Raw genomic sequence first — 111,302 nt, forward strand, 5'->3', positions numbered from 1 at the left:
AGGACCAGCGAAGGCGGAATGATCTGGGCAAGCGTGCCGGAGGCAGCGATGACGCCCGAGGCGACACGCCGGTCATAGCCGTAGCGCAGCATAATCGGCAGCGAGATCAGGCCCATGGCGATGACTGAAGCTGCAACCACGCCGGTGGTGGCTGCGAGCAGTGCTCCGACGAAGATAACGGCATAGGCGAGACCGCCGCGGATCGGGCCGAACAACTGGCCGATCGTGTCGAGCAGGTCCTCGGCCATGCCGGATCGTTCGAGCACGATCCCCATGAAGGTAAAGAAGGGGATGGCGAGCAATGTGTCGTTCGACATCACCCCCCAGAATCGTTCCGGCAGTGCATTGAGTAGAGGCCAGGAGAGATTGATTGAGCCGGCAGACAAAGGAGCAAGCTCCACGCCGATGAAGAAGAACAGCAGGCCATTGGCGGCGAGCGAAAAGGCAACGGGATAACCCAGCAGGAGGAACACGATCAATGACACGAACATGATCGGTGCGAGGTTTACGGCGATGAACTCAATCATGGGCGCGTCTCCGGAATGATGGCTTCATCCAGCGGTGCGTGGGTCGGTGCGTAGGGCGTTGGATCGTCCATATTGCCGGTGATGATCGCGACCTTCTTGATGATTTCCGACACCCCCTGCAGGGCAAGCAGGATGAAGCCGAACAGCAGGATTCCCTTGGCTGGCCAGACGATCAGGCCACCGGCGCTGGATGAGCCTTCCTGCGAGCGGTAGGACATCAGGAAATAGGGGACGAGGTAGTATGTCATCAGCAATACGAACGGCATCAGGAAGAACACATGTCCGAACAGGTCGATCCAGTGCTGCACACGGCGCGAAAACTTGCCGTAGACGACGTCGATGCGGATGTGCTCGTTTTGGCTCAGCGTGTAGGCGGCCGCGAACATGAAGGCGGCGCCGAAGAGATACCACTGCGCCTCGAGCCAGGCATTCGACGACATGTTGAACATTTTTCGGATAATGGCATTGCCGGCGCTGACCAGAACGGCCACCAGGATCAGCCAGGAGACTGACTTGCCAATGATTTCCGTGACACGGTCGATGAGCCTGCTGATACCGAGCAATGCGGTCATAGAGTTCCTCCCCGCCAAGCTGATTTTCGATTTTGTTGCCAAGCATAGTCACAGTGCCGATTTCAAGCCCCGTTTCAAGTCTGCGGCTGGATTTTCCCGTGTGGTATCGCAACGTCATACCAAAGTTGTACCTAGGCCTTGCTGCAGTGCTCAAAGGTTGGGCAAAAATCGCGGGGAATCGCGTTGTCGCGGACTAAACATCTAGCTGGCGAGGCACAGTCTGTATGGAAGCCGGGCCGGGAGTCAGACGGAGAAGGCGAGTTTCACCGCCGAAGTTCCGCAAGGGACTTGAATTGGCGACCGGTTTGGGGATGGATGATGTCTGAGAAACCATGAGGTACGTTCGTCATGAGCGCGTTGATCCGCAACCCGATCCTACCCGGCTTCAATCCCGACCCCTCCATCTGCCGCGTGGGCGAGGACTACTACATCGCCACGTCCACGTTCGAATGGTATCCCGGCGTGCAGATCCACCACTCGCGCGACCTGGTCAATTGGCGCCTGGTGCGCCGGCCGCTGGAGCGGGCAAGCCAGCTCGACATGCGGGGCAATCCCGACAGCTGCGGTGTCTGGGCGCCGTGCCTGTCCCATGCGGATGGTCTCTTCTGGCTGGTCTATACCGACGTCAAGCGCTTCGACGGCAACTTCAAGGATGCGCACAACTACATCGTCACGTCGCCGTCAATTGAGGGCGATTGGTCGGATCGGGTCTATGTCAATTCCTCCGGCTTCGACCCGTCGCTGTTCCATGACGAGGACGGCCGCAAATGGTTCGTCAACATGCAATGGAACCACCGTACCGAGAGCTTTGGCGGGGCGCCGAAATCACCGGCCTTCGACGGTATCCTGCTGCAGGAATGGGATCCGGTCGCAAAGAAGCTCGTTGGCCCGATCAGGAATATCTTCGCCGGCAGCGCGCAAGGACTTGTCGAAGGCCCGCATCTCTTCAAGCGCAACGGCTGGTACTATCTGACCACGGCCGAGGGCGGCACGGGATACGATCACGCGGTGACCATGGCCCGCTCGCGTAGCATCGAGGGTCCCTATGAGATGCATCCGCAGACGCATCTGATCACTTCCAAGGACGCGCCGGATGCTGTGCTGCAGAGGGCAGGGCACGGGCAATATGTCGAGACGCCGGACGGTCAAGCCTATCACACCCACCTGACGGGCCGGCCATTGCCGCCGCTCCGGCGCTGCACGCTCGGCCGCGAGACGGCGCTGCAGAAATGCGTCTGGCGCGACGACGGATGGCTCTATCTGGCGCAGGGAGGTGTCGTGCCAGCCGTCGAGGTTCCAGCGCCAGGCGAGGCCGTCGCCATCGAGAAGCCCTCACGGGTCGAGACCGATTTCGACGGCCCGGCATTACCCGATGATTTCCAATGGTTGCGCACGCCCATGCCCGAGCGGCTCTTCTCGCTGACCGAAAGGCCCGGGCATCTGCGGCTGTTTGGTCGCGAAAGCATCGGCAGCTGGTTCGAACAGGCGCTGGTGGCGCGCCGCCAGGAGCATCATTCGTTCCGCGCCGAGACGGTGGTCGAATTCGAGCCGGACACCTACCAGCAGGCCGCCGGTCTGACCCATTACTACAACCGCCACAAGTTTCATGCGCTCGCCGTCACGCTGCACGAAAAGCTTGGCCGGGTGGCGACGATCTTCTCCTGCGCTGGCGATTTTCCACATGGCCGCATGATGTTTCCTGTCGATAGCGGCGTCACGGTGCCGTTCGGACGGGTCTATCTGGCAATGGAAATTCGGGGCAACGAGTTGCAGTTCTTCTGGCATCCGGACGGCTATCGGGCGTGGCGCAAGATCGGTCCTGTGCTCGATGCCGGCGTCGTATCCGACGAGGGCGGGCGGGGCGAACACGGCTCGTTCACCGGCGCTTTCGCGGGCGTTTTTGCGTTCGACACATCGGGTCGGGCCAAGGTCGCCGATTTCGATCGCTTTAGCTACGAGCCGTTGTAATTCACCGTTGAGTGAGAAAGCACGGTTGTCGAGAGGCGGCGTCGTGCCGCCTTTCGAGAACAGCGGATAGTGCTCGCGCCGCTAGCTTGCCCTGGCGGACCAATCCACGAACGGATCGGGCAGTGTCCGCCAGCGCTCCGGCGTGAAACTGCCGGCATCCACCAGACAATCGTCAAGCTCGGCTTCCAGTGCCGCCTGGTTCATCGGATCGGCGCCGATGAAGACGATCTCCTGGCGCCGATCGCCCCAGACGGGATCAAGGTAGGGCTTCATCATCGCCAAAAACCCCGGATCGTCCGGCCACTGGGCTTTGGGAACCGATGACCACCAGAGCCCCATCTTCGAGGTTCGCACCATGGGACCCGCCTGGCTCAGTTCGCCCACCTGATGCGGTCGTGTCGCCAGCCAGAAGAAACCTTTTGCGCGCACGATGCCCGGCCACGAACGATTGATGAAGGCGTGAAACCGGGCGGGATCGAACGGCCGTTTCGCGCGGTAGACGAAGGAGCGGATGCCATATTCCTCCGTTTCCGGCACATGGTCCTTGAAGCCGTGTAGTTCCTTGTACCAGAGCGGATGCTGCTCGGCCTTCGCCATATCAAACAGCCCGGTGCCGAGCACATCGCGTAGCGCCACCCGCCCGAAATCCGTCTCGAGCAGCCGTGCATCCGGATTGAGGCCAACGACGATCTTGCGCGCCGCGTCAAGCTTTTCAGGCGTGGCGCTGCCGGTCTTGTTGAGGATGACGACGTCGGCGAATTCGATCTGCTCGACCAAGAGGTCGACAAGCGTGCGGTTGTCGGCGTCTCCGGCCGTGTCGCCGCGGTCGGCGAGGAAATCGTCGCAGGAATAGTCAGCCAAGAGGCTCGCGGCATCGACGACGGTTACCATCGTATCGAGCCGTGCCACATCGGAGAGGCTGGCGCCGCTTTCGTCGCGGAACTCGAAGGTCGTTGCAACGGGAAGCGGCTCGGCGATACCGGTCGATTCGATCAGCAGACAGTCGAACCGGTCCTGTTCGGCGAGTTTGCGCACCTCGTTCAGGAGATCGTCGCGCAGCGTGCAGCAGATGCAGCCGTTGGTCATTTCAACCAGTTGTTCCTCCGTCCGCGACAGGTTCGCGCCGCCATCGCGCACCAGGGCGGCATCGATGTTCACCTCGCTCATGTCGTTGACGATCACCGCAACTCGCAGCCCGTCGCGATTGTTGAGGATATGATTGAGCACCGTCGTTTTTCCAGCGCCGAGAAAGCCGGAGAGAACGGTGACCGGAAGTCTGTCGGACATTGTCCTGTATCCCTTAATGTTATACTATTACACACAATGGTCTAAAAAAGGCGGACCGGTGGCCCGCCTTCTAAGGTCGCTGGGAGGAACCTGTTCAGCTGCCGTTGGAAAGGCAGGTCTTTAGCGAGGTGCCGATGCCTTCCATCAGCTGGAAATAGAGGTCGGGGCCAGCATCGAGGGTGGCGGCTTCCGGGTCGAGCGCGCCGGATTTCGCCGGCGTGCCTTCGAGCACGACATTGACCAGCTTCGGTTCGAACTGCGGTTCGGCAAAGACGCAGGTCGCGCCGAGTTCGACGATCTTGGCGTGGATCTCGGACAGCCGTTCGGCGCCCGGCAGGACTTCGGGGCTCACCGTGATCGAGCCTGCGACCTTCACGTCATAGCGATGCTCGAAATACTGGTAGGCATCGTGAAAGACGATGAAGGGCTTGTCCTTGATCGGCGCGACCGCTTCTACAAGCGTCTTGTCGAGCGTATCGAGCCGCGTGCTCAGGGCATCGAGATTGGCTTTGTAAGCGGCCGCATTGTCCGGATCCGCAGCGGCAAGCGTCTTTTCGATCGCGGCCGCCATCGCCTTGGCATTGGCCGGATCGAGCCAGAGGTGCATGTCGAACTCACCCTCGTCGTGGTGATGGCCTTCTTCATGGGCGTGACCTTCGGCGCCTTCCGCACCTGCCTCGTGCTCGTCGCCGTCGTCATGTGGCTCGAAGGCGCCGCCTTCGCGGAATTTCAGCTTTTCAAGTCCGGGCGCATCGTCCAGTTCGACAATCTTTGCGCTGCTGCCGAGCGATTCCAGAGGCTTTTCCAGAAAGGCTTCCAGCCCATGACCGACCCAGAAGACGATGTTGGCGTTTTCCAGCGCCGAGGCATTGGAGGGCTTCATGCTGTATGTGTGGGGGGAGGCGGCGCCCTCGACGATCAGCGCCGGTTCGCCGAGCCCTTTCATGATCGAGGCGACCAGCGAATGGATCGGCTTGATCGAGACGACGACGTTCGGGACTTCGGCATGGGCGGTGCCAGTTGCCAGAAGCATGGAGGGGGCGAAAAAAAGGGAGGATGTCAAAAGGATGGATTTTTTCAGGCTCATGCGGGGACTCCTGTCTTGTAAATCAATGTAATGTTATTACATCAATTGCGTTATGCTATAACGTGTGGCATAGCGACTGGCAACACCGAAAATCCGGATTTTTTGATGCTGAATTTCCGCACGTCCGATCAGAAGCCTCTCGTCCTCATGAACAATGCCGGCGTGCGCCGCAGCGGCCGCTGGCTGGTGCGCGGTGTCGAGTTCTCCATCAGCCCCGGCGAGATCGTCACGCTGATCGGCCCGAACGGCTCGGGCAAATCGACGACGGCGAAGGCTGCGATCGGCGTTTTGAAGCCGGACGAGGGCTGGGTCGAACGCAAACCGGGCCTCAAGGTCGGCTATGTGCCGCAGAAGCTCGCCATCGACTGGACGCTGCCCCTGACGGTCGGGCGCCTGATGACGCTGACCGGCCCGCTGAAGGACCGCGAGATCGAGGAGGCGCTGCATGCGACCGGCATTGCGCATCTCGCCCGCGCCGAGGTGCAGCACCTGTCAGGGGGCGAATTCCAGCGGGCCCTGCTTGCCCGCGCCATTGCCCGCAAGCCCGATCTGCTCGTTCTCGACGAACCGGTGCAGGGCGTAGATTTTTCCGGCGAGATCGCGCTCTACGACCTGATCAAGTCAATCCGCAACCAGACCGGCTGCGGCATCCTGTTGATCTCCCACGACCTGCATGTGGTGATGGCCGAGACCGACACGGTGATCTGCCTCAACGGCCATGTCTGCTGCCGCGGCACGCCGCAGATGGTCAGCCAGAGCCCGGAATATCTAAAGCTGTTCGGCAGCCGCGCAGCCAAGACGCTTGCCGTCTACAGCCACGATCACGACCACACCCATCTGCCCGACGGCCGCGTTCTGCATGCCGATGGCAGTATCACCGAACATTGCCATCCGGACGACGGCCATCATCATGGCGCCCACGCCGATGCTGAACGTGAGCATGACGCCCATGATCATGTCCACGGCCCGGATTGCGGCTGCGGCCATCAGAGCCGCCTGCAGGGCTTCGACGACAAGGAGACGCGCCGTGTTTGACGATTTCTTCACCCGCGCGCTCATTGCCGGTATCGGCCTTGCCATCACGGTCGGCCCGCTCGGCTGCTTTGTCATCTGGCGCCGCATGGCCTATTTCGGCGACACCATGGCGCATTCGGCCCTGCTCGGCGTGGCGCTGTCGCTGCTGTTTAACCTTAATGTGATGCTGAGCGTCTTCATCGTTGCCGCCGTCGTTTCGCTGCTGTTGCTGCTTCTGCAGAAGCGCGGCGCACTGTCGACCGATGCGCTGCTCGGCATCCTCTCCCATTCGGCGCTGTCGATCGGCCTCGTCATGGTCGCCTTCATGACCTGGGTGCGGATCGACCTCGTCGGCTTCCTGTTCGGTGATATCCTCGCCGTCTCCGAAGCGGATATCGATCTCGTCTGGGGCGGCGGCATTCTCGTCTTGTTTGCCATCGTCTATCTCTGGCGGCCGCTGCTCGCCTCCACCGTCAATCCGGAACTGGCCGAGGCTGAAGGCCTGCAGCCGGAGCGGGCGCGGCTTTACTTCATGCTGCTGATGGCCTTGGTGATCGCGATCGCCATGAAGATCGTCGGCATCCTCTTGATCACCTCGCTGCTGATCATCCCGGCGGCAACCGCCCGCCGCTTTGCCACGTCGCCGGAGATCATGGCCGTGCTCGCCTCGGTTATCGGCGTGCTTGCCGTCACCGGCGGTCTGTTCGGCTCGCTGCATTTCGATACGCCGTCCGGTCCCTCGATCGTGGTTGCGGCGATGGGGCTTTTCGTGCTCAGCCTTCTGCCGTTCGGCCGCAATGGAGAGACCGAGACAGCCATTCACTCGACGCATGGAGGGCATCACTGATGGCGCAGCAACTCACCAAGAACCAGACGCTGGTGCTCGATGCGCTGACCCACGCGGAAGGCCCGCTCAGCGCCTATACGATTCTCGACAAACTGCGTGACCACGGTTTTCGTGCGCCGCTGCAGGTCTATCGCGCGCTGGACAAACTGCTCGAATTCGGCATGATCCACCGGCTCGAAAGCCTGAACTCCTTCGTCGCCTGCGCCCATCCGGATCATCATCACCTTGATCACGGCGTGACTGCCTTTGCGATCTGCGAGGATTGCGGCCAAGTGACCGAAATGCATGATGAAGGTATCGAGGAGCGGCTTTCCCTCCTCGCCGGCAAGGAGCATTTCAAGACCGAAAAGACGACGATCGAGATTCGCGGCCATTGCCAGAACTGCACCTGCGGATAATCCCGCCAAGTCAAAGCGGTATCCCACTGCAAACGGATGTGTGAGCATCCGGACCTGATGGTCCTGCACGCTCGGCCCCGCCACGCCGATCTCGACCTCTGCTCTCGCCCATGCTTTGCTGCCGCGATGTGCCTGTCCTGCGTCTCCATCGTCACCAACGCACTCCGGCTGCGACGGTTGAAGCTCTGACGGCGATTACTCGATGAGCGACAGGCTGGTCGCGAAAAGCTGCCATTTCTTGACATAGCTGTTCGCCGAGTTCTTCAAACCGGCGACGGCCGCTTCATCGAGCAGCCGGATGGCCTTTGCCGGTGCGCCGACGATCAATGAATTGTCGGGAAAGACCTTGCCTTCCGTCACTAGCGCATTGGCGCCGACCAGGCAGTTGTTGCCGATCACAGCGCCGTTCAGTACCGTTGCGCCCATGCCGATCAGCGAATTGTCGCCGACGGTGCAGCCATGCACGATGGCGTGATGGCCGATGGTGCAGCCTTCTCCGATCGTCACCGGAAAACCCGGATCGACATGGATGATGACGCCCTCCTGGATGTTGGTGCGCGAGCCGATCCGGATCGGCTCGTTGTCGCCTCGAAGCACCGCACCGAACCAGACGCCGACATCCTCACCCAGTTCGACCTTACCGATGACATACGCGTCCGGGGCGAGCCAATAGCTGCCTTGCGCCGGGACAGATGGTCGTGTTGGGCCAAGTGCATAAAGCGGCATGATTTTTCCTTCTTGTTCTTTAAATGACCGTGACGGTCAGCGTCGCGACGCCGTCGATACCGCAGGAAATCACATCACCGCGCGACACCGAACCGACGCCCGAGGGCGTCCCCGTCATAATGATGTCTCCGGCAGCAAGGGTGAAAAACGTCGACAGTTCGGCGATGATTTCCGGCACCTTCCAGATCATCTGGTTGAGGTCGCCGTGCTGTTTCCTGTCGCCATTGACCGTCAGCCAGATATTGCCATTGGCGGGATGACCTATGGTTTCGGCTGGAACGATCTCTGAAACCGGCGCCGACTGTTCGAAGGCTTTCGCCGCGGTCCAGGGCTTGCCAGCCGCCTTCGCCGCGGCCTGAAGATCGCGGCGGGTGAAATCGATACCAACGGCATAGCCGTAAACGCAGTCGAGGGCGTCGCCTGTCGCGATATCGTTGCCGCCCTTTTGCAGCGCGACGACAAGTTCGACTTCGTGATGAACGTCCAAGGAGAGCGGCGGGTACGGAAAGTCCGTGCCCTGCAGCAGCAGATTGTCCGGATTTTTCTGAAAGAAGAATGGCGCTTCGCGATCGGGATCATGGCCCATCTCTATTGCGTGGGCCGCATAGTTACGGCCCACGCAATAGACGCGGCGAACGGGAAAGGCCCGCTCGGTATTCGCAACCGGCAACAGAACCGGGGCAGGAAGGGGAACAATTGTGGTCATCGGCATCCAAGCATCGATTGCGGATGCCGGACGATAGCACCCCTTTACGGGGTGGGGAAAGGTGCGTCAGCTGCAGGCATAGGCTTCAAGCTGATCACGCGTCAGAAACCGGCTTCCAGCTCGGGAATTGAGGTCCGGGTGGGTATATTCGAGGCTGGGGACATCCGGAAGCTCCAGCGCCTGGCGCACGGTCATGATGCCGACGTCACGGCGATCAGCACCACGCTTCAAACTGACTTCAACGATGCGATACAGATTTTCCTCTGCCATGTTTTCTCTCCCGTCGCGTTATTTTTTTTGATTCTGGATTGCAGTTGTTACTCCGAAATCGGTTTTTATGGGGCACCACATCCAATAACATGCCATAGGTAAACGAATCACAACAGTCATTTTTCAGCAAAGGCTTTGATTTCGTGTCGTAACGATGCGTGATCTTCTATCGAAAGAGCTGTTCGGGCGTATTTGTCGAGCATACGCCCAAGGTTCGGGCATCCTCTCCGTCCTTTTGATGGAACTATATTACTTTTGACATGTTTCCTTGCTGAAGAAGAGGAGCATGAAGATGGCCAATATCAAAAATTTGCGAACCGGTTTCACAGGCGAACTGGGTGGGGCAAGCGGCGCAGTGGCAAAAGCAAAGCGGGCGGCAAGCCATGTCAAGGACGAAGCGTCGGCGGTCGCAAGGACCGCGCACGATCACCCGTCGGCAACAAGCACGGCGCTGCTCGTTTTCGGCGTCGCGGCTTTTCTTGCCGGCTATCTGATCGGCAGTGCCGCGAACCCGCCACCGCATCGCAGCCGTTATTGGTAAAATTGCTGCGCTGCATAATATTTGCCTTGATTTTGCTGCAATGCGGTAATAAAGTCATATTTATCGCAGCGATTCACTCCTCCCGGAAAGCTGCGATCGATCAGCGGTCACCTCCTCCCGACCGTGGGTCATTTTCAGAAGCCTGCCGCACCTCCTCCCGCGGCAGGCTTTTTTCGTTTTGCCGACTGCCCAGCGGGAACCAAATCGGTTATCCTCCAGTTATGATTTGGCAAGAAAATCGGAGGAGACGCTCATGCCATATGCTAAATGGTCCCGTCCCGTGGAAGTTGGGTTTGGACAAAAAGGCTCTCAGCTCGTCCAGGGACCGTTCGATGCCCTGATCTGCCTGATGGACACCTGGCCGGATTTGCGTGGTCCGCGCTACGTCGCCGCCAGGAGCCTGTGCCGTGCAGCACTCGACGGCCGCAAGTCGCCCGAGGAAGCAAGGGAAGTGTTCATTTCGGCCGCGAAAGAGGCAAAGCTTCAGACGCATTGATGCGTCCGGCATAGAATTGCGAAAACCGGCCGCGCATCAAGCCGCGGCATGCTGCCGTTGTTTTTGCGGCAGAGCCGGTTCGCACGATTGAAATCGATCATCGTTACATGCCGGCGATGGGCCAGGCGGTTTTCTCGCTCCTCTTGCCTTACGTGCCTGTGCACCTTGCCGTCTCGCGCCTTCACCCAAAGTTCCATCTCGCTTTCAAAACCGGCCCGCTGTATAAGGCCGCGATTAATGACGCCGTTTAGCCGGATGATACCTTCCCGCTTGTGCGCCCCAGCCTCATTATGCTGCCTGCGGAGCGTGCGGGGATGAAAGTGCTTTCATGAGTGACGAAACAACATTGGCGGCGGGCGCGAGCGGTTCGGCGTATTTCAGAGCACCGGTTTTCGCCGTTGCGCCGATGATCGACTGGACCGATCGTCACTACCGGTTCCTGGCCCGGCAGCTTTCGAAGCATGCGCTGCTCTATACCGAAATGATCGTCTGCGAGGCGATCCTGCGCGGCGACCGGGAGCGGCTGCTGGGGCTTGATGACACCGAGCAGCCGGTGGCGTTGCAACTCGGCGGCAACGATCCGGCCAAGATGGTGCAAGCGGCGCGGATCGGCGAAGACTTCGGCTATGCCGAGATCAACATGAATGTCGGCTGCCCGTCGGACCGCGTGCAGTCCGGCACGTTCGGGGCCTGCCTGATGCGCGAACCGGCGGTCGTCGCCGACTGCGTCGCAGCGATGAAGGCGGCGGTGTCGATCCCGGTGACGGTCAAATGCCGGATCGGCGTCGACGATCAGGAGCCGGAGGTGGCGTTGCGCGCTCTCGTTTTCGGCGTCACCGAGGCTGGTGCCGATGCCGTCTGGGTGCATGCGCGAAAAGCCTGGCTGCAGGGCCTGTCGCCGAAGGAGAACCGCGAGGTTCCGCCGCTGGACTATGGCCTGGTTCATCGTCTCAAGGCAGAAAATCCTCATCTTTTCATTGGTCTGAACGGCGGTCTTGGCAGTTTGAATCAGGCCCTCGACGAGCTTGAGCATGTGGACGGTGTCATGCTCGGCCGCGCCGCCTATCATGATAGCGCCATGCTGACGGCCGTGGACCAATATTTTTCGCATCCGCTGACGGGGGCGGCGCCGATCGACCTGAGCGGCGAGGCCTTCACCGCCGACGGGCACCGGCAGTCGCTGGCATTCTGGGCCGATGTCCGCGATGCGATGATGGGGCATGCGGCCCGGCACATCGCCTCGGGCGGGCGGCTGATCCACGTCACGCGCCACATGGTCGGCCTGTTCCAGGGCTGGCCGGGGGCGCGCCGCTTCCGGCAGATCCTGTCGGCCGATGCGACGCGGGCAGGGGCCGGGCCGGAGGTGATCGCTGCGGCGTTCGACGCGATTTTTGCCGCGGCCGAGGCGAAGCAGGCGGCGGAGTAGTGAGTAGCCAATAGCCAATATTCCACTGCCTATTCTCTATCGCCTATCACAACAAAAAAACGGCGCCCCGAAGGACGCCGTTCAATTCAGTCATCGCGAGGCGATCAGATCCGGCTTAGGCAGCCTGGATGTTGACGGCCTTCGGGCCCTTGCCCATGCGATCCGGCTCGGTGTCGAAGGTGACCTGCTGGCCGTCCTTCAGGGTCTGGAGACCAGCGGCCTGCAGCGCCGAGATGTGGACGAAAACGTCCTTGGCGCCGCCTTCCGGCGTGATGAAGCCAAAGCCCTTGTCCTGGTTGAAGAATTTTACGGTGCCCTTGGTGGCCATGGGAGAAGTCCTTATTCCCTTGATGATGTGCCTTCACCCCTGCCAGGGTGGAGACCTTTTTTCTTTCCGGTTTTGTCTTTATTCCGGAAAGCCAGTCGGAGAAGTCGATAACGGGGAAAGAACGCCTACAGTGCCTTTTCGGCACGCCCGGATTTCTCCGGGACCATACAGCCAGTCCAGTCTCCGGGATGCAAACGCCCGAACGTTGAAATAATTGGCAGCAATTCGTGAAAATAGCAAGCGATTAATGGCCAATATTTCAACCGCATGCTGTCTCTTTTCCGGGGCAATCTCCGCAGGTTGCGGCCTGGGACGCAATCGAACAGCCGGCCGGGGAAAACCGCCCGTTGCCGCCGTGTCTCCACAATTTCGTCCCGGCCATGGCGGAAGAAGGGGCGGCCCGCCCTCCGGTCCGCCTTGATGCGGGGGGCGCGAAGGGATAGGGCGGGAATGACGGATGCTGGAAGACGAGGTGGCCTGGTGATCGATCCTTATGAAACGCTTGGACTTGAGCGCGATGCCGACGAGCAGGCGATCAAGACGGCTTGGCGCAAGGCGGCGAAAACTGTTCATCCCGACCAGGGCGGCGACCGGGACGATTTCGGCCGGCTGCAGGCCTGCTACGAGCTGTTGAAGGACCCGGTGCGGCGCAAGGTCTATGACAATACCGGCTACGACCCGCAGCTTGCCGATCCGCGCGACCTGAAGGGCATCCTGATGCTGGAAACGCTGGTCAACGAGTTCATCCTCGACGAGCGCGAGCCCGGCAGCTTCGACCCGCTCGCCGCCATGCGCCGCAAGCTGTCGGACGACATCGTCAAGAGCCGCTTCCACATCCTTGAGCTCGAACGCCACCGCGCCCGAGTCCGCCAGCACATCGACCGGCTCGGCCGCCGGCCGGCCGCCGACGTGCTCGGCTCGATGCTGCGCACCCGTTCGCAATCGATCGCCGACGCCATCCGCAATGCCGAGGCGCAGATCGAGGCGATCGAGCAGGCCTATGTGATGCTCGAGGGCTATTCGTATGAACTGGAGCTGCTGCCGGAAGTGAAGGCGGCGGAGTAGGGCGGGCATTTTGGGTTCCGGCGCGTCGTCCTCTTCTCCGCGTCTTTTTGGTCCGCTGGCGCATCTCCATCCTCCGTCATTCCTGTGCCCGTCACAGGAATCCAGTGCGCCGTGTCCACGGCGCGTTAGACTCTGTGATTCATCCGGCGCGGGTCCTCTCACGGCGCGGACGCGCCGTGGCTGGATCCCCGCCACAAGGGCGAGGATGACGGAGGGTGGGGAGGCCGGCGCCATTTTCGCTAATACCAGCGGACGGGTGCTTGCGCCGCCGCCGTGAGTGAGATCGGCGCGTGGCCGCGGCGGCCGGTGGTTTCCTTGTACCAGCGGGGCAGGGCCGCATGCAGCCAGTGGCCACGCGGCTGGACGCGGCGGACGATCTCGCCGACGAGCATCAGGAAGGGATCGTCGATTGCGCGGATATAATGCTGGAGGAAGTGGAGGTGGCTCCGCTCGGCCCAATGGCAATGGTCCAGCAATCGCTTGTAGAATGTCTGCTCGCCGGGGGTGAGGTGATTGAGGCAGGCCGGACCTTGCGGTGCGCTGCCCTGGCAGCGTCCGCGCCGCCGGCAGGCGGGATCGGCGCAGCGGTCGCCCGGCAGGCCGAACATTTCGATGGTGCGTTGCGGCAACGCTGTTCGGCGTCGCTCGGTGAATGACGGGGGCATGGCGTCTCTCCGGCTGGTGACTGAGTGATCGGGTGGGCACGCCATCGCCTTCACGCGACCGGCCGGCCCGCGGTTTGCCGCATTGTCCTGTCCGCCGCCTGCTGGCTTCGGACGGGGCGCTCGCAAGAGCCTCGTTGGGTGGTGGGAAAGTGGCTCTCGCCAGCGCCCCGTTCGGCGGTTTTTGCCCGCGCACTTATTCCACTACGGCCTGTCGGCCCTCTGTGCATCGCACGCCCGCAGCAGCATCAGCCTGCGGAGGGGAATTTTCGCACGAACCCCGAACTTGAGGACTTCCGTCCTTTCCCCAAACCCGGCGCCGGTCCCGCCTCACTGCCACGGCTGGCAGGGTATCCGTTGGCGGGACGGGAGGAGTATGGCATGGGGAATGGGGGGCGGGGACGAGCGGGGATGTGGCGGAGGTGCCTTTATCGGCAAAGTGTGGGACTGGGATTTTGACTAAGGTGTTGATTTTGTGTTCGCTGCCACTCGGGGAGCGGTGGGGAAGGTGTCGCTCTCGCAGCAGATTCTCATCCCCGTTTGCCGAGCGGCGCGGAACTTCTTCCCTGTGGGAGAGGAAGCTGATTGAATAGATCTCACTTCATAGTCGTTGTGCACGCTATCTTTATTTGCGTTCCAATTGGGGGGCGGGGATAAGACCATGAGTTTGATCGAGAGATTTGTGCAAAGAATATCGACGTTGCGGATTGAGGACTGCTTCAATCCTTATGCCGACACGTGTCCAGTTTTCGACAAAAAACTAGCGCCCTCCATCCGGCGCCAGAATCCGTTGCAGATACTAACCTCTCTAAGTTCAGCGCAGATGATTGATGTCTGGGTAGGTCGGGACTTGGGTTATAAGGGGGGACGTAGGACGGGCCTAGCACTAACTGATGAGTATAGCTTGGATCTTTACGCGACGCATCTCAAGTTAAATTCTTTGGAACGCGCGACGAACGGGCCAGCGTCAAAAGAGCGGACCGCAGCAAATATCTTCCGAATACTTACGGAGGTCGATCTGCCTGTCTTAACTTGGAACGTGTTTCCTCTGCATCCACATGAATCGGGAAAGCCCTTTAGCAATCGCCAACATACACGGGCAGAGGCAGAAGTTGGGGTGACCTTTCTCAAAGAACTCTGCACAATCTTTTCCGTAAGGCGTGTCATCGCAATCGGCAACGATGCAGCGGCTTGGACGCGGTCCATTACTCCAGAGCAGTTCCACGTTCGTCACCCGAGCTATGGGGGGCAAACCGAATTTCAGGCGCATGACGGGTCCTTTGGCGGCGAGGTCAGCGAGGACTAACCGATAGGCGGCGGTCTGGCCATGGTGCATTTTTGGGGATGTGGGTGGTGAGTGCGGAGCGTGCGGCGGGCTTACCCCCCACCCTAGCCCTCTCCCCGCACGCGGGGAGAGGGGATGACGGAGGGCGCCGCTGGTTCCTTCTCCCCGGTTCGACGGGGAGAAGGTGCCCGCCATTCTTCTCAGACAAGGAAGGGCGGATGAGGGGCATTCTGGCGGCGAGGGTGTCAGTGGCCCGGCCGTCCCGTTTTTCCCTTGGTCTTCTTCTGGCGCTTCACATCGCCCGGATCCTCATAGGAGCCGACGCCGGGCTTGGCGCGGAGGAGGGGTTTGGGGTCGTCGGACCCCCTCACCAAGTTCGCCGTGCCAATCGGCTTTGCCTCTTGGGGCGAACTATCCTCTCCCCGCTGGGGAGAGGAGGAGCCCGGCAACAGCGGTTTTTCCGGCAGCTTGCCCTTGGTGTTGAGCGGTTTTTCGGTGCGGCCTACGGTCATTTCGTCGAGGGTGTTCTTGCGGAACAGAGACTGCCCCTCATCCGCCCTTTGGGCACCTTCTCCCCGTGAACGGGGAGAAGGGATGGACACGTCGTGGCCCATGTCGTCGAGGTCGGGTTTGGTGAAGAGGCTGCGGCCGGGTTGATCTCCACCCTTGTGGGGGAGATGGCCCGAAGGGTCAGAGGGGGGTATCGCAGCGGATTCCGAGTTTGAGGTGGGGGCACCCCCCTCTGTCCTGTCGGATATCTCCCCCACAAGGGGGGAGATCGACTCGCGGCTGGCTTTGCCGCCCTTCTTGCTGCTTCCGCCTTCCATCGCCCGCGCCCCATTGTTTTGTGTCCCTGTCCGGCCTTCGGCCGTCCGCGCCTCTTGCCGGGCCATCGGGTCGTCCATGACGGCGAGTTCGGCGGCCTTGAGGCGTTTGATTTCGTCGCGCAGGCGGGCGGCGGTTTCGAAGTCGAGGTCGGCGGCGGCGTTGCGCATCTGTTTTTCCAGCGCTTCGAGATGGGCGGCGAGGTTGTTGCCGACCAGCTGGGTGATGCCGCCCTTGACGCCCTTGATGCCGATATCGGCGCGGACATGGTCCTTCTCGTAGACGCTGTCGAGGATGTCGGAGATCTTCGCCTTGACGGATTCCGGGGTGATGCCGTTGGCCTCGTTGTAGGCCATCTGCTTTTCGCGGCGGCGAGAGGTTTCTTCCATGGCGCGGCTCATCGAGCCGGTGACCGTGTCGGCATAGAGGATGACCTTGCCGTCGACATTGCGGGCGGCGCGGCCGATCGTCTGGACCAGCGAGGTTTCGGAGCGCAAAAAGCCTTCCTTGTCGGCATCGAGGATGGCGACGAAGCCGCATTCGGGGATGTCGAGGCCCTCGCGCAACAGGTTGATGCCGACCAGCACGTCGAAAGCACCCAAGCGTAAGTCGCGGATGATCTCGATGCGCTCCAGCGTGTCGATGTCGGAATGCATGTAGCGGACGCGGATGCCCTGCTCGTGCAGGTATTCGGTGAGGTCCTCGGCCATGCGCTTGGTAAGCACGGTCACGAGGGTGCGGTAGCCGGCCTGCGCGGCCTCGCGGATCTCGCCGAGCACGTCGTCGACCTGGGTCTTGGCCGGGCGGACTTCCACCGGCGGATCGATCAGGCCGGTGGGGCGGATGACCTGTTCGGCAAAGACGCCGCCGGCCTGTTCCAGCTCCCACGCCGCCGGCGTTGCCGAGACGGCGATGGTTTCGGGGCGCATGGCGTCCCATTCCTCGAAGCGCAAGGGCCGGTTGTCCATGCAGGACGGCAGGCGGAAACCGTATTCGGCGAGCGTCGCCTTGCGGCGGAAGTCGCCGCGGTACATGCCGCCGATCTGGCTGACCGAGACGTGGCTTTCGTCGATGAACAGCAGGGCATTGTCGGGGATGTATTCGAACAAGGTCGGCGGCGGCTCGCCGGGCTGGCGGCCGGTCAGGTAGCGCGAATAGTTCTCGATGCCGGCGCAGGAGCCGGTCGCCTCGAGCATCTCGATGTCGTAGCGGGTGCGCTGCTCCAGCCGCTGGGCTTCGAGCAGGCGGCCGCCCTTTTCCAATTCGGCGAGGCGCAGCTTCAGCTCCTCCTTGATCGACTTGATCGCCTGGTTGAGCGTCGGGCGCGGCGTGACGTAGTGGGAATTGGCGTAGATCTTGACCGATTTCAGGTCGTCGGTCTTCTGGCCGGTCAGCGGATCGAACTCGGTGATGGCATCGATCTCGTCGCCGAACATCGAGATGCGCCAGGCGGCATCCTCAAGGTGGGCGGGAAAGATTTCGATCGTGTCGCCACGGACCCGGAAGGAGCCGCGCTGAAAATCCATGTCGCGGCGCTTGTATTGCTGGGCGACGAGGTCGGCCAGCAGCTGGCGTTGATCCAGCGTGTCGCCGACGGTCATCTGGAAGGTCATGGCGGTGTAAGTCTCGACCGAGCCGATACCGTAGATGCAGGAGACCGAGGCGACGATAATGACGTCGTCGCGCTCGATCAGCGAGCGGGTGGCCGAGTGGCGCATGCGGTCGATCTGCTCGTTGATCGAGGATTCCTTCTCGATGAAGGTATCGGAGCGCGGCACATAGGCTTCCGGCTGGTAATAGTCGTAGTAGGAGACGAAATATTCCACCGCGTTGTCGGGGAAGAAGTTCTTGAACTCGGAATAGAGCTGGGCGGCCAAGGTCTTGTTCGGCGCCAGGATGACGGCGGGGCGCTGGGTCGCCTCGATCACCTTGGCCATGGTGAAGGTTTTTCCCGAGCCGGTGACGCCGAGCAGGACCTGGGTGCGGTCGTGGTTCTCCAGGCCCTCGACGAGGTCCTTGATGGCGGTCGGCTGGTCGCCGGCGGGCTCGTAGTCGGATTTCATGACGATCCGGATGCCGCCCTCGGACTTCTCCGGCCGGGCCGGCCGGTGCGGCGTCCACAGCTTGCCGTCCTTGAACAGCGGATTGCCGCTCTCGATCAGGGCCGAGAGGGCTTCGACGGTGGCGGTGACGCCATTTTCTGCGCTCACGGGCTGGTCGCCCTCCGCGCCATTTTTCCTTTGCGCGCCTGCGGCGTCGCGGGAGGCCGCCGGACGGCCGGCGGCGGACGCTTGCCCGCTGCGCTTCGCTCCGGAGGTTCCCTGCCGGCCAAGGCCCAGCCGTTCGGCTTCCTCCAGCGAGATGTCGAGGCCGGCGACCGGATTGAGGCCGGCGGCGGCGCGGGTCTTCGGATCGGTGGTGCCGCCCATCGAGGTACCGCGGGCGGAGCGGCTGGCGCCGACGCCATCGCTGTTCTTCGCCTTCTGTGCGGCGATCTCGACCTTCTTGCGGTGCTTGCCGGCCTTCGAGGCGACGTCGTGACGGGTCTCGATTGTCTCGGCCTCGGCCATGCGCTGCAACTCTTCGGCCCAGTCGGCGACGTTCGACGACAACGGTGCGCCTGTCAGCGGGGCCTGAGGGGCTTCCTCGAAGCCGGCGGATTTTTTCGGTGCTTTCGACATGCCGGGAATATGGCGAGAGTCCGCCGGAAAGGGAAGGGGGAGATGAGTACAAAAAGGCAACGGATATACCGCTGCTGCCAGTTTCTGACACGGGGCTGCGACGCATTCCCGGCGGGGGCTTGCCGGTCGCGGCGCAGTCCGGCTAGAAGCGGATTGCTGTCAAACCCTCCCAGGATTCCTCCATGCCCTTTGCGATCAACCCGGCCGCCGTCTGGCCGATCCTGCTGCTGCTGCTGTCGAACGTGTTCATGACCTTCGCGTGGTACGGCCATCTGAAACACGCCTCGTCGCCGCTCTATATGGCGATCGTCGCCAGCTGGGGCATCGCCTTCTTCGAATATTGCCTGGCGGTTCCGGCCAACCGGATCGGCAACGCGGTCTATTCGGCGGCACAGCTGAAGACGATGCAGGAGGTGATCACGCTCGCCGTCTTTACCGCCTTCTCCGTCTTCTGGCTGAAGGAAACCCTGACCTGGAACCACGCGATCGGCTTTTGCCTGATCGCGGGCGGCGCAGCCTTTGTGTTCAAGGCGTAGCGTCGCAGGGCCCGCGCGCGACTTCGCCTGCCATGCCGACTTCGACGCTTCCGGGCCCGGGGTTTACGGCGTGGCCGCAATTTTTCCTCGGGACGCCATGTTTCTCAGGCTTCCGGCGGTACCGGTTTCGGCCGGCCGGTTTCGTCCAGCGCCACCATGACGAACAGCGCATCGGTGACCTTGTCCATGCGGTCCGAGAGATAACGCTGCGCCCAGGCTTCCACCTTCAGCGTCATCGAGGTCCGGCCGACCTTGATGACATCGGTATAGATGCAGAGCGTATCGCCGATCTTGACCGGCATTTCGAAGGCCATTTCCTTGACGGCGGCGGTGACGACGCGGCCGCGCGCCCGCTCGGCGGCGCGGATACCGCAGGAAAGGTCCATCTGCGCCATCACCCAGCCGCCGAAAATATCGCCGGCGGCATTGGCATCCGCCGGCATCGCCAGGGTGCGCAGGGTGAGGTCGCCGTTCGGTTTCGTCATCATCGAGCTTCTCCGTTTTGTTCGATGTAACCCAAGGCGGCGCGATCGGCAAAGACCCCGTGAGGAAATATGGGTTGGGCCAGCATCACGGATGCATGGGATCAGGCGCTAACAAAGCGTAAATTTAACCTGTCAATTTTGGCGTTCGATTGTTAGGGAGTTTGAAAATACGTGCCTGTACCTTGTGGCCTCTAAATCCGAGGGGGGCCTTGCTCTATGAAGAATTTTCGTATTTCCGTGCGGCTGTATGCGCTGGTGGGACTGGCACTTGTGACCATGGCCGCCGTCATGATGCTTGGCCTGTTTCAGGAGCAGGACAAGCTGGTCGCGCAGCGCAAGGCGATGCTCGCGGCGATGAACGAGAATGCCGTCACGGTCTTCGAGGCCTATTACAAGCAGGAACAGGCCGGCACGCTCAGTCAGGCGGACGCGCAGGCGCGCGCCATCGAGGCGGTCAGTGCGATGCGCTATCAGGGCAACGGCTATTTCTGGATCAACGACATGCAGCCGAAAATGGTGATGCATCCGATCAAGCCTGCATTGAACGGTACGGACCTTACCGAAAACAAGGATCCGAACGGCAAGCATCTGTTCATCGAGTTCGTCAACACCGTTAAAGCCGAGGGCAAGGGCTTCGTCGACTACTACTGGCCGAAGCCGGGTGCAGAAGAACCAGTGCTGAAATATTCGCATGTTGCCGGATTCAAGCCCTGGGGCTGGGTCGTCGGTACCGGCGTCTACGCCGACGACCTTGCTGCAATGTTCCGTGAAGGCCTGATCCAGGTTGCGGTGATCTGCGGCGTCGCAGCCCTCATCATCCTGCTTGCCGCCTTTTCGATCGTTCGCAGCGTCGTTCGCCCGGTCGAACGCCTGAAGTCCTCGATGCGGGCGATCGCGGACGAGGATGTTTCGGGCGCGGTGCCGGAAACCGACCGCAAGGACGAGATCGGCCAGATGGCGAGTGTGCTGGTCGTTCTGCGCGACTCGGTCAAAGAGCGCATCGAGCTTCGCGAGCGCGAGGCCGGACAGCAGAGCCAGCTCGATGAAGAACGCCGCAGCAACGAGCACCGCCTGCAGTCCGGCGCGCAGGCGCAGGCCGATGCCATGGCGACGATCGGAGCAGCGCTGGAAAAGCTGGCGAGTGGCGACCTGACGGCCGAAATCGGCCGCATCGCGCCGGAATATTCCAAGCTGCGCGAGGATTTCAACACGGCGGTGACGGCGCTGCGCGGTGTCATCCAGTCGATCGCGCAATCGACCGAAGTGGTCCATGGCAGCGCCGGCGACATTTCGCAAGCCGCCAACAACCTGTCGCGCCGCACCGAGCAGCAGGCCGCAGCCCTTGAAGAGACCGCGGCGGCGCTGGACGAGATCACCTCGACGGTGAAGAGCGCATCCGAGCGGGCGGCCGAAGCGCGCGAGATGGTCAACGAGACGAAGGGCAGCGCCGCCAAATCCGGCGACATCGTCCGCAATGCGGTTGCCGCGATGAGCCGCATCGAGGGCTCCTCCAGCCGTATCAGCCAGATCATCGGCGTCATCGACGAGATCGCCTTCCAGACCAACCTGCTTGCGCTTAACGCCGGCGTCGAAGCGGCGCGGGCAGGCGAAGCCGGCCGCGGCTTTGCGGTCGTCGCCCAGGAAGTGCGCGAACTGGCGCAGCGTTCGGCGGGTGCTGCCAAGGAGATCAAGGAACTGATCCGCAATTCGGCAACGGAAGTCGAAACCGGCGTGACGCTGGTGTGCTCGACCGGAGACGCGCTGATGGAGATCGAGGCGCTGGTCAACCGGGTAAACGACCACGTGGCCTCGATCGCCACGGCTGCGCGTGAGCAGGCAACCGGTCTTGCCGAGGTCAATACGGCCGTCAACAGCATGGACCAGATGACCCAGCAGAATGCGGCGATGGTCGAGGAGACGACGGCGGCGAGCCAGACGCTGGCGCAGGAGAGCCGCGAGCTGAAGAGCCTGCTGCAGACCTTCCGCCTGTCATCCAGCAGCAGCAGCCAGACCGCCTACGGGCGCGCTGCCTGATCCATACAAAAAGACGGAAATGCCGACTGCCCGCGTTCGCAAGGACGCGGGCTCTTTCTTGCTCCCTGGCGATTGCACGATATGGAAAGGCGCAATCTGAGGTTTTTGGGCGATCGTCGCGCCATTCGCGACGCATGCCTTGACCATGCCGGATTTACAGCGAGAATGGCGCCGTGATTCAAGGTGTTACAGCGTCCCGCCGCGTCGGGCTCCGATGTGCGACGTTTAAAAAATGGGAGGACTGCCAGTGACGCCGTTTCGACGTGTTATGTCCCGGATCGGGGCGCTGGTGGCGCTGTCGCTCAGCCTGCTTTCGGCCTGCACCGTCGTCGTCGACGAACCCCGCCCGCGTCCGGAACCGTCCTTCGCGCAGATGTGCACGATGGAATATGACCCGGTTTGCGCCCGCCGCGGCGACAACCGCCGGACCTTCGGCAATGCCTGCCAGGCGCGGGCCGAGGGATACCGCATCATCGGCCGCGGCGAATGCCGGCCGGAGCGGCCCGATTTCGGCGATGATCGCCCGCAGTTCTGCACGCGCGAATACGATCCCGTTTGCGCCCGCCAGGGACGCCGCCAGCAGACGTTTGCCAACGGCTGCATGGCCGAAGCCGAAGGCTTCCGCGTGATCGGCCGCGGCGAATGCCGCCGCCCGGATTTTCAGCCCATCGACGATACCGGCATGCGGCCTAGCCGTGATCCCGATCGCCGGCCACGGGCCTGCACCCGCGAATTCGCGCCGGTCTGCGCCCGCCAGGGGCGTCAGCGGCAGACCTTTCCGAATGCCTGTATGGCTGAGGCAGAGGGGTTCCGGGTGATCGACAACGGTCCGTGCCAATAGGGCGGGCACACTCGTCTGACGATCGAGCCGCCCTATTCAGGGCGGTTCACAGTTGACGACGGAAAAGAGGAAGCGGCGGTATGTCTCTGCGCATCGTTTCATTGAACGCATGGGGTGGCCGGGTTTATGCACCGCTGATGCGTTATCTCGTCGATGTGGACGCGGATGTGATCTGCCTGCAGGAGGTGGTGCGTACGGCGGCTGCGACATCGGACTGGCTGGTCTACCGGGATCATGGCGTGGAACTGCCGCAACGGGCCAATCTGTTCGACGAGATCCGTACCGCACTTCCGTCCCATGATGCCTTCTTTTGTCCCACCGCGCGTGGCACGCTGTTTGATGGCGACGAGGAAGTTCCATCCGAATTCGGACTGGCAACGTTTGTGCGCCGTTCGCTGGCCGTCATCGGCCAGGCAAGCGATTTCGTCCATGGTGAATTTTCACCGGACGGCTGGGGACCGCATCCGCGGCCGCGCAACGCCCATTGTGTCCGGCTGTTCAGCTATAAGGACGGCTTTCCGGTGACGATCATCCAGATGCACGGTCTTCGCGATCTCAACGGCAAGGGCGATACGCCGACCCGCGACAAGCAGACGGAGGCGCTGATCGACATCATCCTGAACCTGTGGCGCGGCGATGAGCGGCTGGTGGTCTGCGGCGATTTCAACGTCCTGCCGGAGAGCCGGATGTTCGGTGCGCTCGCCGATCTGGGGCTGTCCGATCTTGTGACCGCGCGGGGGCATAACGATACGCGGACGTCCTACTACGAAAAGCCGGGACGCTTTGCCGACTATCTGCTGGTGACTCCGAAGGTGGAGGTCGTGGGCTTCGACGTGGTCGAGCAGCCCGAAGTCTCCGACCATCGCGCGCTGCTGCTGGAGATGCGATAGGATCGGTATTTGCATTGTTCCGTGAGCTGGGAAAAATGCGAGGAGGGGCAGATGCAGGTAGACGTTACCACGATCGGGTTCACCCAGAGCAGCGCGGCGGATTTCTTCGGCCGTCTCCGGCAGGCCGGCGTGAAGAGGGTGATGGACATCCGGCTTCACAACACGTCCCAGCTGGCCGGTTTCGCCAAGTCCGGCGATCTGCCGTATTTTCTTAAAGAACTGTGTGGCGCGGACTACGTCCATCAACCGCTGCTCGCGCCGACCGAAGACATTCTCACCGCCTTCAAGAAGGAGAAAGGCGACTGGAACACGATGCGCCATCGGTTCATGAGCCTGATGGCGGAGCGCCGGATCGAGAGCCGGCTTGAGCCTGCGATGTTTGCGGGGAGTTGCCTGCTCTGCTCCGAGCCCTTGCCGCACCAGTGCCACCGCCAGCTTGTCTGCGACTATCTCAACGGAAAATGGGGCGGGGCGCTCTCCGTCAGGCATTTGTGACGGACGTTCCTGCCGGCGTCGAGGCGGGCAGGGACCACATCCGGCAAGGAAAACGAAAGGCTTCGTTTACCCTGTTTGCATAAAATCTGCTTCATCACCGTCTTTGCGAACCGATGCCCGCCTTTCGACACAGGCGGACCTCAGGCTTCAAGCAGGGCCGGGCGGAGTAGGGATGGTGCGTTTTGGCGCAACGTCATCACGAGTGTAACAGCGTTGCGGCGTTCTTTCCGCTTCGACGCGCGGCGCAGAGGGCGGCAATGAGTATGGTTTCCCTTTTCCGGCGGCCCGCGCACGTCCTGGTGCTGTCGCTGTCGCTGACGGCCTGTTCGACGGACGATCTCAGCCCGCCGGCCCGGATTGATTCGTCGACGCGGGTCAGCGCCATCGAACCGGTACGCGAACGCCGGATGCGCGAAAACGCCTATCCCTCGGCGGAGACGCCGGTCAGCACATTCTCCGAAAATTCAGACGGTGCCGTTCCCGCTGATCCGCGGATGCAGACAAGCGGGCGGCTACCGATGATCGATGGCGAGCCACTGGACGGTGGGCAGCGGCCCTCCGCCATGGCGAACGTTCAGCCGATGATCGTGCCGCCCGAAGGCGTCAACATGGATGCGATGCTGGGTGTCGAGCCGGCGCCGGTCGTCGGCCTTGCCGAGGAGCAGAACCGCGATATCGGGGTGGGCAATGAGATCGCCGAGGGTAATGCCAGCCAGCCGGTGGTCGGCGGCATCGGCGGCGATACGGTGCAGCAGCTCGGCGGGCCGCAGGTCGCGATGGCCTCGACAGACGCGGATCCCGGCTATGATCCGGACCTGCCGCCGTTGAGCGCGGAGAAAATCGCAGCCGAGGAGGCACGCAAGGCACAGTTTCTCGAACAGCAGCAGCGGGTGATGCTGCGCCGGCAACAGGCGCAGGAAGAGCAGCAGGTGGCATTCCTGCCGCGCGCCGAAAACCCTTTGAGCGAACCTGATTTCATCGGCCGAATGCCGGCCTCCGAAGTCGCCTGCCGAAAGCGGCTGAAGAAGCTGCGCGTCGAGTTCACCGACATTCCGCGCATCTATGATGGCAAAGCCTGCGGCATCGAATATCCGATCGAACTGACCGGCCTTTCCGGCGGCATCGACGTCAAGCCCGCCGTCAAGCTCAATTGCGAGGTGACCGAAGCCTTTGCCCTGTGGGTGAAGAACGAGCTGGCGCCGTCGGCCCGCTACCGCTACCTCTCCGGCGTCAAGACGATCAAGCCGCTCGGCGGCTATTCCTGCCGGACGATGAATTCGCGGCGCGGCAACCCGATGTCGGAACATGCCCGCGGCAACGCCATCGACGTCGGCAAGTTCGTGCTGAAATCTGGCAAGGAGATCGACGTGCGCAAGCCGGGCTTCTTCGCCTTCCGCGAAAAGGGGCTGTTGAAGGCGGTACGCAACGACAGCTGCAAATATTTCAACACCGTGCTCGGCCCCGGCAGCGACCCGCAGCACAAGGATCACTTCCATTTCGACCTGAGGAACCGCAAGTCGGGCTACCGGCACTGCGATTGAGCACGGGCGGGCTGACGGGTGCGGGGCTCGTCGCTGCCGCAAGCAGGCGAGGGCGGTTTGCCGCCGTGTTCCGCCTTGCAAAATGATATTATATAATATATGTAATCGTTAATTGATAAACGCTCAGGAGCATCGCATGCCGTTGGATGCCATCGCGCCGATTGCTGCGCAAAAACCGGATGTGCGGGGATTCTACCATGCGCGGACCGGAAGCGTGCAATATGTGGTGTCCGATCCGCAGACGGGCGCCTGCGCAATCATCGATCCGGTCCTGGATTACGACGAGAAATCGGGGGCGACGGCCACCGTCGAGGCCGATGCCATTCTCGCCTACGTGGCGGAGCGGAAACTCTCGGCCACCTGGATCCTCGATACGCATCCCCATGCGGATCATTTTTCTGCCGCCGCCTATCTGAAAGAGAAAACCGGCGCGCAAACCGCGATCGGCGAGCGCGTCGTCGACGTGCAGCGGCTTTGGAGCGGGCTCTACAATCTGCCGGGCCTTGCCACGGACGGTTCGCAATGGGATCGGCTGTTTGCCGACGGCGATACGTTCAGGATCGGCTCGATCGAGGGAAGGGTGATGTTCTCGCCGGGGCATACGCTGGCCTCGGTCACCTATGTGATCGGAGATGCGGCCTTCGTGCACGACACGCTTTTCATGCCCGACAGCGGCACCGCGCGTGCCGATTTCCCCGGCGGGAGCGCCCGGCGGCTGTGGGAAACGATCCAGGCGATCCTGTCGCTGCCCGAGGAGACGCGCGTCTTTACCGGGCATGATTACCAGCCAGATGGCCGCCCCCCGCTGTGGGAAAGTACAGTCGGCGCCCAGAAGCGGAACAATCCGCATGTGGCCGGGCGCAGTGCCGAGGATTTCATCCGCCTGCGCAAGGCGCGCGATGCAACCTTGCCGATGCCGAAGCTCATCCTGCATGCGCTGCAGGTCAACATCCGCGGCGGCAGGCTACCCGAGCCGGAGGACAATGGCCGGCGTTATCTGAAAATTCCGCTTGATGCATTGAGCGGCGCCGCCTGGGAGTAAGCACATGAACACAGCATCGCCCACCCAGCCGCATCTGCGTGCCGATATGGCAGCGCGCGCCACGGACGCCGCCGAGTTTCTGCGCATCCTCGCCAATCCGAACCGGCTGATGATCGTCTGCACGCTGGTCGAAGGGGAGCGATCGGTGAGTGAGCTTGAGGGCCTGCTCGGCATTCACCAGCCGACGCTATCGCAGCAACTGGGTGTCCTTCGCGATGGCGGTTTCGTCGAAACGAGGCGGGATGCCAAGCAGATCTTTTACCGCCTGACCGAAGACAGGGCCGCGCGCCTCGTCACCGCCCTCTACGACATCTTCTGCGCCGATGGAGGCCGCATATGAGCGTATACCTGATCTCGCTTACGGGCGGCATGCTGATCGGCCTTTCGGCGGCGATCCTGATGTTGGCGAACGGCCGGGTCGCCGGAATAAGCGGTATTGCCGGGCGGCTTCTGCAGGGCCGGCAAACGGGTGTGGGTACTGCGTTCGTAGCCGGCCTCATGCTCGGCCCGATATGCTACCGGGCCATCGCCGGGGCATGGCCGGCGGTCACGATACAGGCCTCGACGCCGCTTCTGATCGTTGCCGGCCTGCTCGTCGGCTTCGGCACGCGGATGGGCTCCGGCTGCACCAGCGGCCACGGCGTCGTCGGGCTGGCGCGCCTGTCGCCGCGCTCGCTTGTCGCCGTCGCGACATTCCTGACAACGGCGGTGCTGACCGTATTTTTAATGGGAGCCGTTTCATGAGAACGCCTGCCGGCTCCCGCATGATCGCCGCCCTGGTTTCCGGGCTTGTTTTCGGTCTCGGCCTGTCTTTGTCCGGAATGCTCGATCCCGCCCGCGTGCGTGGTTTTCTCGATATCACCGGTGCCTGGGATCCGAGCCTTGCCTTCGTTCTCGGGGGCGCGGTCGCGGTCGCGGCTTTGGGCACGCTTGTGGCCAACCGCATGGCGGCCCCGATGCTTGACGACCGTTTCCACATGCCGCAGGGCCGACTGATCGACCGCCGCCTGGTCGCCGGCTCGGCCATCTTCGGCATCGGCTGGGGCATTGGCGGGCTTTGCCCCGGACCGGCACTGGCATCGCTCTCGCTCGGATTGCCGGCGACTGTCTGGTTCGTCGTGGCCATGCTGGCGGGCATGATCATTCACGACCGTTTCGTGGTGCCAAGGATATGAGCGCCACCCTTGTTGCTACGCTCGGATCGGGTGGCATCGTCGGCTTTACCCTCGGTCTCGTCGGTGGCGGGGGATCGATCCTCGCCGTGCCGCTGCTTCTCTACGTGGTCGGCGTCGCCAATCCACATGTGGCGATCGGGACGAGCGCCGTTGCCGTTTCGGTCAATGCCTTCGCGAATTTCACGGTTCATGCGTGGGCAGGGCATGTCTGGTGGCGCTGCGCCGCCGTTTTCGCGCTGTTCGGCACCATCGCGACGCTCGCTGCCTCGACGCTCGGCAAGGCTGTCGACGGGCGACTTCTTCTCTTTGCCTTCGGGTTGCTGATGATCGTCGTCGGCGGATTGATGCTGAAGCCGACGAAAACCACCGAAGCTGTCGTGCGTCCCGTCGACCTGCGGATGTGCCTGACGACGGCGCTGGTCGCCGCAGCAACGGGCGCCGCCTCCGGCTTTTTCGGGATCGGCGGTGGGTTTCTCATCGTGCCGGGCCTCATTCTCGCAACCGGAATGCCGATGATCCAGGCGGTCGGCTCGTCTCTTCTGGCCATTGGCACATTCGGGCTTGCGACAGCGCTGAACTATGCCGCCTCCGGCCTGATTGACTGGGTGGTGGCCGCTGAATTCGTCGCCGGCGGAATCCTGGGCGGCATTGGTGGAACCATGCTCGGGGCACGCCTAGCGCGGCGCAAGGCGGTCCTCAACCGGATATTCGCGGTGCTGATCCTGGCGGTCGCACTCTATGTCCTCGCCCGCAACGCCTTGGTCTTCTGATCCGCTCGGGCAAAAAAGGCATCTGCCTATTTTTGCGATGCCGGGGTGAACATTGCTGCGGAAAGGTCCATATAGAGCATCTCTTTCTGTACCTACCCCTCCGGAACACAATTCATGGCACCCATCGTTTCCGTTTCCAATCTGGTGAAAACCTATGCGTCCGGCTTCCAGGCGCTCAAAGACGTCAGCCTCGAGATCGAGGAAGGCGAAATCCTCGCGCTGCTTGGCCCGAACGGTGCCGGCAAGACGACGCTGATCTCCATCATCTGCGGCATCGTCAATCCGACGAGCGGCGAGGTCAGGGTCGGCGGTTTCGACGTCATCAGGGATTTTCGCGAGACGCGCTCGATCATCGGCCTGGTACCGCAGGAACTGACGACCGACCAGTTCGAGACCGTCTGGAACACGGTGTCCTTCTCGCGCGGCCTGCACGGCAAGAAGCCGGACCCGGGCCATATCGAGAAGGTGCTGAAGGACCTGTCGCTCTACGACAAGAAGGACAACATGCTGCGCGAGCTTTCGGGCGGCATGAAACGGCGGGTGCTAATCGCCAAGGCGCTTTCCCACGAGCCGCGCATCCTGTTTCTCGACGAGCCGACGGCGGGCGTCGACGTCAATCTGCGCAAGGACATGTGGCAGGTGGTCGAGAAGCTGCGCGCGACCGGCGTAACGATCATCCTGACGACGCACTACATCGAAGAGGCGGAGGAGATCGCCGATCGGGTCGGCGTCATCAATGGCGGCAAAATCCTATTGATCGAGCAAAAGAACGAGCTGATGAAGAAGCTCGGGCGCAAGGAACTGCGTGTCGATCTGCAGGAGCCGATCTCGACCATCCCCGAAACGCTGGCCGGCTACGAACTGACGATCGAGGACGGGGGGCATTCGCTGATCTACGATTACAACACGGCAAGCGAGCGCACCGGCATCACGACGCTTTTGACGGCGCTGGCCGAGGCCGGGGTCAGGCTCAAGGACATCTCGACACGACAGAGTTCGCTCGAGGATATTTTCGTCGAACTGGTGGGAGCACGCGCATGAACCTCGAAGCGGTCAAGTCGATCTATTTCTTCGAAATGGCGCGGACAAGGCGCACGCTGCTGCAGAGCGTCGTCTCGCCGGTCATCTCGACCTCGCTCTACTTCATCGTCTTCGGCGCCGCCGTCGGCTCGCGCATCCAGGAGATTGACGGCGTCTCCTACGGTGCCTTCATCACGCCGGGCCTGATCATGCTGACGCTGCTCACGCAGTGCATCGGCAACGGTTCCTTCGGCATCTACTTTCCGAAATTCACCGGCACGATCTACGAGATCCTGTCGTCGCCGGTATCGATGACCGAAATCGTGCTCGGCTATGTCGGGGCGGCGGCGACCAAGGGGGTGATGATCGGCACGATCATTCTCGGCACCGCGGCGCTGTTCGTGGACCTGCACATCGCCCATCCCCTGGTGATGATCCTGTTCTTCGTGCTGACGGCCATCACCTTCAGCCTGTTCGGCTTCATCATCGGCATCTGGGCCAAGGACTTCGAGCAGTTGAACCTGATCCCGATGCTGGTCATCCCTCCGCTCGTCTTCCTCGGCGGCAGCTTCTATTCGATCGACATGCTGCCGCCCTTCTGGCAGGCGGTCAGCCATTTCAACCCGGTACTTTACCTGATCAGCGGCTTCCGCTGGAGCTTCTTCGAGATCGCCGACGTCAGTCCGGTGGTGAGCTTTTCGATCATCATCGTCTTCCTGGCGGTGTTGATGGGGCTGTTGACGTGGATTTTTCGGACGGGGTATCGGTTGAGGAATTAGGACCGCCACCTGCGACCAGGCCTGCGGGCTCAGCTTCTGGTCGTCGGGTTTTCCTCGGACGGCTTCCTGTAAATTGCCTTGATCGAGCTGGTCGTGCCGTCCTTGGCTTTGACCAACATCAGCAGGTGCAGGTCTTCGCCGCTGAGCGCCAAGCCGATATCGAGGGGCTGATTTCCCTTCCGTTTGCTGCCCGATCCCGTGGCGAAACTGGAATGCCCTGGAAGTTCCGTTTGCAAAATCGCCGACCAGCCCGTGTTTGCTGTGAGCATCAGCACAGTCCCGTGTTGGACGACGGCGATGAGGCAGGACTTGCAGAAACCGGCGCTTGAATACACCTGCTGCCACCGTCCAGCGAACTGGTTTTCATCGGCATGCGCAGCGCTTGCCGACAGAATCGCCGCGGATAGAAACAGGAGAGTGTTCCACGGCATCACATCACCTAATCCCTCAACCGCAACTCATCCGTCTGCATCTGCAGGAAACCCAGCGTCGACAAGAAGCTCATGCCGAGCAGGCTCTGGTCGAGCATGCCTGCCTCGGCGACGCTGGCGCGGATGTTGTTGCGGACGATCGGGCCGATGGCGACTTCGGCGAGTGTCACCGGGGCGGCGTGGGCTGAGCCGTTGGCCGTCAGCACGGTCTGGGTATAAGTCAGGCCGGCGGGGTTGAGGCCGAGCTTTTCGGCATCTTCGAAAGACAGGGCGACCGTGCTAGCACCGGTGTCGACCAGCATCTGGACGCTTTCGCCATTGATCGTCACGGGTGTTTCGAAGTGGCCGTTCAGAACCTTGTGCAGCACGACTTCCTGGCGCCCCTCATTGTCGGTGAAGACCGTGGCGCGGCCGGGGATGAGACCGCCCGCCAGCCGGTTGCCGAAGGACTGGAGGTCGTTGCGGTAGAGATAGACTGCGACGAGAACCAGGATGATCAGCACCCAGATGGCGAACTGGCGCAGGCTCTGGCCGATATGGCGCCGGCTCCGAAGGATGCCGGTGCTGATCAAGGCCGCGATCGCGCCGAGCGAGACAAGACGGCCGAAGTCGTCGTTCATGATGCCGAAGGTGCGGCCGCTGTCATGGTTCAGGATGAGAAAGACAAGCCCGACCGCCAGGATGCCGAGAAGGAAGGTCAGCCTGTTCATTCCTGGTTGACCCTTTCGCGGGCCATGCGGGCCCGGCGTGTTTCGCGGCGTGGCTTGCGCTCCACCGTTTCGAGCCGGGCGGGCAGGAGGTCCATGATGTTGCGGCGCTCTTCGGACGTATAGAGCGTCCAGGCGCCGATCTCGTCGCGCGTGCGGCCACAGCCGAAGCAATAGCCGGTTTTCATGTCGATCGAGCAGACGAGGATGCAGGGCGATTCCATAAAGGCGTAACGTCCATCAAGAGCGGTTCGAAATATATCGGCGTTTCAAATCGCCAGCGCAAGGGCAGCGAGAACCGCGATTTCGCTTAGTTGTTGAGCAGCGCCGATTGTATCGCCCGTATGGCCGCCGATCTTGCCGGCGACGATCCGGGTGAAGGCGGGAACGGTGGCGGCAAAGGCTGCGATCGCCAGCAGGGCGGCGAGAAGCGATGCGCCCGAAACCAGCAGAAGAAGAGCTGCCGAAACGACGCCGAGCACCAGCGCAAATGTAACGGCCGGCGCATCTGGTTCGCCGGCCGACGCGGCGACGCCATCCTTGCGGGCGGGCGGCAGTTTCGACCAGTGCCAGACCATCGCCGTGCGGCTGAGTGCTGCTGTCGCAAGGAAGAGCAGGCCGGCGCTGCTTGGCGAGACAAGCGGGATCACTGCGGCAAGCGCCGAAACGCGCAGGCCGAAGGAGAGGATCAGCGCGACGGCCCCATAGGAGCCGATGCGGCTGTCCTTCATGATGACCAGTGCGCTTTCCTTGGTCCTGCCGCCACCCAGGCCGTCGGCCGTGTCGCTGAGGCCGTCCTCATGCAGGGCGCCGGTGATCAGCGTCTGGATCGTGACAGCGACGACGGCGCTGAAGAGGGGCGCCGCCTGGATGGCGCTGAAGATGGAGACGATGGCTGCCGCCGGCAGCACGATCAGCAACCCCGCCACCGGAAAGGCGCGTACGGCCCGGCTCAATCGTCCGTCGAAATTGACGAAATGGCGCTGCGGCATGTGGATGCGGCTGAGGAACGCGACCGAGCGCGCCACGTCGTCGATGAAATCGCGGAATTCGAACATTGATGCTCCCCCACGTTTTCCGGCGTTCAAGCGAACGTGGTCAACGCTTCCCTATTTGATTTCAGGGCATCTTATCCGCTTGCAAGTGCTCCCACTTGAAGCGGGGATGCTTCCCCCCGCGAATCGGTGTTTTCCGGCTGATCATGCGACGGCGACACCAACAGGCGCAAATGCCGTTGCCGGATTTGTGATCGCACTCTATGAGGAAGCACCTTGGCGGGCGAAACATCCGCCGGCGACGAGACGACAAGAGGATACCGATCATGAGTGCCAGCGGCCTGCCGTTCGACGATTTCCGTGAGTTGCTGCGCAACCTGCCAGGCCCCGACAGCGCGGCGCTGGTGGCGGCGCGCGAGCGCGACGCGCAGCTGACCAAGCCGCCGGGTGCGCTCGGCCGCCTGGAGGAGATCGCCTTCTGGCTTGCCGCCTGGACGGGCAGGGCACCTGCCGTCAACCGGCCGCTGGTCGCGGTTTTTGCCGGCAACCACGGCGTGACGAAGCAGGGCGTGACGCCGTTTCCGCCCTCGGTGACGGCGCAGATGGTCGAGAATTTCGCGGCCGGTGGTGCTGCCATCAACCAGATCTGCGTCAGCCACGATCTCGGGCTGAAGGTGTTCGACCTGGCGTTGGAGTACCCGACCGCCGATATCACCGAAGAGGCGGCGCTTTCGGAGCGCGACTGCGCCGCCACGATGGCTTTCGGCATGGAGGCGGTTGCCGGCGGTACCGACCTTCTGTGCATCGGCGAAATGGGCATCGGCAACACGACGATTGCCGCCGCGATCAATCTGGCGCTCTATGGTGGCACAGCCGAGGATTGGGTTGGCCCCGGCACCGGTTCGGAGGGCGAGGTGCTGGCCCGCAAGATCGCTGCCGTCGAAAAGGCGGTTGCGTTGCATGCCGACCATCTGTCCGATCCGCTGGAAGTGCTGCGGCGCCTTGGCGGGCGCGAGATCGCCGCCATGGCCGGGGCGATCCTGGCCGCGCGCATGCAGAAGATCCCCGTCATCATCGACGGCTACGTGGCAACGACGGCTGGTGCCATCCTGCGTGCCGCCAACCCGGCAGCGCTCGATCATTGCCTGATCGGCCACGTCTCGGCCGAGCCCGGCCATATGAAGGCGATCGAGATGCTCGGCAAGACGCCGCTTCTGGCGCTCGGCATGCGGCTCGGCGAGGGCACGGGTGCTGCCCTTGCAGCGGGCATCGTCAAGGCCGCCGCCGCCTGTCATTCGGGCATGGCGACCTTTGCCCAGGCCGGCGTCAGCAACAAGAGCTGACGGGCGCCCGAGATATTGCCCCCCGGTTGCGGATGCGGCCGGGGCCACACCGGGATTCCTCCCGGTCCGGCATGAAGGCCCGGCAATCCCGTTAATTGCGGCGTCTGCCGCCATCGTCCGGCCATGATGGGGCTTGATACCGCATGCCTTCTCACTTATGCGGAAGCGGCGATCTGATCACAACCCGCAGCCGTTCGACAACATTCAGGCCGGTGTCAGAATTGCATGCTCGATGCATTCGCTCCACGCGGCGCTAGGAGCGAACATGTATCTGGACAAGGACTTTCGTGGCATGGGCAAGCCGGTAAAGAAGCAGACGGGCATCGCGCATTTCTTCGCCGCTGCAAGCTACTCGCTGGGGGGCGCCAAGCGCCTGCTGGGCGAATCCGCGTTTCGCCACGAACTCATCGCGTTTGCGGTTGCCATGGTCGCCTTCATCGTCAGCGGCGCGACGTTATTCCAATATGTGGCGATGCTGGTGCTGTTCCTGCTGATGATCGCCTTTGAAGCGCTGAACACAGCGATCGAGGAGATCGTCGATCGCGTCTCTCCGGAAATCTCCGAGATGGGCAAGAATGCCAAGGATCTCGGATCGCTGGCCTGCCTCTGCCTGATTCTCGCCAATGCCGGTTATGCGGGCTATGTGGTTTTCCTTTCGAAAATTTTCGCCTTCTGACGCGCGAAGGCTTTATACCAAGGATGATGCTTTCGCATCGTGCAAGAGCCTCGACGCCGCCGGAAGCGAAGAGAAGCCGACCGAAGGTGGCTCATGCTGGCCTTTCGGCGTTGTTGCCTCCCTCGACCGATGCGAAAGCATCGCTCTTCGAAACGCGCCTAGCCGAAAGGCCAGCATGAGCCATCCTATGGGTTCCTATCATCGATCCTTGGTATTATTGCCCTGTGAGCGGTCAAAATAATTTGAGCGGCGGTACGGCATGCCGGCGCCGATCAAAGTTGACACAAGAAATCATAATTATATACCGGAGCCGCCGGGCAGATGGTCCGGCCAAAAATTTCGAGAGGCTTCCATGAAAATTTCGATCCCGGGTTCCGCAAGTGCGCTTGCGCTGGCAACTGCGCTGTTTGGCGTGTCGATGCTTGGCGCGACTGCCGCCAAGGCCGACGACGTCGGTATTGTCGTCTACAACGCCCAGCATGAGAGCCTCGGCGTCGCCTGGGCCGAGGCCTTCACCAAGGAGACCGGCATTCCGGTGACGCTGCGCAAGGGTGGAGACATGGAGTTTGCCAACCAGATCGTCCAGGAAGGCGCCGCATCGCCGGCCGATGTGTTCCTGACCGAAAATTCACCGGCCATGTCGCTTGTCGATGGGGCGGGGCTGTTCGAGCCGGTCGCCGCAGACACACTGGCGCAGGTACCGGAGAACTTCCGGCCGTCCAACGGTCACTGGACCGGCGTTGCTGCCCGCTCGACCGTGTTTGCCTATGACAAGACCAAGCTGAGTGAAGACAAGCTGCCGAAATCGATGCTCGATCTGGCCGATCCGAGCTGGAAGGGCCGCTGGGCCGCGTCGCCTTCCGGCGCCGACTTCCAGGCGATCATCAGCGCATTCCTGGCGCTCAAGGGCGAAGAGGTGACGGCTTCGTGGCTGAAGTCGATGAAGGAGAACTTCACGGCCTATAAGGGCAACTCGACGGCGATGAAGGCGGTCAATGCCGGCGAAGTCGAGGGCGCGGTGATCTATCATTATTACTACTTCGGTGACCAGGCGAAGACCGGCGAGAACAGCAAGAACGTCGCGCTGCATTTCTTCAAGAACGAAGATCCGGGCGCTTTCGTCAGCATTTCCGGCGGCGGCGTGCTTGCTGCCAGCCAGCACAAGGAGAATGCCCAGAAGTTCCTCGCCTGGGTAACGGGAAAGGGCGGGCAGGCAATCCTGCGCGACGGCAATTCCTTTGAATACGCTGTCGGCAATGGCGAAGCGTCGAACGCAGCGTTGCCGGCTCTCTCCGATCTGCAGTATCCCAAGGTCGATCCGGCGACGCTCAACAGCGCAAAAGTCACGGACCTGATGACGGCGGCCGGTCTGCTGTGATAGGCAGGGCCTAAACCTGAACGGAACGCTCCGGTTAGGTGTGTGATCGGAACTACCGGTGATGTTCGCAGCGGTTCGGGACGGGCGGCTGCGAATATTCTTTTTGGTTTGAAGGCAGAGATATTGAGTGCCACTGCGTTTCACGTCGAATCCACCTCCGCCCTGCGGCGGCTGGTTGTTGCCGCCAGAGGTCGTGCACGGGTTGCCTATCTCTGGGTCACGATGCTTGCGGCCCTGGTTTCGCTCGTCAGCCTCGTGCCGCTCGGCTTCATCGCCTGGATCACCATCCAGACCGGCTGGGAGACCGCGTCAAAGCTGATCTTTCGCGCTCGCGTCGGCGAGTTGCTGATCAACACGGCGCTGCTTGAACTCTGCACCATTCCGCTGGCGATCGTGCTTTCGGTCGTGCTCGCCTGGCTGACGGAACGAACCGATCTGCCCGGCGCGCGCCTCTGGGCGTGGCTTGGCGTGGCGCCGCTCGCGGTCCCGGCCTTCGTGCACAGCTATGCCTGGATCAGCCTGTTTCCCGGCCTGCACGGCTTGTCGGGCGGCGTGCTGGTCTCCGTGCTTGCCTATTTCCCGTTTCTCTATCTTCCGGTTGCCGCGCAACTCAGGCGTCTTGACCCGGCGATCGAGGATGCGGCGGCTTCGCTCGGGCTCAATCCATGGCAGGTCTTCTTTCGTGCGATCCTGCCGCAGTTGCGACTGGCGATCTGTGGCGGCTCGCTGCTGGTGGGCCTGCATCTTCTGGCTGAATACGGTCTCTACGTGATGATCCGCTTCGACACATTTTCGACCGCCATCGTCGACCAGTTCCAGTCAGCCTTCAACGGCCCGGCGGCGAACATGCTGGCCGGTGTTCTCGTCTTCTGCTGCCTGCTGCTTCTCGGTCTCGAGGTGATCCTGCGTGGCGGCGAGCGTTATGCCCGTGTCGGTTCAGGTGCTGCACGGCCGGCGGACACGCGGCGGCTCGGTTGGCTGGCCGTTCCCGCACTTGCCCTCAACGTTGCGATGGTGGCGCTGGCGATCGGCGTGCCTTTCGTCACCCTGACGCGCTGGCTTTATATCGGCGGCGCCGAGATCTGGCGGATCGACCTCATCGGTGGCGCTTTCGGGCAGACGATGGTGCTGGCCGTCGCCGGTGGCGTCATGGCGACGATCACTGCTGCGCCGATGGCCTGGTTGTCGGTGCGTGCGCCCGGCCGGCTGCAACGGATTTTCGAAGCCTGTCATTATTATGTCGGATCGCTTCCCGGCGTCGTCGTGGCGCTGGCGCTGGTGACGATCACGGTGCGGCTGATCCTGCCGCTCTACCAGACATTCGCGACGCTGTTCCTTGCCTATGTGCTGCTGTTCCTGCCGCGCGCCATGGTCGGCCTGCGCACCAGCATCGCCCAGGCGCCGGTGGAGCTCGAGCGCGCAGCGATGGCGCTTGGACGGACGCCGTTGCAGGCGGTTCGCCAGACGACGATGCGGCTGGCGGCACCCGGCGTTGCGGCGAGTACCGCGCTGGTGGCGCTCGGTATCACCAACGAACTGACCGCGACGCTGATGCTGTCGCCGACCGGCGTCGAGACATTGGCGACCAAATTCTGGTCGCTCACCAGCGAGATCGACTATGTCGCGGCGGCGCCCTATGCGGTGATGATGGTGTTTCTATCGCTGCCGCTGACCTTCCTCCTCTACATCCAATCCAGACGAGCAGCCGGACAATGACGTTTCTGACTATTGACGCCATCAGGAAATCCTACGGCCCGACGGTGGCGCTGGATGCGATCGACATGACGATCGAGGCGGGCGGCCGCACGGCAATCGTCGGACCCTCAGGCTCCGGCAAGACGACGCTTCTGCGCATCATCGCCGGTTTCGAGACGCCCGATAGCGGCGCGCTGGTGCTGGACGGAAGAGCGCTGGCGGGCAATGGCTCGCTCGTACCGGCGCATAAACGCGGCATCGGCATCGTTTCGCAGGACGGGGCGCTCTTTCCGCATCTGACGGTGGCCGACAATATCGGTTTCGGGTTGCCCAAGAAGGCTGCGGATCGCGACCAGCGGATCGCCGAGCTGATGGAGATGGTCGAGCTCGACGGCATCATGGCGGCCCGGCGGCCGCACCAGCTTTCCGGCGGCCAGCAGCAGCGCGTCGCGCTGGCACGGGCGCTGGCGTTGAAACCGCGGCTGATGCTGCTGGACGAGCCCTTCTCGGCACTCGATACGGGCTTGCGCGACACGATGCGGCGGACGGTGGCGCGGGTGCTGCGAGCAGCGGGGGCGACGGCGATCCTGGTGACGCATGACCAGGCGGAAGCGCTTTCCTTTGCCGATCAGGTGGCCGTGCTGCGGCAGGGACGGCTTGTCCAGTTCGGGCCGCCGCGGGCGCTTTACGGAAAGCCGCGCGACCGCGAAACGGCGATCTTCCTCGGCGAGGCCATTCTGCTCGACGCCGATATCGCCGCCGGCCGCGCTGAGTGCGTTCTCGGTTCACTCGCCGTGGGGCCGGGATCGAAAACCGGGCAGGCGACGATCATGCTGCGCCCCGAACAGATCCGGCTTACGACGGCTGTTGCCAGGAGCGAGCCGGATGGCCCTGTCGGGCGCATCGACGATGTGGAGTTCGGCGGCGGCGACTGCATGGTGCTGGTCCGGATTGATCGCACCGACCGCGCCATGCCGGATTTCCTGTCGATCAAATGTGTCGGTTTCGAAATTCCCGAGCCGGGCGATCTGGTGCAGATCAGCGTCCACGGCCCGGCGCATGTGCTGGCCGATTGACGGGTTAAAGGCTTGGCGAACTCAGGCGAAGCTTTTCCGGCGCCGCTCGATCGCCGGCGCGTCCTCGACGGCTGGGATACTCTGCAGCACCCGTTTTGACGGCAGGATGGCGATGGCTTCCGTGCCTTCGCGCAGCTTGGAGCGCAGGATGAACTGGCCATTGTGCTTGGCAAGGATCGCCTGAACGATCGGCAGACCGAGGCCGGTTCCCTGTTCGGCGCTCTTGATGGCGATCGAGCCCTGGCCGAAAGCCGAGAGCACGACGGGGATTTCGTCCTCGGGAATGCCGGGGCCATTGTCCTTGATGGAGAGGTACTGGCCGCCGCCGGCCGTCCAGCCGGCCTTTACCGAAATTTCGCCGCCGGACGGCGTGAACTTGACGGCGTTCGACAAGAGATTGAGCGTCACCTGACGCATCGACTTCTCATCGACCCAGACCGCCGGCATATCGTGTTCGAACTGCTCGGTGATGGTGATGTTCTTGGTGCGGGCGCGAAGCTGCACCATGCCGATGCAATCCTCGGTGATCTCGACCAGATGGACGGCCTCTTCGTTGAGGTCGTATTTGCCGGCCTCGATGCGAGACAGGTCGAGGATCTCGTTGATCAGGTCGAGCAGATGCTGGCCGGAGCGATGGATGTCGCCGGTATATTCCTTGTAGATCGGATTGTTGAGCGGCCCGAGTACCTCCGTCGACATGACCTCGGAAAAGCCGAGGATAGCGTTGAGCGGGGTGCGCAGCTCGTGCGACATCGAGGCGAGGAAGCGGGATTTGGCGAGGTTTGCCTCCTCGGCGCGGCGCCGCGCTTCGTCCGACATCGACTTGGCGACTTCGAGCTCGGCGATCAGGTCATCCTTTTCGGATTGCATCGATAGAATATGGATATTCGAACGGTGCATGCGGTTCGTCATGAAGACGAGGAAGATCAGCGACGTCGAAACGACCGCGGTCAAGGCCAGGTAGCCGGGGCTGCCGGTCTTGAGCGTCAGGCCGGCAAGCACCAGCATGACCGGAATGAAGGTGAAGAGCAGGGCATTGCGCAGCAGGAAGGTGCCCATCGCCGTTGCGGCAAGCGCCATCAACAGCACGGCGCCCTTGTAGAAACCGAAATTGGCCTCGCCGCAGCGATCGCAATCCTGGAGCATGAAAGCTGCCCAGCAGAGGCCGAGGACGATCTGCACGATCAGGCAGCGGCGGCGCCAGTAGGATACTTTTTCTGCGGTGATCTCATGGGTCTTGGCGCGGCGTGCCACCAGAATGCCGATGGCATGGACGCAGAGCGTCATCAGGCCCCAGGCAACGATGTCGAGGGTCTGAGACAGGTAGACGCCGACGCCGGTGACCAGAAACAGGAAGAGCGGCATGGCGATGGCGCCCTGCAGCATCGCATCGATATGGAGCCCGAGCATCTCCCTGGCAAAACCTGACGCATTCGACGGGCCGGCCTGCAGCCGTTCGCGGGTCGCGCGCACGGCTTTCGACACAGCCTTGTTGCGATGGCTGCGCGACTTGTCGACAATGATCTTGTCGGTCGAGGTGCTGACGCCCTTACTCATGATCTCAAACGCGTTAACGGAATCCGTTGAACCATAAGGGGAAATCCTTAAGAAGTTGCTGCGATTTCTTGTTTTTAGAGCTGCCTTCCGTAAGGTGAGTTTATCGTTTGCGGCAGTAGGGATGACCATGAAACGTCTGGTGAGCGTCATCCGCGATCTTTTCCTGACGGTTTTGATTCTGCTCTTTCTCGGGCTTGTCGTGACGCGCCTCGACGCTGGCCGTCAGGAACTGAGCTCGGGCCACGTGAAAGTTGTCGATGGCGACACGCTGGTTCTTGACGGCAAGCGTATCCGGCTCGTCGGTATCGATGCGCCGGAGCTCCGGCAGGTCTGTCAGCGCGACAATCAGCCATGGCCGTGCGGCAAAGGGGCCAGGGACCACCTGGACGCTCTGATCGGCGATGCGAAGACCACATGCGACGCGGGTGGCAGCGACCGCTATGGCCGGCTTCTGGCCGTGTGCTCGTCGGGCGGCCGCGATCTCAATGCGGCGATGGTCGGTGCGGGTTATGCCGTTGCCTTCGGAGACTACGAGGCCGAGCAGGCCGCCGCGAGGGCGAAGCGGCTCGGCATCTGGGCGGGTACGTTCGATGCGCCGCGCACATGGCGCCGGACCCGTGGCGGAATGGAGGAGGGACCCCATATACCGGATGGCTGGCTTGACGCGGTGATGTCGCGGCTTGGCGCATGGTTGAAGACGTAGCTTTCAAGGCTTGAGGGAATGACGGACAAGGCAAGGGATGATCTGGCGGATTTATGCGCGGCGATTGCCGCCTGCCGGATCTGTCGAGACACGCCGGCGCGCGGCCCCGACCATCGGTTGCCGCACGAGCCGCGGCCGGTCGCGGTCATCTCGCCGACGGCGCGCATCCTGATCTGCGGCCAGGCGCCGGGCCTGCGCGTCCACGAGAGCGGGCTGCCGTTCAATGATGCTTCCGGAGACCGGCTACGGCTGTGGCTCAATGTGACGCGCGAAGAGTTCTATGATCCGGGCCTGTTTGCCATTGTGCCGATGGGCTTCTGTTTTCCTGGTTATGACGAAAAGGGCAGCGATCTGCCGCCGCGCGGGGAATGCGCGCCGCGGTGGCGGCAAAAGGTCGTGGATGCCATGCCGCAGATCGAGCTTGTGCTCGCTATCGGCCAATATGCGCAAGGCTGGCACCTTAGCGAGCGGCGCGCTGCAACGATGACTGAGACGGTGCGCAACTGGCGGACATATCTGGGCTCCAACACCGGTCAGGCGGTGCTCGCCTTGCCGCATCCGAGCTGGCGCAACACCGGTTGGCTGAAGAGGAATCCGTGGTTCGAGGCCGAAGTGCTGCCGGTCTTGCGCGAGCGGGTCAAAAAATTGATATCCTGAAACAATTTTCTTCCATTTGGCTGTTTTCACGCTATAGAGAGAAAAATATTCGAAGGAGCTGTTCCATGGATCGTCTTGACCGCAAAATCCTGCGTCTCTTGCAGGAAGATTCCACACTCGCAGTCGCCGATCTCGCCAAGAAGGTCGGTCTGTCCACCACGCCATGCTGGCGCCGGATCCAGAAGATGGAAGAGGACGGCGTGATCCGCGGCCGCGTGGCGCTGCTTGATCCGGTCAAGGTCAACACCAAGGTTACGGTGTTCGTCTCGATCCGCACCAATACCCACTCCATCGAATGGCTGCGGCGCTTTTCCGAAGTGGTCGGCGAATTTCCGGAAGTGGTGGAGTTCTACCGCATGAGTGGCGACGTCGACTACCTGCTGCGCGTCGTCGTGCCCGATATCGCGGCTTATGATGCCTTCTACAAGCGTCTGATCGCCAAGATCGAAATCCGCGACGTTTCGTCCGCCTTCGCGATGGAGCAGATCAAGTACACGACGCAACTGCCGCTCGACTACATGCAGATCGAACAGGCGAAATCGGGCGAGGAGTGAGGCCGGGGGCGGCTACGGGTTCAGACGATCAAGCACTGTGGCGCTCGCCAGTTCGCGGACGGCATCCTTGCCGATCCATCGAGCGCTGCGATCCTGGCGTGCGGCGAGCGTCTCAGCCAGCAACAGGGCAGGGCCATGGCAGCAGGCGCTGCGCTTGCCGATCTGGCGTAGCGCCCAGTTTACGGCTTTTTTAACGAAATTGCGCTCGTCGCCGGCATGGGCTTCGATCAGGGCAAGCCAGGCGAGGATGGTGTCATCCGGCTCGTCCTTCAGATGAACGGCGCTGACGGCGATCATCGCAAAAGCAGACCGCCGGACGAATTCGCGTTCATCGGCGGCAAACTCCGGGATGAGGATACCTTCCAGCCGGGCATCGATAAAGAGATCGGCGACGCCGTCAACGATTTCCCAGGAATTGAAATCCCCGGCCCAAACTCTGGCCGCCTCCAGTGTCAGCGCCTTCGGTTCGGCCGTGAAAGACGCAAGCAGCCGCGCCTCGCGGATGCCGCTGGTCCACAGGTCGAGTGCGCGGCTATGATCACGCTTGATCGCCCGCGCGATCCGCCGCAGCTCGGCATTGGAAATGCCGAGCGCCGTCTTGGTTTCGATGCCGAAACGCGCCATTCCCGCACGGTTTTCCTCCCTCCGCAGCGATTTCAGATGGGCAATGACCGCATCTGCCGGAGAGGAAGGCGACAGGTTCATTTTTCCAGCCGCGCCAGCAGCGAGGAGGTGTCCCAGCGGTTGCCGCCGAGCGCCTGTACGTCGGCGTAGAACTGATCGACGAGGGCGGTGACCGGCAGTTTGGCGCCGTTGCGGCGGGCCTCGGCGAGCAGGATGTCGAGGTCCTTGCGCATCCAGTCGACGGCGAAGCCGAAATCATATTTGCCCGCGTTCATCGTCTTGTGGCGATTCTCCATCTGCCAGGAGCCGGCGGCACCCTTGGAAATGACGTCGATGACTTTCTCGATATCAAGCCCGGCCTCTTTGCCGAAATGGATGCCTTCGGCAAGCCCCTGGACGAGGCCGGCGATGCAGATCTGATTGACCATCTTGGTCAACTGGCCGCTGCCAGCCTGTCCCATCAGGCCGACCATGCGGGCATAGGCGTCGATGACGGGTCTGGCGCGCTCGAAGACATCCGGCTCGCCACCGCACATCACCGTCAGCACGCCGTTTTCAGCGCCAGCCTGGCCGCCAGACACCGGGGCGTCGATGAAGTGGAAGCCGCCAATCGTCGCGGCGGCGTCGAGTTCTCGGGCGACTTCGGCCGATGCCGTCGTGTTGTCGATGAAGACTGCACCCTTCCTCATGGTTTCGAACGCGCCATCCTTTCCGATCGCGACGGAGCGAAGGTCGTCGTCATTGCCGACGCAGGAGAAAACGAAATCCTGTCCGTCCGCCGCTTCGGCAGGTGTCGCGGCCGCACGTCCGCCGAATTCTCCCACCCATTTCTCAGCCTTGGTGGCGGTGCGGTTGTAGACGGTCAAGTCATGCCCGCCACGCGTCTTGAGGTGCCCGGCCATGGGATAGCCCATGACGCCGAGACCGATGAAAGCGACCTTTGCCATTCCAAATGCTCCTCTACCGCGTATCGCGAGAGACTTAGCGGAAATGGTCCGGAGGCGGAAGGGAGAATGCCGCCGTGTTCATGAAAATGCGCGGAATGGCCATCAGGATGCGAACGAACTCAGGGTAAAATAGGCGGCTGCACCAGCAGCGATGGCCGCAAGCGTCGCCAAAGTGAGCGTTGTCGCGTAGGGTCCTTTGCCGCCAGCCGTGAATGCCAGCACGACTTTCGTCACGAGATTGACCACCACCGCGATCAGGATCGCCGCGACGGCGGTGGTAAGATCGACCGACGTGCCTGTCAGACGTGCGGTTGAAAGCGTGATGGCGTCGAGATCCATCAGGCCCGACACGGCCGCGACTGCAAAAAGCATGGTTTGGCCGATCCTGTCGACCAGAATCTTTGACACCACGATGACGGCGCCAAGCAGGGCGCCAAATCGCAGTACCTCTCCAAGCTCGAATGGATTTTCGAGTTGAAGATCCGGTGCGCCATGCTTGCCGTTGCCACGGCGGACGATCAAAAAGCTTGCGGCCAGCATGACGAGTACGGCCGGAACAATCGCTATCGACAGTGGCATCAGAAGAACGGGCGCCATCACGGCGCCGATAGCGAGGACGCGGATGAGCGATAGCGCCCCGGCAATCGTGGCACCCGCGGCCAGTTGCCGGGCGCTCTCCGGCGCATCGGCAACGAAGCGGGCAAAAGAAAGCGTCAGCGCCGTGGAGGAGGCCAGCCCACCGGCGGCACCGGCAAACAGAATGCCGCGAGTGGGTCCGGCAACACGGATGGCGACATAACCGGCGAAGGAAATCGCGGCGATAACGACCGTTAACAGCCACAGAGCGAAGGGGTTCAAGGTGTCCCAAGGATCGATGGTCTCGTTCGGCAGCAGCGGCAGAGCGACCAGCGTCATGGCCAGGAGAATGAGGGCTGCCCTGATCTCCAGCCACGTCAATTTCTTCAGAAACCCGTGGAGGCTGCGCTTGGCGGCGAGCAACGCGGTGGTAACCACCCCGCCGGCCGCCGCAGCCCGCACGTCGCCGACGACCGCTATCACACCAAGCGCGAAGACAACGAAGGCTGCGACAACAGTGGTGGCGCCATAATCCTCGTCTGCCTCGGACTCCCGCAGTTTGAAAACGACGAAAGCAGCACCAAAGAGGAGCAGCAGCACCGCAGGCAGGATGGGTCCGGCGAGCGTCTGGATATAGCCGGCAAGCCCGCCGAGAAAGCCCGAAAGGCCGAATGTGCGGATACCGGCGGTTCTGCCGCCAGAGGGCACGTCGCGGTCCTGCCAGCCTCTCTCGCAGCCCACGAGGAGGCCGATCGCAAGCGCCACGCCGAGGCGCTGGAAGGCTTCAACAATTTCCATTCGAGAATGATAGGGCCTGGAGGCGTCAGGGCAAGAGTGGCATTCCGGCTCGCGTCACCGCGGTCCGACACGGACACGGGAGAAAGATTTTTGCCGTAAGAAAGGCGGTCAGGCCCGCAGTCTTGCAATCACCAGATGGCCGGCGATCGGTTCCCCCTCTTCCATGCGCACGACGATGCCGGTCAGTTCGACGATGTCGAAGCCGATGGCGTCGAGGCGTTCGCGGACGTAGGTTTCGGCATGGGCGAAGCGCTGGTGCGGGCCGACCATGAAGGTGCGGCCGGCGAAGGTTTCGGCGGGCAGGGTTTCGCTTGAGAAGATGAACAGGGCGCCGGGGTTCATGTTTTCGGCGGCACCGAAGAACAGGGCCTCGAGTGCGCCGAGATAGGGCAGGACGTCGGTCGCGGTGATCAGATCGAAGGGCTCGTCGTCATTGTCCTCAAGGAAATCGACGGCCTCGGCGACATAGAGCGTCTCGTAGAGGTCCTTCTCGTGAGCGATCTCGATCATCTTTTCCGACAGGTCGATGCCGGTGATATCGTCTGCTATGTCGCGCAGCGCGCCGCCGGTGAGGCCCGTGCCGCAGCCGAGATCGAGGACCCGGGCAAACCGGCCGAGCTTTAGAGCCTGCAGCCGTTGGCGCACGATCATCGGTACGTGATAGTCGAGCTGCTCGACGAGCACATCCTCGAAGACATCGGCGTGCTGATCGAAGAGAGTGGTCACATAGGCGTCCGGCGCCTTGTCGGGCGCCTCGCCACGGCCGAGCGATGCGATGCGAACGGCCGCGCCGCCATGATCGTCCGGATCGATCGCAAGCACCTCCTCATAGGCTTTCACCGCGGCATCGACCTGGCCGGATTTCTCCAGGGCAAGGGCGCGGTTATAGGCTTCGGCGAGGGCTTCTTCATCGATCTTCTGCATGGCCGCGTCTTTACGGCGGGCGCATGTTTTTGGCAATGCGAAAACCCGCTTTCCGGGGCATTTTGGGGGGCGAAAAACGTTTATCGCGGCAAAAATTGGGTGCATGATGCGTGAAACAACAAAAGGTTGGGAGGACATCATCATGGACGAACTCGGCCCGGTCGAACTGCTGAAGGACGACAGCGAGGCCAAAAGCCCGCCCTTGCCGGCAACGCCACCGGAGACGATCACCGCGCTCGTCCACTATTATCGCGGCGAAATAGGCCGAATGGCCGGCTGGCGCGACCGTATCGACCGGACCTCGAACTGGGCGATCACCGTCGTCGCTGCACTTCTTTCGGTTTCTCTTTCTGCGCCAACGTCCCATCATGGCGTGTTGCTGTTCGCGATGCTTCTCGTCTCGCTGCTCTTGTTCATCGAGGCGCGGCGGTATCGTTTCTTCGATGTCTATCGCGCCCGCGTTCGCCGGATGGAGCGCGGTTATTTTGCCCAGATTCTGTATCCGCAGGCGCCCTTCAAGGTGAATTGGGCGATGCCGATCGCCGACAGCCTGCGGCGGCCTGCCTTCCTGATGACCTATCGCGCGGCGGTCTATCGACGGTTGCGGCGCAATTATTGCTGGATGTACCTGATTCTGCTTTTGGCCTGGGCCTTGAAGATCTCGTCGCCCGTTCTCCAGCCCGACGGCAGCGAGGCACGGCATGTTCGCTCCCTCGCCGACCTCGCCGCCAATGCAGCGCTCGGCCCTGTTTCAGGCTGGCTGGTGCTCGGCCTTGTCGTCCTGCTCTACGCTGCCATGGCCTATGCGGCGCTTTCCAAGGAGCCCGGCGAGGGCGAACTGGCGCATGGCGAGGTCCATGTCTGATCCGATGAAACACGTCTGGTCCGATGAAACACGCGGGCTGATGACACATGCAGGATTTCTTGATTGTGATCCGCTCCCACTGCTGATTTTATCGCGCTTTCAGTGACACGAGGAGACGGCGATGACGGGTCAGAAGGTTGCAATCATCACGGCGGGCGGGTCCGGCATGGGGGCAGTATCGGCACGGCGGCTGGCGGCGGAAGGGTATCGCGTCGCGATCCTCTCTTCCTCCGGCAAGGGTGAAGCACTGGCAAAAGAGCTTGGCGGCGTCGGCGTGACGGGTTCCAACCAGTCGAACGACGATCTGAAGCGGCTGGTGGATGCAGCCTATGACAAATGGGGCCGGGTCGATGCTCTCATCAATTCGGCTGGACACGGGCCGCGCGCGCCTGTGCTGGAACTGACGGACGACGACTGGCACAAGGGGATGGACGTCTATTTCCTCAACGTCGTGCGGCCGACGCGGCTCGTGACACCGATCATGCTCGCGCAGAAATCCGGCAGCATCGTCAATATCTCGACCTATGCGACCTTCGAGCCGGACCCGCTGTTTCCCACATCCGGCGTCTTCCGCTCCGGCCTTGCCGCCTTCACCAAGCTGTTTGCCGACAAATATGCGGCCGACAACATCCGCATGAACAATGTTCTGCCGGGCTTCATCGACAGCCTGCCGGAGACCGAGGAACGACGCCAGCGCATTCCGATGGGGCGCTATGGCACATCAGAGGAAGTGGCCGAACTGGTGGCGCTTCTGGCAACCGACCGCGGCGGGTACATTACCGGCCAGAACATCCGCATCGATGGCGGCATCACCCGGTCGGTGTAAATTCTTCAAGCTCGGGGCGAGACACAATCTAACATTAGTTCGACCTTAGCGCGTCCGAAAGGACGCGCGGCGCCCTAGTTGATGATGAACTCGCCCTTGAGTGCCCGCCAGTCCGAGGCCGAGATCAGTTTCCGGTGCACGTAGCGCACCGAATGCAGGGGCCCCTCGAGCGATTCCTGCCAGAATTTCAGGAAGTTTTTCATTTCCGGAAAATCGGGCGCGATATCGTAGTGCTGCCAGATATAGGTCTGCAGAAAACTTGGATGATCGGGCATGCGATAAAGGATCTGGGCCGTCGTCAGGCCGTAACCCTTGAGCTGCAGTTCCAGTTCATGTGTCATTTTGGACCTCATTCTCATCAATGATGGTCCGTCGAATTGAAGCACCGATTTGGTTAATCGGGAATTAATAAAATGGTCGCACCTAATAAATATTCAGGAATATCAGTACTTTAGCAGCAGTCTAATACGGGTGCTGCTAAAAGGCGGTTTTGAAGCTCAGCGCTTCAGGTGGCGGGTGATGCGGTCTTCCAGCCAGGCCCAGACATTGCGCAGAATCTCGACCATGATCAGGTACAGGATCGCTGCCCAGACATACATCTGATAGTCGAAGGTGCGTGAGAAGGCGCGCCGGGTTTCGCCCATCAGGTCGAAGACGGTGACGATCGCGACGATGGCCGACCCCTTGATCATCAGGATGATCTCGTTGCCGTAGGGACGCAGCGCGACAATCAGCGCCTGCGGCAGAATGACCTTGAAGAAGGCGATGCGTGGGGGCAGCCCGAGCGCTGCGGCACCTTCCGTCTGGCCGCGCGGCACACTCTGGATGGCGCCGCGCAGGATCTCCGCCTGATAGGCGGCCGTATTGAGCGTGAAGGTAAGCAGCGCGCAGTTCCAGGCATCGCGGAAAAACCACCAGAGGCCGACGGCCTCGAGCTGCGGCCGGAAACTGCCGAGGCCGTAATAGACGAGGAAAAGCTGGGCGATCAGTGGCGTGCCGCGGAAGAAATAGACATAGGCATAGGCGGCCCAGCCCAGGATCTTGTTCTTCGACATGCGCGCGAAGGCGATCGGCAGCGACAGGATCGCGCCGAGCGTGATGGAACTGCCGACAAGCGCCAGCGTGACGCCGAGGCCGGAGATGAAACTCGGGCCGTATTTGGTGAATTTTCCCGGGTCCCAGCCGTCGACCATCAGCAGAAAGAGCCCGACGCTTGCCGCGAGCCAGACGCCGAGCGCAATGTTGCCGATCAGGCGTTGTGCGGTAAAGGGCCGGACTGTGCCTGGTGGAGCCGGTTGCGGCGGGATCATGGTTTCGGCGTGGCTCATCGGACCGCCTCCGAACGCTTGGTCCAGCGCTCCAGCGCCGAGAAGACGATGGACGACAGCATGGCCAGAATGAGGAACAGGAGGCAGGCGACGGCGAAAAACTCGAAGGCTTGCTTGCTGACACGGGCCGCGACGCCCGTCTGGCGCAGGATGTCCGGCAGGCCGATCACCGAGACGAGGGCCGTATCCTTGAGCAGTGCCATCCACAGGTTGCCGAGGCCGGGAAGGGCGATGCGCACCAGTTGCGGCAAGATGATGAGCCGCATGGTCCTGCCGCGATGGAGGCCGAGCGCGTCGCCCGCTTCGTACTGGCCGCGCGGAATGGCCTTGAACGCCGACAGGAGCACTTCCGAGCAATAGGCGGAGAACACCACGCCAAGCGCAATCATGCCTGCCACGAAGGCATTGATCTCGACCGCGCCCTCGTAGCCGAGCGAGGCGAGGAACTGCTGCGCCAGAATCTGCAGGCCGTAGTAGACGATGAACAGCGTCAGGAGTTCCGGCAGGCCGCGGAAGATAGTGGTGTAGATGTTGGAGGCAAGCCGCAGCGATTTTTCCTCGGACTGCTTGGCGAGCGCAATGAAGAAGCCGAACACAAGCCCGATCGGCAGTGTCGCGAGCGCCAGAGTGGCGGTGATCATGAAGCCGTAGGAGATTTCGTCGCCCCAGCCGGCATTACCGCAGGCGAGCAGCGTGCCCGAGCCGAACAATCGGAAAATCCCGATGGGACCACATAGTGGGTCGATCACCGAGCCGAACCAGGCCACGGCGGAAGAGAGGGCGGCAAACAATCCGCTCATGCCAGAACATTCCCCTTTGAAGCGTTTTTAGATGAGCTTCTTTTTATATAGTCCTTGTCAGGCAAAAACGGCGGAAGGGCAAGCCTTCCGCCGTCGCATTTTTGTCATGGGCCAATGCTTTTCCCGCATATGGGCTTTTCCCGAATATGGGATGCTCGGCCGCGCTCCGGTTCAGCTGCCGTAAACGTCGAAGGGGAAATACTTATCGTTGATTTCCTTGTATTTGCCGTTCTTGCGGATCGCGTCGATCGCGGCGTTGAATTTTTCGCGCAGCGCATCGTCACCCTTGCGCACCGCAATGCCTGCGCCTTCGCCGTTGATGACCGGGTCAACCGGCAGCACGCCGAGCAGCTTGCAGCAGGCGCCGTCCGCCGTCTTCAGCCATTCCGACAGAACGACGACGTCGTCGATGACGCCGTCGATGCGGCCATTGGCGATGTCGAGCTTGTACTCTTCGGAGGTCGGATAAAGCTTGAGCTCCGACTTCTTCATGTGCGCTTCGGCATAGTTGGAGTGGGTCGTTGCCGACTGGGCGCCGAGCGTCTTGCCGTCAAGCGCGTCTTCCGTCGCTGCGGTGATCGGCGAATCCTTCGGGACGACGATGGCCGGCGGCGTGTTGTAATACTTGTTGGTGAAGTCGACCTTTTCCTTGCGCTCGGCGGTGATCGACATCGAGGCGATGATCGCGTCGAATTTCTTGGAGATCAGCGCCGGGATGATGCCGTCCCAGTCCTGCGTCACGAAGGTGCATTCGGCCTTCATTTCTTCGCAGAGCGCCTTGGCGATGTCGATGTCGAAGCCGGTCAGCGAGCCGTCGGACTCCAGGTTGTTGAACGGCGGATACGCGCCTTCCGTGCCGATCACGATTTTTTCGCCCGCAGCCATGGCGGTGCTGGCCATCAGCGCGAATACGGCGGCCGAAGCGGCCATGGCGAGACGTCTTGAAATACGCATTTTCATCCTCTCTGTTGGTTGGCTGCCGGTTTTTTCTTCTTCGCGGCCGCCGATATGCCGACCGTCGTTGCGGCCGGGCTGGGCGGATATTCCTACGCTTTACGCGAAAAAATCAACAGGAAAGCAGCGAAACCTTCATGAAAAGTATGAACTTCGCCACGCCCGGGGTGGCTTCCCGGTGATGCCGGCCTATGTCTGCCCAACATGAACGGACTATTCATGTTGAGTTAATGCAGGATTGGCTAATCCTCGTGGGCTGATTTGGCCGGTGTGCCTTTTTTTGACCGCCTTTTGACGGCTTGGGTCTGCCCAAGGGGCGAAGAAAGAAAAAGGCCGGTACGTCCTGCTGGTTGAAAACGACGAAACGGGACCTCTGAAGGAGGAATACATGACCATTCGATCCAAACTTTTTGCGACCGTCGCGTTGCCGATGCTGTCGATGTCGATCGCCATCCAGCCGGCGCTGGCCGATAGCCTGATGAAGCCGTTCAAGGTCGCGCAGGAAGAGGGCATCGCGCAGGAAGGCGGCGAGCAGATACCGGAAGAGCTACTGCGCAAGAAGCGCAAGAAGCGGCAGGACGCCGAGCAGCAGCAGGAACAGCCGGCTGAAGAAGCCCAGCCGTCGCAGGAAGAACAGCCGAGCCGCGCCGAACGCCGCAAGAAGCGGCAGGAGTCCGAGCAGCAGCAGGAACAGCCCGCTGAAGAGGCCCAGCCTTCGCAGGAAGAGCAGCCGAGCCGCGCCGAACGCCGCAAGAAACGGCAGGAGGCCGAGCAGCAGCAGGAACAGCCCGCTGAAGAGGCCCAGCCTTCGCAGGAAGAGCAGCCGAGCCGCGCCGAACGCCGCAAGAAACGGCGGGAGGCCGAGCAGCAGCAGGAACAGCCGGCTGAAGAGGCTCAGCCTTCGCAGGAAGAGCAGCCGAGCCGCGCCGAGCGCAAGAAGCGCCAGCAGGCAGAAGAGCTGCAACAGCAGCAGCAGCAGCAGCAGCAGGAAGAGGCCCAACCTTCCGCCGATGACGAGGCTGCCCGTCAGGCAGCCGAAGAAAAACAGCGTATTCGCGCCGAACGCAAGAAACGCCAGCAGGCGGAGCAACAGCAGCAGCAGGAGGAGGTTCAGCCGCCCGCTGAGGATGAGGCTGCAAAGGCCGCCGAGGAGCGTGCAAAGGCACGCGCCGAGCGCAAGAAGCGCCAGGCCGAACAGCCGCAGCAGGAAGAAGTCCAGCCGTCGGCCGAGGATGAGGCGGCAAAGGCCGCCGAGGACGAGGCTGCAAAGGCCGCCGAGGAGCGTGCAAAGGCGCGCGCCGAGCGCAGGAAGCTCCAGCAGACCGAAGGGCAGCAGCAGGAAGAGGGCCAGCCGCCCGTGACCGAGGAGCAACTGCGCCCGGCGGTCGACGGTGAGGCCGAGCCGACCGAAACCCGCCGCAAGCGGCGCGACCGCCGCGAGCCTATCCCGGAGATCGTCGATACGCGCAGCGAGGAGGAAAAGCAGGAGATTGCCCGCGATCCGGCGGCGACTGACGATACGGTCGTGCTGCCCGTCGATAAGGGTGCTGCCGTTCTCGACAGCGACAAGGAGGCAGACAATGCCGGCGACGAGGGTGTGCGCGAGAAGCGTCGCAAGCGTCGTGAACAGGCGCGTGCCCAGGAAGAAAACGTCGAAATTCCGAAGAGCGACGAGGAAGCCCAGTCGCGCCGCACCGACAGCCGTCCAACCCAGGAGGAACTGGGCGCTGCCATTCGCGAGGAGGGCCGCCGGGTCGAGCGCGTTCCGGAATTTGGCGTCAATGATCTGATCGACGCCTTTACCGGCGCCGACCGGCCGCGGATCGATGACACGCGCGACAACCGTACGGTTCTCGATTTCGGCGACCAGATCATCGTGCGCGGCGACGATCGTCCGCGTCTGCGCCGCAACGCCCAGGAGACCTATTATGAGGAGCTGTCGCGCGGCCGGACCCGCGAGACGATCGAGCGGGCCAACGGCGTGCGCATCGTGACGATCTATAATCGCTACGGCGATATCGTGCAGCGCCTGCGCATCGATCGGGACGGACGCGAATATCTGATGATCTATGCGCCGGAGGTCGATGAAGGCCCGCGTCCGCCGATTTACGATGTCGGTGAAGAACTGCCGCCTATGCGGCTGCGCGTACCGGTTCGTGACTATATCATCGATACGTCGAGCGACCCCGACCGCGATTACTACGACTTCCTGGCCGAGCCGCCTGTGGAGCAGGTCGAACGCGTCTATTCGATCGACGAGGTGAGAAACTCGGCGCGTATCCGCGACAAGGTGCGCCGTATCGATCTCGATACGATCACGTTCGCGACCGGCAGCGCCGAAGTGCCGATGTCGCAGGCCAAGACCCTGCGCAAGGTTGCCGACGCCATGCTGCGGGTGATCGAGAAGGATCCAGGCGAAACCTTCTTCATCGAAGGCCACACGGACGCGGTCGGCAGCGACGAATCGAACCTCGTTCTGTCCGACGAACGGGCTGAATCGGTCGCCTCGCTGCTGACGGAAGTCTACGACATACCGGCCGAAAACCTGGTGACCCAGGGCTATGGCGAGCGCTTCCTCAAGGTCCGCACGCTGGAAGCCGAACAGGAGAACCGCCGCGTGACGATCCGTCGCGTGACGCCACTTGTTCGTCCGGTGGCGCGGAACTAGCTATAGCCGGGCATCTCAAAGAGATGCCGCTTGAAACCGGCCCGGTGCCATCGTGCACCGGGCCACTTCTTCTTCTTCTTCTTCTTCTTCTTTTGGCATTGCGCCGTCGCAGCCTTCGAGCCTGTTATGAAAACCTTTCTCGCCACGCTGCTGGTGGTCGTTTCGACCTCCTACGCCTGTCTTGCCTCAACCCGGCTGGTCGAGCCGCGGCTCGTGCTTCAGAAGCAGGAGGCGGGTTCGCGGCCGCGCGTTGCGCTGACCCTCGATGCCTGTGGCGGCACGACGGACGAGCGCATCCTCTCGACACTGATCGACAACAATATTCCGGCAACCATCTTCGTCACCGCCCGCTGGCTGAAACGCAATGGTGCGGTTTTCGCGATCCTCAAGGCCCGGTCTGATTTGTTTGAAATCGAGAATCACGGGGCGATGCATGTTCCCACTGTCGATCGACCGGCATCGATCTATGGAATTGCCGCCGCCGGAAGCACGCAAGCGGTGGAAGCGGAGGTCGCGGGGGGCGCCGCGGCCATTGCGGCCCAAGGCGTGGCGCCGCACTGGTTCCGCGGCGCGACGGCGAAATACAGCCTGTCATCGATCGGGCAGATTCGCAGGATGGGATTTCGGATCGCCGGCTATTCGGTGAACGGCGACGGCGGCTCGCTGCTTGGCGCTTCGGTCGCGGAAAAACGGATCGCCGCAGCGAAGGATGGCGATGTGATCATTGCCCATATCAACCAGCCGGCGCATGCGGCAGGCGACGGCGTCGTCAGGGGCATTCTCGATCTCAAGGTCAAGGGTTTCGCGTTCGTTCGGCTCGATGACGCGATGGAAGACGGCAGCGACGATACGATCAATTGACGCAGCGATCAGTCCGGCTTTCTTGAAAGCCCCGTTGTGGTTTCGATGAAATCGGCGATCGCCGTCGTATCGTCGAGATCGAACAGGCGCAGACCTTGATCCTCGACCGGATGATCGGACGCGATGGCGACGATATGCGGATCGGTGGGGGCGAGCGGTTCGCGGTTTGCCGCCTCCAGCCGCCGTGCCTCGATCTTGGGGATCGGCTCGCGTTTGTAGCCCTCGATCAGGACGATGTCGCACGGGGCAAGGCGGGCGAGAATCTCCGGAAAGCTTGGCTCGGGCGCGCCGCGCAATTCATGCATGATGGCATAGCGGGTGCCGGAAACGATTGTCACCTCATGGGCGCCCGCCTCGCGATGGCGAAAGCTGTCGGCGCCGACCTTGTCGATATCGAAATCATGATGGGCGTGCTTGACGGTTGAGACGCGGTAGCCGCGTCGCGTCAGCTCTGTGACCAGCCGGACGGCGAGGCCGGTCTTGCCGGAGTTCTTCCAGCCGGCGATGCCGAAGATCTTTGGTCCGAAGATTTTGGCAGACGTCATCTTTCCATGTCCTCGATGAACGGCAGCCAGCGTTCGGCCGTTTCCAGGTCCGCCGGCGTGTTGATGTTGAAGAAGGGGTCGATCGGGCCGGCGGCGGTTTCGATCAGGGGGAAATCGACCGCTATCATAGCATGGCTCTCGATGAAGCTGCGCACCCGCCGCTTGTCGTCGGTCTGCAGCCAACGCTCAAGCTCGCCCGCGAGACCGACCGGCCAAAGTGCGAAGACCGGGTGCATCACGCCCGCCGAATAGGCAACGGCGATCTGTGCGGGGCCGGTGATTGCGCCCCGAAGGCGGGGGACGAGGTTACGCGGGACGAACGGGGTGTCGGTTGGCACCGTGGCGACGTGGCTTGCGGCGGGAAAGCACTCGGCTGCGTGGCGCATCGCGGCGAGCACGCCCGCCATGGGGCCGGCATGGCCTGGAACTGTATCGGCGAAGACGGCAATGCCCGGAGCGAAGTCCAAGCGCGCGATGGCGTTGCTGTTGACGCTGAGCCCGGCTGCCTGAGGGGTGAGGCGTTCGATGATGTGGCTGAGAAGCGGCCTGCCGCCCAGCATCACCGCCGCCTTGTCGCTGCCCATGCGCGAAGACCTGCCGCCGGCAAGGATGACGGCGGGCGGGCTATCTGTCGTTGCGCTCATCGAATGTCTCTGTCGTTGCATCCGCTCATTTCGGCGATCCCGGGTCCGATTGCTGCGCCAAGGCCGCCGCGCGGCGCTTGTTTTCGCGGGCGAAGGCATAGAGGCCGGAGGCGATGATAATCACAACGCCGGTGACCATCCAGAGATCCGGTTCTTCGGCAAAGAAAAGGACGCCGATACCGATCGACCACATGAGGCTGGTATAGCGGAAGGGAGCGACGATGGCGATTTCGCCGTTTCGCATCGCGAGCACGATGCACTGGTAGCCGACGAAGAGCAACAGGCTTGCTGCTGCGAGATGTCCGACGGATATCAGCGACATCGGCTGCCAGCCGCCCAGCGGCATCACAAGGGCCGCGCCGACAAGCGTGATGACCACTGCGGTGATGACGGAAATGAAGAGGGACGGCACGGCCGGATCGATCCGCCGGGTGCACAGGTCGCGGACCGCCGCGCAGACGACGGATGCGATCACGCTGAGTGCCGCGCCGGTAAACCCCTCGGGTCCGGGGCGAAGCACCACTAACACGCCGATGAAGCCGGCAAGAATCGCGAGCCAACGCCGCCAGCCGACCGGCTCCGAAAGAAACAGGGCGGCGCCGAGGGTCACGGCAAGCGGCAAGGCCTGCAGAATGGCCGAGGCGTTGGCAAGCGGGATCTGGCCGAGCGCCGTGATATAGGTGATGGATGCGAAGACTTCGGCCACGATGCGTAGCGCGATGACGGGGGTCAGCACCAGGCGGACCGAGCGCATGGCGCCGAAGTGGCGGGCAAGCAACAGCACGAACAAGGAGGTGAAGAAGCCGCGCACCAGCATGATCTGACCGGCGTTCATAACGCCGGTGACCGATTTCACCAGAGCGTCGTTGCAGGTGAAACCCGCCATGGCGAGGCACATGAAGATTGCACCGCGAAAATTGGCGTTGGATTGCATTATTTTTATTGGCCTATTCTCGTCGCAATCCGGCCTTTTGGCATGGAATGCATTCGCTTCGAAAGCACTGGGGATTGGTCTTGCCTATCTCTAAAGCATCGGCATGCCTTTTATGCAACGTCTATCCGATGGCTGACTTATTTCTCGGCAGATTTGAAAGAATAGTCGTTTCTATCAATATTTTAGAATGTACAAAAAGTCTCCGCGCAATTTCGCGCGTACCGGCTAAACCACCGGATTTTTTGGGGAAATATTAAGCTTCGCTGCCTATTGTGCCGATATTCCGCTGCCTTTCGCATGACGCGATTATGGTTGACGTAACGGCAGGTATTTCCGTTCAAGGTCAACCGGATGACGTTCCGGACAGCGCCATGGTCGCGTGCCGGTAGTCCGTTCTCCACCGGGAGAGCAGTCTGGCGGGAATGTCCGATTTGCTCAACATCTGGAGTTCGGAATGTCCCTGATCGATCGTTCGCTGCAGCGTCTTCGCATTGTCACCAAGGTTCTCTTGTTCGTCGTGCCGCTGGTCGCTCTCATCGCTGGCATCGGCCTTGTCGGCTATTTCACCGCGAGCACGCTCAACGGGCACATGACCGTGACGCGCGAAACGATCAATAATCTTTCCGATTTCCAGGCGCTGCGCAGCGGACTGCAGAGCTTCGCCGACAACCCGACCGAAGAAGCGCGTGCAACGTTGATTGGCCGGATCGATGGCCAGGAAGCAGGCATCCGTGCGCTGAACGACCTGCTGACGGCTGAGGCTGACAAGGCCAAGATCGGTTCGGTCGTTGCGCTCGGCGAGGCGATGCGCGGGCAGCAGGAGAAACTCTGGGCGATCAAGACCGAGCGCGATGGCGTGACGGCATCGCTCGACGCCGCCCTTGCCGATATGACCGCACAGGGCAACACTGCCTTCAAGCAGATCGACATCCTGCGCAAGGAGGCCGGTGAGAAGGAATCCTTCGCCAAGGCGCTGCTTTTCGATGCGGCGGCCTATCAGGGGCTTGCCGAGCGCATCAAGAAATTCCGCCTGCCGGTCACTATGGCGATGGCTCCGGACGCCAAGGTGCAGCAGGCCACAAATCTCCTGCCGCATCTGTTGAAGCAGATCGCCGAAGCCGAGAAAATCGCTTCCGACAAGGTGCTGAAGAAGATCGCCGTGGTGAAGGGTGACACGCAGAAAATCCAGGACATCCTGAAGAGCAGCGATACGAATGATATCAAGAAGGGCCTCTTGAGCACGGCGCTGATCAAATTCTCCAAATACGAAGCCGATTTCGCCAAGGAGGCGGTGACCAATTCGGACACCGCCGCGAAGCGCTTCGTCGGCATGGACGGCGAGATTTCGCTTCTGAAGACGCTGATCGGACTGATGAACGAAACCTTCAAGGGGCTCGACGACACGCGGCTGCACATCAGCGAACTGCATCGCAAGCTTGATACTGTAGGCCGCGAGCGCGTGATCGCCGACATCTCTGCCGTGCGTGCGAGCGTGAAAAAGCTTTCGGAAACGGGCGGCAAGAACGCAGCCCTGCGCGATCTGGCGGGCAAGCTGACGCCCTCGCTCGAAGCGATCGATACCGGTACCTCACAACTGATCGATGTCGGCGGACGCTGGCAGACTGCCAAGGCCGAGGCTTCCGCACTGGTGGCCGACGCCAGCCAAACACTGGAAAACTTCGTCAGCAGCGCACAGGAAGCCGGCAAGCAGGACAGCCAGCGTTCCGCCGACGTGTCGATCATTGCCATGGTGGCAGGTACTCTGCTTGCCATCATCGGCGGCCTGATGCTGATCGAAACCCTGCGCGGCCCGTTGAAGCGCGTAACCGAGACGATGACGCGGCTTGCGCAAGGCGACCTCGAAGTCGCGATCGAAGGCCGCAACCGCGGCGACGAGATCGGCGACATGGTGCGCTCGGTTGCCGTGTTCCGCGACAATGCGGTGGAGAACGTCCGGCTCGGGCAGGAAGCCGAAGCCGCCCGCACGCTGTCGGCCGAAGAGGAAGCCCGCCGCCGCGAGGAGCGCGCCCGCATCGAGGCCGAACAGATGGAGGCGCTGAACGCTCTCTCCGACGTGCTGGCCAAGCTTGCCGACGGCAATCTGGAAGAGGGCATGGCGGAAAACCTGTCGGAAGACTACATCGTCATGGCCCGGACCTACAACAATGCCGTCGAGGCGCTGCGCGCGACGCTGATCGACGTGCGCACGGTCACCGACGAAATCACCGGCGGTACCGGCAACCTGGCCTCGTCAGCCGACGACCTTGCCCGCCGCACAGAACAGCAGGCGGCAGCACTTGAACAAAGCTCGCGGGCTCTGCGCCAGCTGACGGAAATCGTCCGCTCGACCGCCGAAAGCGCGCGCAAAACGACGGTGTCGGTTGACGAGACTCACAGCTATGCCAAGCATTCCGGCGAAGTCGTCGGCAAGGCGATCGATGCGATGGCAGCGATCAATCGCTCCTCGGAGAAGATCAGCACGATCATCGGCGTCATCGACGAGATCGCCTTCCAGACCAACCTTCTGGCGCTCAACGCCGGCGTCGAGGCGGCCCGCGCCGGTGAGGCCGGCCGCGGTTTCGCGGTTGTCGCTCAGGAGGTTCGCGAGCTTGCCCAGCGCTGCGCCGGTGCTGCCCGCGAGATCAAGGGGCTGATTTCCGAGAGCTCGGCACAGGTCCGTGGCGGCGTCGAGCTGGTACAGGAAACCGGCAAGGCGCTGACCGTCATCAACGACCACATTTCGACGATCCATCAGCTCGTCAGCAACATCGAAGCAGCCGCCGCCGATCAGTATCGCGGCCTGAACGAGGTCAACCAAGCCGTCCACGAGGTCGAGCTCTTGACGCAGCAGAACGCGGCGATGGTCGAGGAGAATACCGCCGAAATTCACGGACTTCGCCATCAGGTAGATACGTTGAACGAGAAGATCGAACGCTTCAAGACCGGCACGCGCCGGTCAGTCGCGGGTGGTCGAATGCAGGGCTACGGCCGAAGCTATGCCGCCTAATCGGCAGGCATCAACGAAGATCAAACCCGCGCCTGGACCATGGGCGCGGGTTTTTGTCGTTTCAGCCGGGCAGGTGTGAGACCGGACCGCCGGGCGGCAGGCCGAAGAACACCTCGACCGAATGGATCTGACCTTCTGATATCTCGAAAAGCTCGGTGTTTCGGGCCTTGTTTCCGTTCTTCCACGTCGCCTCGTAAAGCACGAAACATCGGTTTTCAGAAGCGGCGAGATGCTGCAGCGCCAGCGATTCGAACGTACCGGCGACCGGCCAGCAGCGCTCGAAATACGTCCTGCGATCGATATGGTCGTCGTAGGGACTGGTGAAGGTGAAATCCTGTGCGAGCAGCGTTTCCAGACGAAGCCTGTCGGCCGTCAGGTAACAATCGAAACTGCTGCGTACTATGTCTTCGATAGAAGCGAACATGGCGGCGTTCCGCAGATTGCGTTGATCGGTTCGAGCCGAACGTGATCCGCGGAGGTTTGTTCCGTTGGCCGCATCCTACAGAGCAAGAAGACTGTCGCGGCGAGGGATGTCTTCAATGCTTTTTCCGCTCGTGGCAGGTTCAACCGCCCGTGACGCTCATGTGGCGGGCGACGGCGGGTTTGTTGCGGGTACGGTCGATAATGAAGTCGTGGCCCTTGGGCTTGCGGGTGATCGCCTCGTCGATGACGCGCGACAGGTAGGCGTCGTCGTCGGAGGCGCGCAGCGGCGTGCGCAGGTCGGCCGCGTCATTCTGGCCGAGGCACATATAGAGCGTGCCGGTGCAGGTGAGGCGCACCCGATTGCAGCTCTCGCAGAAATTATGGGTCATCGGCGTGATCAGGCCAAGCCGGCCGCCGGTTTCAGCGACACTCAGATAGCGCGCCGGGCCGCCGGTCTTGTAGGCGATGTCCGACAGGGTGAACGCGCCCGCGAGGCGATCGCGCATTTCGGAGAGCGGCAGGTAGTGATCGGTACGATCCTCGTCGATCTCGCCCATCGGCATGGTCTCGATCAGTGTCAGGTCCATGCCGCGGCCGTGCGCCCAGCGCAGCATCTCGGGAATCTCGGCGTCGTTGAGGCCCTTCAGGGCAACGGCGTTGATCTTGACATGCATGCCTGCAGTTTGTGCCGCGTCGATGCCTTCCATGACTTTCGACAATTCGCCCCAGCGGGTGATCTGTTTGAACTTATCAGCGTCGAGCGTGTCGAGCGAGACGTTGATGCGCCGGACGCCGCAATCGGCGAGTTCGGCGGCAAAGCGCGACAACTGCGAGCCGTTGGTGGTCAGGGTCAGCTCGTCGAGGGCGCCGGAATGGACGTGCCTGCCGAGCTCGCGCACCAGGAACATGACGTTCTTACGCACCAGCGGCTCGCCGCCGGTGAGCCGCAGCTTACGCACGCCCTTGGCGATGAAGGCGGAACAGAGCCGGTTCAGCTCCTCCAGCGACAGCAGGTCCTTTTTCGGCAGGAAGGTCATGTTCTCCGCCATGCAATAGGTGCAGCGGAAGTCGCAGCGGTCCGTTACCGAAACCCTGAGATAGGTGACGGCGCGCCCGAACGGGTCGATCATCGGCGTTTTGGCGTCGACCAGCTTGTGGGCGCCGGTCCTGTCGATGGTGACGGTGTTCAACGAAATTCTCCTGTTGCATCAATGTCGTGAGCAAAGCAGGCGGCGTCAAGGCGAAAGCACTTAAAACCGTCAGAAAACCGGCGAAACATTGTCTTTCATCGGAAGGAAGCGAGGGCCAGGAATTCCCTCCGGCGGGAATCTGCGCTAGAGCATGATGCCGAAAAGTGTAAGCGCGGACGACATCATGCTCTACTTTTATGATTCTAGAGCGGATTCAGATTTTAGGTCGATTCGACTTAAAAATCATCCGGCTCTAGTGCTCGAGTGAAGCAAGGAGACTGACATCATGAGCGACATCTGGCCGACCGAACTGCGCGTCTCGAAGGACCGCCACCGGCTGACGGTGACCTTCAACGATGGCGCTTCCTTTGATCTTTCGGCGGAGATGCTGCGGGTGCTGTCACCATCGGCCGAGGTTCAGGGCCATGGGCCCGGACAGGGGCTGACGGTGCCTGGCAAACGCAACGTTTCTATCATCTCGATGACGCCGACCGGCAATTACGCGGTACGCATCGGGTTTGACGATCTCCATGATACCGGGATTTTCACCTGGACCTATCTGCGCGAACTCGGGGAAAACGGCGAAACGCTGTTTGCCGCCTATGAGCATGATCTCGCCGAAAAGGGCATGAGCCGCGACAAGGCGGAACGGCCGCGCTGACCGGCGTCGCGCCCTGTTTCAGTCGAGATCGTTCTCTTCCTTCAAAAGGCGGGTGATCAATCGCTCCATCGACTGGGCGACAATCAGGCACTCTTCGATCGGTTCGTTGTCCAGCGATTTCTCGATCAGCGCCGTCTGGATTTCCAACGCCTGCTCGGTCAGTTCCCGGCCGCTCTTTGTCAGCGACAGCCGCAGTACGCGCTTGTCCTTCTCGTCGCCGCGCCGCTCGATCAGTCCGCGTTTTTCGAGCTGGGGCAAAAGCATGCTCATGTTGGAGCGTCCGACCAGAAGTTTTCGCGCGAGTTCCTGCTGCGAGATGCCGTCGAAGCGATAGAGATTGATCAGGATGTCGAGATGCGGCGGCTTGATGTCGAGGTCGGCGAGCGCGCGCGTCAGCGTCTGCTGCATCAGCTGGCAGGCACGTGCGACGGCGATCCAGCTGCGGAAACGCGGATGGTCCCAGGGAAAATGACGGTGTTCGATCGTTGCTTGCTTTTTGTTCATCGTTGTACAATAATGTTCATCATTGAACATTTAAAGGGAATCCCACTATGGCATCCTTTGCGATCGAGGTCACCCGTCTTGCGCTCAGATGCGTCTCGGCCTTTTCTCCGGAAAGGGCGGGGCGGCTGGCGTTTCGGCTGTTCAGCGTCACGCCCTCGCGCAAGCCGTCAAATGGCAAGGAAAAGGCAGCGCTTGCCGCGGCGGAGCCCGTCATGGCACGAGCCCATCCAGTCACGCTTTCCTATGCCGGCGGCTGGGTGACGGCCAGACACTTTCGCGCACAGGGCGATGGCGCGCCGAAACGCATCTTGCTGGTCCATGGCTGGGGATCGCGCAGCAACTATCTGGCGGCGATGATCGAGGGCCTCCTGGCCGGAGGCACCGAAGTGATCACGCTCGACTGGCCGGGACACGGCGCCTCACCCGGGCGAACGCTGACGATGCCGGCCGCGGTGCGGGCAATCGACGCCGCCTGGCGGCATTTTGGCGGGTTCGACGTCGCGGTGGGCCACTCCTTTGGCGGTGCTAGTCTCGCTTGCGCTGCGGGCGGTCTGGTCTGCGACGTGCCGTCCCGTATCGCCAGAAGCATGGTGCTGATCGGTGCGCCGAGCGAGATGACATGGCTTTTCAAAGGGTTCGGGAGGCTTCTTCGTCTTTCTCACAAGGCTCAGGCGGCGCTCGAAGGCATGGTCGTGCAGCTGTCGGGCCGGCCCATCGAGGACTTCGATGCAGCCCGGATTCTCGGTGGGCTCACCGTGCCGACCTTGGTCATTCACGCCGAGGATGACAAGGAGGTTTCGGCCGATCATGCGCGCCGCTATGCGGCGGCGGGCCCGAATATCGAACTGCACTGGGCCAACGGTTTTGGCCACCGCCGTATCGTTTCGGCGACGCCGGTGATCGAGCGGATCAATGCCTTCATTCATGCGGAGGAAAAAAGGGCTGCGGCTTAAAGCAATTTTTACGGGTGCTGTCATGAAGCCGTGATGCTACGGTCGAAAAGTTCGCTCGGAACCATGGGTGAATAGCATGACGATCATTCGCTCGGTCGAGGCACTGAACGCGCTCTATGGGGAAGCCGGTGAGGCGTCGCTGGTCAAGGTGACAACCAGGCTGACGCCCGACTACGCCCGCATGATCGAGGCTTCCCCATTTGCCGCGCTCGCCACTGTTGGCCCCGAGGGGGTCGACTGCTCGCCGCGCGGCGACGACGTCTGCGTGGTCAGGATTGCCAACGAACAAACCGTGCTGATGCCGGACTGGCGCGGCAACAACCGGGTCGATTCGCTCGCCAACATCGTGCGGGATCCGCGCGTGGCCCTGATGTTTCTCGTTCCCGGCTCGAACACGACGATGCGGATCAACGGCACGGCCGTTGTCAGCGTCGATCCGGCGCTGACCAATTCCTTCGAGGCCGATGGCAAGCATCCGCGCAGCGTCATCGTCGTCACCATCGGCGAGGTCTATTTCCAATGCGCCCGTGCGCTGATCCGCTCGCAACTCTGGAACGAGGAGCGCTTCGTCGATCCGCAGTCGCTGCCGACGCCGGGCGCGCTGTTGAAGGCGGCGAAGGCTGATTTCGATCGGGAGACGTATGATCGCGAATGGCCGGAGCGTGCCGCAAAGACGATGTGGTAGGCGCTTGCGAACCCTGAATAAAACAGGTCAGTCGCGCGTCATTTAGAGGACGGCGCGCGTGCCCTGATGGATTGGGCTGGCTTTGGGCGCCGCGGATTGGGGAACATATGAAAAACAGGGGCGTCTTCTTGCTGACGGTCGCGGTGACCGTCGGACTTTCCACCGGAGTGGCGAGGGCCGATCGGCTCGTTGAGGAATACAATGCCTATATCGGCGAGGAAGATCTCTATAATTCCTATGGAGAGCGGCTGTCCGAGCCGTGGCAGATCATCCGCCAGGACCGGGCGAACTATCATCGCTTCGGCACTTCCCAGCCGGGTGATGAAGGCGACAGCTTCTTCGGTGCCGCTGCGAACCGCCAAAAGGCCGAGCGCATGATCGAGCATGGCACCATCGAAACGCGTGCCGCGCGGGCGCTGGTACGAGGCAACGTGCTGATCAACGTGCAGGTTTTTCGCGGAGCCGACGGCGACTATATCAATGTCACCGTCGACTGACCGGGCGTCGCTTGTTTTCGCTGCAATGTTGCTTGTGGCTGTCGCGGCTCAAGCGGACGATCTCGGTCTCGCACGTAAAACAGAGCTGCTGATCGAAGCTTATCCGGAGACCCTTCTCAGGAGCGAAGACGGATCAATCCGCTTTCGCGACGGCGGACCGCCATTGCCGATCGATGACGGCAAGGCGAAGGACCATGCCCAAAAGCTGGCGGCGGGCGATATCGAGGACAGCCTGTCGCAGATCTATCCGCCGGGACCCTGCGAAACCCGGCCGGAGGTTAATTCCGATCCGGGCCGCATTCGCAGCGAGGCCCTGATGAAACGCCTTTACGGCGGATCGGCCCGGGACGTGGAGGCGTCTCTCGTGGAGGTAAACTGGTTCGGCAGCAAGCTGCCAGTGACAAAAAGACAGGGCGTGGCGCGGGCGCTGGAGCAAGTTCGTGACGAGCTGAAATCAATGCCTGAGCTGAAGGCATTTCTCACGCCTTCTGCGGGCACCTTCAACTGGCGCAAAATCGCCGGCGCTTCGAACCTCTCCGTGCACAGTTTTGGCGCGGCGATCGACCTCAATACCCGTTTTGCGGACTACTGGATCTGGGCGGGCGGCAAGCCGGGCAGGGTGCCGCACTACAACAACAAATATCCGTTGACGATCGTCGATGCGTTCGAGCGGCACGGCTTCATCTGGGGCGGGCGCTGGTATCACTACGACACCATGCATTTCGAATATCGGCCCGAACTCCTGGCCATCGCCAAAACGGCCGGCGTTTCGGCCTGCCGCTAAAGAGTGTTCGCTGTAAAATCAGGTCAGTCGCGGACGATGACCTTGGTGCCGATCGTCACATTGGCGTAGAGATGCTCGACATCCTCATTCGCCATGCGGATGCAGCCGGAGGACATCGCCTTGCCGATCGAGGACGGCTGGTTGGTGCCGTGGATGCGGTAGATGGTCGAGCCGAGATACATGGCGCGAGCGCCGAGCGGGTTATCGATGCCGCCCTTCATGGTGACGGGCAGGATGTGGCCCTTCCTGGCTTCACGGACGCGCATCTCCGCCGGTGGGTTCCAGGTCGGCCATTCGGCCATGCGGCTGACCGTATTGGTGCCGGTCCAGATGAAGCCATCGCGGCCGACGCTGACGCCGTATTGCATGGCGACACCGTTGCCGAGCACGTGGTAGAGGCGGCGGTCGGAATTGTCGACGATGACGGTGCCAGGCGCGACGTTTTCGCTGAAGGCAATCAGTTCGCGCTGGATCGGCGACTGGTTGACGTTCTTCTTCGCGGTCTTGGTCTTTGCAGGCTTGCCCTCCGATAGGACCTGCAGCCAGCCGGTCTTCGCCGTCGAGGCCTGGAGCGAGGCGACTTCGAAGGATCCGTTCTGGCCCGCGGCCTGTGCCGTGGGGGCGAGAAGGGCGGTTGCGATCAGGGCTGCAATGATGGTCTTCATGTCCGTATCTCCCGGTTTGTGCGGGAGAATTTTCCGGTTCATTCCGGTTCGCCCCCTTGCATGGAGCCTTTCTAGACAATCACCGGGAGAGCGGCTGTTTCCTGGGGAACGCGAAAAAAACGGCAAGAGGCGCCGCTTGGGCGGCTTCGGCCGAGATGTATCTTTTTTGCTATTTCCGGTAGATGAGCCAGCTTTTGCCGGTGTCTTTCCTCATGCCTTCCTCAAACAGCATGGATCTGTTTCGGCCGGCATTCTTGGCGCAATAGAGCGCGATGTCGGCCTTATTGTAGAGGTCGGTCGGGTCGTCGGCCTGCGTTGCCTGGCAGAGGCCGACGGAAAGCGTGATCGGGCCGTAATTGACGCCGGTCTTGGAATTCTTGAAGGGCGTCGTTGCCAGCGCGGTGCGGATGCGCTCGGCTACCTGAAGACTTTCCTCGAGCGTGTTGTCGCCAAGGATAATGGCGAATTCCTCGCCGCCGGTACGCGCAACGAAGGCGTCGCGGCGCAAATTGGCACGGATGACCGTACCGACGGTTGCCAGGATCTTGTCGCCGACCGGATGGCCGTAGCTGTCGTTGATCTTCTTGAAATGATCGATATCGGCGACCAGAAGGCCTGTTTGGGCGCGAAGATGCTCGGAATTGTAGATGGCGGCAAGTTTCTCGTCGAAGGCCCGGCGGTTGGCGAGGCGCGTCAGGGAATCGGTATTGGCGATCCGCTTGTACTCGTCGAGTTCCTGCCGGATGACCTCCATTTCGAAGGACTTCAGCGAGACGTTTTCGGCCCGTTCCTTGCCCTGGTTCATGGTGTCCGCAGTCGCTTCAGTCAGGATGCTGACTGCATGCCGCAGGATTTCGACGCTGGCATTGCTCTTGCACGTGATGTTCCGATAGGTCTCGCCGAGCAGCCGGTTATAGTTCTCGAGCGCAGACTGCTCTTCCTTCAGAAGCTGAAGAAGATCGCCGAGTTCACTTGCCAGATGTGTATGTGCCCGGTCGATGCCGGCCGCGTGGTGCACGTGGGCGAAGTAGCGCGCGCCGATCTCGTCCAGTTCCTCCTGGGTGGCGCGGCTGCCGAGTGCTGCAAGTTCCTTGGTCAGCTTCGGGTTGGAGCCGATATAGGCTTCGTAATAGAGCTCGTAGTTTCGCGGAAGGGGCGCAATCCCCATGACACGCATCGCATAGGTCACTTGCGCTGCGATATCCGGTATCTGCACCTTGCTCAAAGCCGCCTGCATCGCGGACTCCCTGTCCAATTGTCTCCGCCGGCAAGTTTTAGGGATAAAAGATTTTGGAAGGCTTAACGTTTTGCGAAATCGATCGGTAAGATTTGAACGTAATTCGATGTTGGCCGGGCTAATTACGTCATCCAGAACAACGATGCCAAGGCGACGAGGGGTTCGGTAAGCTTTTTCGGCGCCGTGTCGTGCTTGTGATGTTCCTAGGCGTCGTCCGGGTCGCCTATGAATTGGTCATGATCTGGTATCGAGACCACAAACTGCGTCAACACGTCGCGACCCATCTTGTCGTGGTAAGTGCCCCGCCCACTTCATGTATTCGTATAGCTTTCCGGTAACCGGCATGTCGAGTGCGTCGTTTTTAATGTCCACGCCGTGCTGACCGAGCAAGCCTGGCGTTCTGCGATCTGCGCACCGCAATGGTCCGATTGGACGGGTGCGTGCTCCCCACCTGTTCGACTGGACCTGCCGCAAACACAGCACCGAACTCGGCTGGTAATGTCCCCGGGCAGCATGCCGCCAACTTCATCTCCGCTCAAAAACCAGGGCAATTCGGCGGGTTGTTTTTTTTAAATATTCTATGCAGAGTTGCTTCGCTGCGGGAGATCCCTGCGGCAAAGATCCACCTCACCTACGGAGTTGCAGATGCAGACCCCGAATAAACAACAGAATTGGAAGAAGAACATCGCGCGCCCAGAAAGCGGCGTCGAGGCAACATCGAAGCCAAAGTTCTTTGAAGTGAAAGAGGAATACATCTTCGATACTGCAGCAGCGACGCTCCAGTTTAGTCCGAGCGCTTCGTGGTCCTGACACGGGACCGGCCGGTTTCGCTGGCCGGTCCTCGGCACCCAACAATTGACTTCCAACGGTGAGAAATTCCATGAACAATTCGCGCCCGTTCATCTCGTCGCTGCCTTCGAAGAAGAACGCAATTCTCGCGCGAGCGCAATTCTTTTCGACGACAATTGGAAGCTTGGCTTACCTCAAAGGCGTATACGAAGAAAAATTTGGATCGCTAGATTTCACGCTGGAGCCGCTTCTCTATGCGCGCCGAAATGCATCGATGCTCGATCCGAACCTCTTTTTCTTGCACGACGGAATCCTGATGTCGATGCGAAATCAGGAAATCAACAGAACGCGCTACCTATTCGGTCTGCTGGCCAACCAGGTGAAGGAATTCCACGATGCCGGCGAAGCGAGGGTATTGCCGACGGTCGAGTCCATCGGTGGCAGCGAATGGGAAAGATTCGTAGTCAACGAGACGGTGCGCACCGTGCAGGATGACCTCGGAAGACAGGCAGAACTGCGTCCTGTCTCTGACGGGGCCGCTAAAGCAGAATACGCGAACATTCGCCTGGCACTGGACGCGATCAAACAGCATTTCCCTGAAATGAGCGAGGAGATTGCTGTTTTTCTCAACTGCATTCGCGTTTTTGAAGGGCGGATCACGATGGGCATAACCGATGTTCGGATGTTCGGCTGTATGTTCGCTCGTACGCCGCGCGAGGACGTCAACCCGGCGCTCTATTACGGCGAGCACATTTGCCACGAGGTTTCACACATGTATCTGAATGCTGCGATGAGCATCGATCCAATCGTGCTCAACAGCCGTGACGAACGGCACAAATCACCGATCCGGCCAGACCCGCGGCCGATGATCGGGGTCTTCCATGCCACGTTCGTCACCTCACGGATCGTTCAGTTCTTCGACAGGCTGTCTGCTGCGCACGTAACGGAGGAGCGGCTTGTTCACCTCGAGCAACAGCTCACCGAACTCGCCGACGGTATCGACGAGATAGAGAAGCACGGGCGATTGACCGCTGCGGGAGAAATCCTCTTGAAAGAATTCCGCCAAGTCCACAGCAACGCTTTAGGCAAGCCTTACTGGTCTGACTATGTATTCGACCAGCCGCGCGAACATCGCTTCGGAGGTGGAGTCGTCTTCCGGGCTTCGGCGCAGGCGGACGCGCGAGCATGATACGCGCTTCGCCAGCCATTCTCCCGTGCGAAGTCTATCCCGTGCAGATTCGCGGGCGTGTGAATCGTGCGGTGCCCGAATATTGGGTCAGCGTTGGGGGCATTGCAGTCGGCACTTACGGGAGAACGCGCAATGTCCTGGGGTTTGGCTGCGACCGCAATCGTGATCGGGCAGAGGCTGCTTCGTTCTATGAGTGCCTCGAGCATGCCTTCGCTGTCTATGAAGCTTACGATGTAGACGAACTCGAAGAAGAGCTACCCATCTTTCACGTGAATGGCAGCAGGAGCGGGGATACCGTCCTGCGAAAGGACTTGCTCGTCGGTGCTCAAGCCGACGGAGGTAGGAGGAATGCGACCGGACTGGCGATCGGACCAGACGTTTGGAGCGCGGTCGCTCACGCCCGCAACGAACTCATCGAGCGTCATTTGGCATGGTGCTTCTGGTTCGGTGGAGATCTAACAACTGCAATTATCGAGGAAAGCAGGATTGGCAAATCGGTGCGAAAGCTGAAGTTTCTGCACCGGCGGCCAGAAGGCGTGTTCGTTTGCACGGTCCTGCAAGGAGACGATCCGCCCTTAATACTTGCTGGCAGTTGTTATTCCCTTATCATCAGAGACGCGGCAGAGCACGCGGATGCGGAGGCTTATATGTTGCTGGACACCGCCTTGGGACTGCCCTCGACCTCGATGAATCCGACCGCTGCTGGCACACTCGCGCGATACGAAGCTCTGGGGATGCCCGACACTGCTGGCGGCCTAGCGCGGCGCCTTGATAAATTGGCGGCAGCTGCGATCAAGCAGCCGGGTGAATGGCAAAAACCGGAAAATCTACCACCGATCCGCTACGCGATCATTCACCAAGACAGCCGGATCGCCTGCGTCCGCTGTTTTGGTGGCGCTTATCGGGATGCGTCACAGAAAGGGCCGAATGGTGAAGTGGCTCCGTTCCTCTAACTTTGCCGGGATGTTCTTCATCGTCTCAGTATTCCTTCCGCAAATCGCAATGCTTTCAGTGGGCTTGCAGCTAACCCTCAACTATTCCCAAACGGACCGTTTTGCCTATGCGTTCTTGGTATTCAACGCACCGGCAATCATCCAGATTATAATGCAACCTCTGTTGGCCGCACATCTGAGCACGGTTGGGGTAACGGTTCGACCGGTAATCATCGCAGGTTTGCGCGTTCTGATGGGTTGCCTCGTTACTGCCGCGCTGATTGTCAATGCGCAATCGCCCGAAGTGTCGCTGGGCCTGTTTTTACTTGCGGGCATGGTTGCCGCGGCGGACCAGACGTTAACCGGATCCTATCCTCTGGTTGCCCATGAACGCTTCGGCTTTGCCTATGCCCGGTCCGCATCGCTCGCCAATCTTATTGGACGCGGCTCAGCCGCCCTTGCGCCGCTAATCGCGGGTCTCGGCAGTTCCATGCCCCAAGGGCAATTGATGCTGACCGCGGCGTTCTTCGTGATCGGGCTCGCATGTTCTACAGCCCCATACACGGCGCAATCGCGTCCACGGGCAAGGAGTCGGCCCGACGGGTCGCGGTTCCTGTCGTACTTACGGCAGCTTTCGCCATGGGCGTACTGGTACATGCTGTTTACGGCCGTAGCGAATCTCGCGTTTGCCTGCGTGGCGTTCGTTATTCTATCGGATCAGCGCCTCGGCAATCCGCTCGTGCCCTACGGGGTGCTTTATGCAGTTTTTGTGGGCGTCAATTTCACGATCACCCTCGGTCTCTTTGATCTCCAGCGGTACCAGTCGCGCAGACATGTGCAGGCAATAACGTTTTTACTTGCCGGTCTGGTGGCAACCTATGGATTCGCAAGCGGCACGACCGCCTTCGTCTTGTCTGCCGGAGCAACGGGCGCAGCTTACGCGATTCTAATGATTTCGGCCACCTCGCTCGCAACCGCCAAGCTCGCCGGTCCCCGCTACGTGGAATATACCACACTGGCTCGCAGTGTGGGACGGATTGCATCCCTAGTCTCTTCGGCGGCTGCCGGACTGGCGTTGTCAGCTGGAGTACCCGTGGCGACCATCTTACTGGTAGTCGCCGCGTTCGGCGCATCCATGGCAATCCTCATTGGCCCCAAGCTCACACGTAAAAAGTTTGGTTCGAGCGACTTGTCCGCTGGAGCATCCGCGGAAAATCGGACTCCGGGGTAGAAATGGAGGTGGTACTAAAATGATCTTTGGTACTTGTTATGAATGCAATGTCCTGGGTACTCTTGCTGCCCGCACGCGCGCACATGGCATCGCAACACTCGGCCGCGAAACGGCATCAGACATCGGCACGGTTACCGAAGCGCTCGGCCATCGCCTCTTCGACACGGAAATCCGTCTAAAGAACGATGCAAAAGGCATCGTCAATCTGCCTCAGGAAATTCCCTTCCATTGCGACTACCCAAAAGCTGAATTTGTCGTCTGGCAATGCCTCAATCCGGGCAGCAAGCCTGCGCCACTTCTTCTTAAGGACGGACTGGCGGTTCTGGCGCATATGACAAATGACGAGATAGACGCGCTTTCCAGCATCAAGATGATTTACAAATGCCGTATTGAAGAAGCGCTACTAATGTCACCCATTGTCTATTCAGATGGAAACAGGCGCTTCAACCTGACCTACAATCCTTGGAGCCTGCAGCGTAACCTTACACCTTCCCAACAATTTGCCTTAGACCGTTTCGTCGGGTTGTTGCGCGATCAGGCCTTTTTGGAAGCACATTTTGCAGAGGGTGATTTCCTCATCATCGACAACCGCCGCATACTTCATGCGCGCTCCGCGTTACATCCCCGTTCGGACCGATTCCTGATGCGTCGAATGATCTCAGGCGCTGCTGGCTACCCGCCAGCGGAAGTCGTTCGGGCCGTATCTTGAGGATGGCTACCCGCTGTATCGCAAAGAAGTCGGCAGATGAGGAGACCCCAATGAAAAATAGTGATGTATATCCCTACCCATGAACCACATTTCGTGCCTGACGCCCTCATTGCGAAGGGAGATGGAGACATCATCAAGGTGATCGAGCATATAGGAACTCCGTCGCCGAGCAATTTCCTCACTAAAAAAGCAATCAGGCAGCGATGTCTCGCTGCCTGACGGGATTTTCTGAACTGGTTCCGGTGACGCCTCAGGAAGGGCTGATCATCGTTTCCGGACGGACAATGGCGTCGAATTCAGCGTCGGTGACATAGCCGCCGCCGACGGCTTCCTCGCGCAGCGTCGTGCCGTTCTTGTGGGCCGTCTTGGCGATCTTGGCGGCATTGTCGTAGCCGATCTTCGGGGCAAGTGCTGTAACCAGCATCAGCGAGCGGTCGAGCGCCGCCTTGATATTGTCCTCTCGGGCCTCGATGCCAGTGACGCAATTGTCGGTGAAGGAGACGCTGGCATCGGCCAGCAGCTGCACCGACTGCAGGAAATTGTAAGCCATCAGCGGATTGTAGACGTTGAGCTCGAAGTGGCCCTGGCTGCCGGCAAAGGTCAGCGCCGCATTGTTGCCGAACACCTGGACGCAGACCTGCGTCAGCGCTTCGCACTGCGTCGGGTTGACCTTGCCCGGCATGATCGACGAGCCGGGTTCGTTTTCCGGCAGTGACAGTTCGCCGAGACCGGAGCGGGGGCCGGAGCCGAGCAGGCGGATGTCGTTGGCGATCTTGAACAATGCAGCTGCGGCAGCATTGATCGCGCCGTGGCTGAAGACCATCGAATCGTGGGCCGCCAGCGCTTCGAACTTGTTCGGCGCCGTGACGAAGGCGATGCCGGTGATCTTGGCGATCTCTGCGGCGACCTTTTCGGCAAAGCCGATCGGCGCGTTGAGGCCGGTGCCGACGGCGGTGCCGCCCTGTGCCAGTTCGCAAAGGCCGGGCAGGGTCATTTCGATACGCTTGATCGAGGAGGCGACCTGTGCGGCGTAACCGGAGAACTCCTGGCCGAGGGTGAGCGGCGTGGCGTCCTGCGTATGCGTGCGGCCGATCTTGATGATGTGATCGAAGGCCTTCACCTTGGCTTCGAGCGCCGCGTGCAGATGCTTGAGGGCCGGCAACAGGTCGTGGACGACGCGCTCGGCGCAGGCGATGTGCATGGCCGTCGGATAGGTGTCGTTCGACGACTGGCTCATGTTGACGTGGTCGTTCGGATGCACCGGCTTCTTCGAGCCCATGACGCCGCCGAGCATTTCGATCGCACGGTTGGAGATCACTTCATTGGCATTCATGTTCGACTGGGTGCCGGAACCGGTTTGCCAGACGACGAGCGGGAAGTGATCGTCGAGCTTACCGTCGATGACCTCCTGGGCCGCGTTGATGATGGCGTTGCCGATCGTCGGGTCGAGGCCCTGCAATTCCATGTTGGCGCGGGCGGCGGCCTGCTTGACGATGCCGAGCGCGCGGACGATGGCGAGCGGCTGCTTTTCCCAGCCGATCTTGAAATTGCCGAGGGAGCGTTGCGCCTGAGCGCCCCAGTAGCGGTCGCTCGCGACCTCGATCGGGCCGAACGTATCTGTTTCCGTGCGCGTTGATGTCATCGTAATCCCTGCTTTCGTCATGCGGTATCAAGACCGAAGGTGGATATGGCCGCCGGATCGCGGTGGTCTAAAGCTATGATGCGGTTCTCTCTGGCCCAGGTGCCTGGTGCTTGTAAAGAGGTCGCGAGGGGGCCTGCCATGCTACAATCGTTTAAAATACGGGTGCTTCGTGGAGCCTTCCGTTTCAATCGGAAAGTCCCTTTCCGCGAGTCGCCGTCGCTGGCGTGCTGTGCCTTTTCAGACACAACCGATCGCATAGTTTCCAAGGTCGCGGCGGCGATTTTCCCAATCTTGAGCAATTTTACGGGTGTTTAGAAAAATAGCTCAAGGAATTCAAATTTTTGGACGTGCTCAGCCGTCTTGCTAACCGGGCGCCGTAACGAATTTTCAACGGCCGCTGGAGGCTGGGAATGGGTGGCGTTTCCTTTTCATTCACCATCCTTTCTTATAAGTACCAAAGCTCGGTGACATGAAGGGCATCGGGCGCGAACCGCTGACGGCGGCAATGCGATACGGGGACGTGTGAGCCAATGAAATTGATGAAATCTGCAGCGATCGTGACACTCCTTGCCGGGTGCGCGTTCACCTCTTTCGGCGTCCAGGGCGCAGAGGCATATACCTTGATGGATCTCTTTCGCAAGAAGAGGCCGCCCGTGGAAGAGGTGCAGGTGTGGCCCCGCTTTGGCGGCATGCAGGAAGCGAACCCGGCGCAAGATTCGGTGCCCCGTGCCCTGCCGCGCGTGACCTCGCCGCGCTACTACACCTACAAGGCCGAGCCGCTGCGGCGCATCGACACGGCAAAGCTTCTCGATCCTGTCGTCACCGGTTCCGTGCGCAACGATGCGCTGCCGCTGGCGCAGGGTACGTCGCTTGCCGATGCCCGCCGTTTCCTGCCGGATGTGGCGGCCTATGCGCCGGCCGTTGTGGCCAAGGCCGTCGAGGCCTTTTACGCCGGCCGCGAGGGATTTGTCTGGATTGAGGAGAATGGTCCGAATGTGGCGGCAAAGGCCGCTCTGTCTGTTCTCGGTGACGCTGCAAGCGTCGGGCTTGATCCGCAGGATTATGCCGTTTCCGTGCCGTCCGACACGTTCGAAGGCAACGACATGATGGCGCGTGAGAAGGCGCTGGTCGATTTCGAAATCCGCATGTCCGCCGCGACGCTGACCTATGTCCAGGACACCGTTCGCGGCCGCATCGATCCGAACAGAGTTTCCGGCTATCACGACTTCAAGCGCAAGAGCGTCAACCTGACGGCCAAGCTCGAGAACATCGCCAGAAGCCATGATGTTGCAGCCTATCTCAAGGCCCAGACGCCGACCGGTCCGGAATTCCTGGCGCTCAAACGGGAGCTGGAAGCACTTGAGGCAAAGAGTGGCGATGCGCCGCGGATCACCATTGCGCCGGGCACGCTGCTGAAACCGGGCATTGCCAATCCGGAGCTTGCCAATGTAGTCGCGGGCATCCGGCAAAAGGGTTCTGACGCGCTGAAGGTCGAGCACGCGCTTACCCTTTCTGCCTATCAAGGAACGCCGGACTATACACCGGAACTGGTAGCGTTGGTCGAGGGGTTCCAGAAGGAAAATGGCTTGAAGCCGGACGGTGTCGTCGGCAAGGCCTCGATCCGTATCCTGACCGGGGGCGACACCACGCAGAGCAAGATCGACAAGGTGCGCGTCGCCATGGAGCAGGCGCGCTGGCTGCCGGCCGATCTCGGCAGCCGTTACGTCTTCATCAACCAGCCGGCCTTCATGGCCTATTATCACGACCAGGGTGCTGAGCAGTTTTCGATGCGTGTGGTTGTCGGCTCGAAGGCGAACCAGACCTATTTCTTCGAGGACGAGATCCAGACGGTGGAATTCAACCCCTATTGGGGCGTGCCGCAGTCGATCATCATCAACGAGATGCTGCCGAAGCTCAGGAACGATCCGGGCTATCTCGACCGCCTCGGCTACCAGGTGGAAGTGGCCGGCCGTGCCGTTTCGTCCTATGACGTGAACTGGAACGGCTCGACCACTGGCGTTGCCGTGCGCCAGCCTCCAAGCAGCGACAATGCGCTCGGCGAATTGAAGATCCTCTTCCCGAACAGTCACGCGATTTACATGCACGACACGCCGTCGAAGAGCTTCTTCAAGAAGGACCAGCGGGCGCTCAGCCATGGCTGCGTGCGTCTGGCCGATCCGCGCCGGATGGCTGCTGCCGTGCTCGGTACCACTGTCGACGATGTGGCCGAACAGGTCGCCGACGGCCGCAACAAGGGCGTTCAGGTGCCGCAAAAGATTCCGGTCTATGTCGCCTATTTCACCGCTTGGCCGAACAAGGACGGGGCGATCGAGTATTTTGACGATGTCTACGAGCGCGACATGTATATGAGCCGCGCGTTCGAGGCGACACGGATCGCCCGCCGCGCCGAAGGCTGAGTGCGGTAAAATCGATCATTCCATAAAGGCGGCTTGAAGGCCGCCTTTTTCATGCCTGCGTGATCAGTCGCTCGATCAGGTCCGGCGTCAGTTCATCGAAATGGTGGATGACGAGATCGGGCGCCAGGCTTTCGACCGGCACGTCGGAATAGCCGAAGGGTACGCCGATCGAGCGGACGGACGCGTTGCGGGCAACGAGGATGTCGTTGAGGCTGTCGCCGATCATCACGGATTTTTCCGGCGCGCCGCCAGCAAGGCGGATCGTGGACAAGAGGTGTTCGGCGTCCGGCTTTCTCACATGAAATGTGTCGCCGCCGGTGATTGCAGCGAAGCGCGGGGTGAGCGCGAGCCCCTCCAGCAGGCTTTTCGCCAGCATTTCCAGCTTGTTGGTGCAAACGGCGAGTATGTAGCCGGCTTCGGAGAGCCGGTCCATGGCCGCTATGACGCCGGGATAGGGGATGGACAAGCCCGGCATCGAGCCGTGATAGAAATCGACGAATTCCTTCATCTGCCAGTCGAGATCGCCGGCGCTCAGCGGTTTGCCGCGCAGCGTGAACGTGCGCTCGATCATCGCCTTGGCACCGTGTCCGACGAGATGGGTGAGGTCGTGATAGGTAACCGGCGCAAGGCCGGCCTGGGTAACGGCGTGGTTGAGGCTTGCGACAAGATCCGGTGCGGTATCGACCAGGGTTCCATCAAGATCAAAGACGATAACGGGGGCGGACACGAAAACCTCTCGGGGGGACTGCGAAACGTTCTGTTCGGGTAGGGGAACCTGTGGAAAAAAGCAATCGCCACTTTCCGCTTAAGCTGTGGCAGCCATTTGTATCTCGCCTGCTATTTGGGCTTTTGTTTGCCGTGGCAGCCGTGTAAACGTCTCAGCGGAACAGAAGACCCGAGCCTTTTTGCCGTGTCCGTGGAATAAGATGTTGAGGAGTGCGTGGCGCATGGACGCCCGTGAAATGAAGATCAAGGCTGCCGCGGCAGCACTCGACTATGTCGAGGACGGCATGCGGCTCGGCATCGGCACAGGTTCGACGGCGGAGGAGTTCGTTCGTCTGCTCGCCGAAAAGGTGGCGTCCGGCTTTCGCATCGAAGGCGTGCCGACGTCAGAACGCACGGCGCGGCTATGCCTGGAACTCGGCGTGCCGCTGAAATCGCTGGACGAGCTTCCCGAACTGGATCTGACGGTCGATGGCGCCGACGAGGTGGATGGCAAGCTGCGCCTCATCAAGGGTGCCGGCGGCGCGCTTCTGCGTGAGAAGATCGTTGCCTGCGCATCATCGCGGATGATCGTGATTGCCGACGAAACCAAGATCGTCGACACGCTCGGAGCCTTCAAACTACCGATCGAAGTCAACTCCTTCGGGCTTGTCGCCACTCGTATCGCCATCGAAAAACTGGCCGCGCGGCATGGTCTTTCCGGCGAAATCGTCGTGCGCGCCTCCGGCGACGGACCCTTCATGACCGACGGCGGACATTTGATTCTGGATGCATCTTTTGGCCGTATTCCTGATGCAGATGCGCTGGCACATGAACTCAATGCTATTCCCGGCGTGGTCGAACACGGGCTATTCATCGGCATCGCATCCCTTGCCATCATTGCCGGTCCGGCGGGGGCGCGGGTGATGACCGCCTAGAGGCGAGATTTCCAGCCGTGGCCGAAGGCGGGCGCGGCGGAGTGTTACAACAGCGTTGCCGCCTAAGGGGATCGAGCCCCGATGGTGGCGGCGGCTTTGAAATTGGATTATGCGGGGTTCGCAGGAGCAAGACGCGCACGGAACCCGGCGTCAACTGACAGGAGCGTTTCAGATATGATCAATCTCGCAGGTCTTGGCCGTACAGTGGCTGCAACCGCCATCATCCTTTCGGCCGTCATGGTTCCTGCCTTGCGGGCGCAGGATGTGACGGACGAGCAGGTCAAGGCTGCCCGCGCCGCGATCGAGGCAATCAACGCCACCAACGGTTTCGACAATATTCTGCCCAATCTGGCTGAACGCCTGAAGACGACCTTGATCCAGTCCTCGCCGAACTATCAGGAACTGATCACCAAGACGGTCGATGAAAAGGCGCTTGAGCTGGCAGCGCGCCGCGCTGATCTGGAGCGTGAGGCAGCGACGATCTACGCAAAGACCTTCAGCGTCGAACAGCTGAATGCCATCACGGCGTTCTACACGTCGGACGCGGGCAAGAAGCTTCTGAAGGATGGCCCGATCGCCTCGCGCGAAATGATCAAGGCTGCCGACATCTGGGCGGCAGGTATTTCCCGCGATCTCAACACGGCTGCGACCAAGGAACTCGGCGCGACCCTGACCGCCGGGCAGCAGCCGGTACCAGGCGCCACGGCCGAAAAGCCCGTCCAATAAGCGGCTTGCCGGTTTCAACCGGTGCACGCCGGACGACGAATTGCAAAGCCCGGATCATTCCGGGCTTTTCATTTTGTATCGCTCCACCCTATATCAGCAACACATGGCGGGAATCGCCGGGGTCCAGCATGGCCGACCCGGCTTCCAGACGATCCGCCTCCCTCGCAGTGACCCGTCCGGGAGTTTTTCAGCATGACGTCTTTCGACTATGACCTTTTCGTTATTGGCGGCGGCTCCGGCGGGGTGCGCAGCGGCCGCCTCGCAGCAGCCATGGGCAAGAAGGTCGCCATCGCCGAGGAATTCCGCTACGGCGGCACCTGCGTCATTCGCGGCTGCGTGCCGAAGAAACTCTACGTCTATGCGTCGCAGTTCACCGAACATTTCGAGGATGCGGAGGGTTTCGGCTGGAGCGTCGGCGAGCACAAATTCGACTGGCAAAAACTGGTCGCCGCCAAGGAAAAGGAAATCACCCGGCTGGAGGGCCTTTATCAGAAGGGGCTGGCCAATGCCGGGGCGGAAATTCTGAATACCCGAGCGGAACTGACCGGGCCGAACAGCATCCGGCTCGTCGCCACGGCAAAGACCGTGACGGCGGAGCGCATCGTCATCGCCGTCGGCGGCCACCCGACGCCGCATGAGGCGCTGCCCGGTCACGAACTCTGCATCAGCTCGAACGAAGCCTTCGATCTTGCGGAACTGCCGAAATCTATCGTCATTGCCGGCGGCGGCTATATCGCCGTCGAATTCGCCAATATCTTCCATGGCCTTGGCGTCGAGACGACACTGATCTATCGCGGCAAGGAAATCCTGTCGCGCTTCGACCAGGATATGCGGCGCGGTCTCCACGCGGCGATGGAAGAGAAGGGCATCCGCATCCTGTGCGAGGACCTGCTGCAGTCGATCAAGAAGAATGCTGACGGCAAGCTGGCTGCCGAAACCCTGAAGCACGGTACGCTGACGGTAGACAAGGTCATGCTGGCGCTTGGCCGCGTGCCGAACACGAAGGGGCTTGGGCTGGAAGCGGCGGGCGTGAAGGTCAACGAGCGCGGCGCGATCGTCGTCGATGCGTTTTCCCGCACCAGCGCGCCGGGCATTTATGCGCTTGGCGACGTGACGGATCGCGTTCAGCTGACGCCGGTCGCCATCCACGAGGCCATGTGCTTCATCGAAACGGAATACAAGCATAATCCGGTCTCACCGGATCACGACTTGATTGCCACCGCCGTCTTCTCTCAGCCCGAAATCGGTACCGTCGGCCTCTCGGAAGAGGATGCTTCAAAGAAATACGACGAACTCGAAATCTACCGCGCCGAATTCCGGGCGATGAAGGCGACGCTGTCGGGACGCAGCGAAAAGACGATCATGAAGCTGATCGTCAATGCCGCCGATCGCAAGGTCGTTGGCGCTCATATTCTTGGCCACGAGGCCGGAGAAATGGCGCAACTGCTTGGAATTACGTTGAAAGCCGGCTGCACCAAGGACGATTTCGATCGCACCATGGCGGTGCATCCGACGGCGTCGGAAGAACTGGTGACGATGTACAACCCAAGCTACCGCCTCAAGAACGGCGAGAGGGTCGGCTAGGCTCCGGCCTGCAACGAGCGAGTTTACCGGCAAACTGCGTGCCAAAATCTCGCAGTGCGTACTTTGGTGGAACAATCGCTTTTCAATCCCCATGTTAACGTTTATAAGCCCGCATCCGCAAAATCGCCGTTTTCCCGGCTGGGGAAGCTGCGGTCAGGAATTGGGCCGAATGGAAACGCGATTCAGATCCCGTTTCCAGCCAGCGTTGACCGGACCTCTCCGGAACGCGGCAGCGACGGCGGACCTCGCGCAAGAGAATAGGTGATTGAAATGGCACAGAATTGGACCCCGAACAGCTGGCGGCAGAAGCCCATTCAGCAGGTGCCGGATTTTCCGGATTTGGCAGCGCTCAGCGCAACCGAAGCGCAGCTCACGACCTTTCCGCCGCTGGTGTTTGCGGGTGAGGCACGCCGTCTGAAGAACCAGCTTGCCAATGTGTCGGAAGGCAAGGGCTTTCTGCTGCAGGGCGGCGATTGCGCCGAGAGCTTCGCTGAACACGGCGCTGATACGATCCGCGATTTCTTCCGCGCGTTCCTGCAGATGGCCGTCGTCCTGACCTTCGGTGCCCAGCAGCCGGTCGTCAAGGTCGGCCGCATTGCCGGCCAGTTCGCCAAACCGCGTTCGTCGAACATCGAACGTCAGGGCGATGTCGAGCTGCCGAGCTATCGCGGCGACATCATCAACGGTATCGAGTTCAACGAAAAGGCCCGTATTCCGGATCCGGAACGTCAGATCATGGCGTACCGCCAGTCGGCTGCGACGCTCAACCTGCTGCGCGCCTTTGCGATGGGCGGTTACGCCAATCTCGAAAACGTGCACCAGTGGATGCTCGGCTTCGTCAAGGATTCACCGCAGGCCGAGCGTTACCGCAAGCTCGCTGACCGAATCTCCGAAACCATGGACTTCATGAAGGCGATCGGCATCACGTCCGAGAACCATCCGAGCCTGCGCGAGACCGATTTCTTCACCAGTCACGAGGCGCTGCTGCTTGGCTACGAGCAGGCGCTGACCCGCGTCGATTCGACCTCCGGTGACTGGTACGCGACCTCCGGCCACATGATCTGGATCGGCGATCGCACGCGCCAGCCCGACCATGCACATATCGAATACTGCCGCGGCATCAAGAACCCACTCGGTCTCAAGTGCGGCCCGTCGCTGACGGGTGACGGGCTGATCGAGCTTATCGATCTGCTCAACCCGCAGAACGAGCCTGGCCGCCTGACGCTGATCTGCCGCTTCGGCCACGACAAGGTTGCCGAGCACTTGCCGCGCCTGATCCGCGCCGTCGAGAAGGAAGGCCGCAAGGTCGTCTGGTCCTGCGACCCGATGCACGGCAACACGATCACGCTCAACAGCTACAAGACCCGGCCGTTCGAGCGGATTCTGTCGGAGGTCGAAAGCTTCTTCCAGATCCACCGCGCTGAGGGCACGCATCCGGGCGGCATCCATATCGAGATGACCGGCAATGACGTCACCGAATGCACCGGCGGCGCCCGGGCGCTCTCCGGCGCCGATCTGGCCGATCGCTACCACACCCATTGCGACCCGCGTCTCAATGCCGACCAGGCACTCGAACTTGCCTTCCTTCTGGCCGAGCGCATGAAGGGCGGCCGTGACGAGAAGCGCATGGTCGTAAACGGCTGATCTTGGGGCTGATCAGCCCTGCTGATCCTCGGCTGAGAGATTTGAATTTGACGGAACCGGGCTGGCTGGAGATGCTGGCCCGGTTTTTTCATGCCCGCGCGATGGGCCAATAGACAGCTTGAGGGGATGACCATGGCCGAAGAGCATACCGGGTCCTGCAATTGCGGTGCGGTCCGTTTTCATACGCGGGGAAGGTTGCGGGAGGTGATCGCCTGCCACTGCTCGCAGTGCCGCAAGCAGACCGGGCTCTATTATGCGGCGACCAATGTTCTCGACGTGGACCTGGATATTCGGGGCGACGACAACATCACCTGGTACCGCTCGAGCCCGGAAGCCCGGCGCGGCTTCTGCAAGGCCTGCGGTTCGGCGCTGTTCTGGAAGATGGATGGCCTCAACTACACCTCGATCATGGCCGGTGCCTTCGATCCGCCAACCGGGCTGGCTTTCGGCTATCACATCTTCTGCGCCGACAAAGGGGATTTCTATGAGATTAACGACAGCCTGCCGCAATTTGCGCAGTCAAACGTCTGACGGGCTCGTATCGGCACGGTTCGTTTCGAGGTCATGCTCCTCGGTCCCAATCGAGCGGACCGCCTTGCTAAAGGCCCAGTCCAGTGCGCAAAACTTGATCGATTGCCAGCGCTTGTAATCATCTACGAAAGAGGCCGCGACCCATACCTTGTTCCGGTTGTTGCTGCGGTCCCGCCAGCCAAGCGATCCGAACGCTTCGGCGCGGGCAAAGAGGCGCCGGATATGCGTGCGCGACAGGGAGTAGTGGTTGGACAATTCTGCGAAACGAAGGTCTTCGACCCAGTGATAGCCTTCCTCGGGGACCACATTGACAATGCGTGAGATGAAATCGTCGAGGATCAGTCCGCCATATTCGCTCCAGACGAAACAGGAGATGCTGAGCGGTGGTTCCCGCCACGCCCTGTCGGCGATCAGCCGCTTGGCGGCGATCGGTTGGGCTCGGCGAAAAATGTCCGGATTGGCCTCCAGCCGTGTGACGCGCTCGCCGCCGTCGAGAAGGTCAAGGCTGCGCATCTGGCCACGAAACCACAGCATCATCGCCTCGTGGCTGATCTCGGTCGGCTCCAGGGGACGGCTGCGTTTGCTGGGCGATCCCGGTACGTCGCGGATCAGCTTGTAGGCGAGCAGTTCGGCCAGAAAGGCTGTCGCCGTGTTGCGGCTGGCTGCGCCGAATTCAACGATGATATCGAGAAGCCGCGAGGCTGTGATGCCGGAGAGGGGATCGGTTGGGTTGCGCTGCAGGTGCAGCGCATAGGCAGCCTGGGTAAGGAGCCATTTCTGCTGGGCGGCGACCAGGCGACCGATCCTCGGCAAACGGTCATAGAGCTCGATCATGTGTCGGGCGCCCTGTTGCAGGACCGCAAACAGCGCCGGGTTCGACGCAAACGCGTCAATCTCGGCGGACGAGCCGGTTTCCGGGCTTTCGATCTCTGGCAACGGCGTACCTGTCATGGCTTTAACGAAGTCTAATAGATAGGTTCATCGATTTCGGAATAACGGTGTGTTGAAAGAATGTTGCTCGTAAAGCGTGTAATGTCCATCTTTTGTTTCAGGAACAGGCCGGTTATCACGTTGGCTTTCAAGGAGACACCGTCGATCCGGCACCGCAGCAACGCTTTGCTATCCATGGACCAAGGACATTTCAATAGACTCCATTGCGCGGTAAAATGACAGGAGCATCTCCCACCCGTTGGCAGATAAGGGCGAGATCGCGCCACGATGCGCAAAATCCCTGAGCGGATGGGAGAGCAAACGGTGCATATGAGCACTTGTGTGCAGCAAAGGCAGCAGTCCCATGGCCATGAACGAGACACGCGAACCTACCCGCCGTGATTTTCTCTATATTGCGACAGGCATGGCCAGTGCTGTGGGTGTCGCTGCATCGACCTGGCCATTCATCGATCAGATGCGCCCCGACGCATCGACGCTTGCACTGGCCTCTATCGAGGTGGATGTATCCTCGCTTGCCGAAGGTATGGCACTTACGGTCAACTGGCGCGGTCGTCCGGTTTTCATTCGCAACCGGACCTCCAAGGAGATCGAAGCGGCAAATGCGGTTGCAATTGAGGAGCTCAAAGACCCCGTGGCGCGGAACGCCAATCTTGCCGACGATCAACCGGCGACCGATCTTGCCCGCTCTGCCGGCGAGGGGCGGGAGAATTGGATCGTGATGATCGGCGTCTGCACCCATCTGGGCTGCGTGCCGCTCGGGCAGGCTGGCGATTTCGGAGGCTGGTTCTGCCCGTGCCATGGATCGCACTACGATACCGCAGGTCGCGTCCGCAAGGGGCCGGCACCGGAGAACCTCGCCATTCCGCGCTTTGAATTCATCTCCGAAGCTGTCGTGCGGATCGGCTAAGCTTCCGCCTGTAACGACCGTTGTTCGCTCTGCCAGTGTATTGTCATCGGGCTTGCCGATGCCTCCTGGCCGAAAGGGCTCGCCGCCGCTCGCCAGGATGTTCGCTATCTTTTGTCACCGGCCCGAAGCGCCCCACCCAGCTGCTCGAAGATGAGCTCAAGCTGAATGGCCATCCAATCCATCATCACATTGGAGGAAGGACCCCTCCACCTCTTACCGACTTTGGAAGTGTCGTGCAGACCGATTGCTAAGGTTTGCGATCCGGCAAAAGCTGGCAGGATGCGTGTAGAACCTTGATCTGATCAACCTATATTGGGCGGCAGCCACATGGCGGGAAAATCCATGCGGTCGCAAGGCCAGGTCAAATGCCCCAACACGATCCAAATTGCCCCGGGAAACACCATGACCTACTCTCGCGAGATCGCTTTCATCGACCCCGCCGTAGCGGATTTCCAGACACTGCTTGCCGCTCTCCGGCCCGACGTCGAATCCGTCGTGCTTTCGCGGGACGAGCCGGCCATTTCGCAGATGGCGCGGATCCTGCAGGGTCGGACGAACCTGGATGCGATCCATGTGATCGCGCACGGGCGGCCCGGCGAAGTGAGCTTCGCGGCGGGCGCGTTCACGTATGAGACGATCAGGCACGAAACTGCCGAACTTTCCGGCTTCGGCGTTGCGCTTGGAAAGGAAAGGGCGCTGCAGATTTGGGCCTGCGAGGCCGGCGCCGGGGAACGGGGGACAGCTTTCGTCGATTTACTTGCAGCAAGGACGGGCGTTTGTGTCGCGGCTGCGAGTGGCATCGTCGGTGCGGAATTCCGCGGCGGAACCTGGTCGCTGGATCGCGGTGCCGGTCCCGGACGTCCTCCGCTTACACCGGAAGGCATGATGACCTATGCCGGGATCATGGCGACGTTCACCGGCACCAGCGGCAACGACAGGGCGAACGCGACGACGGGGACGCTCACAGGATTCTCCGGCGGTACGGTCGCTCAGCTTCAGGACGCCAGCGGCGACACCTTCAATCCCGGCAGCGGCGCAGATGAAATCGTCGCCGGCAGCGGCGACGACACGATCAACCTGGGTAGTGGGCAGTTTGTGGCCGGCGAGTCGATCGAGGGCGGCGGCAACAGCGCCAGCGGCACACGCGACCAGATCGTGCTGACTGCCGGCGGTACGTTCAACTTTTCGCTTGGCACGGTTTCTGGCATCGAGACGCTTACCGGAAGTACCGGCAGCGATACCGTAACGATGACCGCGTCGCAATGGGCCGGGTTCATCACAATGGATCTGGGCAGCGGCTTGTTGACCACCGATGTGCTGAATGTCCTGGCGAGCGGAAGCATCTCGGCGCTCGCCACACCGACGATCAGCAATGTCGAAACCGGCAATCTCACCGGCACGTCCGGCACTGACACGGTGACACTGAGCGGCGCCCAACTCGACGCGATCCTGATCGGCACGGGCACGATCAATCTCGGCAGCGGAACCGGCGACACGATCAATCTGACATCGACCTCGTCCGACCTTAATTCACTCGGGGCGACGAATGCATCCATTCAGGGTGTCGAGGAGATCTCCGCTTCGGGCGCAGCTGCCGGCGTGACGGTCACGCTAAGCGGCCAGACCGAAGCTTTCACCGTCACCGGCAGCGCCCAGGCCGACAATATCACCGCCGGTTCCGGTGGCGACACGATTGTCGGCGGTGCTGGCGCCGACACGATAAACGGCGGGGCAGGCAACGACACGATCACCTATGACGGCACGGATGTTTCGATCGCCGGCGGAACGAACACCGACACTTTGGTGGTAACGGGAGCGGCGACGATCAACCTGTCGTCTGCCGACCAGAGTTCCGGCGACACGGCGAATATCACCGGTTTTGAGAACGTCAACGCGAGCGGATCGAGCGTGGCCCTCAGCCTGACCGGCAGCAGCGCCGCGAACGTGCTCAACGGCGGGTCCGGTGCCGATACGATCGTCGGCGGTGCCGGCACGGACACGATCGCCGGCGGAGCCGGCAATGACACGATCACCTATGACGGGTCGGATACGTCGATCGCCGGCGGGGCGGATATCGACACGCTGCTGGTCAACGGTGCGGCGACGATCAACCTGTCGTCGGCCGACCAGAGCTCCGGCGACACGGCGAACACGACCGGCTTCGAGAACGTCAATGCGACCGGATCGAGCTCGGCGGTCAGCCTGACCGGCAATAGTGGCGCCAACGCGCTCACCGGCGGCTCGGCAAACGACACGCTTAACGGCGGCGGCGGCAATGATACGATCGACGGCGGCGGCGGAACAGGCGACACGGTGGTCTTCAGCGGTGCATTCGCGAATTATACGATCTCCCTGGCAGGGGCCACCTACACGATTGCCGACAACCGCAGCGGCGCGCCGGATGGTGCCGATACGGTCACCGGTGTCGAAAATTTCCAGTTCTCCGATGGAACGCGCACCGCAAGCCAGCTCAACCCGAAGAACAAGATTGTCCTGGAGAACCAGAAGCAGTGCAATCCGGTCAGCGAATGGGGCATCACCGGCGACGGCGACGTCAACATCCAGGGCTTTGCAACCGAGATCAGCACCAATATCGGTGGGACGGTCAGTTTCAAGATCGCCACCGATTCTACCGACTACCGGATCGAGATCTACCGGCTCGGCTACTATGGCGGCGCCGGCGCCCGCAAGGTGGGGACCGTCGATGTGAACCTCGCATCCGCGCAGGTGCAGCCGCATCCGATCGTCGACATGTCGCGCGGCCTGATCGATTGCGGCAACTGGTCGGTCTCGGCAACCTGGGCCATCCCTTCAGACATGGTCTCCGGCGTCTACATCGCCAAGCTCGTCCGCGAGGACGGCACGGCAGGCGCCAGCCACATCCCCTTCATTGTCCGCGACGACAGTTCCACCAGCGATATCGTCTTCCAGACTTCCGACACCACCTGGCAGGCTTACAATGCCTGGGGCGGCGCCAGCTTGTATTATGGAGAAGTGCCCGTCGATCCAGCCGATATGATCGGCTACAGGCCGCCCAACTGCGGTTGCGGCCTGACCGCGATCGGTCGAGCCTCGGCAGTCAGCTACAATCGCCCGTTCATCACCAACACCAGCCCGATCGGCGGCACTCACGATTTCATATTCGGGGTCGCTGGCTCGAGCAGAACGGCTATGACGTCTCCTACGTCTCCGGCGTCGACGCAACGCGAAGCGGCAGCCTGTTGCTCAATCACGAGGCTTTTCTTTCGGTCGGCCATGATGAGTACTGGTCGGCTGAACAGCGCACCAACGTCGAGGCGGCGCGCGACGCAGGCGTCGACCTTGCCTTCTGGAGCGGCAACGAAGTCTACTGGAAGGTTCGCTGGGAAACCAGCATCGACGGCAACGGCACGCCCTACCGCACGATGGTCTGCTACAAGGAAACCTGGGGTGGGACCCCAGATCCGAGCTCCACGGGCACCGGTACCTGGCGAGACCCGCGGTTTGCCCATCCAGGGCAGGAGCCGGAGAACTCGCTGACCGGCACCATGTTCACGGTGGACAGCTACCGGCAGGACACGATCACCATCCCTTACGACTATTCCAACCTGCGGTTCTGGCGCAATACAGACGTCGCCGAGCTGCAGCCGGGCCAGACCTACTCCCTTGTCCAGAACCTGCTCGGCTACGAGTGGGACTCCGACGTCGAAAACGGCTACCGGCCCGCCGGGCTGATCAACATGTCGCTGTCGACGGTTTCGGTTAACACCTATCTGCGCGACTATGGCACGACGGTCGGTCCCGCCGATGTGACACATAGCCTGACCATGTATCGGGCTGAAAGCGGCGCCCTCGTCTTCGGTGCGGGTACCGTCTTCTGGTCCTGGGGGCTTGATTCGAACCATGAGGGGGCGAATACACCAACCGATCCGAATGTCCAGCAGGCGATGGTCAACATGTTCGCCGACATGGGCATCCAGCCCGGAACGCTCGACGCAAGCATGATCCTGGCGACGCAATCAACCGACACGGTCAAGCCGACCTCGACCATCACCTCTCCGACCTTGGGCGCGAGTTTCGTCGAAGGACAGAAGGTCACTGTCACCGGCACTGCACAGGATTCCGGCGGCGGCATCGTCGCGGGCGTCGAGGTGTCCCTTGATGGCGGCCAGAGCTGGTGGAAGGCCACGGGCCGCGAGGCCTGGACCTACAGCTGGGTCGTGCAGGCGTCCGGGACCTACAACATCATGTCTCGCGCGGTGGACGACAGCCTCAACCTGGGCAACCCTTCCGCGAGCACCCAGGTCACGGTCAACCTGCCTTCGACATCGAGTGTCTGGACCCTTGCCAGCAAACCGCAAGTCGAAACCAATCTCGACCGGGACGGAGTTGAACTTGGCGCCCGCTTCCAGGCATCGACGGATGGCGTTATCAATGGCATTCGGTTCTACAAGGGTTTCTACAATGTCGGCCAACACGTCGTCAGCCTGTGGACTTCCACCGGCACGCGGATAGCCACCGGCACGTCGTCCGGCGAATCCATAACGGGCTGGCAGACGGTGACGTTCTCGAATCCGGTGCGGATTGCTTCTGGAACGACCTATATCGCGTCCTATTACACCGGTGGATATTGGTCGTCGAACGACAACTATTTCACGTCGAGCTATACGAACGACCTGCTCACGGTTCAGGGCGGTGTCTACGCGTATACCAGCAGCAACGGCGTGTTCCCGGGCAACAGTTCCAACACAAACTACTGGGTCGACGTCGTATTCACGCCGGACCCCAACCAGGCGCCGACAGCGACGGCCGATTCGGGGTTCTCGGTCGGCAAGAACGGGATGCTGCCGATCTCCTTCACCGCACTGGTGGCCAATGACAGCGATCCTAACAACGATCGGCTGACGGTCAGCGCGGTCAGCAATGTCACCAATGGAACCGCGACGCTGGATACGCAGACAGGCAATGTCATCTACACGCCCAACACCGACTATAGCGGGCCGGCAAGCTTCACCTACACGGTTTCGGATGGGCGCGGCGGCACGGCGACCGCCAATGTATCCCTGACAGTTGAACAAGACGCCGCCGGCGTGTCGCTGTTCCAGTGGACAGAAGGGCCAGCGGGACCGGCGGTCAGCGACGGCCAGCCACTGGAGCTTGGAATGAAGTTCACCGCATCCGTGGCCGGCACGATCACGGGCATCCGCTTCTACAAGCCAGCCACTGCCACCGGGTCGCACAGCGGTTCGCTGTGGTCGTCAACGGGCACGCTGCTGGCAACCGTCACCTTCACCAACGAATCCACCAGCGGCTGGCAGACCGCCGCCTTCTCCAATCCGGTCGCGATCACCGCGGGAACGACCTATGTCGCCTCCTACCACACGACCGGAGTCTATGCGACTACCGCGAACTATTTCAACAGTGCGAAGGTGAACGGATCGCTGACGGCCCCCTCATCAGCGACAAGCGGTGGAAACGGCCTCTATGTCTATTCGTCTGGCACCGCGTTTCCAACGACTGCCAGTTTCCAGGCCTCCAACTATTGGGTCGACGTCGTCTACAACCGTTCGACGGTCAACACCGTGCCGGTTGCCAGCAACGACAACGGCTTTACGGTCTCCAACAGCAACTCGATTTCGATTGCCGCATCGACGCTGCTTGCGAACGACAGCGATCCCGACGGCGATCCTCTGACGATCACCAGCGTGGGCGGCGCCACAAACGGCACAGTGGCGTTCAACAGCCAGACCAACGCCGTCACGTTCACGCCGACGTCAGGTTATATCGGGCCGGCAAGCTTCTCCTACACCATATCGGACGGGCGCGGCGGAACGGCGTCTGCCGTCGTAGGCTTGACGGTGGGCCAATCGGAGACGACGGTGAACCTGTTTTCTCCGTCCAACGCGCCGAGCACCGCTTCCGCCAACGACCCCGGGTCCGTGGAACTGGGCGTGAAATTCGTTGCCTCCTCCGCCGGCATCATCACCGGGCTGCGCTATTACAAGAGCGCCCAGGACACCGGCACCCATACCGGTTCGCTGTGGAACGGCGGCGGCAATCTGCTCACGTCTGCAACCTTCACCAACGAGAGCGCCAGTGGCTGGCAGACCGTGACCTTTACCCAGCCGGTCTCGATTTCCGCGGGGGCTACCTATGTCGCAAGCTATCACTCCAATGGTTTCTATGGCGTGACGCCGAACTTCTTCGCCACCAGCTATACGAACGGCCCGTTGACGGCGCCCTCCAGCGCGTCGAGCGGCGGCAACGGTGTCTATGCCTATGGCACGAGCAGTCTCTTCCCGACCGCCACCTACAGTGCGTCGAACTACTGGGTGGATGTGCTCTACGAGCAGGCGACGGGAAATCTTAGCCCTGTAGCAGTCGACGATTCCGGGTTTGAGACGCCATTCAATACCGCGTTCTCCGTTCAGGCGAGTACACTGCTTTCGAATGACAGTGACCCCAATGGCGATCCGGTGGTCATTACCGGCGTCGGAAGCGCCGTGAACGGCACCGTCGCCTTCGACAGCCAGCCGAATGCCGTCACCTTCACGCCGACGAGCGGCTACTCCGGCCCGGCGAGCTTTACCTATTCCATATCGGACGGGCAGGGCGGAACCGACACGGCGCAGGTGTCGCTCAACGTCGTTCCCCAAGGCGAACAGAACGTGTTTTCGTCGGCCAGCACGCCGGCGACCGTGACGGTGAACGACCCCGGCGATGTCAATCTCGGCATGAAGTTCCAGGCGGACGTGGCCGGCTCGATTACCGGGATCCGCTTCTACAAGGGCCAGAGCAACACCGGCCCGCACACCGGATATCTCTGGACGTCGACGGGAACGCTGCTCGCAAGCGCCACCTTCACGAACGAGGGCGCCGGTGGCTGGCAATCAGTCAATCTTGCCCAACAGGTGGCGATCCAGGCAAACACAACCTACGTCGTCTCCTACAGCACCAATGGGTTCTATTCGGCGACGAGCAATTTCTTCAGTTCCGGCGTAGACAACGGCAATCTGCATGCCCTGTCGTCGGCGCTCAGCGGCGGCAACGGCGTCTATGCCTATGGCGCAACCGGGCTGTTCCCGACGAACAGCTACAACAGCACCAACTACTATGTGGATGTGGCGTTCAGGCCGCAATTGGCGGCGTAGAGGCGGGCTCGACGGGAAACAGGCGGCCGCGCGATAGATGGAGTATACGATGAGTACCGAACTCTACGCCGACGGCATCGGTGAAATCACGGTCAGCACCTCGATCGTCAGAATCGATCTGATGAGCCTCTCCGCCACCGAAAAGGACGGGAAGAACAATCCGAAACCGGTTTTCCGCCAGAGGATCATCATGCCCGTCGATGCCTTCGCCAACGCCGTCGACCTGATGCAGCAAGCGCTGGGCGGGCTGGTCAAGGCCGGCGCGGTTCATCGATCGTCCGATGTCCTGAAGATGCCGAAGGCCGTCCCCGCCGAGGCGCGCTAGGTTCGTCGGCACCGCGATTTACAAACCGTGTTCGGGTTGACACCCGTCTTCGGATTGGTGGCGACGGATTCCGACCATTCTGGTTGTTTCATGATTTGTGCCCTCAAGCAGTATCCCGAAGGCAAATCGCCCGGACAGTGCTTCCGGCCGTTGGTCGCTGCCCGTTAGACCTCTCTAAGGAGCCATTCCAATTGCGATCGCAAACAGATCCGCGTGCGAATGGAAGAACCGGTCGGTCCCGAAACGCTTGCCGAACATCATATCGTGCTGCAGGAAGCGATAGTCGCGAATAAGAGACGGAACCGCCTTCTTGCGGCCCCAGGCGAGCGTATCCTTGCCGGCGGTATCGACGAGCATGTAGCGGTCGATGACGTGATACTGGTCGAAGACATTGCCGAGGAAACCCGTGTAGTAGGGATGCTCGAAGCCGCCCTGCTTGAGGATCTGATAGGACAGGAAGGCCGGGCTGATCGTGCCGATATCCTTGACGGGGCCGGTCTTGTTCGACCAGACCACCAGCGGCGTCTCGTGCTGCGCCTTCATCTGCTCGAGCGAGCCCTTGCGCGAGGCCGTGACGTCGTTCATGTAGCCGGTATTCGGGTAGACCGTGTTGAGCGGCGGCAGGTGATCACCGAAGAGCACGATGATCGTTTCGCGGTCGCGTTCCTTTGCCCAATCCATCAGCATCTTCAGGCTGTCGTCGGCTTCCTTGATCCCTTGCGCATAGGTCGCCAGCACCTGCCGGTCGCCTTCCGGAAGGTTTCCTTCCACCTTGATGGTATTTTTCGCGTAGCGGTTCGCTTCATAGGGGCCGTGGCCCTGCAGCGTTACGGTGAAGAAGAAGAACGGATCGCGCAGCTGATCGGCTTCGCGGATGATTTCCTTGGTCAGCGCCTCATCCGAGGCGAACATGCCGCGCTTCTGCATGGCCGGCAGGTTCTCTTCCGACCGGAACTGTTCGAAGCCGAAGGCCTTGTAGACGGCACTGCGGTTCCAGAACCATTTCTGGAATGGGTGAACGGCGCGCGCGACATAACCTTCGCCGCGGAAGAAGGTGGCCAGCGACGGGATCGGGTTGCGGATATACTGCTGGTAGGGAATGCTGCCATAGGGCAGAAAGGCGTTCGAAAAGCCCGTCAGTGCTTCGAACTCGACATTGGCGGTCATGCCGCCGAACTCCGGCGAAAACACGTTGCCGGACTGCATCTTGCGAATGGTCGGCATCGGATCGGGCGACAGCTTGACGTTCGGCAGGCGCGTTGGATCCCAGAAGGATTCGCTCATCAGCACGATGACATCCGGCTTGCCGCGATGCGTCGTGCCGGCCGGCACCGGCTTTGTCGGGATCTTGTCGATGGCATCGGACATGTAGCCTGCCGGTGCCGTGACGTTTGCCATCGGCAGGTTGAGGGCGAACGCCATGATGAAGCCGTTATGGCGATAGTTTTCCGTCTGGTCCCACATGATCGGGATGACCTGCAGACGATCGCGCACCCAGGAGAAATTGTTGTAGTCCATGATGTGGTAGAAGGAGGCAAGCATCGGCAGGGCGACCGCCAGCCGCGCCAGCCGCTGGCGGCGTGCCAACAGTGGAAAGCGGCGCCAGGCGAAACGGGCAAGCCAGGCAAGGGCGATGATCGAGGCGATGAGGCCGACGACAATGCCGGCGGCGGTCCAAGGGCGGTCGCGCACGAGGACAGGCATCAGTTCCATGATCTGGCGCCCGAAGAGAAAATCGGTCGGATAGAGCGGGTCGGAAAGAAAAATCTGCTTCTGGCGGCTGACGAGCGCCGGGATCAGCGCGAGCGGGGCGATCAGGACAACGCTGTAGTTTTCGCGCCCGAATGCAGCGTCGAATGCCAGGAACAACAGAAAAAAGACGCCGACCGTCGTCCATGCCGGGCGCACCGGATCGAGGAAATACGATACGGTCTCGGAGGCCGAACTACGCGCGATCCACTCAACGGCGAAGATGAGAGTAATCGACAGCAGCACTGACAGAGAAAGGCGTCCTGCGATCGACAACACTTTGCCGTAGCGGGCGCCGAACGCGATAGAGGGGCCATAGACCTCGGTGGCGGTGGCAGCATGGACTGCCGATTCAAAATTGGCCAAGGCCTTCTCCAATTTTCACAAAACTGTCGTCTCAATGTCATACAGATGTCATCTTGAATGGAGGATGAATAAGCCGGTTAAGGCTTTCTCTGTGCCTTTTCCGTCCGGATTCGATGCGCGAAACGCGCACGCTGGCGCGGTCCTGCGGTTGTGCCGTGGGGCCCAGATCCCGAGCCGGCGCTTTTTTTCTATTTTGACGGCAGGCACGGGTTTTTTTGGCGCGGAATGCGTTAGATATCTCCCCGGGTGCCGCCGCATCCGCGACAGCAAGAAAAAGTACGGGCCTGTTTCATGACCGAGCAAAAGACCATTTCGAACACGTTCCGCATCGCCGTTGCCCAGCTCAACCCTGCTGTTGGCGATATCGCCGGCAATCTTGCCAAGGCGCGCGAAGCCCGCGCCGACGCGGCCCGCCACGGGGCCGACCTGCTTCTTTTGACGGAACTCTTCATTTCAGGCTATCCGCCGGAAGACTTGGTGGTGAAACCCGCATTCCTGAAGGCCTGCCGCAAGGCAGTCGATGCGCTGGCGGCGGACACCGCCGATGGCGGACCGGGGATCGTGATCGGGTTTCCGCGGCAGGACAAGACGGGGCGTTACAATGCAGTCGCGGTCCTTGACGGCGGGCAGGTGATCGCGATTCGCGACAAGGTGGATTTGCCGAACTATGGCGAATTCGATGAAAAGCGGGTGTTCGATCAGGGACCAATGCCCGGACCCGTCAATTTCCGCGGCGTGAGGCTCGGCATCCCGATCTGCGAGGATATATGGGGCGAGCTCGGTGTGTGTGAAACGCTCGCCGAAAGCGGCGCCGAGCTCCTGCTGGTGCCGAACGGATCCCCCTACTACCGCGCCAAGATGGACGTCCGCCACCAGGTCGTGATCCACCAGGTGATTGAGACCGGCTTGCCGATGCTCTATGCCAACCAGCTCGGCGGCCAGGATGAGCTGGTTTTCGATGGCGCAAGCTTTGCCGTCAATACGGACCGGCAGATCGCCTTCCAGATGAGCCAGTTCGAAGAATCCGTATCGATTTCGGAATGGAAAAAGCAGGAGAGCGGCTGGGTTTGCACGCCTGGAATGATGTCGCGCCTGCCGGAGTTGGAAGAGGCGGATTATCGCGCCTGCATGCTGGGCTTTCGCGACTACGTCAACAAGAACGGCTTCAAGAACGTCGTGATCGGCCTCTCCGGCGGCATCGATTCGGCCATCTGCGCGGCGCTCGCCGTCGATGCGCTCGGCGAAGAGCGCGTGCGCACCGTGATGCTGCCCTATCGCTATACGTCGTCGGATTCCTTCAGGGATGCCGAGGATTGTGCCAGGGCGCTCGGCTGCCGCTACGATATTGTCCCGATCGAGGAGCCGGTCCAGGGCTTCATGAGCGCGCTTTCGGAGATGTTCGAGGGCACGGAACCGGGCATCACCGAAGAAAACCTGCAGAGCCGTACCCGCGGCACGATCCTGATGGCGCTTTCGAACAAGTTCGGCTCGATGGTGGTGACCACCGGCAACAAGTCGGAAATGTCGGTCGGCTATGCGACGCTCTACGGCGACATGAACGGCGGCTTTAACCCGATCAAGGATCTCTACAAGATGCAGGTCTACAGCCTGTCGCGCTGGCGCAACACGACCGTGCCGTCCGGTGCGCACGGTCCTTCCGGCGAGGTGATCCCGAAGAACATCATCGACAAGGCGCCCTCTGCGGAGCTTCGCCCGAACCAGACCGACCAGGATTCCCTGCCGCCCTATCCGGTGCTGGACGATATCCTTGAATGCCTGGTCGAAAAGGAGATGGGCACCGAAGAGATCGTCGCGCGTGGTCATGACGAGGCGACGGTGCACCGCATCGAGCATCTGCTCTATATCGCCGAATACAAGCGCCGCCAGTCGGCGCCGGGCGTCAAGATCACCAGGAAGAATTTCGGCCGCGACCGCCGCTATCCGATCACCAACCGGTTCCGCGATAGGTAGTTTTCGGAACGAGGGGAAACGATATGCGCAGTTCGGTTGAAATCTGCACGCTTGAAACCGGCGAAAGCCGCGTCGTCTGGCAGACTGAGCAACTGGTCGAAGCGCCGAATTGGTCGCCGGATGGACAATCGCTGGTCATCAATGGCGACGGACTGCTCTATCGGCTGCCTCTTTCCGGTGGCGAGCCGGCGTTGATCGATACCGGCTTTGCCCGCACCTGCAACAATGACCACGGCATCTCGCCCGACGGTAAGACGATCGTCATCAGCGACAAGACCGAGTTCGGCGCATCCACGATCTATACTCTTGCGGCGACGGGTGGTCTCCCGAGGCAGGTGACGCAGAACAGGCCGTCCTATTGGCACGGCTGGTCGCCGGATGGAACGACGCTTGCCTATTGCGGTATCCGCGACCAGGTCTTCGATATCTATACGATCCCAATTGAAGGCGGCGACGAGACGCGGCTGACCTTTGGCGAGGGCCGAAACGACGGCCCCGACTATAGTCACGATGGAAAATGGATCTACTTCAACTCCAGCCGGACCGGCCGGATGCAGATCTGGCGTGTACGCCCGGACGGCTCGGAGGTCAGGCGCATCACCGACAGCGAGTTCGGCGACTGGTTTCCGCATCCATCGCCCGATGGAAAACACCTGCTTGTGCTCTCCTATGACGGCGACGTCTTCGATCATCCGCGCGACCTCGATGTGCGGCTGCGGCTGATGGATCCGGACGGCGGCAATGCGCGCGTCCTGTTCGAGCTGTTCGGTGGGCAGGGGACAATCAACGTGCCCAACTGGTCGCCCGATGGCAGGGCGTTCGCCTTCGTGCGGTACGAGCCGGTGCCTTGAGGGGGTAATTTGAGTACGCCTTTCGGTGGTTGTGTCTGAGCCTTGTGCGCAATTATTCCTTTTCCTATTGTTTTCTAAAACAGGGGAACGGGAAATGCCCATTCATCACCGAGTGGCCGTACTGATCGATGCGGAAAATGTTTCGGGAGATTTCGCCAGCCACGTCCTGCGGGAAGCCGGCGCATATGGAGCGACGGTGACGCGCCGCGCCTACGGCGATTTTGCCCAAGGCAGAGGGTCGGGCTGGCTCGCGGTGGCACCGGCCCATGCGGTTGACACCATCCAGGTTTCAAGCCCGTGTAACAGCAAGAATTTCAGCGACATGCGCATGACGATCGATGCGGTGGAACTGATGTTTGCCAACAAGGCCGATGTTTTCTGTCTTGTGTCCTCGGACGGTGATTTCACGCCGCTTGCGATCCACCTGCGTGGAGCCGGGAAGGTCGTGGTCGGCATCGGCGCGAAGCAGGCATCCACAACGTTTCGCCAAAGCTGCGACTTCTTTCATATCGTCGGTCGACCCGCTGCTGTTCCGGTGCCGGTTGCCGCGACGCCGAAACCTCAAGCGAAACTCGAGCAGAAGCCGGCAAAACCGCAGGCATTGTTGCCGCTCTTAAGCAAAGTCTTCAAAACGCTTGTTGCCAACGCGGATTATGGATGGGTCTCACTTCCGAGTCTGGCAGCGGCTTTGCGAGAGGTTGATCCAGACTTCACAGTAAAGTCCTATGGTTCGGCCACCTTGAAAAAGGCGCTTCTGCGAGAACCCTCACTCGAATTGCAGGAGCGTGAAAAAGGGATGTTCGTTCGCGTGAAGCGTGGGATCGCAGTCATTTCCGCGTGACGCGTCATCGCCGCTAGCCTACGTCTCGATCAGAGCGGGCAGACAAGGCGGTCTGTGGCCGCAATCGCATCCAGACGGCCGATGATCTCCTTGATGCGCTGCTTCCGAAGCCGGACATGCCGCCTGGCTAACGCACCCATGCCGCTATGTTGTAGGGCGTGATGACTTCGACGGCCGAGAGGTGTGTTCCTTTCGAATTGGCCAAGGCCCCGCGGCGGCCGATGATCGCACGGAAGGCCGTGCGGACATCGGCTTTCAGATCATGATGCAGAATGAAGTGGATTTGTCCGCTTCGCAGCAGATCGAGATTGTCGGCATCGAGATCATGCGCGACGAAAATGGTGCAGAGCCTGGCGGCCGCAGCAATAGCGGCAAGCACCGCCCGGTTTCCGCCGCCGATCGAATAGACGGCGCTGATGCCGGGATTGGCGGACAGCGCCTCTGCCGCGAGTGCACCGGTTGCTTCGTCTCGGCCAAGCCCTTCGCTGATTTCCACGATGCCGATCGACGGGTAGCGGTCGCGCAAAGTTCGGCGGAAACCGATCTCCCGTTCCTCTTCGCCCCGGAACCGGCTGCTCGACAGCGTCACCAGAACGGTCGCCGGACTTCCAGCGAACCGCTCGCCGATCAGATAGGCGGCGGTCTCTCCGGCGGCCCTGTTGTCCGCCCCGGCATAGGCGGTGCGCGGTGCGTTCGGCAGGTCTGTAACCAGCGTCACGACGGGAATGCCTGACTGTTCGAGCCGGACGACGGCGGCGCTGATATCGGGAACGTCGGGCGCCTTCAGCACGATGCCGTCGGTGCCGCGCAGGCGAATGCGGTCAAGCACCTGGACGATCTCGTGCGGCCGCATCGTCTCGGCAAAATGGAAACGGGACCGGAAGATCGTCGGCAGGAAGGTGAGGCTCTCGCTTTCGAAGGCGTCACGGACCGCGTTGGTGAATCGCTCCGGGGCCTCCATGACGATATCGATGCCGAATTTGCGGCCTTGAACCTCCATGCCGGCCTGCTGCGTTTCCAGTTCGCGGATCGCGGCGCGCACGCGCATTTCGGTCTGCTTGCGAACGCCGTGCCGACCGTTGAGCACCCGATCGACGGTCGCCGTGCTCAAGCCTGCCTGGAAGGCGATATCCTTGACCAGAAACTCATGCGCCATCGTGATTCCGTTCTGATGGTTTTTTGATGGATTTCTGCTCTATATCACAATTCTCCGCCGCGTATAGTCGGCCATCGAACGGCATCCAGCGGGAGGAAAAAGGATGAAGACCGACAATGTCCTGAGGCAGCGCGCCGATCGAGTGTGGCTAACGGAAGCGGCCTGCGACCTGGAGGATTTCCGTGCCGAAGTGGAGAAAACCACCCAACGCGACGACTATCCGCATGCTGCAAGCGTCGAGAAAAACGTGCTGATTTATGACGGTGCCAGCGTTCTGAAGGCGGCGTCGAGCGAGGAGAGACGTCGCGCGGTGCTCGCAGAGATCTGCGAGGCCTTCGCGACCGGGCCGGGCGTCGTCGTTCTGAAGCGGGCTTTCGAGGATACGGCGGTCATCGATGCGGCAAGCGGCATCTTCGACGAGATCATCAACGAGCAGCATCGCACCAATACCGGCGGCGGCGATCATTTTGCCAAGCCTGGCGCCAATGACCGCATCTGGAATTCGTTGGAAAAGCACTGCCTGACGGATCCGGAGAATTTCGCGGCCTATTATGGCAATGCGCTGATTGCGCTTGTCAGCGAAGCCTGGCTTGGACCGAGCTATCAGATGACGGCGCAGGTCAACCGGGTCAATCCGGGCGGCGCGGCGCAATTGGCGCATCGCGACTATCATCTCGGCTTCCAGACATCCGCTGCGATCGAGCAATTTCCGGCTCATGTGCATCGGCTGTCGCCGGTGCTCACCTTGCAGGGTGCGGTTGCCCATTGCGACATGCCGCTCGAAAGCGGGCCGACGCTGTTCCTGCCCTACAGCCAAACCTATGTGCCCGGCTATCTGGCAACGAAACGGCAGGAATTTCGCGACTATTTCGATAGGAACCACGTGCAGCTGCCGCTGTCGAAGGGGGATCTGGTGTTCTTCAACCCGGCGCTCTTCCACGCTGCCGGCACCAATCGTTCGGCCGGCATCAAGCGGGTCGCCAATCTGCTGCAGGTTTCCTCCGCCTTCGGCCGGGCGATGGAGACGGTTAACCGCGAGCGGATGAGTGCAGTGCTCTATCCGGCCCTGAAAGCCATGCTGGCCGATGGCCGTCTATCGGCTGCGCAGGCGGCCAATGCGATCGCGTCCTGCGCGGAAGGCTATTCCTTCCCGACCAATCTGGACCGCGACCCGCCGCTCGGCGGTCTGGCACCGAAGACGCAGGCGCAGTTGATGCATGAGGCGCTGTCCGGCGGGTGGGAGGCGGAGACCTTCGCTGCCGCGCTTGCAGCACAGGCGCAGAAGAAGCTGAGCTGATGCCAAACTCGCCAAATATTTCAAACTTTCGTCCGGTTCCGGGCGGACGTTTTTCCGGTCATGGATATCAAAAAATGGAGGAACGGAATGAGCAAGGATTATGGGCAGCTCGACGGCAAGATTGCCATCGTGACCGGTGGCACGCAGGGGCTCGGGGCGACGATTGCGGCGCTGTTTGCCGAGCGGGGAGCTGCAGGCATCGTCATCTGTGGGCGCAATGCCGCGAAAGGCGAGGCCAAGGCGGCCGAGATCGGTAAGGCGACGGGTACCAAACTGGTGTACGTACAGGCCGATCTCGGAAAGGTGGAGGATGCTCGCAAGGTGGTCGCCGCCTGTGACGCGCAGTTCGGCCGTGTCGACGCACTGGTGAATGCGGCTGCGATTACCGACCGCGGCACCATCCTCGATACAAGCCCGGAACTGTTCGACCGCATGTTCGCCGTCAACGTGCGTGCGCCGTTCTTCCTGATGCAGGAGACGATCAAGATCATGCGGCGGGAAAAGATCGAGGGAACGATCGTCAATATCGGTTCGATGTCGGCCAAGGCCGGCCAGCCCTTCATTTCCGCCTATTGCGCTTCCAAGGGGGCGCTGGAAACGCTGACCAAGAACACCGCCTATGCGGTGCTGCGTAACCGCATCCGCGTCAATGGCCTCAACATCGGCTGGATGGCGTCGGAAGGCGAGGATCGCATCCAGCGCGAGTTTCACGGGGCTGCCAGCGACTGGCTTGAAAAGGCGGCCGCAAGCCAGCCTTTCGGCCGTCTGGTCGATCCTGCCGAAGTGGCGCGGGCCTGTGCCTATCTGTCGTCGGCCGAATCCGGCCTGATGACCGGATCGGTCATCTGCTTCGACCAGTCGATCTGGGGCGCCTATGATGGTTCGCCGCATCCGATTGCCGCCTTGTAAAGAGAACAGGCGGGGCCGCTTGCATTCGGCGGCCCACTATGCCTTTATCGGTTTGGTTCAGGTGCCTGCGAAAGCGGGAGAATCGGGAATCCGGTGAAAGTCCGGGACGTGCCCAACGCTGTGACGGGGACGGCTCTGCTATAATGAATTTCTGATTATTTTCAGAATTCTGCCACTGAATCCTCATGTGATTTGGGAAGGCGGCAAGGCCGGTCGATCCGCAGTCAGAAGACCGGCCTGACGAGATAGACCAGCCCCGCGCGGACGGCGGGAGGTTTCGCATTGTTGGGGATCAAACGATGCAAACGGAACCGCAAGACCGCCTTGTCAGGGCGGAGGCATTTTCATCGGACGAGCGCGCCGCCGTCTACCGCGCCATCGAGACCCGCCGCGACGTGCGGGATCAGTTCCTGCCGACGCCGTTGCCGGATGACGTGATCGCTCGGCTGCTTGCCGCGGCCCACAGCGCGCCATCAGTCGGCTTCATGCAGCCATGGAACTTCATTGTCGTGCGCGATGAAGACAGGCGCCGGAAGGTGTTTGAAGCCTTTCGGCGGGCCAATGAGGAGGCGGCGCTGATGTTCGAGGGGGCCGCGCGCGATACCTATCGTTCACTCAAGCTCGAGGGTATCCGTAAGGCGCCGGTGAGTGTCTGCATCACCTGCGACCCGACCCGTGCCGGAAAGGTCGTTCTCGGCCGGACACATAATCCGCGCATGGATGCGTTTTCGACGGTCTGCGCGGTGCAGAACCTTTGGCTTGCCGCGCGGGCCGAAGGCGTCGGTGTCGGCTGGGTCAGCATTTTCCATGAGCGCGACATCAAGGCAGTTCTCGGCATACCAGATCACATCGAGATCATTGCCTGGCTTTGCCTCGGCTATGTCGATCAGCTCTACGCGGAACCCGAACTGGCGATCAAGGGCTGGCGGCAGCGTCTGCCGCTCGACGAGCTGGTCTTTGCCGACGCCTGGGGGATCAAACCGGGCGAGTGATCAGTTGGGCTGCTGCGGCTGGTATCCCGGGCCGGCCGGATGCATCAGGTCGATCGACGATTCCTGAGAGGGCAGGAAGCGCGGTCCGACAACGCGTACCTTGCTGTTCTGCGGGTCATAGGGGCGGTCCTCAACCAAAGCTCTTGCCTGCGTCGTGCCAGCCTTGCGGGTTCGGATTTCAAGAACGCCGCTGCTGTCTGCCGGCATGCTCTGGTTCGTCGCGGTCTGACGGGCGGGCGTACAACCGCACCGACCGGGCTGAGCGAGGTCACGCGTCTTATAGGCGAAGGCCGTCGGCAGTTCGATATAGGGCTCGCCGGTGGACGCCGAGACCATCTGATCAGTCTCTTCAGTCGCAAACGCATGGTAATACAGCGCCGTTTCCGCACCTGGGCATCGGCGCTGGCAAGCCTCGGCATCGCGCTGGAAATCCGCGGGTGTGGCGCTCGACGAGATCGGGAAGAAAGCGCCGTCGCAGGTGCGAACGCATAGCGTCCGCAGGCTGCCGCCATTGTCAGCGTTCAGCCGGGTGAAATCGGAGACATCGGCACCGCCGCGCAAGGCCGGGTCGTTTTCGCCGATCGGCGGCAGGTCTCTGAGAATGTTACGGTGGATTTCGGGCTCTTCCGCCGCTGCCCTCAGGATTTCATCCTGTTCCTCGGCGCAGCGATTGACATCGAGGGCTGCCATGATCCGGCGGCGACTGATGTCGACGTCGCCACCTGCAGCAAGGTGGCGGCGAGCCTTCAGCGTTTCGAGATCGCTCTCCAGCCGAGCGATCATCTTGCCCAGACTTGCGCAGTCGTCGGCATTCGGGTTGCCGACGATGACTACGCTGCCAGAATTGCATCCGAGACGCCGCCTGTCGCCGCGCGCCTTGCGCAGGTCGAGATTCTGCCGTGAAATGGCGCCGATATAATCGCGCACATTCGCGTTGGAGGCGACGATCTTCGGGAGGTTCGACAGGCGCGCATTCAGCCGGTCACAGACAGCCGAGGCGTCGGCTGTGGCCGTCATGACCATAAGAAGCGGAGCAATAAGCACCGCGAAGCGGACTGAACGGAAAATCACTGCATTTCTCGTTTGAGCGAACCGGCAATCTAGCGGGTGCGGCGGCCCGCACCTCAAAGCCATGCGCCATCATACCGCCATTCGAACGAGGTGCAACGCAGTCTGATTGCCAGCGTTAACGCAATGCCCGGAATTCCGCTATCTGGCCGGAGAGCCGCGATCGCGGCCCTCCAGGAGTGTGTTGTCTATGTCATGCCGCCCGCGCTGTCTCAAGCGACATCGGCGTTTCCAGAACCGGCCCGCCGATTTCGGCAACGGCTTTCATCCTCTCCAGCAGGTCGGTCGTCACCTCCCAGGCGACGGCGACCGCATAGACGGAGCCGATGCGCTGCGGTTCACCGATCCGCTCGCCGGGGCAACCCATGCGGCGGAACATCCGCTCGAGGAAGACATCCGTCACGGTGACGATGTGGCTGAGGCCGGAGGACAGTCCGAGTTCGCCGACGCCGCACATCAGTTCCGCGGCGGCGATCGTCACCTGATTGGAACCGCGATCCTGCGAAATCTCCGGGTCGATGCAGAAACGGCTGGATTCCCATATGGAGGCGCTGCGGACCTCAGGATTGTCGCCGAGCAGGATCGGGAAAGTGTCGTCGAGCATGTTTGGCCCAAGTGTCGGAAGCAGCCGCAGCGCACCGCGCAGGCGGCCGGTCTGGTCCGAGTAAGACAGGACGTAGAGCGGGTTGGCGTCATCATAGTGGTCGATCTCCCAATCGCCGTGCACCGACACGTCCCATTTCAGCAGATCATGGAAAACGCGCTTGCGCAGCCTGAACATGGCGTCAATATCCTGGGGGTATTGTTTGCGGCTGTTGCGGTTAAAAATCCTGATCATTTTTTTGCTCCTGTGATCGCCAATGCGAGGAGCAAATGCTGTCAGTGATCGGCGGCCGGCAAAACTGTCGGTAGTGACAGGTTTCGAATGCACGCTGATATGTGGTGAAATGCAGTGCGTCCTTTCGGACGCACTGAGTTGGCGATTGCGGGACCAGAAATGGGTTGCAGGCGGCGTGGGATGAGGCCGCTTCGCGCAGTCAGAAAGTCGGGATAAGGTCGCGCCGGACGGCCTGGGCGACAGCCTGCGTGTTGGAGACGACGTTCAGCTTGCGGCGGGCATTGGTCATGAAGAAGCGGACTGTCCGCTCGGAGATGCCGAGGATGGTGCCGATTTCCCAGTAGCTCTTGCCGGCCGCTGCCCAGCCGAGCACTTCGGTCTCCCGATGGGTCAGTGTTTCGTTACCATGCTCCGAAAGGTGGATCCTGTCGTCGTTTTCCAGGAGAGAAGCATGAAAAAGATTGGCGAGCAGCTGGAAATCACGCAGATGGCAGCGCCGGTAGGCTGGCCAATCTTCAGCGGGGACATCGGCATGAATCGCTAAAAAGGCGAGGCGGCGTGTCGGTGTCGCGAGCGGCAGGGTCACTCCATCGACACCAAGCCCGAGTTGCGCCGCTGCGGCAAAGAGCGGCTCGCTTTCGGGGTGAAGCGCGCGGGCGGTTGCCCAGTCCACCGGCCTGACGCCACCCATGATCGAGCGAAGGACCGGGTCGATCCGCGGAAATCCTTCATCAATATAGGTTCTGGCTATACTGGCGTTGAAGGTATGGTGGAGCCTGTGTACGACGAAGCCCGATGTTAATATATCAACATCGGCGTAAAGTAGATTTGCAATACTGAAAGTGCTGCGCATCAGGGCGAAAAACCGTTTTGCTTCAACGAGTTTCTCGTTTTCCATAATGTCCAGCAGGTCAAAGAACGCCTGTTGGTCAGTCATGTTGCAAATACCCTGTTATTTAAAGGTATTTTACCATGATAACTGTTTTCGCTCTTTGTCTAGTGCAATCTTTGGTTAATGTTAAGTTTCCAAATATTTCAATTAAAAGTAGTACTTTTGAGCAGATTTATTGTATCGATTGAGCCGGTTCCGGTCCGGCTCAGTCGATCTGCCTCACGCCGGATGCGAGGCTTCCACCACAGCGAGTGCCGCCATATTGACGACACCGCGCGAGGTGACGGACGGCGACAGGATGTGGGCGGGCAGGGCGGTACCAAGAAGGATCGGGCCGACATGCAGGCTGTCGGTCATGGTCTTGACGACGCCGAGCGTGATATTGGCCGCATCGAGATTGGGAAAGACAAGCAGGTTGGCTTCTCCGGTCAGCGTGCTGTTGGGCATGACACGTTTGCGCAGAATTTCCGAAATCGCGGAATCGCCGTGCATTTCGCCATCGACCTCGAGATCCGGCGCCAGTTCATGCACGATCTGCATCGCCTTGCGCATCTTGGACGCGCTGTCTGAATCCCGTGATCCGAAATTCGAATGCGAAACGAGGGCGGCGCGCGGCGTGATGCCGAAGCGGCGGATTTCCTGGGCGGCCATGATCGTCTTCTGGGCGATCTCCTCCGCCGTCGGATCGAAGGTCACGTAAGTATCGGTCAGGAAGGTGGTGCCGCGCTGCGAGATCAACAGGCTGAGCGCCGAGAAATCGAGCACGCCTTCGCGCTTGCCGATGATCTGTGAAACGGCGCGCAGATGGGTGCTGTAGCGGCCTTCGACACCGCAGATCAGCGCGTCGGCTTCACCACGCCGGACGGCGAGGGCGCCGATGACGGTCTGGTTGGTTCTGACGATCGTGCGAGCCGCTTCCGGAATGACGCCAAGGCGGCCGACCAGCGAGAAATACTCATCGACATAGTCACGGAATCGCGGATCGCCTTCCGGATTGACCACCTCGAAGTCGGTGTCCGGGCGGATACGCAGACCGTAGCGCTTCAGGCGCGTCTCGATGATCTGCGGGCGGCCAATCAGGATCGGGCGGGCCGTGTCTTCTTCCAGGAGCACCTGGGCTGCGCGCAGCACACGCTCATCCTCACCTTCGGAGAAGATCACCCGGTTCTTCTGGGCGTTCTTGGCTGCGGCGAAGATCGGCTTCATGATGAAGCCGGACCGGAAGACGAAGCGGTTGAGCTGATCGAGATAGGCGTCGAAATCGGTGATCGGCCGGTTGGCAACGCCGCTTTCGGCGGCAGCCTTGGCGACAGCCGGCGCGATGCGCAGGATCAGACGCTGGTCGAAGGGCGAGGGAATGAGGTAGTCCGGGCCGAAGACCGGCGTTTCGCCGGAATAGGCGCGCGCGGCGACATCTGACGGCTCTTCTCGGGCAAGGGCTGCGATGGCCCGCACCGCGGCCATCTTCATTTCCTCGTTGATCGTGCGGGCGCCGCAATCGAGCGCGCCGCGGAAGATGTACGGGAAACACAGGACGTTATTGACCTGGTTCGGGAAGTCCGATCGTCCGGTGCAGATCATTGCGTCGGGCCGAGCGGCACGGGCAACTTCCGGCATGATCTCCGGATTGGGGTTGGCAAGCGCCATGATGAGTGGTTTTTCGGCCATCTGCACCAGCAGTTCCGGCTTCAGAACGCCGGCTGCGGACAGGCCGAGGAAGACGTCGGCACCGGCGATGCTGTCAGCGAGGACACGGTTGGCGCTGTCCTGCGCATAGACCGACTTCCACTGGTCCATCAGCACTTCGCGGCCGACATAGACGAGGCCTTCGAGATCGTGCACCCAGATGTTTTCGCGCCGGGCGCCGAGCGTAACGAGGAGATTGAGGCAGGCAAGGGCTGCCGCCCCTGCGCCGGACGTGACGATCTTTGCCTTGGCGATATCCTTGCCGGCGAGTTCGAGGCCGTTGAGAATGGCCGCGGCGACGATGATTGCTGTACCATGCTGGTCATCGTGGAAGACCGGGATATCCATCTTGTCGCGGAGCTGGCGCTCGACCTCGAAGCATTCCGGCGCCTTGATATCCTCAAGGTTTATGCCACCGAAGGTAGGCTCCAGCGCTGCGACGACATTGACCATCTGATCGATCTCGGGCGCGGCGATCTCAATATCGAACACATCGATGCCGGCGAATTTCTTGAACAGGACGGCCTTGCCTTCCATGACGGGCTTGGAAGCGAGCGGGCCGATATTGCCAAGGCCGAGGACCGCCGAACCGTTGGAAACGACGGCGACCAGATTGGCACGGGCCGTGTAATCGGCGGCAGTCGACGGATCGTCGCGGATGGCAAGGCAGGGGGCTGCGACGCCCGGTGAATAGGCGAGCGCCAGGTCGCGCTGGTTGCCGAGCGGCTTGGTCGGCTGGATTTCAAGCTTGCCGGGACGCGGATAGCGATGGAAGAACAGCGCCTGTTCGTCGAGATCGCCGCTTGCTGGAACCGTCGGGGTCTTGGCTTTGTCGCCGGTGCTCATATTCGTGAATCCTTCCCTTTGCGTCGCGGCTCTTTTTGCACGAAACGGACGCCCCGTACAGTTTTGAACGACCTGATTGCCCTTGGTTTTCCGCAACCGCAAAATGGCCGATCCACATACTGTCATTTTCCTGAAACAAGAGTCTGTTTTTGACAGGGGTAAGAGAGGCCCGAAAGATCCGCGAGGCAACATGACCGCGAAAGAACAAGACCCAGCCATTCGCCGTTTCAGGACCCTGTTCATTTCCGATGTGCATCTGGGATCGAAAGCGGCCAAGACCGACTATCTTCTGGATTTCCTGCGTGTCACCGAGGCCGAGACGATCATCCTGGTCGGCGACATCGTCGATGGCTGGCGGTTGAAACGCAGCTGGTATTGGCCGCAGGCATGCAACGACGTCGTCCAGAAGCTGTTGCGCAAAGCCCGCAAGGGCAGCCGCATCATCTACATTCCCGGCAATCACGACGAATTCCTGCGCGATTTCCCCGGCGTGCATTTCGGCGGCATCGAGGTTGCCCAACGGCATATCCACGAGGGAGCCGATGGAAAGACATATCTGGTGCTGCATGGCGATGAATTCGATGTCGTGGTGCGCAACGCGCGGCTGCTCGCCTATCTCGGTGACTGGGCCTATGACATGGCGATCCTCATCAATATCGGGCTGTCGGCCGTCCGCCGCCGCGTTGGTCTGCCCTACTGGTCGTTTTCGGCCTGGGCGAAACTGCAAGTCAAGCATGCGGTCAATTTCATCGGCGAGTTCCAGCGGGTGGTCGCCGACGAGGCGCGGCGGGAAAATGCCGATGGCGTCATCTGTGGTCACATCCATCATGCGGTGATGGAGGATGTCGGCGGCGTCCGCTATATCAACACCGGCGACTGGGTCGAAAGCTGCACGGCGATCGCCGAGCATCATGACGGCACGATGGAGCTGATCACCTGGCGTGAATTGAGCGGCGTTCCTGCCGTTCGCGAGGATACGACCGAGATCGAGGCGATGATGGCGCGGGCTCTTTCGCAACAGGCGGCATAAAAACAGCCGCGCAACGACTGTAGGGAAATCTAGCTTCTAGCGCCGCTTGGTGGCGCTGTGATAAGTCATGGACGCATTCATCAGGTCCTTCCATGATTCCCTCGTCTCCGCCTCGTTATCACGAGGATGCGCCGGCTTATTTCGTGCCGCGCATCGCCTTGCTCTTCTGTGCGCCATTGATCGTCAACGGTTTTGCCATGCCGTATTTTCCGGTGTGGCTCAGCACGCTTTCCCTCAGCGATGCCGAGATCGGCATCATTCTGGCGTTGCCGATGTTCGTGCGCGTTATCACGGCACCGCTGGTCGGGCTTCTGGCCGACAGGATCGGTGAGCGGGCCAGCGTGCTCATCTGGTCGGCGGTGCTGTCGCTGCTGACGGCGCTGGCGCTGTTCGTTTCCCATAGTTTCTGGTTCGTGCTGATCATCTACGCGCTGCAGGGCGGCGCCTATTCGCCCTACCTGCCGATCGTCGAGGCCGTCGCCCTGACCGGCGTGCGACGCTGGGGGTTCGACTACGCGAGCATGCGCCTGTGGGGTTCCGTCGCCTTCATCGGTGCGACGATGTTCGGGGGCGTCATGATCGGTGTCTATGGCGGCGCAATGGTGGTGCCCGCCATGGCCGGCGGCTTCCTGCTGATGATCCTGTCGACCTTCATTGCGCCCCGTGTCGGCCGCCCGCGGCGACCATCCACGCTGACGACGCTGACCGAACCGCCGCCCAAAGCCTTGCGCAAACTCGACCTGCAATTGCTTCTGATCGGGGTCACTTTGGTCAACAGCAGCCACGCGATGCTGTTTGCCTTCTCGGCGATCTACTGGCAGCACATCGGCTTCAGCGGCACGCAGATTGGTCTGTTATGGAGCGCCGGCGTCGCGGCCGAAGTCGTGATGTTTGCCTGCGCCAAGACGATCATCCGGCGTTTCAGCCTGTGGACGATGATCTTTGCCGGATGTGGCCTTGCCGTCGTGCGCTGGATCATCTTTCCGATGGAACTTGGTTTCTCCGGCTATTTCGTCCTGCAGTGTTTTCACGCCTTCACCTATGCGATCATGCATACGGGCATGCAGAACATGCTGGTCCAGCGGGTGTCCGAAGAGCAGGAGGCGTCCGCGCAGGGGCTGTATTTCTTCTATACCGGCGTATTCTCGGCGACCTTCACGTTTGCGTCGGGCTATTTCTATACCTGGTTCGGGGTCCACGGTTTCTATTCGATGTCCGTCGTGGCGCTGATCGGCTGCAGCTCGGCCTTGACCGCCTGGTATCTTCAGCCCCAGAGAGCGGGAATAGGTGGAAGGACCAGCGAGGCCTCATAGCGCAGGCCGGGCTCGCGGTCGCGGGCGAGAAGCAACGGTCCGTCGAGGTCTACGAATTCGGCGCCTTGCGCCAGAAGAATAGCCGGTGCCATGCCGAGCGAGGTACCGACCATGCAGCCGACCATGATCTTGAGGTTCAAGACACGCGCCGCATCGCGCATGCGCAGCGCTTCCGTCAGCCCGCCCGTCTTGTCAAGCTTGATATTTACGGCATCGTAGAGCCCGACGAGCTTCGGCAAGTCTTCGGTCTTGTGTACGCTTTCGTCGGCGCAGACCGGAACGGGACGGGATACGGACGCCAGCAGGCCGTCATGCCCTGCGGGAAGCGGTTGTTCGATGAGAGTGACGCCCGCTTTGGCGCAGACGGCGAAATGATGGGTGAGATTTGCCTCCGTCCAGCCCTCATTGGCATCGAGAATGATGGCGCAGTCCGGTGCCGCGGCACGCACCGCTCGAATGCGGGAAGCATCGTCAGCGGTGCCGATCTTGACCTTGAGCAGTGCCCGGTGTGCGTAGTGCGCGGCTTGGCTTGCCATGGCCTCCGGTTCGCCGAGCGAGATCGTATACGCCGTCGTCAGCGGCTGCGGTTCCCCGAGATTTGCTATAGCGAAGACGTGCTTGCCCGATGTTTTTGCTTCGAGATCCCAGAGCGCGCAGTCGACGGCGTTGCGTGCCGCACCGGCCTTCATCGCGCTGAGCAAGTCGTTGCGGCCAAGACCCGCCTCGATTTTCGGGCGGATCACTTCGATTTCGGCCATCACGCTGTCGACGGTCTCGTCGTAGCGACCATAGGGCACGCATTCGCCGATGCCGGCAAAGCCGCCTTCAGCGATGCGGCAGGTCACGACGGAGGCTGTCGTCTTGCTGCCGCGAGAAATCGTGAAGCTGCCGGCGATCGGAAAATGTTCAATGGCGGTCTCGAGCGAACGTGTCATCGGTGTCTCCTGTGACATCCATATCGCAGCGGCCAACCGTTTGTTTCAGAAATGTTTCAATCGGTGACAGATGAGGCTCGAGCGGTTATGAGTCGCTGACCTTTTTATCAAATGCAGCTATCTCCGGAAGACAAGAACAGACGTGACGCCTTCGCAAACGAAAACCGACGCCGACGTGCAGCTCGACGAGGCTGGCAAGACCGGAACCCGGATCTACCGGTTTAGCGGTGATTGGCGCAGCGCGACTGTACACACGATCACGCAGCGACTGGGCGAGCTGTCATCAGAGGATGGCAGACCAGCCGAGTTCGACCTTAGCCGTGTCACGGCCATGGACACAGCGGGCGCATGGCTCATCCGCCGCCTGATGACGCGCGTGGGCGGTCAGGTCAAGCTGACTGGCGACAAGCCGCGCTATGTCGAGCTTCTCGGCGCCTTGCCAGAGGAATTGCCCGAGCCGACCGAGGATAACGCGGGCCGCGGCTCCCGCTTTACCCGGTTCTTCGCGCCTGTCGGTGAGGCTGTGATGTCAGCCTGGGAAGACACGGTTGCGGCGATGTTCATTCTCGGCTCCGCGGTTCGGGGCGCGCAACTGAAGCTTGGACGCCACAGCGGCCTTTCGCCGGCCGCGATCGTCAACCAGATCGATCGCATGGGCGTTCAGGCCGTGCCGATCATCACGCTGATGTCCTTCCTGATCGGGGCGATCATCGCTCAGCAGGGTGCTTTCCAGCTGCGCTATTTCGGCGCTGAACTTTTCGTCGTTGATCTGGTCGGTATCCTGCAACTGCGCGAAATCGGTGTGCTGTTGACAGCAATCATGATCGCCGGCCGGTCCGGCAGCGCCATCACCGCCGAAATCGGCTCGATGAAGATGCGTGAAGAGATAGACGCGCTCAAGGTGATGGGGCTAAGCCCGATCGGCGTGCTGGTATTTCCGCGGCTCGTTGCGCTTACGGTGGCGCTGCCGCTTTTGACCATCATCGCCAACTTTGCCGCACTGACGGGCGCAGCCGTCGTCGCCTGGAGTTATTCCGGCATCACCTTTGCGACCTTCCTCGCCCGGCTGCAGGAGGCGATCGATTTTTCCTCCGTGCTGGCCGGTATGATCAAGGCGCCCTTCATGGCGCTGATCATCGGCGTCGTCGCCGCGGTGGAAGGCCTGAAAGTCGGCGGCAGTGCCGAATCGCTCGGCAGGCACGTCACGCAATCGGTGGTGAAGTC

The 111,302-nt window shown here is 61.3% G+C and carries 104 protein-coding genes, 3 pseudogenes and 1 riboswitch (2 of these 108 cut by a window edge); of the genes and pseudogenes, 65 read left to right on the plus strand and 42 right to left on the minus strand.

Annotated elements, in window-relative coordinates; all coding sequences use genetic code 11:
- A protein-coding gene (locus ACSQ2Z_RS09760; protein WP_436081017.1) for a TRAP transporter large permease crosses the window boundary here: on the minus strand, positions 1-527 show its 5' portion. It extends 1,270 nt beyond the left edge of the window; only the first 527 of its 1,797 coding nucleotides appear in the window; its start codon is at positions 525-527; its stop codon lies off the left edge, out of view.
- Positions 524-1,099: a TRAP transporter small permease subunit gene (locus ACSQ2Z_RS09765; RefSeq protein WP_436081018.1), complete on the minus strand. Its 576-nt coding sequence runs from the start codon at positions 1,097-1,099 to the stop codon at positions 524-526. Before ACSQ2Z_RS09765 ends, ACSQ2Z_RS09760 begins: the two co-directional genes overlap by 4 nt.
- 357 nt (positions 1,100-1,456) lie before the next feature.
- Here ACSQ2Z_RS09765 and ACSQ2Z_RS09770 point away from each other — a divergent pair, with 357 nt between their 5' ends.
- Positions 1,457-3,067: a glycoside hydrolase family 43 protein gene (locus ACSQ2Z_RS09770; protein ID WP_436083040.1), complete on the plus strand. Its 1,611-nt coding sequence runs from the start codon at positions 1,457-1,459 to the stop codon at positions 3,065-3,067.
- 81 nt (positions 3,068-3,148) lie between these two features.
- Here the strand turns inward: ACSQ2Z_RS09770 and ACSQ2Z_RS09775 are convergent, their stop codons facing one another.
- Positions 3,149-4,354: a GTP-binding protein gene (locus ACSQ2Z_RS09775; RefSeq protein WP_436081019.1), complete on the minus strand. Its 1,206-nt coding sequence runs from the start codon at positions 4,352-4,354 to the stop codon at positions 3,149-3,151.
- A 94-nt stretch (positions 4,355-4,448) separates the two neighbouring features.
- Positions 4,449-5,441, minus strand: a complete 993-nt coding sequence (locus ACSQ2Z_RS09780) for a zinc ABC transporter substrate-binding protein (protein ID WP_436081020.1) — start codon at positions 5,439-5,441, stop codon at positions 4,449-4,451.
- 105 nt (positions 5,442-5,546) lie between these two features.
- Here ACSQ2Z_RS09780 and ACSQ2Z_RS09785 point away from each other — a divergent pair, with 105 nt between their 5' ends.
- The 3 genes from ACSQ2Z_RS09785 to ACSQ2Z_RS09795 are packed head-to-tail and all read left to right on the plus strand — an operon-like array spanning position 5,547 to position 7,700.
- Positions 5,547-6,476 carry an ATP-binding cassette domain-containing protein gene (locus tag ACSQ2Z_RS09785; protein WP_436081021.1) on the plus strand — a complete coding sequence of 310 codons (930 nt, stop codon included), beginning with the start codon at positions 5,547-5,549 and terminating at the stop codon, positions 6,474-6,476.
- The gene (gene znuB, locus ACSQ2Z_RS09790) at positions 6,469-7,302 is read left to right on the plus strand and encodes a zinc ABC transporter permease subunit ZnuB (RefSeq protein WP_436081022.1); all 834 of its coding nucleotides are present in this window, start codon (positions 6,469-6,471) and stop codon (positions 7,300-7,302) included. Before ACSQ2Z_RS09785 ends, znuB begins: the two co-directional genes overlap by 8 nt.
- Entirely contained in the window at positions 7,299-7,700 is a 402-nt protein-coding gene (locus tag ACSQ2Z_RS09795; protein ID WP_436083041.1) for a Fur family transcriptional regulator, read from the plus strand. The genes znuB and ACSQ2Z_RS09795 overlap by 4 nt, the downstream gene beginning before the upstream one ends.
- A 195-nt stretch (positions 7,701-7,895) precedes the next feature.
- Here the strand turns inward: ACSQ2Z_RS09795 and ACSQ2Z_RS09800 are convergent, their stop codons facing one another.
- The 3 genes from ACSQ2Z_RS09800 to ACSQ2Z_RS09810 all read right to left on the minus strand — a co-directional run bounded on the left by ACSQ2Z_RS09800 (position 7,896) and on the right by ACSQ2Z_RS09810 (position 9,402).
- Positions 7,896-8,426 (minus strand): gamma carbonic anhydrase family protein, encoded by a 531-nt coding sequence (locus ACSQ2Z_RS09800; protein ID WP_436081023.1) that lies wholly within the window; start codon positions 8,424-8,426, stop codon positions 7,896-7,898.
- 19 nt (positions 8,427-8,445) lie between these two features.
- Positions 8,446-9,132: a fumarylacetoacetate hydrolase family protein gene (locus ACSQ2Z_RS09805; RefSeq protein WP_436081024.1), complete on the minus strand. Its 687-nt coding sequence runs from the start codon at positions 9,130-9,132 to the stop codon at positions 8,446-8,448.
- Between the two features lie 66 nt (positions 9,133-9,198).
- Positions 9,199-9,402 (minus strand): hypothetical protein, encoded by a 204-nt coding sequence (locus tag ACSQ2Z_RS09810; protein WP_436081025.1) that lies wholly within the window; start codon positions 9,400-9,402, stop codon positions 9,199-9,201.
- 292 nt (positions 9,403-9,694) lie between these two features.
- On the opposite strand from ACSQ2Z_RS09810, the gene ACSQ2Z_RS09815 reads away from it, so the two are divergent.
- From ACSQ2Z_RS09815 to dusA, 3 genes are all read left to right on the plus strand, one after another.
- Positions 9,695-9,943, plus strand: coding sequence for a hypothetical protein (locus ACSQ2Z_RS09815; protein WP_436081026.1), 249 nt, complete (start codon positions 9,695-9,697; stop codon positions 9,941-9,943).
- A 253-nt stretch (positions 9,944-10,196) separates the two neighbouring features.
- A complete protein-coding gene (locus ACSQ2Z_RS09820; protein WP_436081027.1) occupies positions 10,197-10,439 on the plus strand; it encodes a DUF982 domain-containing protein in 243 nt (80 codons plus the stop codon).
- A gap of 328 nt (positions 10,440-10,767) precedes the next feature.
- The gene (gene dusA / locus ACSQ2Z_RS09825; protein ID WP_436081028.1) at positions 10,768-11,865 is read left to right on the plus strand and encodes a tRNA dihydrouridine(20/20a) synthase DusA; all 1,098 of its coding nucleotides are present in this window, start codon (positions 10,768-10,770) and stop codon (positions 11,863-11,865) included.
- A 115-nt stretch (positions 11,866-11,980) separates the two neighbouring features.
- On the opposite strand, the gene ACSQ2Z_RS09830 is transcribed toward dusA, so the two are convergent.
- The gene (locus ACSQ2Z_RS09830; protein WP_018324555.1) at positions 11,981-12,193 is read right to left on the minus strand and encodes a cold-shock protein; all 213 of its coding nucleotides are present in this window, start codon (positions 12,191-12,193) and stop codon (positions 11,981-11,983) included.
- Between the two features lie 450 nt (positions 12,194-12,643).
- On the opposite strand from ACSQ2Z_RS09830, the gene ACSQ2Z_RS09835 reads away from it, so the two are divergent.
- Positions 12,644-13,258 (plus strand): J domain-containing protein, encoded by a 615-nt coding sequence (locus tag ACSQ2Z_RS09835; RefSeq protein ID WP_436081029.1) that lies wholly within the window; start codon positions 12,644-12,646, stop codon positions 13,256-13,258.
- A gap of 239 nt (positions 13,259-13,497) precedes the next feature.
- Here ACSQ2Z_RS09835 and ACSQ2Z_RS09840 read toward each other — a convergent pair whose 3' ends face one another.
- Entirely contained in the window at positions 13,498-13,923 is a 426-nt protein-coding gene (locus ACSQ2Z_RS09840) for a hypothetical protein (RefSeq protein ID WP_436081030.1), read from the minus strand.
- 658 nt (positions 13,924-14,581) lie between these two features.
- Between ACSQ2Z_RS09840 and ACSQ2Z_RS09845 the strand changes: the two genes are divergently transcribed.
- The gene (locus ACSQ2Z_RS09845) at positions 14,582-15,226 is read left to right on the plus strand and encodes a uracil-DNA glycosylase (RefSeq protein ID WP_436081031.1); all 645 of its coding nucleotides are present in this window, start codon (positions 14,582-14,584) and stop codon (positions 15,224-15,226) included.
- A gap of 224 nt (positions 15,227-15,450) precedes the next feature.
- Here the strand turns inward: ACSQ2Z_RS09845 and uvrB are convergent, their stop codons facing one another.
- Complete coding sequence (gene uvrB / locus ACSQ2Z_RS09850; protein WP_436081032.1) at positions 15,451-18,711, minus strand: excinuclease ABC subunit UvrB; 3,261 nt, start codon at positions 18,709-18,711, stop codon at positions 15,451-15,453.
- Between the two features lie 182 nt (positions 18,712-18,893).
- Between uvrB and ACSQ2Z_RS09855 the strand changes: the two genes are divergently transcribed.
- Positions 18,894-19,247 (plus strand): DMT family protein, encoded by a 354-nt coding sequence (locus ACSQ2Z_RS09855; RefSeq protein WP_436081033.1) that lies wholly within the window; start codon positions 18,894-18,896, stop codon positions 19,245-19,247.
- Positions 19,248-19,351: 104 nt separating this feature from the next.
- Here the strand turns inward: ACSQ2Z_RS09855 and ACSQ2Z_RS09860 are convergent, their stop codons facing one another.
- Complete coding sequence (locus ACSQ2Z_RS09860; protein WP_436083042.1) at positions 19,352-19,732, minus strand: acyl-CoA thioesterase; 381 nt, start codon at positions 19,730-19,732, stop codon at positions 19,352-19,354.
- A gap of 216 nt (positions 19,733-19,948) precedes the next feature.
- Between ACSQ2Z_RS09860 and ACSQ2Z_RS09865 the strand changes: the two genes are divergently transcribed.
- The 12 genes and pseudogenes from ACSQ2Z_RS09865 to ACSQ2Z_RS09920 all read left to right on the plus strand — a co-directional run bounded on the left by ACSQ2Z_RS09865 (position 19,949) and on the right by ACSQ2Z_RS09920 (position 30,319).
- On the plus strand, positions 19,949-21,766 hold the full coding sequence (locus tag ACSQ2Z_RS09865) for a methyl-accepting chemotaxis protein (protein WP_436081034.1): 1,818 nt from the start codon (positions 19,949-19,951) through the stop codon (positions 21,764-21,766).
- A 247-nt stretch (positions 21,767-22,013) separates the two neighbouring features.
- On the plus strand, positions 22,014-22,607 hold the full coding sequence (locus ACSQ2Z_RS09870) for a Kazal-type serine protease inhibitor family protein (protein WP_436081035.1): 594 nt from the start codon (positions 22,014-22,016) through the stop codon (positions 22,605-22,607).
- Between the two features lie 80 nt (positions 22,608-22,687).
- Positions 22,688-23,497: an endonuclease/exonuclease/phosphatase family protein gene (locus tag ACSQ2Z_RS09875; protein WP_436081036.1), complete on the plus strand. Its 810-nt coding sequence runs from the start codon at positions 22,688-22,690 to the stop codon at positions 23,495-23,497.
- A 51-nt stretch (positions 23,498-23,548) separates the two neighbouring features.
- Positions 23,549-23,992: a DUF488 domain-containing protein gene (locus tag ACSQ2Z_RS09880; protein WP_436081037.1), complete on the plus strand. Its 444-nt coding sequence runs from the start codon at positions 23,549-23,551 to the stop codon at positions 23,990-23,992.
- Positions 23,993-24,249: 257 nt separating this feature from the next.
- A complete protein-coding gene (locus ACSQ2Z_RS09885; RefSeq protein WP_436081038.1) occupies positions 24,250-25,533 on the plus strand; it encodes an extensin-like domain-containing protein in 1,284 nt (427 codons plus the stop codon).
- A gap of 163 nt (positions 25,534-25,696) precedes the next feature.
- Positions 25,697-26,575, plus strand: a pseudogene (locus tag ACSQ2Z_RS09890) (MBL fold metallo-hydrolase); the annotation flags it as partial.
- Between the two features lie 4 nt (positions 26,576-26,579).
- Positions 26,580-26,915: an ArsR/SmtB family transcription factor gene (locus ACSQ2Z_RS09895; RefSeq protein ID WP_018324580.1), complete on the plus strand. Its 336-nt coding sequence runs from the start codon at positions 26,580-26,582 to the stop codon at positions 26,913-26,915.
- Complete coding sequence (locus ACSQ2Z_RS09900; RefSeq protein WP_436081039.1) at positions 26,912-27,319, plus strand: YeeE/YedE family protein; 408 nt, start codon at positions 26,912-26,914, stop codon at positions 27,317-27,319. Before ACSQ2Z_RS09895 ends, ACSQ2Z_RS09900 begins: the two co-directional genes overlap by 4 nt.
- On the plus strand, positions 27,316-27,750 hold the full coding sequence (locus ACSQ2Z_RS09905; protein ID WP_436081040.1) for a DUF6691 family protein: 435 nt from the start codon (positions 27,316-27,318) through the stop codon (positions 27,748-27,750). Before ACSQ2Z_RS09900 ends, ACSQ2Z_RS09905 begins: the two co-directional genes overlap by 4 nt.
- Complete coding sequence (locus tag ACSQ2Z_RS09910; RefSeq protein WP_436081041.1) at positions 27,747-28,520, plus strand: sulfite exporter TauE/SafE family protein; 774 nt, start codon at positions 27,747-27,749, stop codon at positions 28,518-28,520. Before ACSQ2Z_RS09905 ends, ACSQ2Z_RS09910 begins: the two co-directional genes overlap by 4 nt.
- Before the next feature lie 114 nt (positions 28,521-28,634).
- Positions 28,635-29,561 carry an ABC transporter ATP-binding protein gene (locus tag ACSQ2Z_RS09915; RefSeq protein WP_436081042.1) on the plus strand — a complete coding sequence of 309 codons (927 nt, stop codon included), beginning with the start codon at positions 28,635-28,637 and terminating at the stop codon, positions 29,559-29,561.
- Positions 29,558-30,319, plus strand: coding sequence for an ABC transporter permease (locus tag ACSQ2Z_RS09920; protein WP_436081043.1), 762 nt, complete (start codon positions 29,558-29,560; stop codon positions 30,317-30,319). Before ACSQ2Z_RS09915 ends, ACSQ2Z_RS09920 begins: the two co-directional genes overlap by 4 nt.
- Before the next feature lie 29 nt (positions 30,320-30,348).
- Here ACSQ2Z_RS09920 and ACSQ2Z_RS09925 read toward each other — a convergent pair whose 3' ends face one another.
- Genes ACSQ2Z_RS09925 through ACSQ2Z_RS09940 form a run of 4 tightly spaced genes read right to left on the minus strand, consistent with a single transcriptional unit; the run spans position 30,349 to position 32,515 of the window.
- Complete coding sequence (locus ACSQ2Z_RS09925; protein ID WP_436081044.1) at positions 30,349-30,750, minus strand: hypothetical protein; 402 nt, start codon at positions 30,748-30,750, stop codon at positions 30,349-30,351.
- Between the two features lie 8 nt (positions 30,751-30,758).
- On the minus strand, positions 30,759-31,460 hold the full coding sequence (locus ACSQ2Z_RS09930; RefSeq protein WP_436081045.1) for a retropepsin-like aspartic protease family protein: 702 nt from the start codon (positions 31,458-31,460) through the stop codon (positions 30,759-30,761).
- Positions 31,457-31,681 (minus strand): DUF1289 domain-containing protein, encoded by a 225-nt coding sequence (locus ACSQ2Z_RS09935; RefSeq protein WP_436081046.1) that lies wholly within the window; start codon positions 31,679-31,681, stop codon positions 31,457-31,459. Before ACSQ2Z_RS09935 ends, ACSQ2Z_RS09930 begins: the two co-directional genes overlap by 4 nt.
- Positions 31,682-31,726: 45 nt before the next feature.
- Positions 31,727-32,515 (minus strand): adenosylcobinamide-GDP ribazoletransferase, encoded by a 789-nt coding sequence (locus ACSQ2Z_RS09940; protein ID WP_436081047.1) that lies wholly within the window; start codon positions 32,513-32,515, stop codon positions 31,727-31,729.
- 263 nt (positions 32,516-32,778) lie between these two features.
- Here ACSQ2Z_RS09940 and cobT point away from each other — a divergent pair, with 263 nt between their 5' ends.
- The 5 genes from cobT to ACSQ2Z_RS09965 all read left to right on the plus strand — a co-directional run bounded on the left by cobT (position 32,779) and on the right by ACSQ2Z_RS09965 (position 38,620).
- Positions 32,779-33,795: a nicotinate-nucleotide--dimethylbenzimidazole phosphoribosyltransferase gene (cobT, locus tag ACSQ2Z_RS09945; RefSeq protein WP_436081048.1), complete on the plus strand. Its 1,017-nt coding sequence runs from the start codon at positions 32,779-32,781 to the stop codon at positions 33,793-33,795.
- Between the two features lie 265 nt (positions 33,796-34,060).
- Positions 34,061-34,471 (plus strand): diacylglycerol kinase, encoded by a 411-nt coding sequence (locus tag ACSQ2Z_RS09950; RefSeq protein WP_436081049.1) that lies wholly within the window; start codon positions 34,061-34,063, stop codon positions 34,469-34,471.
- 352 nt (positions 34,472-34,823) lie between these two features.
- Positions 34,824-35,849, plus strand: coding sequence for an iron ABC transporter substrate-binding protein (locus ACSQ2Z_RS09955; protein ID WP_436081050.1), 1,026 nt, complete (start codon positions 34,824-34,826; stop codon positions 35,847-35,849).
- A 222-nt stretch (positions 35,850-36,071) separates the two neighbouring features.
- On the plus strand, positions 36,072-37,565 hold the full coding sequence (locus ACSQ2Z_RS09960) for an ABC transporter permease (protein ID WP_436083043.1): 1,494 nt from the start codon (positions 36,072-36,074) through the stop codon (positions 37,563-37,565).
- Entirely contained in the window at positions 37,562-38,620 is a 1,059-nt protein-coding gene (locus tag ACSQ2Z_RS09965; protein WP_436081051.1) for an ABC transporter ATP-binding protein, read from the plus strand. The genes ACSQ2Z_RS09960 and ACSQ2Z_RS09965 overlap by 4 nt, the downstream gene beginning before the upstream one ends.
- A gap of 21 nt (positions 38,621-38,641) precedes the next feature.
- Here ACSQ2Z_RS09965 and ACSQ2Z_RS09970 read toward each other — a convergent pair whose 3' ends face one another.
- Entirely contained in the window at positions 38,642-40,177 is a 1,536-nt protein-coding gene (locus tag ACSQ2Z_RS09970; protein ID WP_436081052.1) for a sensor histidine kinase, read from the minus strand.
- Positions 40,178-40,298: 121 nt separating this feature from the next.
- Here ACSQ2Z_RS09970 and ACSQ2Z_RS09975 point away from each other — a divergent pair, with 121 nt between their 5' ends.
- From ACSQ2Z_RS09975 to ACSQ2Z_RS09985, 3 genes are all read left to right on the plus strand, one after another.
- Complete coding sequence (locus ACSQ2Z_RS09975; RefSeq protein WP_436081053.1) at positions 40,299-40,880, plus strand: thermonuclease family protein; 582 nt, start codon at positions 40,299-40,301, stop codon at positions 40,878-40,880.
- Positions 40,881-40,898: 18 nt separating this feature from the next.
- Positions 40,899-41,537, plus strand: a complete 639-nt coding sequence (locus tag ACSQ2Z_RS09980) for a uracil-DNA glycosylase family protein (protein ID WP_436081054.1) — start codon at positions 40,899-40,901, stop codon at positions 41,535-41,537.
- 65 nt (positions 41,538-41,602) lie between these two features.
- Complete coding sequence (locus ACSQ2Z_RS09985; protein WP_436081055.1) at positions 41,603-42,091, plus strand: Lrp/AsnC family transcriptional regulator; 489 nt, start codon at positions 41,603-41,605, stop codon at positions 42,089-42,091.
- A gap of 12 nt (positions 42,092-42,103) precedes the next feature.
- On the opposite strand, the gene ACSQ2Z_RS09990 is transcribed toward ACSQ2Z_RS09985, so the two are convergent.
- The 4 genes from ACSQ2Z_RS09990 to ACSQ2Z_RS10005 all read right to left on the minus strand — a co-directional run bounded on the left by ACSQ2Z_RS09990 (position 42,104) and on the right by ACSQ2Z_RS10005 (position 45,960).
- The gene (locus ACSQ2Z_RS09990) at positions 42,104-42,796 is read right to left on the minus strand and encodes a DNA alkylation repair protein (RefSeq protein WP_436081056.1); all 693 of its coding nucleotides are present in this window, start codon (positions 42,794-42,796) and stop codon (positions 42,104-42,106) included.
- Complete coding sequence (locus ACSQ2Z_RS09995) at positions 42,793-43,662, minus strand: NAD(P)-dependent oxidoreductase (protein WP_436081057.1); 870 nt, start codon at positions 43,660-43,662, stop codon at positions 42,793-42,795. Before ACSQ2Z_RS09995 ends, ACSQ2Z_RS09990 begins: the two co-directional genes overlap by 4 nt.
- A gap of 102 nt (positions 43,663-43,764) precedes the next feature.
- Complete coding sequence (locus ACSQ2Z_RS10000) at positions 43,765-45,036, minus strand: MgtC/SapB family protein (protein ID WP_436081058.1); 1,272 nt, start codon at positions 45,034-45,036, stop codon at positions 43,765-43,767.
- 108 nt (positions 45,037-45,144) lie between these two features.
- Complete coding sequence (locus ACSQ2Z_RS10005) at positions 45,145-45,960, minus strand: methyltransferase domain-containing protein (protein ID WP_436081059.1); 816 nt, start codon at positions 45,958-45,960, stop codon at positions 45,145-45,147.
- Positions 45,961-46,102: 142 nt separating this feature from the next.
- On the opposite strand from ACSQ2Z_RS10005, the gene ACSQ2Z_RS10010 reads away from it, so the two are divergent.
- A complete protein-coding gene (locus ACSQ2Z_RS10010) occupies positions 46,103-46,825 on the plus strand; it encodes a DUF2270 domain-containing protein (RefSeq protein ID WP_436081060.1) in 723 nt (240 codons plus the stop codon).
- A gap of 121 nt (positions 46,826-46,946) precedes the next feature.
- On the plus strand, positions 46,947-47,651 hold the full coding sequence (locus ACSQ2Z_RS10015) for an SDR family oxidoreductase (protein ID WP_436081061.1): 705 nt from the start codon (positions 46,947-46,949) through the stop codon (positions 47,649-47,651).
- 74 nt (positions 47,652-47,725) lie between these two features.
- On the opposite strand, the gene ACSQ2Z_RS10020 is transcribed toward ACSQ2Z_RS10015, so the two are convergent.
- The 4 genes from ACSQ2Z_RS10020 to ACSQ2Z_RS10035 all read right to left on the minus strand — a co-directional run bounded on the left by ACSQ2Z_RS10020 (position 47,726) and on the right by ACSQ2Z_RS10035 (position 50,733).
- On the minus strand, positions 47,726-47,992 hold the full coding sequence (locus ACSQ2Z_RS10020) for an usg protein (protein ID WP_436081062.1): 267 nt from the start codon (positions 47,990-47,992) through the stop codon (positions 47,726-47,728).
- Between the two features lie 156 nt (positions 47,993-48,148).
- Positions 48,149-48,979: an ABC transporter permease gene (locus ACSQ2Z_RS10025; protein WP_436081063.1), complete on the minus strand. Its 831-nt coding sequence runs from the start codon at positions 48,977-48,979 to the stop codon at positions 48,149-48,151.
- Positions 48,976-49,779, minus strand: a complete 804-nt coding sequence (locus ACSQ2Z_RS10030; protein ID WP_436081064.1) for an ABC transporter permease — start codon at positions 49,777-49,779, stop codon at positions 48,976-48,978. Before ACSQ2Z_RS10030 ends, ACSQ2Z_RS10025 begins: the two co-directional genes overlap by 4 nt.
- A 171-nt stretch (positions 49,780-49,950) precedes the next feature.
- Positions 49,951-50,733: an ABC transporter substrate-binding protein gene (locus tag ACSQ2Z_RS10035; protein ID WP_436081065.1), complete on the minus strand. Its 783-nt coding sequence runs from the start codon at positions 50,731-50,733 to the stop codon at positions 49,951-49,953.
- Between ACSQ2Z_RS10035 and ACSQ2Z_RS10040 the strand changes: the two genes are divergently transcribed.
- The 3 genes from ACSQ2Z_RS10040 (at position 50,633) to ACSQ2Z_RS10050 (ending at position 54,262) form a co-directional block, all read left to right on the plus strand.
- Complete coding sequence (locus tag ACSQ2Z_RS10040; protein WP_436083147.1) at positions 50,633-50,941, plus strand: hypothetical protein; 309 nt, start codon at positions 50,633-50,635, stop codon at positions 50,939-50,941. The two genes, ACSQ2Z_RS10035 and ACSQ2Z_RS10040, sit on opposite strands and share 101 nt — an antisense overlap.
- Positions 50,942-51,121: 180 nt before the next feature.
- Positions 51,122-53,401, plus strand: coding sequence for an OmpA family protein (locus ACSQ2Z_RS10045; protein ID WP_436081066.1), 2,280 nt, complete (start codon positions 51,122-51,124; stop codon positions 53,399-53,401).
- Between the two features lie 126 nt (positions 53,402-53,527).
- Positions 53,528-54,262, plus strand: coding sequence for a polysaccharide deacetylase family protein (locus ACSQ2Z_RS10050; RefSeq protein WP_436083044.1), 735 nt, complete (start codon positions 53,528-53,530; stop codon positions 54,260-54,262).
- 8 nt (positions 54,263-54,270) lie between these two features.
- On the opposite strand, the gene mobB is transcribed toward ACSQ2Z_RS10050, so the two are convergent.
- Genes mobB through ACSQ2Z_RS10065 form a run of 3 tightly spaced genes read right to left on the minus strand, consistent with a single transcriptional unit; the run spans position 54,271 to position 56,385 of the window.
- Complete coding sequence (gene mobB / locus ACSQ2Z_RS10055; RefSeq protein WP_436081067.1) at positions 54,271-54,807, minus strand: molybdopterin-guanine dinucleotide biosynthesis protein B; 537 nt, start codon at positions 54,805-54,807, stop codon at positions 54,271-54,273.
- Positions 54,804-55,451: a molybdenum cofactor guanylyltransferase MobA gene (mobA, locus tag ACSQ2Z_RS10060; RefSeq protein ID WP_436081068.1), complete on the minus strand. Its 648-nt coding sequence runs from the start codon at positions 55,449-55,451 to the stop codon at positions 54,804-54,806. Before mobA ends, mobB begins: the two co-directional genes overlap by 4 nt.
- A gap of 25 nt (positions 55,452-55,476) precedes the next feature.
- On the minus strand, positions 55,477-56,385 hold the full coding sequence (locus ACSQ2Z_RS10065) for a DMT family transporter (RefSeq protein ID WP_436081069.1): 909 nt from the start codon (positions 56,383-56,385) through the stop codon (positions 55,477-55,479).
- A gap of 454 nt (positions 56,386-56,839) precedes the next feature.
- Here ACSQ2Z_RS10065 and ACSQ2Z_RS10070 point away from each other — a divergent pair, with 454 nt between their 5' ends.
- The gene (locus ACSQ2Z_RS10070; RefSeq protein WP_436081070.1) at positions 56,840-59,392 is read left to right on the plus strand and encodes a methyl-accepting chemotaxis protein; all 2,553 of its coding nucleotides are present in this window, start codon (positions 56,840-56,842) and stop codon (positions 59,390-59,392) included.
- Positions 59,393-59,453: 61 nt separating this feature from the next.
- Here ACSQ2Z_RS10070 and ACSQ2Z_RS10075 read toward each other — a convergent pair whose 3' ends face one another.
- Together ACSQ2Z_RS10075 and moaA are read right to left on the minus strand one after the other, a co-directional pair.
- Positions 59,454-59,816, minus strand: coding sequence for a nuclear transport factor 2 family protein (locus ACSQ2Z_RS10075; protein ID WP_436081071.1), 363 nt, complete (start codon positions 59,814-59,816; stop codon positions 59,454-59,456).
- A 139-nt stretch (positions 59,817-59,955) separates the two neighbouring features.
- Positions 59,956-61,005, minus strand: a complete 1,050-nt coding sequence (moaA, locus tag ACSQ2Z_RS10080; RefSeq protein WP_436081072.1) for a GTP 3',8-cyclase MoaA — start codon at positions 61,003-61,005, stop codon at positions 59,956-59,958.
- Between the two features lie 286 nt (positions 61,006-61,291).
- Here moaA and ACSQ2Z_RS10085 point away from each other — a divergent pair, with 286 nt between their 5' ends.
- On the plus strand, positions 61,292-61,666 hold the full coding sequence (locus ACSQ2Z_RS10085) for a gamma-butyrobetaine hydroxylase-like domain-containing protein (RefSeq protein ID WP_436081073.1): 375 nt from the start codon (positions 61,292-61,294) through the stop codon (positions 61,664-61,666).
- An 18-nt stretch (positions 61,667-61,684) separates the two neighbouring features.
- Here the strand turns inward: ACSQ2Z_RS10085 and ACSQ2Z_RS10090 are convergent, their stop codons facing one another.
- On the minus strand, positions 61,685-62,170 hold the full coding sequence (locus tag ACSQ2Z_RS10090) for a MarR family winged helix-turn-helix transcriptional regulator (RefSeq protein WP_436081074.1): 486 nt from the start codon (positions 62,168-62,170) through the stop codon (positions 61,685-61,687).
- Positions 62,171-62,217: 47 nt separating this feature from the next.
- Here ACSQ2Z_RS10090 and ACSQ2Z_RS10095 point away from each other — a divergent pair, with 47 nt between their 5' ends.
- From ACSQ2Z_RS10095 to ACSQ2Z_RS10110, 4 genes are all read left to right on the plus strand, one after another.
- Positions 62,218-63,123 (plus strand): alpha/beta fold hydrolase, encoded by a 906-nt coding sequence (locus tag ACSQ2Z_RS10095; RefSeq protein ID WP_436081075.1) that lies wholly within the window; start codon positions 62,218-62,220, stop codon positions 63,121-63,123.
- Between the two features lie 76 nt (positions 63,124-63,199).
- The gene (locus ACSQ2Z_RS10100) at positions 63,200-63,808 is read left to right on the plus strand and encodes a pyridoxamine 5'-phosphate oxidase family protein (protein WP_436081076.1); all 609 of its coding nucleotides are present in this window, start codon (positions 63,200-63,202) and stop codon (positions 63,806-63,808) included.
- Between the two features lie 107 nt (positions 63,809-63,915).
- Positions 63,916-64,305 carry a hypothetical protein gene (locus ACSQ2Z_RS10105; protein ID WP_436081077.1) on the plus strand — a complete coding sequence of 130 codons (390 nt, stop codon included), beginning with the start codon at positions 63,916-63,918 and terminating at the stop codon, positions 64,303-64,305.
- Positions 64,289-65,089, plus strand: coding sequence for a M15 family metallopeptidase (locus tag ACSQ2Z_RS10110; RefSeq protein ID WP_436081078.1), 801 nt, complete (start codon positions 64,289-64,291; stop codon positions 65,087-65,089). The genes ACSQ2Z_RS10105 and ACSQ2Z_RS10110 overlap by 17 nt, the downstream gene beginning before the upstream one ends.
- A 23-nt stretch (positions 65,090-65,112) precedes the next feature.
- Here the strand turns inward: ACSQ2Z_RS10110 and ACSQ2Z_RS10115 are convergent, their stop codons facing one another.
- Positions 65,113-65,754, minus strand: coding sequence for a L,D-transpeptidase (locus ACSQ2Z_RS10115; RefSeq protein ID WP_436081079.1), 642 nt, complete (start codon positions 65,752-65,754; stop codon positions 65,113-65,115).
- Between the two features lie 169 nt (positions 65,755-65,923).
- Positions 65,924-66,991 carry a GGDEF domain-containing protein gene (locus ACSQ2Z_RS10120; protein ID WP_436081080.1) on the minus strand — a complete coding sequence of 356 codons (1,068 nt, stop codon included), beginning with the start codon at positions 66,989-66,991 and terminating at the stop codon, positions 65,924-65,926.
- A gap of 645 nt (positions 66,992-67,636) precedes the next feature.
- Here ACSQ2Z_RS10120 and ACSQ2Z_RS10125 point away from each other — a divergent pair.
- The 5 genes from ACSQ2Z_RS10125 (at position 67,637) to ACSQ2Z_RS10145 (ending at position 71,841) form a co-directional block, all read left to right on the plus strand.
- A complete protein-coding gene (locus ACSQ2Z_RS10125; RefSeq protein WP_436081081.1) occupies positions 67,637-67,801 on the plus strand; it encodes a hypothetical protein in 165 nt (54 codons plus the stop codon).
- Between the two features lie 70 nt (positions 67,802-67,871).
- Positions 67,872-68,969, plus strand: a complete 1,098-nt coding sequence (locus tag ACSQ2Z_RS10130) for an aKG-HExxH-type peptide beta-hydroxylase (RefSeq protein WP_436081082.1) — start codon at positions 67,872-67,874, stop codon at positions 68,967-68,969.
- Entirely contained in the window at positions 68,966-69,922 is a 957-nt protein-coding gene (locus ACSQ2Z_RS10135; RefSeq protein ID WP_436081083.1) for a hypothetical protein, read from the plus strand. The genes ACSQ2Z_RS10130 and ACSQ2Z_RS10135 overlap by 4 nt, the downstream gene beginning before the upstream one ends.
- On the plus strand, positions 69,897-71,132 hold the full coding sequence (locus ACSQ2Z_RS10140) for a hypothetical protein (protein ID WP_436081084.1): 1,236 nt from the start codon (positions 69,897-69,899) through the stop codon (positions 71,130-71,132). The genes ACSQ2Z_RS10135 and ACSQ2Z_RS10140 overlap by 26 nt, the downstream gene beginning before the upstream one ends.
- Positions 71,133-71,151: 19 nt before the next feature.
- Positions 71,152-71,841 carry a TauD/TfdA family dioxygenase gene (locus ACSQ2Z_RS10145; protein ID WP_436081085.1) on the plus strand — a complete coding sequence of 230 codons (690 nt, stop codon included), beginning with the start codon at positions 71,152-71,154 and terminating at the stop codon, positions 71,839-71,841.
- 250 nt (positions 71,842-72,091) lie between these two features.
- On the opposite strand, the gene fumC is transcribed toward ACSQ2Z_RS10145, so the two are convergent.
- Positions 72,092-73,504: a class II fumarate hydratase gene (fumC, locus tag ACSQ2Z_RS10150; RefSeq protein WP_436081086.1), complete on the minus strand. Its 1,413-nt coding sequence runs from the start codon at positions 73,502-73,504 to the stop codon at positions 72,092-72,094.
- A 509-nt stretch (positions 73,505-74,013) separates the two neighbouring features.
- Between fumC and ACSQ2Z_RS10155 the strand changes: the two genes are divergently transcribed.
- A complete protein-coding gene (locus tag ACSQ2Z_RS10155) occupies positions 74,014-75,900 on the plus strand; it encodes a L,D-transpeptidase family protein (protein WP_436081087.1) in 1,887 nt (628 codons plus the stop codon).
- 49 nt (positions 75,901-75,949) lie between these two features.
- Here the strand turns inward: ACSQ2Z_RS10155 and ACSQ2Z_RS10160 are convergent, their stop codons facing one another.
- Complete coding sequence (locus ACSQ2Z_RS10160) at positions 75,950-76,627, minus strand: HAD family hydrolase (RefSeq protein ID WP_436081088.1); 678 nt, start codon at positions 76,625-76,627, stop codon at positions 75,950-75,952.
- A 220-nt stretch (positions 76,628-76,847) separates the two neighbouring features.
- Between ACSQ2Z_RS10160 and rpiA the strand changes: the two genes are divergently transcribed.
- From rpiA to ACSQ2Z_RS10185, 5 genes are all read left to right on the plus strand, one after another.
- Positions 76,848-77,540, plus strand: a complete 693-nt coding sequence (gene rpiA / locus ACSQ2Z_RS10165; RefSeq protein ID WP_436081089.1) for a ribose-5-phosphate isomerase RpiA — start codon at positions 76,848-76,850, stop codon at positions 77,538-77,540.
- Positions 77,541-77,714: 174 nt separating this feature from the next.
- The gene (locus ACSQ2Z_RS10170; RefSeq protein WP_436081090.1) at positions 77,715-78,266 is read left to right on the plus strand and encodes a DUF2059 domain-containing protein; all 552 of its coding nucleotides are present in this window, start codon (positions 77,715-77,717) and stop codon (positions 78,264-78,266) included.
- Positions 78,267-78,458: 192 nt separating this feature from the next.
- Positions 78,459-79,850, plus strand: a complete 1,392-nt coding sequence (gor, locus tag ACSQ2Z_RS10175; RefSeq protein WP_436081091.1) for a glutathione-disulfide reductase — start codon at positions 78,459-78,461, stop codon at positions 79,848-79,850.
- 270 nt (positions 79,851-80,120) lie between these two features.
- The gene (locus ACSQ2Z_RS10180) at positions 80,121-81,494 is read left to right on the plus strand and encodes a class II 3-deoxy-7-phosphoheptulonate synthase (protein WP_436081092.1); all 1,374 of its coding nucleotides are present in this window, start codon (positions 80,121-80,123) and stop codon (positions 81,492-81,494) included.
- A gap of 132 nt (positions 81,495-81,626) precedes the next feature.
- Positions 81,627-82,025 carry a GFA family protein gene (locus tag ACSQ2Z_RS10185; protein ID WP_436081093.1) on the plus strand — a complete coding sequence of 133 codons (399 nt, stop codon included), beginning with the start codon at positions 81,627-81,629 and terminating at the stop codon, positions 82,023-82,025.
- On the opposite strand, the gene ACSQ2Z_RS10190 is transcribed toward ACSQ2Z_RS10185, so the two are convergent.
- Positions 82,014-82,976, minus strand: coding sequence for a hypothetical protein (locus tag ACSQ2Z_RS10190; protein WP_436081094.1), 963 nt, complete (start codon positions 82,974-82,976; stop codon positions 82,014-82,016). The genes ACSQ2Z_RS10185 and ACSQ2Z_RS10190 overlap by 12 nt on opposite strands.
- 343 nt (positions 82,977-83,319) lie before the next feature.
- Between ACSQ2Z_RS10190 and petA the strand changes: the two genes are divergently transcribed.
- The 4 genes and pseudogenes from petA to ACSQ2Z_RS10210 all read left to right on the plus strand — a co-directional run bounded on the left by petA (position 83,320) and on the right by ACSQ2Z_RS10210 (position 91,338).
- Positions 83,320-83,883, plus strand: a complete 564-nt coding sequence (petA, locus tag ACSQ2Z_RS10195; RefSeq protein ID WP_436081095.1) for a ubiquinol-cytochrome c reductase iron-sulfur subunit — start codon at positions 83,320-83,322, stop codon at positions 83,881-83,883.
- A gap of 402 nt (positions 83,884-84,285) precedes the next feature.
- Positions 84,286-85,620, plus strand: a pseudogene (locus ACSQ2Z_RS10200) (DUF4347 domain-containing protein); the annotation flags it as partial.
- Positions 85,621-85,686: 66 nt separating this feature from the next.
- Positions 85,687-91,013 (plus strand): annotated as a pseudogene (locus ACSQ2Z_RS10205) (DUF4082 domain-containing protein).
- A gap of 49 nt (positions 91,014-91,062) precedes the next feature.
- Entirely contained in the window at positions 91,063-91,338 is a 276-nt protein-coding gene (locus ACSQ2Z_RS10210) for a hypothetical protein (RefSeq protein WP_436081096.1), read from the plus strand.
- 174 nt (positions 91,339-91,512) lie between these two features.
- Here the strand turns inward: ACSQ2Z_RS10210 and ACSQ2Z_RS10215 are convergent, their stop codons facing one another.
- Positions 91,513-93,453 carry an LTA synthase family protein gene (locus tag ACSQ2Z_RS10215; RefSeq protein WP_436081097.1) on the minus strand — a complete coding sequence of 647 codons (1,941 nt, stop codon included), beginning with the start codon at positions 93,451-93,453 and terminating at the stop codon, positions 91,513-91,515.
- 291 nt (positions 93,454-93,744) lie between these two features.
- On the opposite strand from ACSQ2Z_RS10215, the gene ACSQ2Z_RS10220 reads away from it, so the two are divergent.
- The 3 genes from ACSQ2Z_RS10220 to ACSQ2Z_RS10230 all read left to right on the plus strand — a co-directional run bounded on the left by ACSQ2Z_RS10220 (position 93,745) and on the right by ACSQ2Z_RS10230 (position 97,116).
- Positions 93,745-95,424, plus strand: coding sequence for an NAD+ synthase (locus tag ACSQ2Z_RS10220; RefSeq protein WP_436081098.1), 1,680 nt, complete (start codon positions 93,745-93,747; stop codon positions 95,422-95,424).
- Between the two features lie 23 nt (positions 95,425-95,447).
- Entirely contained in the window at positions 95,448-96,275 is an 828-nt protein-coding gene (locus ACSQ2Z_RS10225) for a TolB family protein (protein ID WP_436081099.1), read from the plus strand.
- A gap of 112 nt (positions 96,276-96,387) precedes the next feature.
- Positions 96,388-97,116, plus strand: a complete 729-nt coding sequence (locus ACSQ2Z_RS10230; protein ID WP_436081100.1) for an NYN domain-containing protein — start codon at positions 96,388-96,390, stop codon at positions 97,114-97,116.
- Between the two features lie 127 nt (positions 97,117-97,243).
- Here ACSQ2Z_RS10230 and ACSQ2Z_RS10235 read toward each other — a convergent pair whose 3' ends face one another.
- Positions 97,244-98,272, minus strand: coding sequence for a LacI family DNA-binding transcriptional regulator (locus tag ACSQ2Z_RS10235; protein WP_436081101.1), 1,029 nt, complete (start codon positions 98,270-98,272; stop codon positions 97,244-97,246).
- 103 nt (positions 98,273-98,375) lie between these two features.
- Between ACSQ2Z_RS10235 and ACSQ2Z_RS10240 the strand changes: the two genes are divergently transcribed.
- The 3 genes from ACSQ2Z_RS10240 (at position 98,376) to bluB (ending at position 101,470) form a co-directional block, all read left to right on the plus strand.
- On the plus strand, positions 98,376-99,569 hold the full coding sequence (locus ACSQ2Z_RS10240) for a phytanoyl-CoA dioxygenase family protein (RefSeq protein ID WP_436081102.1): 1,194 nt from the start codon (positions 98,376-98,378) through the stop codon (positions 99,567-99,569).
- Positions 99,570-99,656: 87 nt separating this feature from the next.
- A complete protein-coding gene (locus ACSQ2Z_RS10245; RefSeq protein ID WP_436081103.1) occupies positions 99,657-100,478 on the plus strand; it encodes an SDR family oxidoreductase in 822 nt (273 codons plus the stop codon).
- A gap of 42 nt (positions 100,479-100,520) precedes the next feature.
- Positions 100,521-100,733, plus strand: a riboswitch (cobalamin riboswitch).
- Between the two features lie 44 nt (positions 100,734-100,777).
- A complete protein-coding gene (bluB, locus tag ACSQ2Z_RS10250; RefSeq protein ID WP_436081104.1) occupies positions 100,778-101,470 on the plus strand; it encodes a 5,6-dimethylbenzimidazole synthase in 693 nt (230 codons plus the stop codon).
- On the opposite strand, the gene ACSQ2Z_RS10255 is transcribed toward bluB, so the two are convergent.
- From ACSQ2Z_RS10255 to ACSQ2Z_RS10270, 4 genes are all read right to left on the minus strand, one after another.
- Positions 101,471-102,493, minus strand: a complete 1,023-nt coding sequence (locus tag ACSQ2Z_RS10255) for a DUF2865 domain-containing protein (protein ID WP_436083045.1) — start codon at positions 102,491-102,493, stop codon at positions 101,471-101,473.
- A gap of 238 nt (positions 102,494-102,731) precedes the next feature.
- Positions 102,732-103,376 carry an acyl-homoserine-lactone synthase gene (locus tag ACSQ2Z_RS10260; protein WP_436081105.1) on the minus strand — a complete coding sequence of 215 codons (645 nt, stop codon included), beginning with the start codon at positions 103,374-103,376 and terminating at the stop codon, positions 102,732-102,734.
- Positions 103,377-103,575: 199 nt separating this feature from the next.
- Entirely contained in the window at positions 103,576-104,313 is a 738-nt protein-coding gene (locus ACSQ2Z_RS10265; protein WP_436081106.1) for a LuxR C-terminal-related transcriptional regulator, read from the minus strand.
- Between the two features lie 174 nt (positions 104,314-104,487).
- Positions 104,488-106,800, minus strand: coding sequence for an NADP-dependent malic enzyme (locus ACSQ2Z_RS10270; RefSeq protein ID WP_436081107.1), 2,313 nt, complete (start codon positions 106,798-106,800; stop codon positions 104,488-104,490).
- 190 nt (positions 106,801-106,990) lie between these two features.
- Between ACSQ2Z_RS10270 and ACSQ2Z_RS10275 the strand changes: the two genes are divergently transcribed.
- Together ACSQ2Z_RS10275 and ACSQ2Z_RS10280 are read left to right on the plus strand one after the other, a co-directional pair.
- Entirely contained in the window at positions 106,991-107,830 is an 840-nt protein-coding gene (locus ACSQ2Z_RS10275) for a UDP-2,3-diacylglucosamine diphosphatase (protein ID WP_436081108.1), read from the plus strand.
- A 92-nt stretch (positions 107,831-107,922) separates the two neighbouring features.
- Positions 107,923-109,143 (plus strand): MFS transporter, encoded by a 1,221-nt coding sequence (locus ACSQ2Z_RS10280; RefSeq protein ID WP_436081109.1) that lies wholly within the window; start codon positions 107,923-107,925, stop codon positions 109,141-109,143.
- Here the strand turns inward: ACSQ2Z_RS10280 and dgcA are convergent.
- On the minus strand, positions 109,095-110,078 hold the full coding sequence (gene dgcA / locus ACSQ2Z_RS10285) for an N-acetyl-D-Glu racemase DgcA (RefSeq protein ID WP_436081110.1): 984 nt from the start codon (positions 110,076-110,078) through the stop codon (positions 109,095-109,097). The two genes, ACSQ2Z_RS10280 and dgcA, sit on opposite strands and share 49 nt — an antisense overlap.
- Before the next feature lie 142 nt (positions 110,079-110,220).
- On the opposite strand from dgcA, the gene ACSQ2Z_RS10290 reads away from it, so the two are divergent.
- A protein-coding gene (locus ACSQ2Z_RS10290; protein WP_436081111.1) for an MlaE family lipid ABC transporter permease subunit crosses the window boundary here: on the plus strand, positions 110,221-111,302 show its 5' portion. It continues 64 nt past the right edge of the window; only the first 1,082 of its 1,146 coding nucleotides appear in the window; its start codon is at positions 110,221-110,223; its stop codon lies beyond the right edge, outside the window.

It is taken from the genome of Pararhizobium sp. LjRoot235 (genome assembly GCF_964254145.1).
In the GTDB taxonomy this organism is placed as follows: Bacteria; Pseudomonadota; Alphaproteobacteria; order Rhizobiales; family Rhizobiaceae; genus Pararhizobium.

Excerpts from the sequence above, each read along its gene's own strand:
- ACSQ2Z_RS09965 (WP_436081051.1), top strand. The coding sequence starts at position 37,562 with ATGACGTTTCTGACTATTGACGCCATCAGGAAATCCTACGGCCCGACG.
- ACSQ2Z_RS09910 (WP_436081041.1), top strand. The coding sequence starts at position 27,747 with ATGAGCGCCACCCTTGTTGCTACGCTCGGATCGGGTGGCATCGTCGGC.
- ACSQ2Z_RS09880 (WP_436081037.1), top strand. The coding sequence starts at position 23,549 with ATGCAGGTAGACGTTACCACGATCGGGTTCACCCAGAGCAGCGCGGCG.
- ACSQ2Z_RS10185 (WP_436081093.1), top strand. The coding sequence starts at position 81,627 with ATGGCCGAAGAGCATACCGGGTCCTGCAATTGCGGTGCGGTCCGTTTT.
- ACSQ2Z_RS09835 (WP_436081029.1), top strand. The coding sequence starts at position 12,644 with ATGACGGATGCTGGAAGACGAGGTGGCCTGGTGATCGATCCTTATGAA.
- ACSQ2Z_RS09830 (WP_018324555.1), bottom strand. The coding sequence starts at position 12,193 with ATGGCCACCAAGGGCACCGTAAAATTCTTCAACCAGGACAAGGGCTTT.
- ACSQ2Z_RS10145 (WP_436081085.1), top strand. The coding sequence starts at position 71,152 with ATGATCTTTGGTACTTGTTATGAATGCAATGTCCTGGGTACTCTTGCT.
- ACSQ2Z_RS10065 (WP_436081069.1), bottom strand. The coding sequence starts at position 56,385 with ATGCAATCCAACGCCAATTTTCGCGGTGCAATCTTCATGTGCCTCGCC.
- ACSQ2Z_RS10005 (WP_436081059.1), bottom strand. The coding sequence starts at position 45,960 with ATGCAGAAGATCGATGAAGAAGCCCTCGCCGAAGCCTATAACCGCGCC.
- ACSQ2Z_RS09785 (WP_436081021.1), top strand. The coding sequence starts at position 5,547 with ATGCTGAATTTCCGCACGTCCGATCAGAAGCCTCTCGTCCTCATGAAC.
- ACSQ2Z_RS09820 (WP_436081027.1), top strand. The coding sequence starts at position 10,197 with ATGCCATATGCTAAATGGTCCCGTCCCGTGGAAGTTGGGTTTGGACAA.
- ACSQ2Z_RS10010 (WP_436081060.1), top strand. The coding sequence starts at position 46,103 with ATGGACGAACTCGGCCCGGTCGAACTGCTGAAGGACGACAGCGAGGCC.
- ACSQ2Z_RS09900 (WP_436081039.1), top strand. The coding sequence starts at position 26,912 with ATGAGCGTATACCTGATCTCGCTTACGGGCGGCATGCTGATCGGCCTT.
- ACSQ2Z_RS09775 (WP_436081019.1), bottom strand. The coding sequence starts at position 4,354 with ATGTCCGACAGACTTCCGGTCACCGTTCTCTCCGGCTTTCTCGGCGCT.
- ACSQ2Z_RS09875 (WP_436081036.1), top strand. The coding sequence starts at position 22,688 with ATGTCTCTGCGCATCGTTTCATTGAACGCATGGGGTGGCCGGGTTTAT.
- ACSQ2Z_RS10030 (WP_436081064.1), bottom strand. The coding sequence starts at position 49,779 with ATGAGCGGATTGTTTGCCGCCCTCTCTTCCGCCGTGGCCTGGTTCGGC.
- ACSQ2Z_RS10130 (WP_436081082.1), top strand. The coding sequence starts at position 67,872 with ATGAACAATTCGCGCCCGTTCATCTCGTCGCTGCCTTCGAAGAAGAAC.
- ACSQ2Z_RS09885 (WP_436081038.1), top strand. The coding sequence starts at position 24,250 with ATGAGTATGGTTTCCCTTTTCCGGCGGCCCGCGCACGTCCTGGTGCTG.
- ACSQ2Z_RS10235 (WP_436081101.1), bottom strand. The coding sequence starts at position 98,272 with ATGGCGCATGAGTTTCTGGTCAAGGATATCGCCTTCCAGGCAGGCTTG.
- ACSQ2Z_RS09805 (WP_436081024.1), bottom strand. The coding sequence starts at position 9,132 with ATGACCACAATTGTTCCCCTTCCTGCCCCGGTTCTGTTGCCGGTTGCG.
- mobA (WP_436081068.1), bottom strand. The coding sequence starts at position 55,451 with ATGAGCGCAACGACAGATAGCCCGCCCGCCGTCATCCTTGCCGGCGGC.
- ACSQ2Z_RS10085 (WP_436081073.1), top strand. The coding sequence starts at position 61,292 with ATGAGCGACATCTGGCCGACCGAACTGCGCGTCTCGAAGGACCGCCAC.
- ACSQ2Z_RS09840 (WP_436081030.1), bottom strand. The coding sequence starts at position 13,923 with ATGCCCCCGTCATTCACCGAGCGACGCCGAACAGCGTTGCCGCAACGC.
- ACSQ2Z_RS09990 (WP_436081056.1), bottom strand. The coding sequence starts at position 42,796 with ATGAACCTGTCGCCTTCCTCTCCGGCAGATGCGGTCATTGCCCATCTG.
- ACSQ2Z_RS10115 (WP_436081079.1), bottom strand. The coding sequence starts at position 65,754 with ATGAAGACCATCATTGCAGCCCTGATCGCAACCGCCCTTCTCGCCCCC.
- ACSQ2Z_RS10050 (WP_436083044.1), top strand. The coding sequence starts at position 53,528 with ATGAAAACCTTTCTCGCCACGCTGCTGGTGGTCGTTTCGACCTCCTAC.
- ACSQ2Z_RS10245 (WP_436081103.1), top strand. The coding sequence starts at position 99,657 with ATGAGCAAGGATTATGGGCAGCTCGACGGCAAGATTGCCATCGTGACC.
- ACSQ2Z_RS09925 (WP_436081044.1), bottom strand. The coding sequence starts at position 30,750 with ATGCCGTGGAACACTCTCCTGTTTCTATCCGCGGCGATTCTGTCGGCA.
- ACSQ2Z_RS10275 (WP_436081108.1), top strand. The coding sequence starts at position 106,991 with ATGACCGCGAAAGAACAAGACCCAGCCATTCGCCGTTTCAGGACCCTG.
- ACSQ2Z_RS10025 (WP_436081063.1), bottom strand. The coding sequence starts at position 48,979 with ATGAGCCACGCCGAAACCATGATCCCGCCGCAACCGGCTCCACCAGGC.
- mobB (WP_436081067.1), bottom strand. The coding sequence starts at position 54,807 with ATGACGTCTGCCAAAATCTTCGGACCAAAGATCTTCGGCATCGCCGGC.
- ACSQ2Z_RS10035 (WP_436081065.1), bottom strand. The coding sequence starts at position 50,733 with ATGCGTATTTCAAGACGTCTCGCCATGGCCGCTTCGGCCGCCGTATTC.
- ACSQ2Z_RS10000 (WP_436081058.1), bottom strand. The coding sequence starts at position 45,036 with ATGGAAATTGTTGAAGCCTTCCAGCGCCTCGGCGTGGCGCTTGCGATC.
- ACSQ2Z_RS10240 (WP_436081102.1), top strand. The coding sequence starts at position 98,376 with ATGAAGACCGACAATGTCCTGAGGCAGCGCGCCGATCGAGTGTGGCTA.
- ACSQ2Z_RS10075 (WP_436081071.1), bottom strand. The coding sequence starts at position 59,816 with ATGTTCGCTTCTATCGAAGACATAGTACGCAGCAGTTTCGATTGTTAC.
- ACSQ2Z_RS09780 (WP_436081020.1), bottom strand. The coding sequence starts at position 5,441 with ATGAGCCTGAAAAAATCCATCCTTTTGACATCCTCCCTTTTTTTCGCC.
- ACSQ2Z_RS09765 (WP_436081018.1), bottom strand. The coding sequence starts at position 1,099 with ATGACCGCATTGCTCGGTATCAGCAGGCTCATCGACCGTGTCACGGAA.
- ACSQ2Z_RS09950 (WP_436081049.1), top strand. The coding sequence starts at position 34,061 with ATGTATCTGGACAAGGACTTTCGTGGCATGGGCAAGCCGGTAAAGAAG.
- dgcA (WP_436081110.1), bottom strand. The coding sequence starts at position 110,078 with ATGACACGTTCGCTCGAGACCGCCATTGAACATTTTCCGATCGCCGGC.
- ACSQ2Z_RS09985 (WP_436081055.1), top strand. The coding sequence starts at position 41,603 with ATGGATCGTCTTGACCGCAAAATCCTGCGTCTCTTGCAGGAAGATTCC.
- dusA (WP_436081028.1), top strand. The coding sequence starts at position 10,768 with ATGAGTGACGAAACAACATTGGCGGCGGGCGCGAGCGGTTCGGCGTAT.
- ACSQ2Z_RS10220 (WP_436081098.1), top strand. The coding sequence starts at position 93,745 with ATGACCGAGCAAAAGACCATTTCGAACACGTTCCGCATCGCCGTTGCC.
- ACSQ2Z_RS10045 (WP_436081066.1), top strand. The coding sequence starts at position 51,122 with ATGACCATTCGATCCAAACTTTTTGCGACCGTCGCGTTGCCGATGCTG.
- ACSQ2Z_RS10180 (WP_436081092.1), top strand. The coding sequence starts at position 80,121 with ATGGCACAGAATTGGACCCCGAACAGCTGGCGGCAGAAGCCCATTCAG.
- ACSQ2Z_RS10210 (WP_436081096.1), top strand. The coding sequence starts at position 91,063 with ATGAGTACCGAACTCTACGCCGACGGCATCGGTGAAATCACGGTCAGC.
- ACSQ2Z_RS10280 (WP_436081109.1), top strand. The coding sequence starts at position 107,923 with ATGATTCCCTCGTCTCCGCCTCGTTATCACGAGGATGCGCCGGCTTAT.
- uvrB (WP_436081032.1), bottom strand. The coding sequence starts at position 18,711 with ATGTCGAAAGCACCGAAAAAATCCGCCGGCTTCGAGGAAGCCCCTCAG.
- ACSQ2Z_RS10125 (WP_436081081.1), top strand. The coding sequence starts at position 67,637 with ATGCAGACCCCGAATAAACAACAGAATTGGAAGAAGAACATCGCGCGC.
- ACSQ2Z_RS10225 (WP_436081099.1), top strand. The coding sequence starts at position 95,448 with ATGCGCAGTTCGGTTGAAATCTGCACGCTTGAAACCGGCGAAAGCCGC.
- ACSQ2Z_RS09930 (WP_436081045.1), bottom strand. The coding sequence starts at position 31,460 with ATGAACAGGCTGACCTTCCTTCTCGGCATCCTGGCGGTCGGGCTTGTC.
- ACSQ2Z_RS09810 (WP_436081025.1), bottom strand. The coding sequence starts at position 9,402 with ATGGCAGAGGAAAATCTGTATCGCATCGTTGAAGTCAGTTTGAAGCGT.
- ACSQ2Z_RS10135 (WP_436081083.1), top strand. The coding sequence starts at position 68,966 with ATGATACGCGCTTCGCCAGCCATTCTCCCGTGCGAAGTCTATCCCGTG.
- cobT (WP_436081048.1), top strand. The coding sequence starts at position 32,779 with ATGAGTGCCAGCGGCCTGCCGTTCGACGATTTCCGTGAGTTGCTGCGC.
- ACSQ2Z_RS09895 (WP_018324580.1), top strand. The coding sequence starts at position 26,580 with ATGAACACAGCATCGCCCACCCAGCCGCATCTGCGTGCCGATATGGCA.
- ACSQ2Z_RS09905 (WP_436081040.1), top strand. The coding sequence starts at position 27,316 with ATGAGAACGCCTGCCGGCTCCCGCATGATCGCCGCCCTGGTTTCCGGG.
- ACSQ2Z_RS10105 (WP_436081077.1), top strand. The coding sequence starts at position 63,916 with ATGAAAAACAGGGGCGTCTTCTTGCTGACGGTCGCGGTGACCGTCGGA.
- ACSQ2Z_RS10070 (WP_436081070.1), top strand. The coding sequence starts at position 56,840 with ATGTCCCTGATCGATCGTTCGCTGCAGCGTCTTCGCATTGTCACCAAG.
- ACSQ2Z_RS09935 (WP_436081046.1), bottom strand. The coding sequence starts at position 31,681 with ATGGAATCGCCCTGCATCCTCGTCTGCTCGATCGACATGAAAACCGGC.
- ACSQ2Z_RS09815 (WP_436081026.1), top strand. The coding sequence starts at position 9,695 with ATGGCCAATATCAAAAATTTGCGAACCGGTTTCACAGGCGAACTGGGT.
- gor (WP_436081091.1), top strand. The coding sequence starts at position 78,459 with ATGACGTCTTTCGACTATGACCTTTTCGTTATTGGCGGCGGCTCCGGC.
- ACSQ2Z_RS09975 (WP_436081053.1), top strand. The coding sequence starts at position 40,299 with ATGACCATGAAACGTCTGGTGAGCGTCATCCGCGATCTTTTCCTGACG.
- ACSQ2Z_RS10190 (WP_436081094.1), bottom strand. The coding sequence starts at position 82,976 with ATGACAGGTACGCCGTTGCCAGAGATCGAAAGCCCGGAAACCGGCTCG.
- ACSQ2Z_RS09920 (WP_436081043.1), top strand. The coding sequence starts at position 29,558 with ATGAACCTCGAAGCGGTCAAGTCGATCTATTTCTTCGAAATGGCGCGG.
- ACSQ2Z_RS09855 (WP_436081033.1), top strand. The coding sequence starts at position 18,894 with ATGCCCTTTGCGATCAACCCGGCCGCCGTCTGGCCGATCCTGCTGCTG.
- ACSQ2Z_RS10260 (WP_436081105.1), bottom strand. The coding sequence starts at position 103,376 with ATGATCAGGATTTTTAACCGCAACAGCCGCAAACAATACCCCCAGGAT.
- rpiA (WP_436081089.1), top strand. The coding sequence starts at position 76,848 with ATGGACGCCCGTGAAATGAAGATCAAGGCTGCCGCGGCAGCACTCGAC.
- ACSQ2Z_RS09995 (WP_436081057.1), bottom strand. The coding sequence starts at position 43,662 with ATGGCAAAGGTCGCTTTCATCGGTCTCGGCGTCATGGGCTATCCCATG.
- ACSQ2Z_RS10090 (WP_436081074.1), bottom strand. The coding sequence starts at position 62,170 with ATGAACAAAAAGCAAGCAACGATCGAACACCGTCATTTTCCCTGGGAC.
- ACSQ2Z_RS10265 (WP_436081106.1), bottom strand. The coding sequence starts at position 104,313 with ATGACTGACCAACAGGCGTTCTTTGACCTGCTGGACATTATGGAAAAC.
- ACSQ2Z_RS09860 (WP_436083042.1), bottom strand. The coding sequence starts at position 19,732 with ATGACGAAACCGAACGGCGACCTCACCCTGCGCACCCTGGCGATGCCG.
- ACSQ2Z_RS09960 (WP_436083043.1), top strand. The coding sequence starts at position 36,072 with ATGCTTGCGGCCCTGGTTTCGCTCGTCAGCCTCGTGCCGCTCGGCTTC.
- ACSQ2Z_RS09915 (WP_436081042.1), top strand. The coding sequence starts at position 28,635 with ATGGCACCCATCGTTTCCGTTTCCAATCTGGTGAAAACCTATGCGTCC.
- ACSQ2Z_RS09800 (WP_436081023.1), bottom strand. The coding sequence starts at position 8,426 with ATGCCGCTTTATGCACTTGGCCCAACACGACCATCTGTCCCGGCGCAA.
- ACSQ2Z_RS09940 (WP_436081047.1), bottom strand. The coding sequence starts at position 32,515 with ATGTTCGAATTCCGCGATTTCATCGACGACGTGGCGCGCTCGGTCGCG.
- ACSQ2Z_RS10155 (WP_436081087.1), top strand. The coding sequence starts at position 74,014 with ATGAAATTGATGAAATCTGCAGCGATCGTGACACTCCTTGCCGGGTGC.
- fumC (WP_436081086.1), bottom strand. The coding sequence starts at position 73,504 with ATGACGAAAGCAGGGATTACGATGACATCAACGCGCACGGAAACAGAT.
- ACSQ2Z_RS09970 (WP_436081052.1), bottom strand. The coding sequence starts at position 40,177 with ATGAGTAAGGGCGTCAGCACCTCGACCGACAAGATCATTGTCGACAAG.
- ACSQ2Z_RS10255 (WP_436083045.1), bottom strand. The coding sequence starts at position 102,493 with ATGGTCATGACGGCCACAGCCGACGCCTCGGCTGTCTGTGACCGGCTG.
- ACSQ2Z_RS09865 (WP_436081034.1), top strand. The coding sequence starts at position 19,949 with ATGAAGAATTTTCGTATTTCCGTGCGGCTGTATGCGCTGGTGGGACTG.
- ACSQ2Z_RS10100 (WP_436081076.1), top strand. The coding sequence starts at position 63,200 with ATGACGATCATTCGCTCGGTCGAGGCACTGAACGCGCTCTATGGGGAA.
- ACSQ2Z_RS10140 (WP_436081084.1), top strand. The coding sequence starts at position 69,897 with ATGGTGAAGTGGCTCCGTTCCTCTAACTTTGCCGGGATGTTCTTCATC.
- ACSQ2Z_RS10110 (WP_436081078.1), top strand. The coding sequence starts at position 64,289 with ATGTCACCGTCGACTGACCGGGCGTCGCTTGTTTTCGCTGCAATGTTG.
- bluB (WP_436081104.1), top strand. The coding sequence starts at position 100,778 with ATGCAAACGGAACCGCAAGACCGCCTTGTCAGGGCGGAGGCATTTTCA.
- ACSQ2Z_RS09955 (WP_436081050.1), top strand. The coding sequence starts at position 34,824 with ATGAAAATTTCGATCCCGGGTTCCGCAAGTGCGCTTGCGCTGGCAACT.
- ACSQ2Z_RS10270 (WP_436081107.1), bottom strand. The coding sequence starts at position 106,800 with ATGAGCACCGGCGACAAAGCCAAGACCCCGACGGTTCCAGCAAGCGGC.
- ACSQ2Z_RS10095 (WP_436081075.1), top strand. The coding sequence starts at position 62,218 with ATGGCATCCTTTGCGATCGAGGTCACCCGTCTTGCGCTCAGATGCGTC.
- ACSQ2Z_RS10020 (WP_436081062.1), bottom strand. The coding sequence starts at position 47,992 with ATGACACATGAACTGGAACTGCAGCTCAAGGGTTACGGCCTGACGACG.
- ACSQ2Z_RS10120 (WP_436081080.1), bottom strand. The coding sequence starts at position 66,991 with ATGCAGGCGGCTTTGAGCAAGGTGCAGATACCGGATATCGCAGCGCAA.
- ACSQ2Z_RS09845 (WP_436081031.1), top strand. The coding sequence starts at position 14,582 with ATGAGTTTGATCGAGAGATTTGTGCAAAGAATATCGACGTTGCGGATT.
- ACSQ2Z_RS10170 (WP_436081090.1), top strand. The coding sequence starts at position 77,715 with ATGATCAATCTCGCAGGTCTTGGCCGTACAGTGGCTGCAACCGCCATC.
- ACSQ2Z_RS10015 (WP_436081061.1), top strand. The coding sequence starts at position 46,947 with ATGACGGGTCAGAAGGTTGCAATCATCACGGCGGGCGGGTCCGGCATG.
- petA (WP_436081095.1), top strand. The coding sequence starts at position 83,320 with ATGGCCATGAACGAGACACGCGAACCTACCCGCCGTGATTTTCTCTAT.
- ACSQ2Z_RS09980 (WP_436081054.1), top strand. The coding sequence starts at position 40,899 with ATGACGGACAAGGCAAGGGATGATCTGGCGGATTTATGCGCGGCGATT.